This is a genomic window from Kutzneria chonburiensis (assembly GCF_028622115.1).
In the GTDB taxonomy this organism is placed as follows: Bacteria; Actinomycetota; Actinomycetes; order Mycobacteriales; family Pseudonocardiaceae; genus Kutzneria; species Kutzneria chonburiensis.
On the sequence record NZ_CP097263.1, the window covers coordinates 5,185,928 to 5,300,078 of the forward strand.

105 protein-coding genes and 4 pseudogenes (1 of these 109 only partly in view) are annotated in these 114,151 nt (G+C 70.1%); 53 read left to right on the forward strand and 56 right to left on the reverse strand.

Annotated elements, in window-relative coordinates:
- The first annotated feature begins 31 nt into the window (after positions 1-31).
- A complete protein-coding gene (locus M3Q35_RS23360) occupies positions 32-709 on the forward strand; it encodes an amino acid ABC transporter permease (RefSeq protein ID WP_273944196.1) in 678 nt (225 codons plus the stop codon).
- Positions 706-1,596, forward strand: a complete 891-nt coding sequence (locus M3Q35_RS23365; RefSeq protein WP_273944198.1) for an amino acid ABC transporter permease — start codon at positions 706-708, stop codon at positions 1,594-1,596. Before M3Q35_RS23360 ends, M3Q35_RS23365 begins: the two co-directional genes overlap by 4 nt.
- An 87-nt stretch (positions 1,597-1,683) precedes the next feature.
- Here M3Q35_RS23365 and M3Q35_RS23370 read toward each other — a convergent pair whose 3' ends face one another.
- From M3Q35_RS23370 to M3Q35_RS23390, 5 genes are all read right to left on the reverse strand, one after another.
- Entirely contained in the window at positions 1,684-2,550 is an 867-nt protein-coding gene (locus M3Q35_RS23370; protein WP_273944199.1) for a transporter substrate-binding domain-containing protein, read from the reverse strand.
- Between the two features lie 78 nt (positions 2,551-2,628).
- Positions 2,629-3,375, reverse strand: coding sequence for a succinate dehydrogenase/fumarate reductase iron-sulfur subunit (locus tag M3Q35_RS23375; protein ID WP_273944200.1), 747 nt, complete (start codon positions 3,373-3,375; stop codon positions 2,629-2,631).
- Between the two features lies 1 nt (position 3,376).
- Positions 3,377-5,284 carry a fumarate reductase/succinate dehydrogenase flavoprotein subunit gene (locus M3Q35_RS23380; protein WP_273944201.1) on the reverse strand — a complete coding sequence of 636 codons (1,908 nt, stop codon included), beginning with the start codon at positions 5,282-5,284 and terminating at the stop codon, positions 3,377-3,379.
- A gap of 27 nt (positions 5,285-5,311) precedes the next feature.
- Complete coding sequence (locus M3Q35_RS23385) at positions 5,312-6,100, reverse strand: hypothetical protein (RefSeq protein WP_273944202.1); 789 nt, start codon at positions 6,098-6,100, stop codon at positions 5,312-5,314.
- 62 nt (positions 6,101-6,162) lie between these two features.
- Positions 6,163-6,453: a hypothetical protein gene (locus M3Q35_RS23390; RefSeq protein WP_273944203.1), complete on the reverse strand. Its 291-nt coding sequence runs from the start codon at positions 6,451-6,453 to the stop codon at positions 6,163-6,165.
- A 371-nt stretch (positions 6,454-6,824) separates the two neighbouring features.
- On the opposite strand from M3Q35_RS23390, the gene edd reads away from it, so the two are divergent.
- The 6 genes from edd to M3Q35_RS23420 all read left to right on the forward strand — a co-directional run bounded on the left by edd (position 6,825) and on the right by M3Q35_RS23420 (position 16,016).
- The gene (gene edd / locus M3Q35_RS23395) at positions 6,825-8,678 is read left to right on the forward strand and encodes a phosphogluconate dehydratase (RefSeq protein WP_273944204.1); all 1,854 of its coding nucleotides are present in this window, start codon (positions 6,825-6,827) and stop codon (positions 8,676-8,678) included.
- A 5-nt stretch (positions 8,679-8,683) separates the two neighbouring features.
- Positions 8,684-9,307, forward strand: a complete 624-nt coding sequence (gene eda / locus M3Q35_RS23400) for a bifunctional 4-hydroxy-2-oxoglutarate aldolase/2-dehydro-3-deoxy-phosphogluconate aldolase (RefSeq protein ID WP_273944205.1) — start codon at positions 8,684-8,686, stop codon at positions 9,305-9,307.
- Between the two features lie 217 nt (positions 9,308-9,524).
- On the forward strand, positions 9,525-11,189 hold the full coding sequence (locus M3Q35_RS23405) for a PQQ-dependent sugar dehydrogenase (RefSeq protein ID WP_273944206.1): 1,665 nt from the start codon (positions 9,525-9,527) through the stop codon (positions 11,187-11,189).
- Positions 11,190-11,391: 202 nt separating this feature from the next.
- Entirely contained in the window at positions 11,392-13,350 is a 1,959-nt protein-coding gene (locus tag M3Q35_RS23410) for a PEP/pyruvate-binding domain-containing protein (RefSeq protein WP_273944207.1), read from the forward strand.
- Positions 13,347-14,588, forward strand: coding sequence for an MFS transporter (locus tag M3Q35_RS23415; protein ID WP_273944208.1), 1,242 nt, complete (start codon positions 13,347-13,349; stop codon positions 14,586-14,588). Before M3Q35_RS23410 ends, M3Q35_RS23415 begins: the two co-directional genes overlap by 4 nt.
- A 117-nt stretch (positions 14,589-14,705) precedes the next feature.
- Entirely contained in the window at positions 14,706-16,016 is a 1,311-nt protein-coding gene (locus tag M3Q35_RS23420; protein ID WP_273944209.1) for an MFS transporter, read from the forward strand.
- 40 nt (positions 16,017-16,056) lie between these two features.
- On the opposite strand, the gene M3Q35_RS23425 is transcribed toward M3Q35_RS23420, so the two are convergent.
- Positions 16,057-16,713 carry an HAD family hydrolase gene (locus M3Q35_RS23425; RefSeq protein WP_273944210.1) on the reverse strand — a complete coding sequence of 219 codons (657 nt, stop codon included), beginning with the start codon at positions 16,711-16,713 and terminating at the stop codon, positions 16,057-16,059.
- Positions 16,714-16,889: 176 nt separating this feature from the next.
- Between M3Q35_RS23425 and M3Q35_RS23430 the strand changes: the two genes are divergently transcribed.
- Positions 16,890-17,078: a hypothetical protein gene (locus M3Q35_RS23430; RefSeq protein ID WP_273944211.1), complete on the forward strand. Its 189-nt coding sequence runs from the start codon at positions 16,890-16,892 to the stop codon at positions 17,076-17,078.
- A 207-nt stretch (positions 17,079-17,285) separates the two neighbouring features.
- Here M3Q35_RS23430 and M3Q35_RS23435 read toward each other — a convergent pair whose 3' ends face one another.
- The 3 genes from M3Q35_RS23435 to M3Q35_RS23445 form a co-directional block, all read right to left on the reverse strand.
- Positions 17,286-17,825, reverse strand: a complete 540-nt coding sequence (locus M3Q35_RS23435) for a regulatory protein RecX (protein WP_379794325.1) — start codon at positions 17,823-17,825, stop codon at positions 17,286-17,288.
- Positions 17,826-17,832: 7 nt separating this feature from the next.
- Positions 17,833-18,873: a recombinase RecA gene (recA, locus tag M3Q35_RS23440; protein ID WP_273944212.1), complete on the reverse strand. Its 1,041-nt coding sequence runs from the start codon at positions 18,871-18,873 to the stop codon at positions 17,833-17,835.
- A gap of 167 nt (positions 18,874-19,040) precedes the next feature.
- The gene (locus tag M3Q35_RS23445) at positions 19,041-19,235 is read right to left on the reverse strand and encodes a DUF3046 domain-containing protein (RefSeq protein WP_273944213.1); all 195 of its coding nucleotides are present in this window, start codon (positions 19,233-19,235) and stop codon (positions 19,041-19,043) included.
- 842 nt (positions 19,236-20,077) lie between these two features.
- Between M3Q35_RS23445 and M3Q35_RS23450 the strand changes: the two genes are divergently transcribed.
- From M3Q35_RS23450 to M3Q35_RS23465, 4 genes are all read left to right on the forward strand, one after another.
- Positions 20,078-20,686, forward strand: coding sequence for a cyclodeaminase/cyclohydrolase family protein (locus M3Q35_RS23450; protein ID WP_273934356.1), 609 nt, complete (start codon positions 20,078-20,080; stop codon positions 20,684-20,686).
- Positions 20,683-21,504, forward strand: a complete 822-nt coding sequence (locus M3Q35_RS23455; protein ID WP_273934359.1) for a bifunctional 5,10-methylenetetrahydrofolate dehydrogenase/5,10-methenyltetrahydrofolate cyclohydrolase — start codon at positions 20,683-20,685, stop codon at positions 21,502-21,504. Before M3Q35_RS23450 ends, M3Q35_RS23455 begins: the two co-directional genes overlap by 4 nt.
- Before the next feature lie 197 nt (positions 21,505-21,701).
- Positions 21,702-21,917 carry a CbtB domain-containing protein gene (locus M3Q35_RS23460; protein WP_273934360.1) on the forward strand — a complete coding sequence of 72 codons (216 nt, stop codon included), beginning with the start codon at positions 21,702-21,704 and terminating at the stop codon, positions 21,915-21,917.
- Positions 21,918-21,940: 23 nt separating this feature from the next.
- On the forward strand, positions 21,941-22,780 hold the full coding sequence (locus M3Q35_RS23465) for a CbtA family protein (RefSeq protein WP_273934363.1): 840 nt from the start codon (positions 21,941-21,943) through the stop codon (positions 22,778-22,780).
- Between the two features lie 19 nt (positions 22,781-22,799).
- Here the strand turns inward: M3Q35_RS23465 and M3Q35_RS23470 are convergent, their stop codons facing one another.
- On the reverse strand, positions 22,800-22,991 hold the full coding sequence (locus M3Q35_RS23470; RefSeq protein WP_273944751.1) for a hypothetical protein: 192 nt from the start codon (positions 22,989-22,991) through the stop codon (positions 22,800-22,802).
- Between M3Q35_RS23470 and M3Q35_RS23475 the strand changes: the two genes are divergently transcribed.
- Both M3Q35_RS23475 and M3Q35_RS23480 read left to right on the forward strand, forming a co-directional pair.
- Positions 22,917-23,327, forward strand: a complete 411-nt coding sequence (locus tag M3Q35_RS23475; RefSeq protein ID WP_273944430.1) for a histidine phosphatase family protein — start codon at positions 22,917-22,919, stop codon at positions 23,325-23,327. The two genes, M3Q35_RS23470 and M3Q35_RS23475, sit on opposite strands and share 75 nt — an antisense overlap.
- A gap of 137 nt (positions 23,328-23,464) precedes the next feature.
- Positions 23,465-24,727, forward strand: coding sequence for a glycoside hydrolase family 27 protein (locus M3Q35_RS23480; RefSeq protein WP_273934365.1), 1,263 nt, complete (start codon positions 23,465-23,467; stop codon positions 24,725-24,727).
- Positions 24,728-25,211: 484 nt separating this feature from the next.
- Here M3Q35_RS23480 and M3Q35_RS23485 read toward each other — a convergent pair whose 3' ends face one another.
- From M3Q35_RS23485 to M3Q35_RS23500, 4 genes are all read right to left on the reverse strand, one after another.
- Positions 25,212-26,480: an MFS transporter gene (locus M3Q35_RS23485; protein WP_273934367.1), complete on the reverse strand. Its 1,269-nt coding sequence runs from the start codon at positions 26,478-26,480 to the stop codon at positions 25,212-25,214.
- A gap of 43 nt (positions 26,481-26,523) precedes the next feature.
- The gene (locus M3Q35_RS23490) at positions 26,524-28,260 is read right to left on the reverse strand and encodes an Hsp70 family protein (protein ID WP_273934368.1); all 1,737 of its coding nucleotides are present in this window, start codon (positions 28,258-28,260) and stop codon (positions 26,524-26,526) included.
- Between the two features lie 126 nt (positions 28,261-28,386).
- A complete protein-coding gene (locus M3Q35_RS23495) occupies positions 28,387-28,995 on the reverse strand; it encodes a sigma-70 family RNA polymerase sigma factor (protein WP_273934370.1) in 609 nt (202 codons plus the stop codon).
- 778 nt (positions 28,996-29,773) lie between these two features.
- Positions 29,774-31,450 carry a chitinase gene (locus tag M3Q35_RS23500; protein ID WP_273934372.1) on the reverse strand — a complete coding sequence of 559 codons (1,677 nt, stop codon included), beginning with the start codon at positions 31,448-31,450 and terminating at the stop codon, positions 29,774-29,776.
- Positions 31,451-31,609: 159 nt separating this feature from the next.
- On the opposite strand from M3Q35_RS23500, the pseudogene M3Q35_RS23505 reads away from it, so the two are divergent.
- Positions 31,610-36,156, forward strand: a pseudogene (locus M3Q35_RS23505) (ATP-dependent helicase).
- Here M3Q35_RS23505 and M3Q35_RS23510 read toward each other — a convergent pair.
- Together M3Q35_RS23510 and M3Q35_RS23515 are read right to left on the reverse strand one after the other, a co-directional pair.
- Positions 36,153-37,139, reverse strand: coding sequence for a 1-aminocyclopropane-1-carboxylate deaminase (locus M3Q35_RS23510; RefSeq protein ID WP_273934374.1), 987 nt, complete (start codon positions 37,137-37,139; stop codon positions 36,153-36,155). The pseudogene M3Q35_RS23505 and the gene M3Q35_RS23510 overlap by 4 nt on opposite strands.
- 86 nt (positions 37,140-37,225) lie before the next feature.
- Positions 37,226-37,891 carry a GntR family transcriptional regulator gene (locus M3Q35_RS23515; protein WP_273934376.1) on the reverse strand — a complete coding sequence of 222 codons (666 nt, stop codon included), beginning with the start codon at positions 37,889-37,891 and terminating at the stop codon, positions 37,226-37,228.
- Positions 37,892-37,943: 52 nt separating this feature from the next.
- On the opposite strand from M3Q35_RS23515, the gene M3Q35_RS23520 reads away from it, so the two are divergent.
- Positions 37,944-38,237: a ribosomal protein L7/L12 gene (locus M3Q35_RS23520; RefSeq protein WP_273934379.1), complete on the forward strand. Its 294-nt coding sequence runs from the start codon at positions 37,944-37,946 to the stop codon at positions 38,235-38,237.
- Positions 38,238-38,304: 67 nt separating this feature from the next.
- Here M3Q35_RS23520 and M3Q35_RS23525 read toward each other — a convergent pair whose 3' ends face one another.
- Entirely contained in the window at positions 38,305-39,069 is a 765-nt protein-coding gene (locus M3Q35_RS23525) for a maleylpyruvate isomerase family mycothiol-dependent enzyme (protein WP_273934381.1), read from the reverse strand.
- Entirely contained in the window at positions 39,066-39,524 is a 459-nt protein-coding gene (locus M3Q35_RS23530) for an SAV_6107 family HEPN domain-containing protein (RefSeq protein WP_273934383.1), read from the reverse strand. Before M3Q35_RS23530 ends, M3Q35_RS23525 begins: the two co-directional genes overlap by 4 nt.
- A gap of 177 nt (positions 39,525-39,701) precedes the next feature.
- Here M3Q35_RS23530 and M3Q35_RS23535 point away from each other — a divergent pair, with 177 nt between their 5' ends.
- Positions 39,702-40,196, forward strand: coding sequence for a YbaK/EbsC family protein (locus tag M3Q35_RS23535; RefSeq protein ID WP_273934385.1), 495 nt, complete (start codon positions 39,702-39,704; stop codon positions 40,194-40,196).
- Positions 40,196-40,762, forward strand: coding sequence for a GNAT family N-acetyltransferase (locus M3Q35_RS23540; protein WP_273934389.1), 567 nt, complete (start codon positions 40,196-40,198; stop codon positions 40,760-40,762). Before M3Q35_RS23535 ends, M3Q35_RS23540 begins: the two co-directional genes overlap by 1 nt.
- 68 nt (positions 40,763-40,830) lie before the next feature.
- Here M3Q35_RS23540 and M3Q35_RS23545 read toward each other — a convergent pair whose 3' ends face one another.
- On the reverse strand, positions 40,831-42,510 hold the full coding sequence (locus tag M3Q35_RS23545) for a DUF885 domain-containing protein (RefSeq protein WP_273934391.1): 1,680 nt from the start codon (positions 42,508-42,510) through the stop codon (positions 40,831-40,833).
- A gap of 92 nt (positions 42,511-42,602) precedes the next feature.
- Between M3Q35_RS23545 and M3Q35_RS23550 the strand changes: the two genes are divergently transcribed.
- Entirely contained in the window at positions 42,603-43,280 is a 678-nt protein-coding gene (locus M3Q35_RS23550; RefSeq protein ID WP_273934393.1) for a DUF3153 domain-containing protein, read from the forward strand.
- Between the two features lie 77 nt (positions 43,281-43,357).
- Here M3Q35_RS23550 and M3Q35_RS23555 read toward each other — a convergent pair whose 3' ends face one another.
- Both M3Q35_RS23555 and M3Q35_RS23560 read right to left on the reverse strand, forming a co-directional pair.
- Positions 43,358-43,705, reverse strand: coding sequence for a hypothetical protein (locus M3Q35_RS23555; protein WP_273934395.1), 348 nt, complete (start codon positions 43,703-43,705; stop codon positions 43,358-43,360).
- Between the two features lie 214 nt (positions 43,706-43,919).
- Positions 43,920-44,804 (reverse strand): methylenetetrahydrofolate reductase, encoded by an 885-nt coding sequence (locus M3Q35_RS23560; RefSeq protein WP_273934397.1) that lies wholly within the window; start codon positions 44,802-44,804, stop codon positions 43,920-43,922.
- 157 nt (positions 44,805-44,961) lie between these two features.
- Here M3Q35_RS23560 and M3Q35_RS23565 point away from each other — a divergent pair, with 157 nt between their 5' ends.
- Genes M3Q35_RS23565 through M3Q35_RS23575 form a run of 3 tightly spaced genes read left to right on the forward strand, consistent with a single transcriptional unit; the run spans position 44,962 to position 48,356 of the window.
- On the forward strand, positions 44,962-46,047 hold the full coding sequence (locus tag M3Q35_RS23565) for a polyprenyl synthetase family protein (RefSeq protein WP_379794338.1): 1,086 nt from the start codon (positions 44,962-44,964) through the stop codon (positions 46,045-46,047).
- A 1-nt stretch (position 46,048) separates the two neighbouring features.
- Positions 46,049-47,575, forward strand: a complete 1,527-nt coding sequence (gene crtI, locus M3Q35_RS23570; protein ID WP_273934401.1) for a phytoene desaturase family protein — start codon at positions 46,049-46,051, stop codon at positions 47,573-47,575.
- A gap of 10 nt (positions 47,576-47,585) precedes the next feature.
- Positions 47,586-48,356 (forward strand): lysophospholipid acyltransferase family protein, encoded by a 771-nt coding sequence (locus tag M3Q35_RS23575; protein ID WP_273934403.1) that lies wholly within the window; start codon positions 47,586-47,588, stop codon positions 48,354-48,356.
- Positions 48,357-48,377: 21 nt separating this feature from the next.
- On the opposite strand, the gene M3Q35_RS23580 is transcribed toward M3Q35_RS23575, so the two are convergent.
- From M3Q35_RS23580 to M3Q35_RS23590, 3 genes are read right to left on the reverse strand one after another with little or no spacing between them, the layout of a single operon-like run.
- Entirely contained in the window at positions 48,378-49,430 is a 1,053-nt protein-coding gene (locus tag M3Q35_RS23580) for a hypothetical protein (protein WP_273934404.1), read from the reverse strand.
- Between the two features lie 53 nt (positions 49,431-49,483).
- Positions 49,484-51,922: an FUSC family protein gene (locus tag M3Q35_RS23585; RefSeq protein ID WP_273934406.1), complete on the reverse strand. Its 2,439-nt coding sequence runs from the start codon at positions 51,920-51,922 to the stop codon at positions 49,484-49,486.
- 49 nt (positions 51,923-51,971) lie between these two features.
- Positions 51,972-52,976, reverse strand: coding sequence for a LacI family DNA-binding transcriptional regulator (locus tag M3Q35_RS23590; RefSeq protein ID WP_273934408.1), 1,005 nt, complete (start codon positions 52,974-52,976; stop codon positions 51,972-51,974).
- Between the two features lie 128 nt (positions 52,977-53,104).
- Here M3Q35_RS23590 and pgm point away from each other — a divergent pair, with 128 nt between their 5' ends.
- From pgm to M3Q35_RS23605, 3 genes are read left to right on the forward strand one after another with little or no spacing between them, the layout of a single operon-like run.
- Positions 53,105-54,514, forward strand: coding sequence for a phosphoglucomutase (alpha-D-glucose-1,6-bisphosphate-dependent) (gene pgm / locus M3Q35_RS23595; RefSeq protein ID WP_273934410.1), 1,410 nt, complete (start codon positions 53,105-53,107; stop codon positions 54,512-54,514).
- The gene (locus M3Q35_RS23600) at positions 54,511-54,744 is read left to right on the forward strand and encodes a hypothetical protein (protein WP_273934412.1); all 234 of its coding nucleotides are present in this window, start codon (positions 54,511-54,513) and stop codon (positions 54,742-54,744) included. Before pgm ends, M3Q35_RS23600 begins: the two co-directional genes overlap by 4 nt.
- 35 nt (positions 54,745-54,779) lie before the next feature.
- Entirely contained in the window at positions 54,780-55,190 is a 411-nt protein-coding gene (locus tag M3Q35_RS23605; protein WP_273934414.1) for a PPOX class F420-dependent oxidoreductase, read from the forward strand.
- Between the two features lie 4 nt (positions 55,191-55,194).
- Here M3Q35_RS23605 and M3Q35_RS23610 read toward each other — a convergent pair.
- The 4 genes and pseudogenes from M3Q35_RS23610 to M3Q35_RS23625 form a co-directional block, all read right to left on the reverse strand.
- A pseudogene (locus M3Q35_RS23610) lies at positions 55,195-56,029 on the reverse strand (crotonase/enoyl-CoA hydratase family protein).
- Positions 56,029-57,342: a flavin-containing monooxygenase gene (locus M3Q35_RS23615; RefSeq protein WP_273934418.1), complete on the reverse strand. Its 1,314-nt coding sequence runs from the start codon at positions 57,340-57,342 to the stop codon at positions 56,029-56,031. The pseudogene M3Q35_RS23610 and the gene M3Q35_RS23615 overlap by 1 nt, the downstream one beginning before the upstream one ends.
- 59 nt (positions 57,343-57,401) lie before the next feature.
- Positions 57,402-57,959, reverse strand: coding sequence for a TetR/AcrR family transcriptional regulator (locus tag M3Q35_RS23620; protein WP_273934419.1), 558 nt, complete (start codon positions 57,957-57,959; stop codon positions 57,402-57,404).
- Positions 57,949-58,767 carry an oxygenase MpaB family protein gene (locus M3Q35_RS23625; RefSeq protein WP_273934421.1) on the reverse strand — a complete coding sequence of 273 codons (819 nt, stop codon included), beginning with the start codon at positions 58,765-58,767 and terminating at the stop codon, positions 57,949-57,951. Before M3Q35_RS23625 ends, M3Q35_RS23620 begins: the two co-directional genes overlap by 11 nt.
- 170 nt (positions 58,768-58,937) lie before the next feature.
- Here M3Q35_RS23625 and M3Q35_RS23630 point away from each other — a divergent pair, with 170 nt between their 5' ends.
- The gene (locus M3Q35_RS23630) at positions 58,938-60,683 is read left to right on the forward strand and encodes an AMP-dependent synthetase/ligase (RefSeq protein WP_273934423.1); all 1,746 of its coding nucleotides are present in this window, start codon (positions 58,938-58,940) and stop codon (positions 60,681-60,683) included.
- 110 nt (positions 60,684-60,793) lie between these two features.
- Here M3Q35_RS23630 and M3Q35_RS23635 read toward each other — a convergent pair whose 3' ends face one another.
- The 4 genes from M3Q35_RS23635 to M3Q35_RS23650 are packed head-to-tail and all read right to left on the reverse strand — an operon-like array spanning position 60,794 to position 66,860.
- Entirely contained in the window at positions 60,794-63,790 is a 2,997-nt protein-coding gene (locus tag M3Q35_RS23635) for an alpha-mannosidase (protein WP_273934425.1), read from the reverse strand.
- Positions 63,791-63,808: 18 nt separating this feature from the next.
- Complete coding sequence (locus M3Q35_RS23640) at positions 63,809-64,627, reverse strand: carbohydrate ABC transporter permease (protein ID WP_273934428.1); 819 nt, start codon at positions 64,625-64,627, stop codon at positions 63,809-63,811.
- Positions 64,624-65,580, reverse strand: coding sequence for a carbohydrate ABC transporter permease (locus M3Q35_RS23645; protein WP_273934430.1), 957 nt, complete (start codon positions 65,578-65,580; stop codon positions 64,624-64,626). Before M3Q35_RS23645 ends, M3Q35_RS23640 begins: the two co-directional genes overlap by 4 nt.
- Positions 65,556-66,860 carry an ABC transporter substrate-binding protein gene (locus tag M3Q35_RS23650; protein WP_273934432.1) on the reverse strand — a complete coding sequence of 435 codons (1,305 nt, stop codon included), beginning with the start codon at positions 66,858-66,860 and terminating at the stop codon, positions 65,556-65,558. The genes M3Q35_RS23645 and M3Q35_RS23650 overlap by 25 nt, the downstream gene beginning before the upstream one ends.
- A 204-nt stretch (positions 66,861-67,064) precedes the next feature.
- On the opposite strand from M3Q35_RS23650, the gene M3Q35_RS23655 reads away from it, so the two are divergent.
- Positions 67,065-68,084: a LacI family DNA-binding transcriptional regulator gene (locus tag M3Q35_RS23655; RefSeq protein WP_273934434.1), complete on the forward strand. Its 1,020-nt coding sequence runs from the start codon at positions 67,065-67,067 to the stop codon at positions 68,082-68,084.
- A gap of 34 nt (positions 68,085-68,118) precedes the next feature.
- On the opposite strand, the gene M3Q35_RS23660 is transcribed toward M3Q35_RS23655, so the two are convergent.
- On the reverse strand, positions 68,119-68,517 hold the full coding sequence (locus tag M3Q35_RS23660; RefSeq protein ID WP_337960467.1) for a DoxX family protein: 399 nt from the start codon (positions 68,515-68,517) through the stop codon (positions 68,119-68,121).
- A 300-nt stretch (positions 68,518-68,817) separates the two neighbouring features.
- Here M3Q35_RS23660 and M3Q35_RS23665 point away from each other — a divergent pair, with 300 nt between their 5' ends.
- Positions 68,818-69,417, forward strand: coding sequence for an HdeD family acid-resistance protein (locus M3Q35_RS23665; RefSeq protein ID WP_273934436.1), 600 nt, complete (start codon positions 68,818-68,820; stop codon positions 69,415-69,417).
- On the opposite strand, the gene M3Q35_RS23670 is transcribed toward M3Q35_RS23665, so the two are convergent.
- Complete coding sequence (locus M3Q35_RS23670; protein WP_273934438.1) at positions 69,376-70,641, reverse strand: glycosyltransferase 87 family protein; 1,266 nt, start codon at positions 70,639-70,641, stop codon at positions 69,376-69,378. The two genes, M3Q35_RS23665 and M3Q35_RS23670, sit on opposite strands and share 42 nt — an antisense overlap.
- Before the next feature lie 177 nt (positions 70,642-70,818).
- Here M3Q35_RS23670 and M3Q35_RS23675 point away from each other — a divergent pair.
- Positions 70,819-71,394 (forward strand): annotated as a pseudogene (locus tag M3Q35_RS23675) (DNA-binding protein); the annotation flags it as partial.
- 82 nt (positions 71,395-71,476) lie between these two features.
- Positions 71,477-72,124: an RES family NAD+ phosphorylase gene (locus M3Q35_RS23680; protein WP_273934440.1), complete on the forward strand. Its 648-nt coding sequence runs from the start codon at positions 71,477-71,479 to the stop codon at positions 72,122-72,124.
- A gap of 3 nt (positions 72,125-72,127) precedes the next feature.
- Here M3Q35_RS23680 and M3Q35_RS23685 read toward each other — a convergent pair whose 3' ends face one another.
- The 3 genes from M3Q35_RS23685 to M3Q35_RS23695 are packed head-to-tail and all read right to left on the reverse strand — an operon-like array spanning position 72,128 to position 75,685.
- Positions 72,128-72,706, reverse strand: coding sequence for a GNAT family N-acetyltransferase (locus M3Q35_RS23685; RefSeq protein WP_273934442.1), 579 nt, complete (start codon positions 72,704-72,706; stop codon positions 72,128-72,130).
- A 17-nt stretch (positions 72,707-72,723) separates the two neighbouring features.
- Complete coding sequence (locus tag M3Q35_RS23690; protein WP_273934444.1) at positions 72,724-74,640, reverse strand: S9 family peptidase; 1,917 nt, start codon at positions 74,638-74,640, stop codon at positions 72,724-72,726.
- A 16-nt stretch (positions 74,641-74,656) separates the two neighbouring features.
- Positions 74,657-75,685 carry a TerC family protein gene (locus tag M3Q35_RS23695; protein ID WP_273934445.1) on the reverse strand — a complete coding sequence of 343 codons (1,029 nt, stop codon included), beginning with the start codon at positions 75,683-75,685 and terminating at the stop codon, positions 74,657-74,659.
- A gap of 346 nt (positions 75,686-76,031) precedes the next feature.
- Here M3Q35_RS23695 and M3Q35_RS23700 point away from each other — a divergent pair, with 346 nt between their 5' ends.
- From M3Q35_RS23700 to M3Q35_RS23710, 3 genes are read left to right on the forward strand one after another with little or no spacing between them, the layout of a single operon-like run.
- On the forward strand, positions 76,032-76,340 hold the full coding sequence (locus M3Q35_RS23700; RefSeq protein ID WP_273934447.1) for an antibiotic biosynthesis monooxygenase family protein: 309 nt from the start codon (positions 76,032-76,034) through the stop codon (positions 76,338-76,340).
- A 20-nt stretch (positions 76,341-76,360) separates the two neighbouring features.
- Complete coding sequence (locus M3Q35_RS23705) at positions 76,361-79,084, forward strand: alpha/beta fold hydrolase (protein ID WP_273934449.1); 2,724 nt, start codon at positions 76,361-76,363, stop codon at positions 79,082-79,084.
- Positions 79,081-80,016, forward strand: coding sequence for an ABC transporter permease (locus tag M3Q35_RS23710; protein ID WP_273934451.1), 936 nt, complete (start codon positions 79,081-79,083; stop codon positions 80,014-80,016). The genes M3Q35_RS23705 and M3Q35_RS23710 overlap by 4 nt, the downstream gene beginning before the upstream one ends.
- Positions 80,017-80,036: 20 nt before the next feature.
- Here the strand turns inward: M3Q35_RS23710 and M3Q35_RS23715 are convergent, their stop codons facing one another.
- Positions 80,037-80,960 (reverse strand): EamA family transporter, encoded by a 924-nt coding sequence (locus tag M3Q35_RS23715; protein WP_273934453.1) that lies wholly within the window; start codon positions 80,958-80,960, stop codon positions 80,037-80,039.
- A gap of 100 nt (positions 80,961-81,060) precedes the next feature.
- Between M3Q35_RS23715 and M3Q35_RS23720 the strand changes: the two genes are divergently transcribed.
- Entirely contained in the window at positions 81,061-82,602 is a 1,542-nt protein-coding gene (locus tag M3Q35_RS23720; protein ID WP_273934455.1) for an alpha/beta hydrolase, read from the forward strand.
- A gap of 313 nt (positions 82,603-82,915) precedes the next feature.
- Here the strand turns inward: M3Q35_RS23720 and M3Q35_RS23725 are convergent, their stop codons facing one another.
- The 4 genes from M3Q35_RS23725 to M3Q35_RS23740 all read right to left on the reverse strand — a co-directional run bounded on the left by M3Q35_RS23725 (position 82,916) and on the right by M3Q35_RS23740 (position 85,937).
- Entirely contained in the window at positions 82,916-83,602 is a 687-nt protein-coding gene (locus M3Q35_RS23725) for a DUF6319 family protein (RefSeq protein WP_273934457.1), read from the reverse strand.
- Between the two features lie 167 nt (positions 83,603-83,769).
- Positions 83,770-83,964 carry a hypothetical protein gene (locus M3Q35_RS23730; RefSeq protein WP_273934459.1) on the reverse strand — a complete coding sequence of 65 codons (195 nt, stop codon included), beginning with the start codon at positions 83,962-83,964 and terminating at the stop codon, positions 83,770-83,772.
- 215 nt (positions 83,965-84,179) lie between these two features.
- A complete protein-coding gene (gene ligD, locus M3Q35_RS23735) occupies positions 84,180-85,175 on the reverse strand; it encodes a non-homologous end-joining DNA ligase (protein ID WP_273934461.1) in 996 nt (331 codons plus the stop codon).
- A gap of 141 nt (positions 85,176-85,316) precedes the next feature.
- Positions 85,317-85,937 carry a TetR/AcrR family transcriptional regulator gene (locus M3Q35_RS23740; protein ID WP_273934463.1) on the reverse strand — a complete coding sequence of 207 codons (621 nt, stop codon included), beginning with the start codon at positions 85,935-85,937 and terminating at the stop codon, positions 85,317-85,319.
- A 63-nt stretch (positions 85,938-86,000) separates the two neighbouring features.
- Here M3Q35_RS23740 and M3Q35_RS23745 point away from each other — a divergent pair, with 63 nt between their 5' ends.
- The 6 genes and pseudogenes from M3Q35_RS23745 to M3Q35_RS23770 all read left to right on the forward strand — a co-directional run bounded on the left by M3Q35_RS23745 (position 86,001) and on the right by M3Q35_RS23770 (position 91,270).
- Positions 86,001-87,170: an acyl-CoA dehydrogenase family protein gene (locus M3Q35_RS23745; protein ID WP_273934465.1), complete on the forward strand. Its 1,170-nt coding sequence runs from the start codon at positions 86,001-86,003 to the stop codon at positions 87,168-87,170.
- Complete coding sequence (locus M3Q35_RS23750) at positions 87,167-87,979, forward strand: MaoC family dehydratase (RefSeq protein WP_273934467.1); 813 nt, start codon at positions 87,167-87,169, stop codon at positions 87,977-87,979. The genes M3Q35_RS23745 and M3Q35_RS23750 overlap by 4 nt, the downstream gene beginning before the upstream one ends.
- 167 nt (positions 87,980-88,146) lie before the next feature.
- Positions 88,147-88,572 carry a hypothetical protein gene (locus M3Q35_RS23755; RefSeq protein WP_273934469.1) on the forward strand — a complete coding sequence of 142 codons (426 nt, stop codon included), beginning with the start codon at positions 88,147-88,149 and terminating at the stop codon, positions 88,570-88,572.
- A gap of 10 nt (positions 88,573-88,582) precedes the next feature.
- On the forward strand, positions 88,583-89,218 hold the full coding sequence (locus M3Q35_RS23760; RefSeq protein WP_273934470.1) for a DUF3558 domain-containing protein: 636 nt from the start codon (positions 88,583-88,585) through the stop codon (positions 89,216-89,218).
- Positions 89,219-89,286: 68 nt separating this feature from the next.
- Positions 89,287-90,480 carry a hypothetical protein gene (locus M3Q35_RS23765; protein ID WP_273934472.1) on the forward strand — a complete coding sequence of 398 codons (1,194 nt, stop codon included), beginning with the start codon at positions 89,287-89,289 and terminating at the stop codon, positions 90,478-90,480.
- Between the two features lie 104 nt (positions 90,481-90,584).
- Positions 90,585-91,270 (forward strand): annotated as a pseudogene (locus M3Q35_RS23770) (ESX secretion-associated protein EspG).
- On the opposite strand, the gene M3Q35_RS23775 reads toward M3Q35_RS23770, so the two are convergent.
- From M3Q35_RS23775 to M3Q35_RS23795, 5 genes are all read right to left on the reverse strand, one after another.
- On the reverse strand, positions 91,267-91,593 hold the full coding sequence (locus M3Q35_RS23775; RefSeq protein WP_273934474.1) for an SCO6045 C-terminal-like domain-containing protein: 327 nt from the start codon (positions 91,591-91,593) through the stop codon (positions 91,267-91,269). The pseudogene M3Q35_RS23770 and the gene M3Q35_RS23775 overlap by 4 nt on opposite strands.
- Positions 91,590-92,396 carry an MbnB/TglH/ChrH family RiPP precursor modification enzyme gene (locus M3Q35_RS23780; protein WP_273934476.1) on the reverse strand — a complete coding sequence of 269 codons (807 nt, stop codon included), beginning with the start codon at positions 92,394-92,396 and terminating at the stop codon, positions 91,590-91,592. The genes M3Q35_RS23775 and M3Q35_RS23780 overlap by 4 nt, the downstream gene beginning before the upstream one ends.
- Positions 92,393-93,286 carry a TIGR04222 domain-containing membrane protein gene (locus M3Q35_RS23785; RefSeq protein ID WP_273934478.1) on the reverse strand — a complete coding sequence of 298 codons (894 nt, stop codon included), beginning with the start codon at positions 93,284-93,286 and terminating at the stop codon, positions 92,393-92,395. Before M3Q35_RS23785 ends, M3Q35_RS23780 begins: the two co-directional genes overlap by 4 nt.
- A 271-nt stretch (positions 93,287-93,557) precedes the next feature.
- Positions 93,558-93,989, reverse strand: coding sequence for a peptide-methionine (R)-S-oxide reductase MsrB (gene msrB / locus M3Q35_RS23790; protein ID WP_273934480.1), 432 nt, complete (start codon positions 93,987-93,989; stop codon positions 93,558-93,560).
- A gap of 34 nt (positions 93,990-94,023) precedes the next feature.
- Positions 94,024-94,977: an asparaginase gene (locus tag M3Q35_RS23795; RefSeq protein WP_273934482.1), complete on the reverse strand. Its 954-nt coding sequence runs from the start codon at positions 94,975-94,977 to the stop codon at positions 94,024-94,026.
- An 86-nt stretch (positions 94,978-95,063) separates the two neighbouring features.
- Between M3Q35_RS23795 and M3Q35_RS23800 the strand changes: the two genes are divergently transcribed.
- Positions 95,064-95,699: a GntR family transcriptional regulator gene (locus M3Q35_RS23800; RefSeq protein ID WP_273934484.1), complete on the forward strand. Its 636-nt coding sequence runs from the start codon at positions 95,064-95,066 to the stop codon at positions 95,697-95,699.
- Positions 95,700-95,836: 137 nt separating this feature from the next.
- Here M3Q35_RS23800 and M3Q35_RS23805 read toward each other — a convergent pair whose 3' ends face one another.
- From M3Q35_RS23805 to hemE, 4 genes are all read right to left on the reverse strand, one after another.
- A complete protein-coding gene (locus M3Q35_RS23805; RefSeq protein WP_273934486.1) occupies positions 95,837-97,525 on the reverse strand; it encodes a patatin-like phospholipase domain-containing protein in 1,689 nt (562 codons plus the stop codon).
- Positions 97,526-97,639: 114 nt separating this feature from the next.
- Positions 97,640-98,335: a hydrogen peroxide-dependent heme synthase gene (hemQ, locus tag M3Q35_RS23810; RefSeq protein WP_273934488.1), complete on the reverse strand. Its 696-nt coding sequence runs from the start codon at positions 98,333-98,335 to the stop codon at positions 97,640-97,642.
- Entirely contained in the window at positions 98,323-99,765 is a 1,443-nt protein-coding gene (gene hemG / locus M3Q35_RS23815) for a protoporphyrinogen oxidase (protein ID WP_273934490.1), read from the reverse strand. The genes hemQ and hemG overlap by 13 nt, the downstream gene beginning before the upstream one ends.
- Complete coding sequence (gene hemE, locus M3Q35_RS23820; RefSeq protein ID WP_273934492.1) at positions 99,762-100,835, reverse strand: uroporphyrinogen decarboxylase; 1,074 nt, start codon at positions 100,833-100,835, stop codon at positions 99,762-99,764. Before hemE ends, hemG begins: the two co-directional genes overlap by 4 nt.
- A 125-nt stretch (positions 100,836-100,960) precedes the next feature.
- Between hemE and M3Q35_RS23825 the strand changes: the two genes are divergently transcribed.
- Complete coding sequence (locus M3Q35_RS23825) at positions 100,961-101,518, forward strand: DUF3000 domain-containing protein (RefSeq protein WP_379794320.1); 558 nt, start codon at positions 100,961-100,963, stop codon at positions 101,516-101,518.
- 122 nt (positions 101,519-101,640) lie between these two features.
- Here the strand turns inward: M3Q35_RS23825 and M3Q35_RS23830 are convergent, their stop codons facing one another.
- A complete protein-coding gene (locus M3Q35_RS23830) occupies positions 101,641-102,825 on the reverse strand; it encodes a dipeptidase (RefSeq protein ID WP_379794319.1) in 1,185 nt (394 codons plus the stop codon).
- 255 nt (positions 102,826-103,080) lie between these two features.
- Here M3Q35_RS23830 and M3Q35_RS23835 point away from each other — a divergent pair, with 255 nt between their 5' ends.
- From M3Q35_RS23835 to M3Q35_RS23850, 4 genes are all read left to right on the forward strand, one after another.
- On the forward strand, positions 103,081-103,797 hold the full coding sequence (locus M3Q35_RS23835; RefSeq protein WP_035969312.1) for a response regulator: 717 nt from the start codon (positions 103,081-103,083) through the stop codon (positions 103,795-103,797).
- A gap of 90 nt (positions 103,798-103,887) precedes the next feature.
- On the forward strand, positions 103,888-105,132 hold the full coding sequence (locus M3Q35_RS23840) for a ribonuclease D (protein ID WP_273934500.1): 1,245 nt from the start codon (positions 103,888-103,890) through the stop codon (positions 105,130-105,132).
- A 140-nt stretch (positions 105,133-105,272) separates the two neighbouring features.
- Positions 105,273-106,463 (forward strand): thiolase family protein, encoded by a 1,191-nt coding sequence (locus M3Q35_RS23845; RefSeq protein WP_273944433.1) that lies wholly within the window; start codon positions 105,273-105,275, stop codon positions 106,461-106,463.
- Positions 106,460-108,565, forward strand: coding sequence for a 3-hydroxyacyl-CoA dehydrogenase NAD-binding domain-containing protein (locus M3Q35_RS23850; RefSeq protein WP_273934501.1), 2,106 nt, complete (start codon positions 106,460-106,462; stop codon positions 108,563-108,565). Before M3Q35_RS23845 ends, M3Q35_RS23850 begins: the two co-directional genes overlap by 4 nt.
- A gap of 46 nt (positions 108,566-108,611) precedes the next feature.
- On the opposite strand, the gene M3Q35_RS23855 is transcribed toward M3Q35_RS23850, so the two are convergent.
- The 3 genes from M3Q35_RS23855 to M3Q35_RS23865 all read right to left on the reverse strand — a co-directional run bounded on the left by M3Q35_RS23855 (position 108,612) and on the right by M3Q35_RS23865 (position 109,772).
- Positions 108,612-108,887 (reverse strand): type II toxin-antitoxin system RelE family toxin, encoded by a 276-nt coding sequence (locus tag M3Q35_RS23855; RefSeq protein WP_273934503.1) that lies wholly within the window; start codon positions 108,885-108,887, stop codon positions 108,612-108,614.
- A complete protein-coding gene (locus tag M3Q35_RS23860) occupies positions 108,884-109,177 on the reverse strand; it encodes a type II toxin-antitoxin system Phd/YefM family antitoxin (RefSeq protein WP_273934505.1) in 294 nt (97 codons plus the stop codon). The genes M3Q35_RS23855 and M3Q35_RS23860 overlap by 4 nt, the downstream gene beginning before the upstream one ends.
- Positions 109,178-109,256: 79 nt before the next feature.
- Complete coding sequence (locus M3Q35_RS23865) at positions 109,257-109,772, reverse strand: DUF6790 family protein (RefSeq protein ID WP_273934508.1); 516 nt, start codon at positions 109,770-109,772, stop codon at positions 109,257-109,259.
- A 57-nt stretch (positions 109,773-109,829) separates the two neighbouring features.
- On the opposite strand from M3Q35_RS23865, the gene M3Q35_RS23870 reads away from it, so the two are divergent.
- From M3Q35_RS23870 to M3Q35_RS23880, 3 genes are read left to right on the forward strand one after another with little or no spacing between them, the layout of a single operon-like run.
- On the forward strand, positions 109,830-110,249 hold the full coding sequence (locus M3Q35_RS23870) for a MarR family winged helix-turn-helix transcriptional regulator (protein WP_273934510.1): 420 nt from the start codon (positions 109,830-109,832) through the stop codon (positions 110,247-110,249).
- Positions 110,250-110,286: 37 nt separating this feature from the next.
- Positions 110,287-111,009, forward strand: coding sequence for a DUF72 domain-containing protein (locus M3Q35_RS23875; protein WP_273934514.1), 723 nt, complete (start codon positions 110,287-110,289; stop codon positions 111,007-111,009).
- A 26-nt stretch (positions 111,010-111,035) separates the two neighbouring features.
- The gene (locus M3Q35_RS23880; RefSeq protein WP_273944435.1) at positions 111,036-111,830 is read left to right on the forward strand and encodes a DUF72 domain-containing protein; all 795 of its coding nucleotides are present in this window, start codon (positions 111,036-111,038) and stop codon (positions 111,828-111,830) included.
- A gap of 47 nt (positions 111,831-111,877) precedes the next feature.
- Here M3Q35_RS23880 and M3Q35_RS23885 read toward each other — a convergent pair whose 3' ends face one another.
- Positions 111,878-112,567, reverse strand: coding sequence for a hypothetical protein (locus tag M3Q35_RS23885; RefSeq protein ID WP_273934516.1), 690 nt, complete (start codon positions 112,565-112,567; stop codon positions 111,878-111,880).
- 169 nt (positions 112,568-112,736) lie between these two features.
- Between M3Q35_RS23885 and M3Q35_RS23890 the strand changes: the two genes are divergently transcribed.
- The 3 genes from M3Q35_RS23890 to M3Q35_RS23900 all read left to right on the forward strand — a co-directional run.
- Positions 112,737-113,096 carry a peptidase inhibitor family I36 protein gene (locus M3Q35_RS23890; protein ID WP_273934518.1) on the forward strand — a complete coding sequence of 120 codons (360 nt, stop codon included), beginning with the start codon at positions 112,737-112,739 and terminating at the stop codon, positions 113,094-113,096.
- Positions 113,097-113,115: 19 nt separating this feature from the next.
- On the forward strand, positions 113,116-114,057 hold the full coding sequence (locus tag M3Q35_RS23895) for an NAD(P)/FAD-dependent oxidoreductase (RefSeq protein ID WP_273934520.1): 942 nt from the start codon (positions 113,116-113,118) through the stop codon (positions 114,055-114,057).
- Positions 114,058-114,136: 79 nt separating this feature from the next.
- Positions 114,137-114,151, forward strand: the 5' end (the start) of a protein-coding gene (locus M3Q35_RS23900; protein WP_273934522.1) for a helix-turn-helix domain-containing protein. 1,059 nt of this gene lie beyond the right edge of the window; 15 of the gene's 1,074 nt are visible here — the first part of the coding sequence; its start codon is at positions 114,137-114,139; its stop codon lies off the right edge, out of view.

Here is a 114,151-nt window from a genome sequence, read left to right on the forward strand (position 1 = left end):
CGCCCCTTCTCACACCCGAGGAGCTTGCCAGGTGGACTTCCTGAGCAACTACGACCTGCTCGGTGCGTTCTGGGTCACCGTGCAGCTCACGTTCTGGTCGGCGATCGGCGCCCTGGTCTGGGGCATCGTGCTGGCCGGCATGCGGGTCAGCCCGGTGTGGCTGATGCGGGCGTTCGCCACCGCGTACGTCACCGTCGTCCGCAACACCCCGCTGACCCTGCTGGTGGTGGCCGCGTCCCTCGGCCTGTACCAGACGCTCGGCGTGTCACTGACCACCGACACCACCACGTCGGCCATCGACATCACCAACTTCCGGCTGTCGGTGCTGGCCTTCATCCTCTACACCGGCACCTTCGTGTCCGAGGCCGTCCGCTCGGGCATCAACACCGTGCCGGTCGGCCAGGCCGAGGCGTCCCGCGCGCTGGGCCTCGGCTTCATGCAGACGCTGACCATCGTGGTGCTGCCGCAGGCGCTGCGCTCGGTGGTGGCCCCGCTGGCCAGCGTGCTCATCGCGTTGACCAAGAACACCACCATCGCCAGCGCCATCGGCGTGGCCGAGGCGGCGGTGCTGATGAAGACCATGATCGAGAACGAGGGGCAGGCCGGCTCGCTGGTCTTCGTCGTGTTCGCGATCGGCTTCGTGATCCTGACCCTCCCCGTCGGCCTGGTGCTGGGCTGGCTGTCCCAGAAGGTGGCGGTGAAGCGATGAGCGGCGCGCCCTCCGTCCTCTACGACGCGCCCGGCCCCAAGGCCAAGGTGCGCAACACCATCTACAGCGTGGTGTTCCTGGCCGTGCTGGCCGCGGTGGCGTGGTACGTGTTCACGGCGCTGAGCGACAAGGGCCAGCTCACGGCCAAGATGTGGACGCCGTTCACCGACGGCTCCACCTGGACCCAGTACCTGATCCCGGGCCTGGGCACCACGCTGATGGCCGCGGTGCTGGCCATCGTCATCGCGCTGCCGGTCGGCGCGGTCTTCGGCATCGCCCGGCTGTCCGAGCACGTGTGGATCCGGGTGCCGGCCGGCGTGCTGGTCGAGCTGTTCCGGGCCATCCCGGTGCTGATGCTGATGCTGTTCTCGAACTTCTTCTACGTCTGGTACACCGACATCGACTCCGACATCCGGCCGCTGTTCGCCGTGGTGACGGGTCTGGTGCTGTACAACGGCTCGGTCCTGGCCGAGGTGTTCCGGGCCGGCATCGCCTCGCTGCCCAAGGGCCAGTCCGAGGCGTCCTACGCGCTGGGCCTGCGCAAGACCCAGACCATGCTGACCATCCTGCTGCCGCAGGCCGTCACGGTGATGCTGCCGGCCATCGTCAGCCAGCTCGTGGTCATCGTGAAGGACACCGCCATCGGCAGCACGATCCTGTCCTTCGCGGATCTGCTGTCCAACTACCGGATCCTGTCGGCCAACTACGGCAACACCATCCCCACGCTGATCGTGATCGGCCTGATCTACGTGGTGGTCAACTGGGTGGTGACCAGGCTGGCGGCCCTGCTGGAGCAGCGCATGTCCCGCCGCGGCCGCAGCAGCGCCCCACCGGTCAACCCCTCGGCCGTCACCGTCACCGCCCTCCCCGGCGCCGACCCCCTGTAAAACCCCCGCGAGTCCCGCTTAGCGTCACACCGAAATGCTGAATCCGTTTCACGCATTCGGTGTGACTGTGGGCGGGACTCGCGGGGTTCAGCTGGGGATGCTGGGTGGGGCTGGTTTGGGGCCCGCGGTGCCGAGCGCCTGGTCGTAGTCACGCTGCCAGGTGCCGTCGGTGACGGCGGTGCGGATGATCCGGGTCAGCCGGTCCCTGAGGCCACTGTCGCCGCCGGGCAGGGCGATCACGTAGTCCACCGGCTTCGGGGCCGCCAGCGCCGACACGGACAGGTTTGTCGCGTCGGCCGCGGCATAACCGGCCACCACCGGCAGGTAGTCGGCAACGGCATCCACGCCGCCGGAGCCCAGCTCGTCCACGCAGTCCCGAACCGAGGTGCTGCCGAGCAGCTTGTTCGGGTCGGTGAGCTTGGCGTCGCGGGCCATGGCCTGCTCCGGCGAGTTCGACACCGTGCAGACCTTGCGGCCGGCGGCGGTGCTCGCGTCGGTCACGGTCGGCCCGGACTTCCGGTACAGCAGGCCCAGCCCGGCCGTCAGGTACGGCCCGGCGGCGTCGAGCTTGGCCTGCTTGGCCTGCGCCGGCGTGGTTCCGCCCAGGTAGATGTCCACGGTGCCGGCGGCGACCGAGGGCAGCGCGGTGTCGGCGGTCAACGCGGTGAAGGCGATCTGCTCGGGCTTGAGCCCCAGGCCGGTGGCGATCAGCTTGCCCAGCTCCACCTCGAAGCCGCCGAAGGTGCCCGAGACGGGATCACGGTGGGCCAGGCCGGGGGTGTCGGCCCGCAGACCAATGATGATCTTGCCGCGGTCGGTGATCCGCTTCAGGGTCGCCGACTCGGCCGGCCGCGTCGTCGTGGTCGGAGCCGGCTCATCGGGGCCGCCGCACGCGGCGACCAGCACCGACGCCGCCGCCACCAGCGCGGCGAAGCCGGTGGCTCGCTGGTTCACGCACCCCATCGTGCACAGGGTTGACGCAACTGTCGACCCGGGATGGGTAGGACCATTCCCACCCATCCCGGAGACAACCTATTTCGAGGAACGCTTGAACAGCCGGAGAATCGGGTCGTAGTAGTGGTCCGCGACCCGCTCCTTCATGGGGATCAACGCGTTGTCGGTGATCTTGATGTGCTCCGGGCACACCTCGGTGCAGCACTTGGTGATGTTGCAGAAACCCAGCCCGTGATCGGTCTTGGCCTCCTGCGCCCGGTTCTCATGGGCGTCGAGCGGGTGCATGTCCAGCTCGGCGATGCGCATCAGGAACCGCGGACCGGAGAAGTTGGTCTTGTTCTCCTCGTGGTCACGCACCACGTGACAGGTGTTCTGGCACAGGAAGCACTCGATGCACTTGCGGAACTCCTGCGAGCGCTCCACGTCGATCTGCTGCATCCGGTACTCGCCCGGCTCGACCCCCTCGGGCGGCGCGAACGCCGGCACCTCACGGGCCTTCTCGTAGTTGTAGCTGACGTCCGTGACCAGGTCGCGGATCACCGGGAAGGTCCGCATCGGCGTCACCGTGACGGTCTCGTCCTCGGTGAACGTCGACATCCGGGTCATGCACAGCAGCCGCGGCCGGCCGTTGATCTCGGCCGAGCAGGAGCCGCACTTGCCGGCCTTGCAGTTCCACCGCACGGCCATGTCCGGCGCCTGGGTGGCCTGCAGCCGGTGGATCACGTCCAGCACGACCTCGCCCTCGTTCACCTCGACGGTGAAGTCCTGGAGGTCGCCGCCTTCCGCGTCACCGCGCCACACCTTGAACTTCGCCTTGTACCCCATGTCAGCTCTCCTTCGCGGGGATGTCGGCGAGCTCGCCGGGGGTGAAATACTTGGCCAGCTCCGAGTACTCGAACAGGCCCATCAGGTCGGCCCGCAGCGGGATCTGGTCCTTGGGCGTCACGTCGACCCCCGTGCCGTCGGTCTTGACGTTGCAGACCAGCAGCTGCTTGCGCCAGTCGGCGTCCATCACCGGGTGGTCCTCGCGGGTGTGGCCGCCGCGGCTCTCGGTGCGCAGCAGCGCCGCCTTGGCCACGCATTCGCTGACCAGCAGCATGTTGCGCAGGTCGAGGGCCAGGTGCCAGCCCGGGTTGAACTGCCGGTGCCCCTCGACCACGATGTTGCGGGCCCGCTGCTTGAGGTCCTCCAGCGCGACCAGCGCCTGCTCCACCTCGCCGCCGCGGCGGATGATGCCGACCAGGTCGTTCATCGTCTGCTGCAACTGGGTGTGCACGCTGTACGGGTTCTCCTGCGCGCCGGCCTCGCCGCCCTCGAACACGGCCACCGCCCGCCGGGACGCTTCGTCCACATCGGACTCGGCGATGACCGGGGCCTTGTCGCCCAACGAGTCGACGTAGGCCGAGGCGCCGGCACCGGCCCGCCGGCCGAAGACCAGCAGGTCGGACAGCGAGTTGCCGCCCAGCCGGTTGGAGCCGTGCATGCCGCCGGCCACCTCGCCGCAGGCGAACAGGCCGGCCACGCTCGATGCCGCGGTGTCCGGCTCGACCTCGACGCCGCCCATCACGTAGTGGCAGGTCGGGCCGACCTCCATCGGCTCCTTGGTGATGTCGACGTCGGCCAGCTCCTTGAACTGGTGGTGCATCGACGGCAGCCGCCGGATGATCTCCTCGGCCGGCAGCCGGGACGACACGTCCAGGAACACGCCGCCGTGGGGCGATCCCCGACCGGCCTTGACCTCGGAGTTGATCGCCCGGGCCACCTCGTCGCGGGGCAGCAGCTCCGGCGGGCGCCGGTTGTTGCCCTGGTCGGTGTACCAGCGGTCGGCTTCTTCCTCGTTGTCCGCGTACTTGTCCTTGAACACGTCCGGGATGTACTCGAACATGAAGCGCTTGCCGTCGCTGTTGCGCAGCACGCCGCCGTCGCCGCGGACCGACTCGGTGACCAGGATGCCCTTCACCGACGGCGGCCAGACCATGCCGGTCGGGTGGAACTGGACGAACTCCATGTTGATCAGCGACGCCCCCGCGCGCAGGGCGAGCGCGTGCCCGTCGCCGGTGTACTCCCAGGAGTTCGAGGTCACCTTGAACGACTTGCCGATGCCGCCGGTGGCCAGCACGATTGCCGGCGCGCTGAACAGCACGAACCGGCCGCTCTCGCGCCAGTAGCCGAACGCGCCGGCGATCTTGTCGCCGTCCAGCAGCAGCTCGGTCACCGTGCACTCGGCGAACACCTTGAGCCGGGACTCGTAGTCGCCGGTCTCGCGCTTGTCCTCCTGCTGAAGCGACACGATCTTCTGCTGGAGGCTGCGGATCAGCTCGAGGCCGGTGCGGTCGCCGACATGGGCCAGCCGCGGGTACTCGTGCCCGCCGAAGTTGCGCTGGCTGATCTTGCCGTCCTTGGTGCGGTCGAACAGCGCGCCGTAGGTCTCCAGCTCCCAGACCCGGTCCGGGGCCTCCTTGGCGTGCAGCTCGGCCATCCGCCAGTTGTTCAGGAACTTGCCGCCGCGCATGGTGTCGCGGAAGTGCACCTGCCAGTTGTCGTCGCTGTTGACGTTGCCCATCGAGGCGGCGATGCCGCCCTCGGCCATCACGGTGTGGGCCTTGCCGAACAACGACTTGCACACCACGGCGACGCGCTTGCCCTGCTGCCGGGCCTCGATGGCCGCCCGCAGCCCGGCGCCGCCGGCGCCGATGACCACGACGTCGTAGTCGTGGCGTTCCAACTCGGTCATGACTGCTCCACTATTCAGCTGTCGGGCTCAGAAGAACCGCAGGTCGGTGATGGTTCCGCCGGCGACGAGCGCGACGTAGAGGTCGGCGACCGCGACCCCGATCAGCGAGGCCCAGGCGAACGCCATGTGCCTGGTGTTGAGCTTGGACACGAAGGTCCACGCCTTGTAGCGCACCGGGTGCTTGGAGAAGTGCGTCAGCCGGCCACCCATCACGTGCCGGCAGGAGTGGCAGGACAGCGAGTACAGCCACAGCAGCGCGGCGTTGGCCAGCAGCACCAGGGTGCCGAGGCCCATGTGCCCCCAGGCGCCGGACGAGTCGCGGAAGGCGATCACGGCGTCGTAGGTGAGGATCACGTTGAAGATCAGGCCGATGTAGAAGAAGTACCGGTGCAGGTTGTTGAGCACCAACGGGAAGCGGCGCTCACCGGTGTACTTGCCGTGCGGCTCGGCGACCGCGCAGGCCGGTGGCGACATCCAGAAGCCGCGGAAGTAGGCCTTGCGGTAGTAGTAGCAGGTCAGCCGGAAGCCGAGCGGGAAGATCAGGATGATCAGCGCCGGCGACAGCTTCCACCAGTCGCCGAACAGCGCCACCTCGCCCGAGCCCGGCACGCAGCTGGTGCTCAGGCAGGGCGAGTAGAACGGCGAGATGTACGGCGCCGAGTAGTAGTAGTCGTTGGCGAACGCGCGAATGGTCGCGTAGATGATGAACGCCACCAGCACAAGGACCGTGACGGCGGGCTGGACCCACCACCGGTCGGTGCGCAACGTGCGCGCTGAAATCTGCGCCCGACCCGGGGCAGTGGTGCCAGCCGTCATGAAAGCCTCTTCGCCTCTTTGCGATGAAGTTGTGGGTCGAGCGCTCCGCCGGCTGTCGGGTTCTAGCCGCGGTGGGCCTGGTAGCCGCCGACCCCCTCGTCGTCAGCACCATGCCACAGGGCCGGATCGTAGGGTGTGTCGGGGACCACAACGACCTCCAGCGGCTCGGCGCTGCGCGGCGCCGGCGTCGGACGGGCCGTGCCGAGGTCCTCGGCGTCGATGTCCAGCCGCTCCAGGTCGTTGACCAGGCGCTTCACCACCGTGGCATCGCCGTACTGGGTCTCGAGGGCGGTGATGCACTGCCGAAGCTGTCCGATGGCTCGCCGCAGGTTCGCGATCTCCGAATTGGGCATTTCGGCACCTCCAAAAACATGATCAGGCGTCAACGTGTTCGGCGCCACACCGCGCCCGTTGATTGCACTCTGCCTGAACCACACGCCTGTGACAAGTGCCACACGCGATCTTGACAAACACGTCCGCGCGCCGGTTCTGCCAGCGTCGGCGCCACATCCGGGGACCTGCGACGGACCGGCGGGGCGTACCGGCGAATGAGCGAAGAAGTGGCGAAGGTCACCACGACCAGGCAATTCACTGAATCGGTTTTGATTCCCTCGGGTGACATGACCTAGTGTGGGTCCCGTCACGTTGCCCGTGAAGCGACGCCAATGCCGTCGTCCCGCCGGGCCGCAACAGCGGCCCGTGAGCAGGACAGGAGTTGTCGGCTATGGCGATTCACCCCGTGGTTGCCCAGGTCACCGCGCGGATCGCGACCAGAAGTGAGCACACCCGCGCCGAGTACTTACGCCGGATGCGGGCCGCCGCCGGTGATCGGCCGGCCCGCGCCGGCATGGCGTGCAGCAACCTCGCGCACGGCTTCGCCGCCTGTGCCGGCGAGGACCGGCTGGCGGTCAAGGGGCTGACCAAGCCCGGCGTCGCGATCATCTCCTCGTACAACGACCTGCTGTCGGCCCACCAGCCGCTGCACGAGTACCCGGCGTGGCTCAAGGACTCGGTGCGCGAGGCCGGCGGGGTCGCCCAGTTCGCCGGCGGCGTGCCCGCCATGTGCGACGGCATCACCCAGGGCCAGCCGGGTATGGAGCTGTCCCTGTTCAGCCGCGAGGTCATCGCCATGGCCACCGGCATCGCGCTGTCGCACGAGATGTTCGACGCGGCGCTGCTGCTCGGCGTGTGCGACAAGATCGTGCCCGGTCTGCTGATCGGCGCGTTGGCCTTCGGTCACCTGCCGGCCGTGCTGGTGCCGGCCGGTCCGATGTCCTCGGGGCTGGCCAACAAGGAGAAGGCCCGGATCCGGCAGCTCTACGCCGAGGGCAAGGCCACCCGCGAGGAGCTGCTGGAGGCCGAGTCAGCCTCCTACCACGGGCCCGGCACCTGCACCTTCTACGGCACGGCCAACTCCAACCAGATGGTCGTCGAGGTGATGGGCCTGCACCTGCCGGGCGCGTCCTTCGTGCCGCCGAACACGCCGCTGCGCAAGGCGCTGACCGAGGAGGCCGGCCGCCGCGCGGTCTCGTTGGCCCGGTCGGTGTCGCTGGCCGAGATCGTGGACGTGAAGGCCGTGGTCAACGGAGTCGTAGCACTGCTAGCTACCGGTGGGTCGACCAACCTGACGCTGCACCTGCCGGCGATCGCCGCCGCCGCCGGCATCCAGCTGGCTTGGGACGACTTCGCCGAGCTGTCGGCGGTCGTGCCGCTGCTGGCCCGCGTGTACCCGAACGGCAGCGCCGACATCAACCACTTCCAGGCCGCCGGCGGGGTGCCGTTCCTCGTCGGCCAGCTGCTCGACGCCGGGCTGCTGCACGCCGACGTGCAGACCGTGGCCGGGCCGGGGCTGGACCGGTACCGGCAGGAGCCGTTCCTTTCCGGCGATTCCGTGGTCTGGCGGGACGGACCTCGTGAGTCGCTGGACCTGGCTGTGTTGCGGCCCTGTGGCGACCCGTTCTCATCCGACGGCGGGCTGCGCATGCTGGCCGGCAACCTCGGGCGGGCCGTGATCAAGGTGTCGGCGGTGGCGACTGAACACCGCGTCGTGCAGGCGCCGGCGCGGGTGTTCACCACGCAGGAGGCCTTCGCCGCGGCGTTCAAGGCCGGCGAGCTCGACCGTGACGTCGTGGTGGTCGTGCGCAACCAGGGGCCGCAGGCCAACGGCATGCCGGAGCTGCACAAGCTGACCCCGGCGCTGGGCGTGCTGATGGACCGTGGGCACCGGGTCGCGCTGGTCACCGACGGCCGTATGTCCGGCGCGTCCGGCAAGATCCCCGCCGCCATCCAGCTGACGCCGGAGGCCGCGACCGGTGGGCCACTGGCCCGGGTCCGTGACGGGGACATCATCCGATTGGACGCCAACCGTGGCAGCATCGAGGTGTTCGTCGACGAGGCCGAGCTGATGGGACGGCGGCTGGTGGACGGGCCGCCGGCCGAGCAGGAGTGGATGGGCACCGGGCGTGAGCTGTTCGCGCCGCTGCGCCGGGCCATCGGGCCCGCCGACGAGGGCGCGAGCGTGTTCGGCAGCATGCTGACCCCGGAGAAGTTCGCCGTCCCCGTGACCACCTGGAAGTGAGGATCATGACTACCCCGGCCGAGCTGCTGGAACTGTCCCCCGTGATGCCCGTCGTCGTGCTGGACGACGTCGCGCACGCCGTCCCCGTGGCGGAGGCGCTGCTGCGCGGCGGGATCCGGGTCATCGAGGTGACGCTGCGGACCCCGGCCGCGCTGGCGTCCATCGAGCGCATCGCGACCGCGGTGCCGGAGTTGGTGGTCGGGGCCGGCACCGTCACCGCGCCGGAGCACGCCAAGCAGGCGGTGGATGCCGGTTCGCGGTTCATCGTCACGCCCGGTTCGACCGACGCGCTGCTGGACGCCGTCGCCGCCACCGGGCTGCCTTTCCTGCCCGGCGTGAGCACCGTCGGCGAGGCGATGCGGGCGGCGGAGCGGGGCTGCTCCGTGCTGAAGTTCTTCCCCGCCGAGGCCGCCGGTGGGGCCGCGTACCTGAAGTCGATCTACGGTCCGCTGCCCGGGCTTCGCTTCTGCCCCACCGGTGGGATCACGGTGTCATCGGCTGCGGACTATCTGGCGCTGCCCAACGTCGGCTGTGTCGGCGGTTCCTGGTTGACGCCCAAGGACGTCCTCGCCGCCGGCGACTGGCAGCGTGTGGAGGAGTTGGCCGCCGCCACAACCACCCTCCGCTAAACCCCCGCGAGTCCCGCTCAGCGTCACACCGAAATGCATGAATCTGTTTCACGCATTCGGTGTGACTGTGGGCGGGACTCGCCGATGGTGTAATCGGTTGCACCGCACGTGAGCCTCACTCGCCGTAGGGTCTTGGGCACCGGCGGTTGACTCGGCTGCAACCTTATGAAAACGTTTGTGGCCCGCCGCCGCGATACCGAACCAGTGGGAGGTATCCGTGGCACCACGCACACGGCGGTCGCTGGCCGTGGCCGGCGCCCTGCTCGTCGGACTTGCTCTGAGCGCCGTGCCGGCGCTCGCGTCGCCCCAGAGCGTCGCGGCCGTGCCGGCGCCGCCGAAGAACCTCAAGGCCGCCAACATCACCGAGACCACGGTCGACCTGTCCTGGAGCGCGTCCAGCAGCGACGTCGGCCTGGCGGCGTACGACATCTACCACGACGGTCAGCTGACCAAGTCGGTCGACGGCAAGACGCTCAAGGCCACCATCACCGGCCTGACCCAGAACACCACGTACGGCTTCTACCTCAACGCCCGTGACACCAAGGGCGGCGTTTCCCAGGCCAGCAACACGGTCCAGGTGACGACCAAGAAGTCCAGCGACAACACGCCGCCGAGCGCGCCGACCGGACTGAAGGTATCCGGGGTCACGGCCAACTCAATCTCGTTGGCGTGGAACAAGTCCACCGACAACGTCGGCGTCACCGGCTACACCGTTCTTGAGGGATCCTCACAGGTCGGATTGGCCACCACGAACTCGTTCACCGTGCAGGGCCTCGCGCCCAGCTCCTCGCACACCTACACCGTCACCGCGCGCGACGCCGCCGGCAACGTGTCCAAGCCCAGCGCAAGCGTCACCGGCAAGACCTCGGGCGGCGGTGGTGGCAGCGGCACCACACCCGGCCAGGTGACCAAGGTCGCCGACGACAAGGACGTGCCCTGGGGCCTGGTGACGCTGCCGGACGGCACGATCCTGTTCAACGAGCGGGACACGCACAACCTCGTGCACCTGGATCCCAAGACCGGCACCAAAACCACCGCCGGCACCGTTCCGGGCGTGTCCGGCACCAACGGCGAGGGCGGTCTGCTCGGCCTGGAGATCTCGCCGACGTTCAAGTCCGACAACTGGATCTACATCTACTTCACCACGTCGTCGGACAACCGGATCGCCCGCTTCAAGTACACGGGCGGCAAGCTCGACACCGGCAGCCAGCAGGTGCTGCTGAAGGGCATTCTGCGCAACCAGTTCCACAACGGCGGCCGGCTGCGCTTCGGCCCCGACGGCAAGCTGTATGCCGGCGTCGGTGACGGCGAGAACGGCGACAACGCGCAGAACCTCAATTCCCTCAACGGAAAGATCCTGCGCCTCAACCCCGACGGCAGCGTGCCGGCCGACAACCCGTTCTCCGGCAAGTACGTCTGGAGCTACGGCCACCGCAACGTCGAGGGCCTTGCCTTCGACTCGCAGGGCCGCCTGTGGGAGGCCGAGCTCGGCAACTCGATCATGGACGAGCTGAACCTGGTCCAGAAGGGCGGCAACTACGGTTGGCCCTCGTGCGAGGGCACCTCCGGCAGCGGTTGCGGCAACTCGAAGTTCATCAAGCCCATCCAGACCTGGCCGGTGTCCAACGCCTCCCCCAGCGGCCTGGCCATCGTGCACGACGTGTTGTTCATGGCCGCCCTGCGCGGGCAGCGGTTGTACCGCATGGAGATCACCGGCAACACCACCAGCAAGCCGGCGGCCTACTTCAACGGCACCTACGGCCGGCTCCGCACCGTCGAGCCCGCGCCGGACGGCGGCCTGTGGCTGACCAACTCCAGCGGTGACAAGGACAGCACCGGCAACAACAGCAACGACGCGATCTTCCACGTGCAGCTGAACTAGCCGCACGCGGACGGCGGAAACGGGGCCTCCCGGGCGGGTGGGGCCCCGTTTCTCGTGCCCTGCTTCACACTTCGCCCTCTCTTTAGCCCGAAAGGCGGTTTATCGGCGGAAAATCGAGCAATCCCCTTGTTGGAGCAGCGAATCCCTTTCGTTCCACATGGTAGGTTCGCTGGCCGTCCGGACCAGACCTGGGGAGACACACGTGGACGCACCGGCACTGATCGATGCTCAACTCACCATGACCGCCTTCACCCAGTTAGCCGGCCGGCTCGGCGGCTATCCCTTCGTGAAGGTGGTCGTCGACCGGCCGGGCGGGCACATCCACTTCATCAACGACGCGCGGTATTCCTTCCACGCCGACTACATCGCGGCGGAGATACTCGGCATCGGCAAGGCCGAACTCGAGGCCGGTATCGATGACTTCAATCACAGCATCTACCACGCGGAGGATCGGCGTTTCTATCTCGGCATCCTCGCCATGCACACCTCCGACGACCGGCGCATGCTCTCACTGGAGACGGTCGAGGTGGACACCATGTCCGGGCCGATGCTGGCCTACTTCTACCTGACCGTGCGGGCCGCGGTCGACCCGGCGCTGCCGATGCTGGTGAAGCCGGCCAACCACAGCCAGGAACAGCTGCTGGCCGAGATCCCGGCCGCCGAGGTGCCACGGATCCGCGCGCACGAGCTGTTCTCGTCGGCCCGCTTCGTGCCGCTCAATCCCGGTACCGCGCACGGCCGTCTGCGCGCTTTCCGCACCGAGGCCGACTACCGGGCCGCGGCCGATTCCCTTGAGTGGTACGACATCATCGTCATGCGCCGGGTGCCCGACGATGTGCCGCGACTGGCCGGCATCGTCAACGCGCACCACACCACTCCGTTGTCCCACACCAATGTGCTGGCCTCGGGCTGGCAGGTGCCCAATGCCGTGCAGCTCGGCATCTTCGACCGTATCGACGCCGAGCAGCTCAACGGCCAGTGGGTGCGCTACGAGGTCGATCCGGCGGCCGAGGAGATCACCCTGACGCCGACCGGGGAACCGGTCGACGTCACCCGCAAGCCGGCCTGGTACGCGCAGCGGATCGTGTTGGAGGAGCCGGAATCCCAGACCTCGCCGATCACCAGCCTCGACCGGCTGCGGCTGCACGACCGGCACCGCTACGGCACCAAGGCGGCCAACCTCGGCGAGCTGCACCACGTGCTGGCCAACGGATCCGGGCGACTGCTCGGCTTCTACCAGGTGCGCCGGCCGCCGCGCGAGAACCTGTTGCCGTACCTGGCCAAGCTGTTGGACGTGCCCGTCGATGCCGACCTCAACGACGCCGCCATCCGGCTGCTGCGCGACAACATCGCCGTGCCGCGTGGGATCGCGCTGCCGTTCTCCGTGCAGCGGAGGTTCCTGGAGTCGTCGCCGCGTGTGCAGCAGGCCATCGGCAAGCTGAAGATGGCGCTGGAGCTTGATGTTCCCGACGTCGACCGGCTTTGCCTTGAGCTGCAACGACTTATTCGCGGCACCCGGATTCCGGACGACCTGCGCGAGGCCGTCGACAGCGCCCTGGTCTCCGAGCTCGGCGGCGTGCGCACCTTCGTCGTGCGCAGCTCGTCCAACGCGGAGGACCTGGCCGGCTTCTCCGCCGCCGGCATCTACGAGTCGATCAACCACGTGACCACCGCCGACCGGATCTTCGCGTCCATCAAGGAGGTCTGGGCCTCCCTGGTGTCTCCGCGCAGCGTTCGACTGCGGCAGCAGGCCGGCATCTCGTTGGACGACAGCTACATGGGCGTGATCGTCCAGGAGCAGGTCGACGGCACCGTCGGCGGCGTCATGGTGACGACCAACCCGTTGAACCGCAACGACTTCCGCAATGTGTACGTCAACGTGTCGGTGAACTCCGTCATCGACGTCGTGTCCGGCACCGCGCTTCCCATCCAGTACCTGTACTCCACCGTCGAGGGCGACGGCCGGACCGTGTCACTCGGCGACGCCACCGAGGACCTCGATCTCGCCGCGCGCCAACAACTCCAGCGCCTCGCCATCGCCGGACGGTTGCTACAGGCCCACTTCTCGCCCGACTACACCTTCGACTCGCCCGTCGACGTCGAGTGGATCGCCGACGAGAAGCGCATCACCATCGTCCAGCTCCGGCCGTACAGCGCATGAACCCCGCCGTCCGTCGTGCGGTGTGGCTCAGCTACACCTTCCAGTTCTTCTTCGGCCTGCTGCTCTGGTTGCCCGTGTTCTACGAGTACCAGCGGCAGATCGGCCTGTCCGACACGCAGATCTTCGGTATCCAGAGCATCTACTACATCGCCTTCTGCCTGCTCGAGATCCCCACCGGCATGGTCGCCGACCGCTTCGACTACCGCCACTGCCTGGTCGCCGGCGGCGTGGTGTTGATCGCCGCCAACCTCACCCCCGTGTTCTTGGTCTCCTACACCGGTTTCCTCGTCCACTTCCTGCTCATCGCCCTCGCCCGCTCATTGGTCTCCGGCGCCGCCAGCGCCTACCTGTACGAGTACATGCACTCCGCCGGCGCCGGCGAGGCCTATCCCCAGGCCGAGGGTTACGGCCGTTCGTACAGCCTCATCGGCAAGGTCGTCTGTTGGCCCGTGGTTGGCCTGTTGATGCAGTGGAACATGCCTTCCCCGTACTGGCTCAGCGCCATCAACGCCGCCATAGCCGTACTGGCCGCGGTCATCCTCCCCGCCATCCCCCGCCGCCTCCCCGTTTCAGCCGGCCCCACCACTTCCAGCCATTCAAGCCGCCCTGAACGCCCGCCCATCTCCGTCGCCCTTCGGGGTTCTTTCGCCCAGATGCGCGGCTCTCGGCTGCTCGTGCTGCTCATGGTCCAGGGCGTCGCGATCTTCACTCTGGCCCGGATCTGTTCGGTCAACCTGTTCCAGCCCATCTTGGACAGCAAGAACACTCCCGTTGTCCTCTACGGCGTGGTGATGGCCCTCATGACCGTCTTCGAGGCCCTCGGCGCCGCCCGGCCCAATTGGCTGCGCCGGCACATCAGCGACGTTCGTTCCGTCTTCTTCCTCACCCTCGCCATGGCCGTCACCCTCGCCCTGGCCGGTCTGCTGGGCATCGTCGGCTCCGTCATCGCCCTCTGCGTCTTCTCCTTGGCCTGTGGGCTCTCCTTCCCCATCCAGCGGGCCCTGCTCAACGCCGCCATCACCGATTCCCGTTACCGCGCAACCCTTCTCTCCATCGAGTCCATCATCGACCGCGCCGTCTGTGCCTTGGTCGCCTTGGCCCTCGGCTCCTACCTCCAGTCCGGCGCCTTGACCGACTTCCTCGTCCAGACCGCCATCGTCACGTGCGTCGTCATGGTCGTCATCGCCCTCCTTATCCGCCTCACCCGCCGCCAGGCATCAGTCACCCCCTCGACCTGATCCACCTCGCAACACCCGGCGGACACAATCACCGTGACCCGGTCAACACCCCGCAGCGCCAGGCCGTGACCTGATCAAACCTCCGCGGCGCCGGGCGGATGCAGCTACCTTGGGCTGATGTTCCGCTCGGTGCTGGCGGTCGCGGACTTCCGCTGGCTGTGGGCCGGCGAGGCGCTGTCGCAGGCCGGCGACCAGCTGGCCCGGGTCGCCCTCGCCGTACTCGTGTTCCAGCGGACCTCCTCCCCCGCACTCACAGCCCTGTCCTACGCCCTCACCTTCGTGCCCACGCTCATCGGCGGAGCCCTCCTCGGCTGGATCGCCGACCGCGTCGCCCGGCGCACCGTGATGGTCGTCTGCGACCTCTCCCGAGCCCTCCTCGTCGCCACGATGGCCGTGCCCGGCATGCCCCTGCCCGTCCTCTACCTCCTGCTCGTCGCCGTCACCCTCCTCGGCGGTCCCTTCCGCGCCGCCCAACAGGCCCTGCTCCCCGACCTCCTGTCCGGCGAGCTCTACGTCTCCGCCCTGGCCCTACGCGGCATGACCATCCAGTCCGCCCAGCTAGCCGGCTTCGCCTGCGGCGGCGTCCTCGTCGCGGCCCTGACCCCGTACTGGGCCCTGGTGGTCGACGCCGCCACGTTCCTCGCTTCGGCCCTCCTGGTCCGTACGGGCGTCCGCCACCCCGCCGCCATCTCGCCACCCACGTCCTGGGCCTCACCCACCGGTGCCCAGTCCTCGCCCACGGCACCATCCCCCGGTGCCCAGCACGCTCGCGGCGACTCCCGCTCCGCACGCACTCGGTCGCTTCCGGTTTCCCGCCGGGCCGCGGGTGGATCGGTGCGGGCGGGCGTCCGGGTGGTGTTCGGCGATCCGGCGGTGCGGGCACTGGCGGTGCTGAGCTGGCTGGCGGGCTTCTACGTGGTGCCGGAAGGGCTGGCCGCGCCCTACGCGGCGGCGATCGGGACTGGGACGGTGGGGGTGGGTCTGCTGATGGCGGCGGACCCGGCGGGGTCGGTGATCGGGGCGTTTGTGCTGGCGCGGTGGATCCCGGAACGCCTTCGACCACGGCTGCTCGGATTGCTAGCGGTGCTAGCCGGCCTGCCGCTGCTAGCTTGCGCGGTCCAACCAGGCCTGGCTGTTTCGCTAGCAGCGCTAGCGCTGTCGGGGGCGCTGGCGCAGGCCTATCAGACCCAGGACACGGCTTCCCTGGCCCGCGCGGTGCCGAGCGCGGGTCGGGCGCAGGTGATGGGCATCGTCGTCAGCGGACTCGTGACGGTGCAAGGCATCGGCGTCATGGTTGCCGGCCTGCTGGCCGACCTGATCGGCACACCGCTGACCATCGGCCTGGCCGGACTCACCGGCATGGCGGTAGGGGTGCCGGCTGCCCTGTCCTGGCACCGCGCCACTCGCCGATCAACGCCTAACGCCTGAAGCGAGCCCCTGATCCGTAAGCGCTCACCGATGCCCGCCGTTATCCGTCGATCAGTGCCAGGGCTTCGGGAATGGAGTCGGTGATGGGCACGCCGGCGGACTCCAGCCGCGAACGCGGCATCATGCCGGTCGTCACCAGCACGCACTGGGCACCGACCTGGGCCGCGGCTTCGGCGTCGTCGACGACATCGCCGATCAGGATGACCTCGGCGGGGTCGAGGTCCTGGGCCTTGAGGTGCTCGACGAGATGGGTGGCCTTGGAGCCGCCCATGTTGTAGCCGCGCAGTCCGTCGACCCGGTTGAACAGGTCGGTCAGGCTCATTTTTCCGATCAGCGGCACGAGCTCGTCATGGAACCACATGGACAGCAGCGACTGGGTCCGGCCGGCATCACGCCACTGGTGCAGCAGGTCGGGCACACCGGTCGCCAAGCCGCACGTGTCCAGCTCCAGGCGGTAGGCGGTGTGGTAGTGCTGGTCGATGACATCCCAGTCGGCCGTGGTCAGCGCCTGACCCAACACCTTCTCGTAGCAGGCGAGGATCGGCCGGCTGAACACGGCGCGCCACTCGTCCAGCGTGACCGCGGCCCGGCCGTACTGTGCGCACACGGAGTTAACGGCTGCCAACACTGCGTGGTTGTCGTTCAGGAGGGTGCCGTTCCAGTCCCACACCACATGCCGTGCCCGCAGCTTTGTCACCGCGCCAGCCTACGTAATACGAGGCCAGGTCCGGGGCCCCCGCGCAGTGAAACCGGTCGCTCCCACCGCGACATCGGCCCAGTTCTTTCCTCCCTCCGGGTGAAGTCCGTGACTTTCGGCGGACCGATCCGTGGTGGCGCTGAGCACATCCGGCTCCGGCCGCGTAGATGAACGACATGAGCAGCGATGACCCGGACACCATCCGCTTTCACCGCTTCGTGCCGCCCGAGGAGGGCGACGAGATCGAGGCGCAGGCCCAGTTCTTCGGCATGACCGTTGACCAGATGTTCCAGGACACCGAGACCACGGTCATGATGCGCGGCGGCCGCCACCAGGCCATGCACGAGTTCCGCTGGCAGCGCTGAACCCACGACGGCCTCACGGCCAGTTCGGCACCGGTGGCCCGGCTTCCGCCCCGGCGTCACACCCAGCGGTCCTGGCACCAACACCAGCGCGGCTAACCGCGTCGGCAGCGGTCGCCGGCTACGGCCTGGCACCGCGGGGAGCACGCCCCGAACCGTGCTGCCCCATCACCGGTGTCATCCAGCGGCTCCTTGGCATGTCCCCAGGGATCAGAAGTCGTCGCTGGGACCGCCGGAAGTGCCGTCGCGGCTCAGTTCCTCGCGGACGACCTTGATGGCCATGCCCTCCGCGTAACCCTTGCGGGCCAGCACACCGACCAAGCGGCGGAGCTTGGTGGTGTCGTCGACCCGGGCGACCGACGGCAGTTTGCGGCGGACGAGTTCACGGGCCCGCTCGAGCTCACTGTCCTCGTTGACGGCAGCGGCGGCCTGGGCGGCCACCGAGTCGTCGACGCCCTTGCGGCGCAACTCGTTCACCAGTGCCCGCCGGGACAGGCCCTTGTGGCTGTGGCGCGACGCCACCCACTCGTGGGCGAACGCCTCGTCATCGATCAGACCGGCCCGGTCCAGGCGGCCGAGCACCAGCTCGGCCACCTCCTCCTCGAACTCCTTGCGGGCCATGGCCTGCCTCAGCTCGGTACGAGACCGCGCCCGCACGCCGAGCATCCGCACACAGAGATCCTGCGCCCGGCGCACCTCCGGTGCGTCACGCACCGCGGGGGTCTCGCCGGACGCCTCCTGCTCCGACACCGCCAGCTCAGAAGTCGACCGGCGCCGGCGCGTCCTCCGCGTCCAGCTTGGCGCCGATACCGAGCTTCTCCTTGATCTTCTTCTCGATCTCGTTGGCCACGTCCGGGTTCTCCAGCAGGTACTTGCGGGCGTTCTCCTTGCCCTGGCCCAGCTGGTCGCCCTCGTACGTGTACCAGGCGCCGGACTTGCGCAGGATGCCCTGCTCCACGCCCATGTCGATCAGCGAGCCCTCCCGGCTGATGCCGTGGCCGTACAGGATGTCGAACTCGGCCTGCTTGAACGGCGGGGCCACCTTGTTCTTGACCACCTTGACCCGGGTCCGGTTGCCGACCGCGTCGCCGCTGTCCTTGAGCGTCTCGATCCGGCGCACGTCCAGGCGGACCGAGGCGTAGAACTTCAGCGCCTTGCCACCGGTCGTGGTCTCCGGCGAGCCGAACATGACGCCGATCTTCTCGCGCAGCTGGTTGATGAAGATCGCGGTGGTGTTCGAGTTGTTCAGGGCACTGGTCATCTTGCGCAGCGCCTGGCTCATCAGGCGGGCCTGGAGGCCGACGTGGTTGTCGCCCATCTCGCCCTCGATCTCGGCCCGCGGCACCAGGGCGGCCACCGAGTCGATCACCAGGATGTCCAGCGCGCCCGAGCGGACCAGCATGTCCGCGATCTCCAGCGCCTGCTCACCGGTGTCCGGCTGGGAGACCAGCAGGCCGTCGGTGTCGACACCGAGCGCCTTGGCGTAGTCCGGGTCCAGCGCGTGCTCGGCGTCGATGAAGGCGGCGATGCCGCCGTTGCGCTGCGCGTTGGCCACCGCGTGCAGCGCGACCGTCGTCTTACCGGAGGACTCCGGGCCGTAGACCTCGACGACCCGGCCGCGCGGCAGGCCGCCGATGCCCAGCGCCACGTCCAGCGCGATGGAGCCGGTCGGGATCACCTCGATGGGCGCCCGGCCCTCCTGGCCGAGGCGCATCACCGAGCCCTTGCCGAAGTTCTTGTCGATCTGGGCCAGGGCGAGCTCGAGCGCCTTGTCCTTGTCCGGTGCTGCTGGTGCCATGGGAAGTCCACCTCTGTCTGTCTGGCGTGGCCCGCTTGTCCCAGGGCCCGCCGCCGGTTGTCGTCACCGAGGACGCTACGGGGAGGGTCTGACAATTTCGGCGACCCGCTGACCCCCAGGCTAGCCGAACACCTGTTCGAGGGAAAACCGACACGCCGTCCTCGCTGTCAGCGCCGCTCGACCGGGACGTCGAACGCCTCGCACACCGCCCGCCAGATCGTCCTGGCCGGCACGCCGGCCTCCAACGCCTGGTCCACGGTCATCCCGTCCAGCTCGGAAAACACGTGGTCGCGGGCGATCATCTCGGACCGGACCCGGCCGAACTCGCCGGCCATCAGGGCCCGGAAGGCAGTGATACGCATCGTGGTCAACCCTACGCCGACAGCAAATTGCAGAAAGTAGGGACCGAGGGCTTCCCTGCCCCGCGAAACACGCTATCCTTGAGACGGGCCCGTGATCCCCCCGACCTCAGCAGTTGGAAACTCACGGCGGAGCGCCGCAGTCGACCCCCAGGGCTGCGGCGCTCTCTATTACATGGCGCCGCCTCCGGCGGCGCGGGCTCGGCCCCTTTGGGGCCCCTGCCTCGCCCTTGCTGGATTTTTCGAGGCCCGCATCGGCTTGTGCGGTGGGGCGCGTTGGGTGGCGGACCTCGAAAAATCCAGCAACCGGGCGAAGCAGGGGCGGGGCCGAGCCGACTTCGGGGTGCAGGTCGGGGCCCGTGACAAGCCCAGGTGGCTGGGGACATGCCTGGTGGACCGGCGAGGCAAGCCATCAGGTCCGTGCTCGCGGCACCGAACGCAACCAACACCGCTTCGTGGCCCTCCGCCTCAAGCCAGCACGGCACCACACCCGCATTCGTGGCGGCGAACGCTACGAACGGCGCTTTCGTGGCGTTCGGCATCGCACGCCTCACCGAGCGGGCGCGCCACTACATCCACTTTCGTTGCGCCAGAGGCGATGAACGCCGCTTTCGTAGCGGCCACCCCAGCCAGCTGGTCCCTGCCCTGGCCGCCACCACATCCACTTTGGTGGCTTCTGGCGCAACGAATGGGCTCCTGGTTGGGGCATTGCGGGCAGGGAGTGAGGGGTCGAGCGGTCGGAAGAGGGCACGAAAGTGGATTCGCGGGGCGTCCGAGGGCGGAAAACCCGGGGATCGGGGCGGCAGTGCCACTTTCGGGGGTGCGAGCGGTTCTAGTCTTGATCCATGCGGGAGCAGACGATCGGGCGCTGGCTGGACGACCTCGCCTCGGGCGCGCCGGCGCCGGGCGGTGGAGCGGTGGCGGCGATGCACGCGGCGATGGGCGCGGGCCTGGTGTCGATGGTGTGTGAGCTGACCATCGGCCGCCCCAGGTACGCGCAGCACGAGCCGACGATGCGAGAAGTGCTCGCACAGGCCGGTGAATGCCGGCAGCGGGCGATTGACCTCGCGGAGGCGGACGCGCTGGCGTTCACCGGGGTCACGGACGCCTACCGGCTGCCGAAGGCCACCGAGGAGGAGAGGACGGCCCGCAGCGCGGCGATCCAGGCAGCCCTGGCGCAGGCGGCTGACGTGCCGTTGCGGACGGCGGTGCTGGCGGCCGAGATCCTTGAGCTGGCAAGGAAGATCCGACCGGGCGCCAACGTGAACGTGCTGTCGGACGTGGCGGTGGCCGCGGTGTCGGCGCGCGCGGCCATGCAGGCGGCGGCGGTGAACGTGGCGGTGAACCGGGCGTCGATGACCGACGTAGTCGCCCGAGCCCGACTGGAAACGGAACTGGCCCGTATCAGCGACGAGGTCGCCGCGGCCGAGAAGTTCATCGAGGAGCTGGCATGACCCTCATCGACGGCCGCGCGCTGGCCGCCGCCATCCGCACTCAGGTCACTGCGGACGCGGCCCGGCTGCGGGACAGTGGCACCATCCCGACGCTGGCGATCGTCGTCCCCACCGACGACGAGGCCACAGCCTGGTACGTCCGCTCCATCGTGCGCACGGCGGAGAAGGTCGGCGTGGCGGTGCGGGTGGTCGACGAGCGCGAGCTGCTGGGCCCGTGCCTGGCCGAGCTGTCGGCCGACCCGACGGTGCACGGCGTGATCTGCCAGACGCCGCTGCCGCCGGGCGTGACCCGCGACGAGATCGCCCAGCACATCGACCCGGCCAAGGACGTGGACGGCGCGAACCCGACCAGCCTCGGCCGGCTGGCGGCGGGTCTGCCGGCGTTCGCGCCGGCGACGGCACAGGCGGTGGTGGAGCTGCTGCACGCCCACGGCACGACGCTGGCCGGCGCGGACGTCGTGGTGGTCGGCCGCAGCACTGTGGTCGGCAAGCCGGCGGCGCTGCTGCTGCTCGCCGAGAACGCGACGGTGACGGTGTGCCACTCCCGCACGAAGGACCTGGCGGTGCAGACCAGCCGGGCCGACGTCGTGGTGGCGTGCGCCGGCAGCGCGCACGTGCTCGGCGCGGCGCACATCCGGCCGGGCGCGGTGGTGATCGACGTCGGCACGAATCCGACGACCGACGGCGGCCTGGTCGGCGACGTGGACACCGCCGCGGTGGAGCCGATCGCGGAGGCGATCACGCCGGTACCGGGAGGTGTCGGGCCGGTGACGACCGCGCTGCTGCTGCGCAACGTTGTGTCGGCAGCTTCACAGTGATCTCATACGCCCTGCTCGGCGGATTGACGTGCGCCGATCCAGGTCCGTAGTGTCCCGCGCTGAGTGATGGAGTGCGTAAGCCGGTGGAATTCCGGCGCGGTCGCGCCACTGTGTGCCCGGTTCTCCGGGTGAGCCAGACACCACGCCATCTCCTGCCCCACCAACGAACGGGACGCACGATCCCCGAAGGAGGCTCCATGAGCACCGTTTCCGCGACCACCGCCGTTCCGACGCCGGTCGTCCTGCCGCTCCCGAAGGCCATGCTGTGGCTGAGCGGCACCGTGCTCCTCGCGCTGGCCCTGTACTACTTCATCGGCATCGACCAGGGCGCCACCTCGGTGTTCGGCGACAACATGTACATCCACGAGTTCGTGCACGACGCGCGCCACTTCCTCGGCTTCCCCTGCCACTGACCATCAAGGCAGGACAACCGAACATGGAAAAACGAATCATCCTGCGGGGCGTGCTGGTCGGCGCCCTGGCCGGGCTGCTGGCGTTCGTCTTCGCCCGGATCTTCGCCGAGCCGCAGATCCAGGCCGCGATCGACTACGAGAGCGGTCGTGACGAGGCCCAGGCGGCGCTGGACAAGGCCGCCGGCCTGCCGGTCGGCGACGAGGGGCCGGAGATCTTCACCCGGGCGATCCAGGCCAATGTCGGCATCGGTGTCGGCATCGTGCTGTTCGGCGTGGCCATGGGCGCGTTCTTCGCCGTGGCCTACGCGGTCTGCCTCGGCCGGGTCGGCAACCTGCGGCCCCGCACGCTGTCGGTGCTGGTGGCCGGCGGCGGCTTCCTCGGCATCTACCTGGTGCCGTTCGTGAAGTACCCGGCCAACCCGCCGTCGATCGGCCACGGTGCGACCATCGGCGTCCGCGGCGCGCTGTACGTGGTGATGATGGTCTGCTCGGTGGCGTTCCTGATCGGGGCCGTGGTGCTGGGCAAACGGTTGGCCCGGCGCTTCGGCAACTGGAACGCGACATTGCTAGCGGCGCTAGCTTTCGTCGTGGTGATCGGTGTCGTCATGGCGCTGTTGCCGTCGCTGGGCGAGCTCGCCGCCAACGTGCGCGACTACGGCGAGCAGGCCACCGAGACGCCACAGCCGCTGCGCAATCCCGCCGGGCAGATCGTCTATCCCGGCTTCCCGGCCGATGTGCTGTGGGACTTCCGCTTCTACTCGATCGCCGCGCAGGCGATCATGTGGGCGGCGATCGGCCTGCTGTTCGCGCCGTTGGCCGAGCGGCTGTTGGCCCCCAAGGCCGAGCAGGTGGCGGCGTCCTGAACCGGCTTTTCCTGGTCTGTCACGGCGCCACCGAGGCCGTACGGCAGGCTCGCTTTCCCGCCGACGAGCCGTTGTCGCGACGGCCGGCGGCGTTGGCCGGACCGGCCCGTTTGGACGGTCTCAGCCGGGGCCGGAGCTGCGCTGCGCGCAGACCGCTGAGGCCCTCGGCTGGGACGCCGTCGTCGACGAGTCCCTCGCCGATCTCGATCACGGCTCGTGGCGCGGCCGGTCCTTGGCCGAGATCGACCAGCACGACCTGTCGGCATGGATGACCGATCCCGACGCCGCCCCGCATGGCGGCGAGCCCGTCAGTGCCGTGCTCAAGCGCGTCGCCTCGTGGCTGGACCGCCAGGCCGACGTCGGCCGCGTCGGCGTCGTCACCTCGCCGTCCGTGATCCGGGCGGCAGTCCTAGCGACGCTAGGCGCCCCCGCCGCCGCATTCTGGCGGGTCGACATCTCACCGCTGACCGTCACGCAGCTCACCGGCACCACCGGCCGATGGACCGTCCGCGAGACCGGGCTTCCGCTCCAGGAAGCCGGGGGCTAGCCGGACCACGTCCGCCCACCTACACTGCAAACGTTTCCAGCTTGTTGCAGCGCCGCCGCCGCACTACCTGGTAGGAGGGTGTTGTGCGTCGGTGGGCAGTGGGGCTAGCGGTGCTAGGACTTCTAGCGGTGACACCGGTGGCGAACGCGGAGGACAACGGGCTGGCCAAGAAGCCGCCCATGGGGTGGAGCAGCTGGAGCTTCGTGCGGAAGGCGCCGTCCGCCGCCAAGATCGAGGCGCAGGCCGATGCGATCAAGAGCTCGGGGCTGGCGCAGCACGGGTTTGAGTACGTCAACCTGGACGACTTCTGGATGAAGTGCGACGGGAACGGGCCGACCGTGGACGCGAACGGGCGGTGGGTGGTCGACACGGCGAAGTTCCCGGACGGGATGAAGGCGGTGGCGGATCACGTCCACGCTGACGGGCTGAAGTTCGGGCTGTACGTGACGCCGGGCATCCCGGAGAACGCGGTGAGGAACAACAGCGCGATCGCGGGAACGGCATACCACGCCAAGGACATCGCGGTCACCACGACGTCGGAGAAGAACTACAACTGCAAGCACATGTACGGGATCGACTACAGCAAGCCCGGTGCGCAGCAGTACATCGACTCCTGGGCGAAGGAGTTCGCGGACTGGGGCGTGGACTACCTGAAGATCGACGGGGTTGGCAGCCCGGACATCCCGGACGTCAAGGCGTGGTCGCAGGCCCTGCGGAACTCGGGTAGGCCGATCCACTACGAGCTGTCCAACAACCTGGCGATCGCGGACGCGAACACGTGGCGGCAGTACGCGAACGGCTGGCGGACGCAGGGCGACGTGGAATGCTACTGCGGCGCAAATGGGGCAAGTTTTCCTTTGACGGACTGGAAACACGTGTCAGCGAGGTTCGACACGGCGGCGAGCTGGCAGCAGTACGCCGGGCCGGGCGGCTGGAACGACCTGGACTCGCTGGAGATCGGCAACGGCGACAACACCGGTCTGACCAGCGACCAGCGCCGCAGTCACCTGACGCTGTGGGCGATGGCGGCGGCGCCGCTGCTGCTGGGCACGGATCTGACCCACCTGGACGCGACCGACAAGGCGATGCTGACCAACGACTCCGTGCTGGGCGTCGACCAGGACGCGATCGCCGCGAAGCGCCTGACCAAGTCGGGCAACACCCAGGTGTGGACCAAGAAGGAGCCCTCCGGCGCCTACGTCGTGGCCCTGTTCAACACCGGGACCAGCGGCAGCCAGACGATCACCGTGGACTGGCAGCAGGTGGGCATCACCACGGGCGCGGCCGCGGTCACGGATCTCTGGGCGCAGAAGGCCAAGGGCACGATCAAGGGCAGCTACAGCGCGACGCTGCGCCCGGGCGAGACGCGGCTCATCCGGGCGGTGCCGGCGAATTCCTGACGCAGAGCTGGGGACCGGATCAGGTCGGCCACCGTGTGCAGGGCGCGGTGGCCGACCGCCGGATACCGGCGCCGTGGGGTGGGCGGGTGGGGAAGAGGATGAGCCGGGCGGCACCGGCGGCACGGTCGAAGGCGGCCGCAGTCCGAGTGGGCGGACGCCAGGGAAGTGGCCGCCGGCGCCACAGAGGTGCGGCGGCGCGGGCAGGTAGAGAACAGGTGGCAGCGGGATAAAGCGCGACGACACCGGCAGGTGAGGCGGGCGGCGGGATCGAAGGGCGGCAGCGCGGGTGGGTGGCGCGGGCGGCGGCAGAACCGAAGAGCAGCGACACCGATAGGCAGAACGGGCGGCGGCGGGACCGAAGAGCAGCGACACCGATAGGCAGAGCGCGCGGCGGCGGGACCGAAGAGCAGCGGCACCGATAGGCAGAGCGCGCGGCGGCGGGATCGAAGGGCGGCGGCGCGGGTGGGGTGGGGAGGGCGTGGCGCTAGAGGGCGGCGGTGGGGGTGGGCGGGGTGGGTTGCAGGTGAACTGCCTCTGGGGGCGGGGCTACGGGGCGCAGAGTGGTGCCCATGCAGGCCATGAGCAACGGCAAGGCGGCGAAGCCTACGACCAGGCCGAGGGCGGTGAAAGACCAGGTGCTCATGATGACTCCGGCGAGGAGGCCGCCGGAGGCGCCGCCGAGGTTGAGGACGAGGTCGGCGAGGCCCTGGGTGGAAGGGCGGAGGGCCACGGGGACGGACTCGGTCAGCAACGCGCCCCCGGCTACTACGCCGGCGGACCAACCGCAGCCGAGCATGATCATGCCGAGGGCCATCTGGGGCGCATCGTGGGAAGAAGCCATGCCGCAGACGCCGGCGCCGGCTACGACGAGGGCGGCGCCGAGGGCGAGTACGGGGACGCGGCCGATGCGGTCGGCCAGAACGCCGAAAAGGGGGCTGGCGGCGTACATGCCGGCTACGTGAACGCTGACGACCATGCCGACGACGACAAGGGTGGAACCGCCGCCGGTCATCTGGACGGGCATCATCGACATCATGCCGGTCATCGCGGTGTTGCACAGGGCAACACCTAGCAGTGCTAGGCGGACGTTCGGACCGATCGCCGACCAGACCTCGGCCCGGGTGTGCCGGCGGGGCAGCTCGGAAGCCCCTACGCCGCAACAACTGTCGCCGACGACCACGGCGACTCGACCGGCCAGCAAGGGATCCGGTCGCAGGCCGAAGAGCAGGCCGATACCGGCAACGGTGAAAGCTAGCGACGCTAGCAAAAAGGGTGACGGTACGACGGCGGCCAGGTTGGGTGCCGCGATCACGCCTAGCGTCGTCGCCCAGACCACTGTGGACATTGCGCCGGCCCGACGGCCGGGATGGGCCAGGTCCCCGGCGGCGTACCGAGCGGCCAAGGTCGCCGCGGTGCCGCCGCCGAAGGCCACCAACGACAACAGCAAAAACGGCCACGAGCCGACAGCCGACGCGAAAGCGCAACCAACGCCGCCCAACGCCCCGACCCCGTACGCCGAGGCCAACGCCCGACGCCGCCCGAACCGACCGGCGACCAACGCCACCGGCACGGCCGACAACGCCGCCCCGACGGCGATCGCCGTCGCCCCCAACCCGCCGACGGCCACCGAGCCGGACAGCGTCGTCGCCGTCAAGGCGCCGAGCATGATGCCGATCCCCACGCCGATCGACCCGACGGCCTGGGTGCCGACAAGGAATCCGATGACCCTGCGCTGCGCGGGATGGCGGTCCACCATTCGATCGTCACACGCCGCGACCATCGCCGTAGACGTCCGATCAGGTGCCGGGCTGTACCGAATGCTCGAACGTCTCCGCCGCCTTGGCTGCGGTCAGTGAGCTCGGGTCAGCAGTGGCCGGCGCGGTGAGCACGCCGACGAGCGGCCGGTCCGACACCGTGAACGCGACGACGCCGACGCCGCTGACGCCAACCGACCAGTACTCGCCGCGCAGGCCATTGCCCGCCCACAGCGCACGGATCGTGGTGGCGTTGGTGTAGCCGCCGATCAGATCATGCACCTTCGTGTCCCTCTCCTCGAGCGAAGCCGTCTGGGTATAGACCACGGTCCGCCCGTCGATGTGACACGTGACGCTGGCCAACCCGGTCACCGCGACCCCGCTGCCGTCGTACCCGGCCTGGCAGTCGCCCTGGTCGGCGACGGGTCCGGCGAGCTGGCGGGTGCAGTTGGTGAAGCCCTTGCCGTCGGGCGATCCGGGCGTGCCGCTGCAGTCGGCGGCGCTGGGGAACCGCGACGGGCTGGCCACCAGGAAGCCGCCGAGCACGACAAGAGCCACCAGGACGATTGCGCCCAACGCCACCATCGTCGCTTTCGATGCGCCCTTGGAGGCGGGCGCCGGCGCGGGCCCGGCCAGCTGCGGGAACTGGGCACCGGCCATGAAGTCGCCGGTGGTCGGGTACCGCGGCGAAGAAGGTGCCGAAACCTGAGTCCTGATCGTCACGCCGTCCCGCGGCACGAGATGCGCGCCCGACGCGACGGCCGTCTCCGGCTGGTCCAGGCTGACCGGGGCAACCCGCAGCCGCTCCCCGATCAACGCGCCCACCAACGGCATCCGGCTCGCCCCACCGACCAGGTAGATGCCGGCCAACGACATCGGGTGCACGCCACTGGCGGCGATGGTCGACGACAGCAGCTCGATGCTGCGCGTGAGGCTGGGCCGGATCAGCGCCTCCAGCTCCGGCCGGGTGACCGTCACGTCGGCGAACGGCTCCGGCATCGGCACCACGGTCTGCGGGTGCCGCGACAGCGCCTCCTTGGCCGCCCGCACGTCCTCGACCAGCGCCCGCTGGGCCCGACGGTCGGCAGTGGACTCGGGCCGAAGCAACTGCTGCCACCGAGCGGCGTCGCGGTTGGACACCTGCCGGCCGACGTACTCCAACAGCAGCTGGTCCATGTCGGTGCCGCCGAGATCGGCCAGGCCGTCCGAGGCCTGCACGGTGAACCCGCCGGGCGTCGCGGCGACCACGGCGACGTCGAACGTGCCGGAACCGAGGTCGTAGACGGCGAGCGAGCTGCCCGGGGCGAGGCGGTTGAAGTGCGCGGCGGCGGCGACCGGCTCGGGGACCATCACGATGTTGCCGGTCATCCCGGCGAGCCGCCCGGCCGACATGAGGGTGTTGCGCCGCGCGGCGCCCCAGTTGGCGGGGTGGGTGAGCCGGAACTCGTCCGGCAGCGCGCCGCCGAGCTGGCGCACGGTCTCGTCGAGCACCCGCCGCAGCACGGCCGCGAGCGCGTCGGTGACCGGGACGACGCTGCCGCCGAGCAGCAGAGCGCCGTCGTCGATGCGGCGCTTCGGCGTGGGCTCGAAGCGCGTGGGGTCCATCCGGGCCTGCCGCTCGGCGTCCCGGCCGACGAGGATCACGCCGTCCTCGTCGGCGTAGACAGCCGACGGCATGGTGGCCGCGCCGTCGACCTCGACGACGCGGGGTTGCTGGCCGGGCACCGCGAGCACCGCCACCGTGTTCGACGTCCCCACGTCGATCGACAACACCCGCACGCGTGCCCCCTTGCTCTGGCTTCGCGCAGATGCTGCCACACGGATCGATGCTCAGCGCACCGGTTGACCAAGCCCGTCACGAACCCGATGGGATGACACTCCCTCACCCCATCGGGGGCCCGACCTTCAGAACTCCTTCGTGCTGCCGACCAGCTTGCGCAGCCTGGTCAGCGCCCGGTGCTGAGCCACCCGAACCGCACCCGGGGTGGACCCGACCAGGTCGGCGGTCTCCTCGGCGGACAGGCCGACGACCACCCGCAGCACCACGATCTCGCGCTGCTTGTCGGACAGGACCGCGAGCAGCCTGTCCATGTTGCTCTTCAACTCGTCCTGCAGCACCCGCTGCTCCGGGCCGGCGACCGTCTCCGGCCGGTCCGGCACCTCGGGCACCGGCAGCGACTTGTTGCGGGCCGCCGCCCGGTGGGCGTCGGCGACCTTGTGCTGCGCGATGCCGTACACGAAGGCCAGGAACGGCTGACCCTGGTCCCGATAGGACGGCAACGCCGAGATGACCGACAGGCAGACCTCCTGCACCACGTCGTCCGCCGAGGCGAACGAGCGGTCCAGCCGGCCGATCCGGGCCCGGCAGTACCGCAGCACGATCGGCCTGATCGATTCGAGAACCCGTTGCGTGGCAACCGGATCACGGTTGACCGCGGCATCGACGAGCTGCCGGAACTGCTCGTCCTGCGGACCGTAGGCGGCGACCGGCTTCGGCGCGACCTCGGCCCCCACAGGCAGAACCTGTGCCAAGTTATTCATCTGTCCCCGCACGTGAAATTGGGTGATGATCCGACCTTCGACGGAGAATCGACGTCGAATCAAGTTGCGTACTGCGTCAGTGCACCCCACGCGCCGGTGAAATCAGGCCGTCTCCGCCGTGGCCGACGACCCGAACACCCCCGACACCCCTTGCCCCGTGCTGTCACGCTCGTTCGGTGCCATTCCCAGAGCCCCGATCGGGCGTTACGCGTCCGGTCGTCGTCCCACCGACTTCCTTGGCGCACCGATGACGCTAACGCTGCGTGGCTGGCCTCACAAGCACCCTGGGAAACTTTCCAGGAATGGATCCGCACTGGTGAACACGCCACTACCGACCGTGAGGAGTACGCAGTCTTCGGCCGGTCGGTCCAGGGTGGCTCGTGCAGACACACCAGAAAAACGTGCACCGAGCCGCCGTCGGACACTCCCGCTTACCAGGGAGAACACGAAACGCAACCGTGACCTTGGCACTGAGCAACCCGGACGGACACGCTCCGGTCACAACCGTCCGTTGTCGTCACAACCACCCACCAGCGTTACGCGTTCGGTCGAACACCGGCCGTAGTCCAACCAGTAAATAGGCATAGAAAAGCCTTTCTGCCTACTCATTGGTAATCAATAATCGGCAGCATTGCCCACTCTTACTCCTTCGATCGAGTGACAACGAAGGGCCCATTCCCCGCGCGAGGAATGGGCCCTTCTCAACAGTCGACACCAGATACGCGTTACCGCCAGTACGGTGTCGAATGTGCTACAGGCTGCCGAAGTGCCCGTGCACCGTGTTGGCGAAGGCGTAGCCGTTGGACGCGTCCCAGTTGATCGACCAGGTCATCGCCCCGCGGATCGTGGGGTACGTGGCCGACGGGTGGAAGCTGCCGCAGTTGGCCCCCTTGGCCAGGCAGTCCAGCCCGGCGTTGACGGTGGACGGGGACATGTAGCCGCCGCCCGCGGCCGAGCTCGAGGCCGGCAGGCCGAGGCCGACCTGGTCGGCCCGCAGACCGCCCTGGAGCTGGATGCAGGCCAGCGCGGTCAGGAAGTTCTCCGTGCCCTGCGAGTAGACGCCCTGGTCGCAGCCGTTCATCGAACCCGAGTTGTAGTACTGCATGTTGACGATGGTCAGGATGTCCTTGATGTTGAGCGCCAGCTGGAAGTACGCCATGCCGGTGGACTGCATGTCGATGGTCTGCGGGGCCAGCGTCACGATGAAGCCGGCGCCGACCTTGCTCCCCAGCGAGTGCAGCGCCTGGCCCATGTAGGTGGCGTTGACGCCGTTCTCCAGGTCGATGTCGATGCCGTCGAAGCCGTAGCGCTGGATGATCGAGTAGGCGCTGTTGGCGAAGTTGGTCGCGGCCGACGAGTCGCCGACGCTGATGGTGCCGTTCTGGCCGCCGACCGACAGGATCACCTTCTGGCCGCGGGAGTGCAGGGTGGCGATGTCCGCGGTGAACTGCGCGTCGGTGTAGCCGCCGAGCTGGCCCGACAGCCCCGAGTCGAGGGTGAAGGAGATGGCGCCCGGGGTGCCCGTCGCGTCGGCGAAGGCCACCGCGACCAGGTCGTACGTGGTCGGCACGTCGGCCAGCTTCAGGGCCTTGGCGCCGTTGTAGAAGTTCTGCCAGTAGCCGGTCAGCACGTGCGTGGGCAGCGAGCCGCCGGGGTTGCCGCCACCGCCGGCCTTGGTCGTGGCGCTGATCGTGCCGGACTTCGGCGACTCGCCGACCGAGTTGTACGCCGACACCGCGTACTGATAGGTGGTCGAGGCGGCCAGGCCGGTCGCGGTGTAGCTGGTGCCGGACACGGAAGCGACCTTGCTGCCGTTCTGGTACACGTTGTAGCCGCTCACGTCACCGGAGGACGCCGTCCAGGCCAGCGACACGCTCGACGACGTCTGGCTGGGCGAGCTCAGGCCGGTCGGCGCGGCCGGCGCCGTCGGGGTGCCGCCACCACCGCCGGGGCCGCTGAGCACGAAGTCGTCGGCGTAGTACGTGGGCTGCCCGTACCAGCCGTGGATGTAGACGGTGACGCTCGTGGTGCTGGCGCCGGTGGTGAAGCTGGTCGACAGCTGCGTGTAGCTGCCGGAGACCGTCCAGGTCTGCGGGTCGGTGCCGCCCGTGCCGGTGGCGCCGAGGTAGATGTAGCTGCCCTGAACGTAGGCGGACAGCGTGTACGCGGAGTTCGGCAGCACTGTGACTCTCTGGCTGCACTGCGCGTAGTCCTGGCCGGCCGGGGTGGCCGCGAGCGCGTACGAGCCGCTGTGCACCGGGCTGCCCACTGTGGTCGCGCCGCTGCACGTCCAGCCGCTGGTGTTGCCGGCCTCGAAGCCCGGGTTGGCAAGCAGGTTCGACGCCGCCGAAGCAGGGGCGGCGGCGCCGAGCACGACGGTGGCGGCGGCGACCGCTCCGACTAACCAGCGTGTCCACTTCCGTGACATAGCTGCTACCTCCATGCGCAGGGGTGGCGGCCTGGGCATCGAGTTGACGCACACACGTGCTGACGACAATGGACTAGACCATTTCACCCGGTCAAGAGAAAGTCACGTTTTCGCAGGTCAGCGGCACTTGCGCGGGAAGTGTCGTACCCCCTGTGCATGATGGTGGGTGTGGTGGACGCGCTGTCGGTGTTCTCCCCCGCGACCAGGGACTGGTTCACGGGGCCTTCCTCGCGCCCACCGCCGCCCAGCAGGGGGCCTGGTCGGCGGTGGCGGCCGGCGAGCATGCCCTGGTGGTCGCGCCGACCGGCTCGGGGAAGACGCTGGCGGCGTTCCTGTGGGCGCTGGACCAGCTGGCCGCGGAGCCTCCACCGGAGAACAGGCAGCACCGGTGCCGCGTGCTGTACGTGTCGCCGCTGAAGGCGCTGGCCGTGGACGTGGAGCGCAACCTGCGCGCGCCGCTGGCCGGCATCCGGCAGGCCACGCACCGGCTGGGGCTGCCGGAGCCGTCGATCACCGTGGGGATGCGTACCGGCGACACGCCGGCGGAGGAGCGCCGCGCGTTCAACCGCACGCCGCCGGACATTCTCGTGACGACGCCGGAGTCGCTGTTCCTGATCCTGACGTCCGCGGCGCGGGAGTCGCTGCGCGGCGTCGAGACGGTGATCGTGGACGAGGTGCACGCCGTCGCCGGCGGCAAGCGCGGGGCGCACCTGGCCCTGTCGCTGGAACGACTGGACGCCCTGCTGCCCAAGCCGGCGCAGCGGATCGGCCTGTCGGCGACCGTGCGGCCGGTGGAGGAGGTCGGCGCGTTCCTGGCCGGTGGGCGGCCGTTGCGCGTCGTGCAGCCGCCGGCCAGCAAGACGATCGAGGTCACCGTCGAGGTGCCGGTCGAGGACATGGCCACGCTGGGCGAGCCGACCGGGGAAGTCAGCGGCTCGGCGTCCGGTCCCGAGCAGCGCACCTCGATCTGGCCGTCGGTGGAGCAGCGGGTGCTGGAGCTGGTGCGGGAACACCGGTCGACCATCGTGTTCGCCAATTCACGGCGGCTGGCCGAGCGGTTGACGGCCCGGCTCAACGAACTCGCGGGCGAGCAGTCCGCGGAGATGGAGCGATTCCCGGCGGAGGCCGTCGGTGGTTCGGGGATAACCACCGGGGCCCCGCCGGTGATCGCCAAGGCGCATCACGGCTCCATGTCACGGGATCAGCGCACCCTGGTCGAGGAGGAGCTCAAGTCGGGGCGGCTGCCGTGCGTGGTGGCGACGTCCTCGCTGGAGCTGGGCATCGACATGGGCGCGGTCGATCTCGTGGTCCAGGTCGAGGCGCCGCCGACGGTGGCGTCCGGCCTGCAGCGGGTCGGCCGGGCCGGGCACCAGGTCGGCGCGGTGTCCAAGGGCGTGGTGTTCCCGAAGTTCCGTGGCGACCTGGTGGCCTGCGCGGTGGTGGCGGAGCGGATGGCCGTCGGCGCCATCGAATCCGTGCGCTATCCGCGCAATCCGCTGGACGTGCTGGCCCAGCACATCGTGTCCATGGTGGCGATGGAGCCGTGGTCGGTGACCGAGCTGGCGTCGGTGGTGCGGCGGGCCGCGCCGTTCGCCGGCCTGCCCGACTCGGCGTTGAACTCCGTGCTGGACATGCTGGCCGGGCGCTATCCCAGCGAGGAGTTCGGCGAGCTGCGGCCGCGGATCGTGTGGGACCGGATCGCCGGCGAGCTGCGGGGACGTCCGGGGGCGCAGCGGCTGGCCGTCACCTCCGGCGGCACCATTCCCGACCGCGGGCTGTTCACCGTGATGACACCGAGCGGCGAGGAGGGCCGGCCGGGGTCGCGGGTGGGCGAGCTGGACGAGGAGATGGTGTACGAGTCGCGGGTCGGCGACAACATCCTGCTGGGCACCAGTTCCTGGCGTATCGAGGACATCACGCACGACCGGGTGATCGTCGTGCCGGCGCCCGGGCAGCCGGCCCGGCTGCCGTTCTGGAAGGGCGACACCGTCGGCCGCCCGCTGGAACTCGGCCGGGCGCTGGGAAAGTTCGTCCGCGAAGTGTCCGCTTTGGACTCCACACGGGCTCGGGAACGGGCGGTGTCGGCGGGTCTTGACGAGTGGGCGTGCGACAACCTCCTGTCCTATCTGGACGAGCAGAAGGCGGCCACCCGGCACGTGCCCGATGACCGAACCGTTGTGGTGGAACGGTTCCGGGACGAGCTGGGCGACTGGCGGATCGTCGTGCACTCGCCGTTCGGCGCGCAGGTCAACGCGCCGTGGGCGCTGGCCATCGGCGCTCGGCTGCGGGAGCGGCGCGGCCTTGACCCGCAGGTCGCCCACTCCGATGACGGCATCGTGGTGCGGCTGCCCGAGGCGTTCGACGACACCGGGGCCGACGTGCTGCCCTCGGCCGAGGACATGCTGCTCGACCCGGAGGAGGTCGAGCAGGTCGTGGTGGCCGAGGTCGGCGGGTCGGCGCTGTTCGCGGCCCGGTTCCGTGAATGCGCGGCGCGGTCGTTGTTGTTGCCGCGTCGGGATCCGCGCAAGCGGCAGCCGTTGTGGCAGCAGCGGCAGCGGTCGGCGCAGCTGTTGGCCGTGGCGTCGCAGTACGAGCAGTTCCCGGTCGTGTTGGAGGCGATGCGGGAGTGCCTGCAAGACGTGTACGACCTGCCGGGGCTGCGGGAGCTCATGGGCGACGTGCGGGCGCGGCGGGTTCGGGTCGTCGAGGTGCAGACCCCGCAGGCCTCGCCGTTCGCCCGGAGCCTGCTGTTCGGGTACGTCGGCATGTTCCTGTACGAGACCGACACGCCGCTGGCCGAGCGTCGTGCCGCCGCTTTGTCCTTGGACACCACGTTGTTGGCCGAGCTGCTCGGCTCCGAGGCCATCCGGGAGCTGCTGGATCCGGAGGTGCTGGAGGAGATCGAGCAGCAGTTGCAGCGGCTGGCGCCCGACCGGCACGCCCGTAACGTCGAGGAAACCGCCGATCTGTTGCGGCTGCTGGGAGATCTCTCCGTGGCCGAGGCCGCCGACCGCGGTGTCGCGCCGGAGTGGCTGGCGCAGCTGGTCACCGAGCGGCGGGCGATCGTGGTGCGGATCGCCGGGGCGGAGCGGTACCTGGCCATCGAGGACGCCGGTCGGGTGCGTGACGCCCTCGGCGCGGCGCTTCCCGTTGGCGTGCCTGAGGTTTTCACCGAGCCCGTGGCCGATCCGCTCGGCGACATGCTGATCCGCTATGCCCGGACTCGGGGTCCTTTCCCGGCCGCGCAGGCCGCCGCCCGGTTCGGTCTCGGCGTCGCCGTCGTGCACGGGGTGCTGGACCGGATGGCCGGTGCCGGGCGTCTGGTGCGCGGTGAGCTGCGGCCCGGCGGGATGGGGACCGAGTACTGCGACGCCGAGGTGCTGCGCCGCTTGAGGCGGGCCTCGTTGGCTCGGCTTCGAGCCGAGGTCGAGCCCGTCGAGCAGGCCGCTTATGGTCGATTTCTGCCCGGCTGGCATGGGGTTTCACGGAGGTTGCGGTCCGCGCCGACCGTCGACGACGTGCTGTCCGTCGTCGAGCAGTTGGCCGGCGCTCCCCTGCCGGCCAGCGGTCTCGAGTCGTTGATCCTGCCGTCGCGGTTGCCCGGCTACTACCCCGCGCTGTTGGACGAGCTGACCGCCACCGGCGAGGTCACCTGGGCCGGGTGCGGGGCGTTGGCCGGCGGTGACGGGTGGATCGCGTTGGCCCCCACCGAGGTCGCCGACCTCGTGCTGCCCGATCTCGAGGAGACCGTGCCGGAGTCGCCGCTGCACTCCGCCGTGCTGGCCGCGTTGGAGGGCGGGGCGTTGTTCTTCCGTCAGCTGACCGACCGGGTCACCGCGTCGGTGTCGGATCCGGTCGACGATCCCGCGGTCGTTGCCGCACTGTGGGATCTGGTGTGGGCCGGGCTCGTCACCAACGACACTTTGGCCCCGCTGCGGGCTCTCGTGTCCGGTCGCGGGGCCGCGCACAAGGCTCGCCGGCCTTCGCCCCGGGGTCGGTACGCCCGGCTCGGCCGGGCCCAGCTGCCCAGCCGTACCGGCCCGCCCACCGTTTCCGGCCGGTGGTCCCTGGTACCCGCTCGCGAAGCCGATCCCACTCGCCGGGCCCATGCCCGGGCCGAGGTTTTCCTTGAGCGGCACGGTGTTCTCACCCGTGGGGCGTTGGACACCGAACGTGTTTCCGGCGGCTTCAGCGGTGTGTACCGGGTGCTGCGGGCCATGGAGGATTCCGGGCAGGTCGTTCGCGGGTACGTCGTCGAGGGCCTCGGCGCCGCCCAGTTCGCCGCCCGTGGGGCCGTCGACCAGCTTCGGGCGTTGTCCCGCCCCGGCGAGACGTCGTTGTCCGCCTTGGTGCTCGCCGCCGCCGACCCTGGTCAGCCCTACGGCGCCGCCCTGCCGTGGCCAGAGCCCGTCGGCGACGGCAAGCACCGCCCCGCCCGCAAGGCCGGGGCGTTGGCCGTGCTCGTCGACGGCGTGCCCGCGTTGTACGTCGAGCGCGGCGGCAAGTCGTTGCTGTCCTTCACCGAGTCCGAGGACCAGCTCCGGGCCGCCGCCGAGGCGTTGGCGCGGTCCGTCCGCGAGGGCTGGCTCGGGCAGCTCGCCGTCCAGCGCGCCGACGGCGAAGGGGCCCTCGGCTCGAAGCTGTCGGTTGTGTTGCAGGACGCCGGATTCCGCGCGACCCCCAAGGGATTGCGTTTGCGCGCTTAGCCGATGGAGCTGTAGGCGCTCAGTGCCGGCTGGCCGCCGAGGTGGGCGTAGAGCACGGTGCTTGTCGCCGGGATCTCCTTGCGGGCGACGAGATCGATGAGGCCGGCCATGGACTTGCCTTCGTAGACCGGGTCGGTGATCATGCCCTCGGTGCGGGCGGCAAGTCGCATGGCGTCCAAAGTGGACTCGTCGGGGACGCCGTAGATGCCGGCGTGGTAGCGCTCGTCGAGGATGACCTCGAGCGGCTCGGTGCCGATGAGGGATGCGGTGGCGGAGGCGATCCGTGAGATCTGGTCGAAGGTCTCCTTGGGCTTGGCCGAGGCGTCGATGCCGAGGACCTGGCGGTCGCGATTGGTGAACCCCGCGAGCATGCCGGCCTGGGTGCCGCCGGTGACCGAGCAGACGATGATGGTGTCGAAGAAGACGCCGAGCTCGCGCTCCTGCTGCTCCAGCTCACGGGCCCAGTTGGCGAAGCCGAGGCCGCCCAGCGGGTGGTCGGAAGCACCGGCCGGGATGGCGTAGGGCTTGCCGCCGGCGGCCTCGATCTCGGCGATGGCGTTGCGCCAGCTCTGCTTGAACTCGATGCCGAAGATCGAATCGACCAGCCGGACGTCGGCCCCCATGAGGCGGCTGAGCTGGATGTTGCCCACGCGGTCGTAGCCCGGATCGGCCCACTCCACCCAGCTCTCCTGGATCAGCACGCACTTCAGCCCGGCCCGGGCGGCGGCACCGGCGACCTGGCGGGTGTGGTTGGACTGCACGCCACCGATCGACACCAGCGTGTCGCAGCCCGACGCGACCGCCTCGGCGACGAGGTACTCCAGCTTGCGGGTCTTGTTGCCGCCGTAGGCGATGCCGCTGTTGCAGTCCTCCCGCTTGGCCCACACCTCGGCCCCGCCGAGATGCGCGGTCAGGCGCTCCAGCGGATGGACGGGCGAGGGGCCGAGCAGCAGCGGAAAACGCGGGAAGTCCTCGAGTGCCAAGGGAAAGCTCCGATTGGGTCGGTAGGGATGGGGGAACAGGAAGTGGGCGGCTCCCGGGCGAGGGGAGGAGTTGAACGGCGGGCGGATCAGGCCGGCGGGTGATCGGGCAGGTCGGCGAGTTCGGCGGCCAGGGTGGCCCAGTTGCGTTCGGTGAGGCGGGCGGCCAGGTCGCCGTCGCGGGCTTCGCAGGCGGCGACGATCTCCTCGTGCATGGCCACCGAATCGACGCCGCAGCTGGAGGAGAAGCGCTGGTATTCGAGGCGTCGCACGAGCGGGGTGTAGCGCTGGATGGTGGCGGCGACGGCGAAGTTGCCGCAGACGGACACCGGAACGAGGTGGAAGTCGTCGTCGGCGGCCAAGGCCTCGGCGATGTCGGGGGCGGCCAGCGCGGCAGCGAAGCGGGAGTTGTGGACGCGCATCGACGAAAGGTCGTCAGCAGAGAGCAGAGGCACGGCGAGGCGGAGGGCGAGGCCGTGCATGGCCTGGACGACCTGAAGCGCATCGCGAACGGCGACGGGGTCGATGGGGGTGACCCGGGTGTAGCTGTGCGGCTTGGACTCGACGAGCCCCTCCTCGGCGAGGTGACTGAGGGCCTCGCGAACGGGAGTGCGGGACAGCCCGAGGCGCTCCGCGAGGTCGAGGTCACGGATGGCCTCGCCGGGAACGAGGTCGCCGGCGACGATGGCGTGCCGAATGGTGGCCAGCGCGCGATCCCGCAGGAGCGGGCGGTCCAGGCGACTAATATATTGCATTTCAGTACCGTGACCTGGACGAACGCGGAAGTCAAGGGGATACGGTGCAGTGGTGGACGCCACGACGCTGGGCCTGGTCGGAATCGCCGTGCTGGTGCTGCTCGCGGCGCTGATGAGCCGAGGTGGCTCGACGAAGCAGCTGGAAAGGCGCCTCGACCGCCTCGAAGGCAAGCTCGACCTGCTGATGCAGCACCAAGGCGTCCAGCTGCCGGGGCCGGACTTCGACCAGGACGTGGTGAACCTGGCCCGCTCGGGCCGGAAGATCGAGGCGATCAAGCGCTACCGCGAGCTCACGGGAGCAGGACTCAAGGAGGCCAAGGACGCGGTGGAACGCATCCAGCAGTGAGGAAGGCCCGGCCAGTACGGGAACTGGCCGGGCCCGGTCTCAGTGCCCCTGTCTCAATGCACCTGTCTCAATGCGTCGCCAGGCGGAGCAAGGCCCACAACGCGGCCACGGCGTCCATGTCGCCGGTGATCCGCACGGCGGTGAAGGGCAACCGCCCCCACAGCCACAGGTACACGGTCATGGGCTCACCGGTGACGGTGGCCTGCACGGACTTGGTGTCGGCGGGCGACGCCCGCCAAGCGGCCTTGTTGTCCCCGTGGGACGACACGAGCCACGTCCGCCCACCGGCCCGGACGGCGACCTTGAACTCGGAGCTGCCGGAGACGCCGATCACCGAGAGGCGATGGGCGAACCACAGCGTCAGAGCCTCGTCGACGCCGTCGACGGCGACGTCCTCGTCGACCGTGAAGACCTCGATCCCGGTCGCCGACTGGAGATCGATCCGGTGCATGGTGGCCTCATGGGCCATCCGACGGCGCCAGAACCCGTAGGTCTGGTCCAACGGCCACCAACTGGCGCACACCTCGTCGGCGGGATGTGACTGGAGCTCATCGACCAGCTCGTGCAGCCCGCCACGCAGGAACTCGACCAGAGCGCCGCCGGGCGGCGGCTCGCTCTGCCACCGCACCGGCCCGTTGCCGCCGCGCAGCCGGGCGGCGACCATCCGGAAGACGCCGCCGACATGGCGGATGGTGTCGGCCAGGGTGGTGGTGGGCCGGCTGGGAATGGGCAGGTCCGGCCGGGCGCCGTCGGCCGTGTCGGCCATCAGCTCCCCCTCGGCGACGAGAACGTCGAGCAACCTGTCGTGGTCGATGAGTGCCCGGCCGGTCACCGCCCCGCCCCGTGCACGGCACGGTCGACGAGCTCGACGAACTGGCCGGTCTGCCGGACCAGGTCGTCGGCGCTGCGGGCGGACACCAGACGGGTGATGCCGGACTCGACGGCGTGCCGGGTGGACGCGCAGGACTGGAAGAACGAGGCCCACTCGGCGAACTCGGGCGCCACCTTGGCCAGCAGCACCCACGCGCTCATGGGCTTGGTCCGGGTCCGGTGCGGCCGACCCCGCAGCGCGAGCACGGCGGCGGCGGCGCGCAGCGCGGCGAGATGCGCCCGCACGTAGCGCTCGGCGGCGTCGGGCTCGTGCTCGGCCTGGAGCAACCCCTGCCGGGCCTGCGCCAGCAGCGTCCGGGCCGTCGGCGACGCGCCGGGCGACGGAACCGCGCGGAGTCGGGACCTGGGCGGGGCCGACACCAGGAACGACTCGGGAAGACGAACGGGCACAGACATCAGCGGCCTCCTCGCGGCGTCGTGGGCTCGACGTCTCCGCCGTGGGGAAGCCGGCGGCTCGTATCGAACGTCTGTTCGATACTTCGAGAATAGCGCGTACTCGACGACGGGTTCAAGCCCGCGCGGGAACAGGGGTCACTTCCCCTCGGACGGCGCAGCCGTGGTGTCATAACTCGTGTGAGCGATCAGGAGCACCCAGGGGTGCGCACGGTGCGCAGCGCGCTGCGCGCGGCCGGGGCGACCAGGGCGGCCGACGGGATCCGCGTGCTCGACGACGCCGTGCGCACGGCGGCCGCGGCGGCCGACGCCGTGGAGGTACCGGTGGGCGCGATCGCCAACAGCCTGTTCTTCCTCGCCGACGGCCAGCCGCTGCTGGTGCTGACGTCCGGCGCGCACCGGGCCGACACGAAGCGCCTGGCCGAACTGGTCGGCGTGGCCAAGGTGCGCCGCGCGGACCCGGACTCGGTCCGCACGCACACCGGTCAGGTGATCGGTGGCGTCTCCCCCATCGGCCACCCGGCGAAAATCCGTACCCTGGTGGACGTGCATCTCGCCGAGTACGACGTGGTCTGGGCGGCCGCGGGGCACCCCAACGGGGTCTACCCCACGACGTTCGACGAGCTGGTCGCCGTCACCGGCGGCACCCCTGCGACCGTGTCCGGAGAGCAGTGATGACAGCCTCACAGACCGAGCGCCTGGTCGAGTTCAGCGCCGAGACGCTGCGCGCCCGGCTGCCCGAGGCCCTCAACCTGTACGTGACGGCGATGCGCTACCCCAGCGGCACCGCGCAGCAGCGGGCCCCGATGTGGCTGGCGCACATGATCCGGGCGGGCTGGCGCTGCGTCGGCGCGCTGGACCAGGACGGCGCGCTGGTCGGCATCTGCTACGGCTACCGCGGCGCCGCCGGCCAGTGGTGGCACGAGCAGGTCCGTCGCGGTCTCACGGCGGTGTCCACGCCGACCGCGGTGGACGAGTGGATGCGTGACTACTTCGAACTGACCGAGCTGCACGTGTCGCCGGACGCGCAGGGCCGTGGCATCGGCGAGCGCCTGCTGCGCAGCCTTCTCGACGCCGTCAGCACGGAGCGGGTGCTGCTGTCCACGCCCGAGGGCCCGTCCCGCGCGTGGCGGCTGTACCGCCGGGTCGGCTTCCAGGACGTGTTGCGGCACTACCACTTCGCCGGCGACCCCCGCCCCTTCGCCGTCCTCGGCCGCCCCCTCCCGATCGACCCGTCCTGACGCTGGGAAGGGGCCTTCCTGCACTCGGAGTGCAGGAAGGCCCCTTCCCAGCGAAAGATGAAGCTGGCTCAGATTTGGGCCAGGCGGTCGCGGAGGGCGTCGAGGCCCATGGAGCCCATGTCGAGGGCCTGCTTGTGGAACGCCTTGAGGTCGAAGGCATCCCCGTGCCGGGCGCGGGCCTCGTCGCGGGCGGCCAGCCACAGCCGCTCGCCGAGCTTGTACGACGGCGCCTGCCCGGGCCAGCCCAGGTAGCGGTCGATCTCGTCGCGCACGTGGGCCGGGTCGGTGATGGTCCTGGTCAGCATGAACTCCAGGCCCAGCTCGGGGGTCCAGCGCTCGCCATCGTGGAACCCGGTGCCGGCCGGGATCTCCAGCTCCAGGTGCATGCCGAGGTCGATGATCACGCGGGCGGCCCGGAACAGGTGGCCGTCGAGCATGCCGAGCAGGTCGCCGTCGTCGTCGAGGTAGCCCAGCTCGCGGACCAGCCGCTCGGCGTACAGGGCCCAGCCCTCGCCGTGCCCGGAGACCCAGCACATCAGCCGCTGGAACTTGTTGAGCTGCTCGGCCCGGTACACCGCGGTGGCGAACTGGAGGTGATGGCCGGGCACGCCCTCGTGGTAGACGGTGGTCGTCTCCCGCCAGGTGGAGAACTCCTCGCGGTCGGCCGGCACCGACCACCACATCGCGCCGGGCCGGCTGAAGTCGTCGGTCGGGCCGATGTAGTACGCGCCGACGCCGCCGCCGGGCGGCGCGATCTTGCAGTCCAGCTGCATCAGCGGGTCGGGGATGTCGAAGTGCACGCCGCGCATGTCGGACAGAGCCTTGTCGGACAGCCGCTGCATCCAGTCCCGCAGCTCGTCCTGGCCCCGCAGCTGGTAGCGCGGGTCGGCGTCGAGCAGCGCGGCGGCCTCGGCCAGGGAGGCGCCGGGACGGATACGACCCGCGACCTCCTTCATCTCCGACTCGATACGGGCGAACTCGGCCCAGCCCCACTCGTACGCCTCCTGGAGGTCCAGGCGGGCGCCGGTGAAGTAGCGCGAGTTGAGCCGGTACACGTCGACGCCGACGGCGTCCTTGGCCGGCGCCTTCGGCGCGAGGTCGGTACGCAGGAACGTGGCCAGGTCGGCGTAGCCCTGGGCGGCGGCGTTGGCCCCGGTCTCCAGGCGGGTGCGCAGCGTGTCGTCGACCTCGGCGCCGGCGATCATGGCGCCGAAGAACGAGGTCCCGCCGCTGAGGCCGGCCCAGGTGTCGCACTGCTCGGCGACGCGGGTGACCTGGCGCAGCGCCGACACCACGCCGCGGTCGGCGGCCTTGGCCAGCGACGCGCGCAGCCCGGCCAGCGCCTCCGGCACCTTGCTCAGCCGGGTGGCGATGGTCGCCCACTGCTCGGGGGTGTCGGTCGGCATCAGGTCGAACAGCTGGCGCAGGTCCTGCACCGGGCTGGCGATCACGTTCAGCGAGGACAGGTCCAGCCCGGCGTCGCGGAACTCCTGGGAAAGGCCGTTGCGCTCGAGGAAGACGGCCTGCGCCACCCGCTCCGAGTCGTCGGCCGGGGTCGCCGCGCCGATCTCCCGCAGCGCACGGGCGGTCAGCTCGGCCCGGCTCTCGTGGCCATCGGGCGAGTAGTCGGTGAGCTCCTCGTCGTACCCCGTGATGCCGAGGTGGGTCGCCGCGTTCGGGTCAAGTGCGGCGTAGTCCGCGACGAAGTCGTCGCTCAGCTGATGCACGCCTCGTGGGGTGGATGACATGGTCGCCAACGCTACCCGGCCGCCGCGACGCCCCGTAGCTCCTTCGGGCGGTGATCCGCCGGGAAACCGGGTCCGGCTGGCAGGATGACCCGGTGCTGTCGAGGCGTGTGGCCAGGCCGTTCCCCCGAATTGTCGGGCTCTCGCTCGCGTTCACGGCCGCCCTGGTGATGTTGACGGGCTGTGTCCGGGCCCGCGCCGACCTGACCGTGTCCGGCGACTTCAAGGTGTCCGGCACGATGATCGCCGCGACCGTGCCGGCCTCGCCCGACGACCACGGCCCGCAGCTGTCGATCCCGTCCGATCTCGGCGAGGACGTGCTGGTCCAGCCGTACAGCGCGGACGGCTACGTCGGGACCCAGCTGTCGTTCGCCAACATGGAGTTCGACCAGTTCACCACGCTGGTCGGCGGGTCGAGCGCGGCCAGCAGCAACTACCAGCTGCTGCTGCGCCGGGTCGGCGACCTGGTCTACTTCACCGGCTCGGTGGATCTGCGCACGGTGCCGGCCGATCACGCCGACGTGGAGCTGCGGATCACCTTCCCGGCCGGCGTGACCAGCTCGACCGGGTCGGTCGACGACGACACGGTGACCTGGCATCCGCAGCCGGGGTCGATCACCTCGCTGTCGGCCACGTCCGACCTGTCCACGTTGGCCACGGCGGCGTGGATGCGGTGGTCGGTGCTGGTGGGCGCACTGCTGATCGGGTCGGTGCTGGTGGTCAGCGTGCTGGCGCTGCGGGCGCACCGGCGCAGCCTGCGGGTGCGGCGCTGAGCTGGGCTGCCCGAGGACCAAGACGCGCGAAAACGGGGCGCGCCCCGAAGGGCCCGCCCCGTTTCTCGTCGGCAGACTCAGCCGGCGGTGTTCGAGCTGTTGTCGGCGTTGCCGCCGAGGTACTCGAGGTAGCTGCTGATCGGCACCGTGTTGTTCACGATCTGGACCGGCAGGTAGTCGGTCTCCTGCAGGTCGCCGCCGCCGCCGAGCACGTTGGAGGCGTTGGCCGTGCTGCCGCAGCCGTCCACGTACTCCTCGGAGGAGATCGGCACAGCGTTGCAGTTGACCTGGATCGGCACGTAGTGCGTGACCTGCGTGTCGCCGCCGTCGCTCATGACCAGGTTCGGGGCGTCCGCGAACGCCGGCGAGCCGACGATCATCAGACCGGCCGCGACGCCCGCGATCATTCCGGCTTTCTTCAGCACGGACTCCACACTCCTTGGGTTGCACCGCTTCTTCATGAAGACACCGCACCGGCGATAACGCCGAAGCCGTGCAGGCGTGGAAACTACCGCCAAACGGAGCAACTTCGCCCGGTGACGACCCCATTGAGTGACACTTCGATCGCACGGCGTGTCGCCCGCTGACCAGCGACTTCACCCGTGTGACGGGCCCGGGTGGCATCACCCGGGTGAACGATCATGCCCGGGCCGGTAGCAGCCCCAGCCGCTCGACCACCTCGGTGGTCGCCCTGGACATGTTGAACGTGTAGAAGTGCACGCCCGGCACGCCCTCGTCGATCAGGCGCTGGGCCAGCTCGGTCACCACGTCGATGCCGGCGGCGCGGAAGCCCTTCGGGTCGTCGGCGAACGGATCCAGCCGCCGGGCCAGGGCCGGCGGCACCGGGGCGCCGGACAGCTCGACGGTCTTGTTGAGCGTGCGGACCGTGGTCATCGGCAGGATTCCCGGCAGAAGCGGGGCGTCGCAGCCGCGGGCGGCCAGCCGGTCGCGCAGCCGCAGGAAGTCCTCGGCCTCGAAGAACAGCTGGGCGATGGCGAAGCCGGCGCCGGCCCGGAACTTGCGCACCAGGTTCTCGGTGTCCTGGTCGAGGTCGGTGGACCGGGGATGCCCGTACGGGAAGGCCGCCACCCCGACGCAGAAGTCGCCCAGCTGCTTGACCAGGGCGACCAGCTCCTCGGCGTAGGTCAGCCCCTGCGGGTGCTTGATCCACTCGCCGTTGGGGTCACCGGGCGGGTCGCCCCGCACGGCCAGGATGTTGCGCACCCCGACCGCGGCGTACCAGCCGATCACGTTGCGCAGCTCGGCCACGGAGTGGTCCACGGCCGTCAGATGTGCCATCGGCAACAGCGACGTCTCCTGCACCACACGACCGGTGGTCCGGATCGTCCGGTCACGGCTGGATCCGCCGGCCCCGTAGGTCACCGACATGAACGCCGGCTCCAGGCCCTCCAGCTGCCTGATCGCGAGCCAAAGCCGCTGCTCATCGGCCGCGTCGCGGGGTGGGAAGAACTCCACCGAGAACACCGGTTCCGGCCCGCTCAGCCGCTCGACCACCGACGTCATGACATCAGGTTACGGGGGCAGCCTCCGAGTGGACCCGGCGGCCGGGCCACGTACTGTTGAGCACGCACGCGTAGGGCGCACGACGGAGGTTGGCATGAGCAAGCCGGGCATTCTGGCCGAGCTTCGGTCGGACCGGCCCAGCGACGACCTCACGGCGTTGCACCCCTGCGACACGGGCTTTCTCGGCCTGGTCGAGCGGGCCCTGACCGACTACCTCAACCGGCGGCGCACCGAGGCCGCGCTGGTGGACGAGAACTTCGCGGTCGCGGTGGACGCGCTGGCCGACTTCGTGCTGGGCGGCGGCAAGCGGATCCGGCCGACCTTCGCCTGGTGGGGCTGGCGGGGTGCGGGTGGTGACCCGCGCGGTGCGGATACCGAGGCCGTGGTGATGGCGGTCAGCGCCCTGGAGCTGATCCAGGCGTGCGCGCTCGTGCACGACGACCTGATGGACGCCTCGGCGGTGCGCCGCGGCTCGCCGACCGTGCACGTGGCGTTCGCCGACCTGCACCGCACCTCAAGGTGGGCCGGCACGGCCGAGCGGTTCGGGCAGGCGTCGGCGGTGCTGCTCGGCGACCTGGCGCTGGCCTGGGCCGACGACATGCTGCGCGAGTCCGGCCTCGGCGCCGGACAGCTGAGCCGCGCGCTGGAGCCGTGGCGGGCGATGCGCACGGAGATGCTGGCCGGGCAGTACCTGGACGTGCTGACGCAGGCTCACGCCGATGAGTCGGCCGAGGCGGCGCTGCGCGTGGACCGCCTCAAGACCGCCGCGTACACCGTGGAACGGCCGCTGCACCTCGGTGCGGTGCTGGCCGGCGCGGGCGACGGGCTGGTGCAGGGGCTGCGGCAGTTCGGCGTGGACATCGGCCTGGCCTTCCAGCTGCGCGACGACCTGCTGGGCGTGTTCGGCGACCCGGCCGTGACGGGCAAGCCGGCCGGCGACGACCTGCGTGAGGGCAAGCGGACGCTGCTGGCCTCGCTGGGCCTGCGGCTGGCCGAGGAGCAGCGCCGGCCCGCGAACGCCGCGCGGCTCCGCGAGGCCATCGGCCGACAGGACCTGGACGAGCCGGCCGTGGACGAGATCCGTGCGCTGCTGGTCGACCTGGGTGCGGTGGCGGCCGTGGAGTCCCGTATCGACGAGCTGCGCGACCAGGCCCTGGCCACGCTGGCCGCGACGCCGGTGGCCGAGCCGGCCGCGTCCGAGCTGGCGGGCCTTGCCGTCGCCGCGACCCGGCGCAACCACTGACATGAAGGCCATCAAGGGGCGTTCCGACCACGTCGTGGTGGTCGGCGCCGGGCTGGCCGGACTGGCCACGGCGCTGCACCTGCTCGGCTCGGGCCGGCAGGTCACGGTGGTCGAGCGCGACCGGGTGCCGGGCGGGCGGGCCGGGCAGCTCGACGTGGACGGCTTCCGGCTGGACACCGGGCCGACCGTGCTGACCATGCCCGAGCTGCTGGACGAGGCGTTCCACGCCGTCGGCGACTCGCTGTCGGCCCGGCTGGACCTGGTGCCGCTGCATCCCGCGTACGTGGCGCGGTTCCCGGACGGCAGCTCCATCGACGTACACAGCGACGCCGACGCCATGGAGGCCGAGGTGCGGCGGGTCGCCGGCCCGGACGAGGCCGCCGGCTACCGGCGGCTGCGGCGGTGGCTGACCGAGCTGTACGCGGCCGAGCGGGATCGCTTCATCGGGGCCAACTTCGACTCGCCGCTGGACCTGGTCAGCCCGGCCTTGGCCCGGCTGGCCGGCATGGGGGCGTTCGGCAGCCTCGGGGCGAAGGTCGGCGGCTTCGTCAAGGACCGGCGGCTGCGGCGGATCTTCTCGTTCCAGGCGCTGTACGCCGGTGTGCCGCCGGCCCGGGCGTTGGCGGCGTACGCGGTGATCGCGTACATGGACACCGTGGCCGGCGTGTACTTCCCGCGTGGCGGCATGCGGGCCGTGCCCGAGGCCATGGCCGCGTCGGCCGCCCGGGCCGGGGCGGAATTCCGTTACGGGACAACGGTTGCGTGGCTGGAGCGGATCGGCTCGCGGGTCGCGGCCGTACGGACCACCCATGGCGAGCGGATCCCTTGCGACGCAGTGGTTCTGACGCCCGATCTGCCGGCGGCGTACCGGCTGCTGGGGTATCTGCCGCGGCGGGTCGTGCCGCTGACGTGGTCGCCGTCGGCCTTCGTGCTGCACGCCGGCGTGGACCGGTCATGGGACACGCTGGGGCATCACGCGATCTCGTTCGGGGCGGCGTGGAAGCGGACGTTCGAGGAGATCACCTCGACCGGCCGGCTGATGACCGACCCGTCGCTGTTGATCACCCGCCCGACGGCCACGGATCCGTCGCTCGCCCCGGAGGGGCGGCAGCTGCTGTCCGTGCTCGCGCCGACGCCCAACCTCGAGCTGGCGCCGATCGACTGGGACCGGGTGGCGACGGCCTACCGCGACGAGCTGGTGGCCGTGCTGGAGGCGCGCGGGCTGACCGGCTTCGGCGACTCGGTGACCATGGAGCGGCTGCTGACGCCGGCCGACTGGGCCCGGCAGGGGCTGGCCGCGGGCACGCCGTTCGCCGCCGCGCACACGTTTGCGCAGACCGGGCCGTTCCGGCCGCGCAACCTGCTTCGCGGCATCGACAACGTGGTGCTGGCCGGCTGCGGAACGACGCCGGGGGTGGGGGTGCCGCCGGTGCTCATCTCGGGGCGGCTGGCCGCCGACCGGATCACCGGCGGCCGAGCGGTCGAGGGTGGACGGTCTCATCACGATCTGGCCCGCTCGGCCACCTGATCGTGCGAGAGTGGCGGTTGTGCTCATCCCGGACGCTGTCGACGACGCCCCGCACGGCCTCTGGGCCAAGATCGTCCTGACCTGTCGGACGCCGCGGCGCGGCCGTGGCTTCTGGTACGGGCTGGCCATCGACGTGCTGTGGCCGTTCGTCATGTTCTGCACGCGGATGCGCTGGCACGGCGGGGAGAACATCCCCCGCAGCGGGCCGGTGCTGGTCGCCAGCAACCACGTGTCGTTCGCCGACCCGGTGACCGTGACGGCGTACGTGCTGGGGCACGGGCGGATTCCGCGCTATCTGGCCAAGGCCGGGCTGTGGAAGATCCCCGTGGTGCGCAGCGTGTTGAGCGGCGGCAAGCACATTCCCGTGCACCGCGGGACGTCCAAGGCGACCGATGCCTACCGGGATGCCGTGACGGCCGTGGAGAACGGCGAATGCGTGCTGGTGTTCCCGGAGGGGACGTTCACCGCCGACCCGGCCGGCTGGCCGTCGGTGAAGCAGGCCAAGAGCGGCATCGCCCGGCTGGCCCTGGCGACCGGCGCCCCGGTGGTGCCGATCGGGCATTGGGGCACGCAGAACGTGTTGCCGCCCAAGGGAAGGTTCCCGAAGCTGTTTCCACGTCAGCGCACGGTGATCCGCACCGGGCCGCCGGTGGACCTGTCGGATCTGCTGGGCCAGGAGCAGACGCGTGAGGTCGTCGCCGAGACCACGCGGCGGATCGTCGCCGCCATCACGGAGCAGCTGGAACTGGCCCGGGGCGAGAAAGCGCCGGAAGCGGGCTGAGCCCGCCCCCGGCGGCAGTGGTCAGTGCCGGCCGATCGTCGCGATCAGGCCGCCGTACACCCAGAACATCGGCTTGGGCGTGTAGTCGTCGGTCATCAGGCCGAGGTTGTCGAACCCGCTCGGTGAGCCGGTGACATCGTCGCGCAGGTCGAACATCTCGAAGCTGACCACGTTCTCGGCCTTGCGATCGGCGTTCACGGCCAGGATCTCGCCGGTCAGGATCTTGGCCTGGTCCGCGGACGAGCGAGCCGGCGTGTTCGTCGAATACCCGTTCTCCGACACCCGGATCGGCACGTTCCGGCCGAGCCCGACGGTCGGCATCTCCTGTGTCCGCACGACATCCAGCGTGTGGTGCACGAAGTCGGTCACGTCGCTCAGCTCGGGCGTGTCCGGCACGCCGGGCAGGCCGGAGTCCGGGTAGAGGTCGACGCCGATGAAGTCGACGGAGCGGGCGAAGTCCGGCCCGACCCGGCCGGCCAGGTCGTGCCAGAACTGGATGAACGGGTCCACCCACTGGCCCGAGTCGTCCGGGAAGCTGGCCGCGACCTCGTCGAAGCCGATCTGCAACCGGTGCAGGCCGTTCGATTCCGCCGCCTGCTTGGCCACGACGACGCCCTGCGCCAACGCGTCCAAACCCTTGCTGTCGTGGAGAATGTTCTCCTCCAGCGTCACCGAGATGGTGTCGGTGACCGGGCCGTAGCGCTTCACTTCCGTGCGCAGGCAGGCCAGCCAGTCGGCCATGCTCTGGCCGGTGTAGGAGATCACCAGGTCCAGCCGCCGTCCCGGGGCCAGCAGGGACATCTCGTCGTCCGGGAACGGGCTGTCGCAGCCGATGTAGTCACGCAGCAGGAACGGCGAACGGCCGTGCTGCAACGTGCCCAGCGCGGCGGAGATCTTGGCCGGGTCGTCGGGCTTGCCGGTGGTCGAGCCACCGCCGGCGTAGCCGCCCGGATAGATGCCGAAAGTCAATGGCGGCGCGGCAACCGCGGCCTCGGCCGGCACCGCCGGCAGCACGAACGCCCCCGCCACGACAACCGCCGCCGCGACGGTTCCCCACCTCTGTCGTCGATTCATGGGGCGAGTCTTCCCGGCCCGCGAGAGGTCACCCCATGACGGCTGTCACGACTTCAGCGCCAGGCGTCGCGTTCCTCGTCCAGGACAACGTCTTTGCTCACCGGGCCGGTGCCGACGGTGACCAGGTCGGCGCTGGGGTGGCGGCCGGGGCTCGAGGCGATCAGCAGGTACGTGCCGCTCTCCGGCACCTCGATCCGGTACCGGCCGTCGTCGGCCGGCACGGATTTGCCCACCTGGCGGCCTTTTCCGTCGACCAGCGTGAGGGCGGCATCGGACAGCGGCTGGCCGGAGCCGTCTCGAACCTGGCCGAGCAGCCGGGAAGTGACCCGGTCGACGTCCTCGGCCGGCTCGGTCTCGGCGTCGTCGCCGAGCCCCAACGGCCGGGCCAGCGCGACCACGAGCTCGTCGAGATGGTCGAAGCTGGCCATGACCCGGCGGCCGACGGCATCGTCGTCGTTCAAGCCCTCGGCCAGATGCCGCGGACGGACATGGGTGGACAGGGCATCGCCGGCGACGACCTGTGAGCGGTCGGGCGAACCCTTGTCGCCGCCGACCACTCCGATCAGCCGGGTGAGGTTCTCGGCGATACGGCCACTGGTTCGCGGCAGCCGGTCGTCGGAGGCCAACAGCGCCGGCTCGGCCGCGGCGGCGAGATTCCGGGCGTAATAGGCGGAACTGCCGAGAATGGCCAGCACATGGCGGAGTTCGCTGCGCTGATTCCGGTACGGGCTGATCACGTGGGTCATCGGCTCGGCCGCCTTGCGCAACTCGGCCAGCTTCTTGTCGATCTCCCGCGACTGGTCGATCAGGTCGACGTTGTCGGCGTCACGCAGCAGACCCGTGGCGTCGCCGACAAAAACCCGCAGCGCCGCCAATACCGCGGCAACGTCCTCGCGAATGATGGTCCTGGTCTTGGTCGGCAGCACGAGAACCGCCGCGATACCGCCGGCCAACGCGCCGATCACGGTTTCCTCAAGGCGCAGCACGAGAACCTCGGGCGTGAAGGTGCCGATCAGGCTGTACAGCAGGGCCAGCATCGTGGTCATGAAGAACGTCATGAGCCCGTACGAGACCTGCACGACATACACCCCGAGGCTGATGCAGCCGATGATCAGGATGAGGATCAGGGCGTTCTGGCCGGAGACCAGGGTCGCGGCGGCCATGCCGGCGAGAATGCCGAGCAGGGTGCCGATGGTCCGCCGGAAACCGCGAATGAGGATGTCGCCGCGGGAGGTGGTGTTGGCGAACACCAGGAAGGCGGTGATCACCGCCCAGTACCACCGCTGGGTCGACACCAGCTCCCCGCCCAGGATGGCCAGACCCGCGCCGATCACCGCCTGGATGGCCTGCCGGGTGGTGATCCGCAGCCCCTCCTGCGGCGAGGCCGGCGCGGGCGACGGCGACGCGGCCTCCGAGGCCGGCCGGCGATGCCGTCCGGTGTAGTCGTCGCCGACCACGGAGCGCAGGTCCGACTCCAGCTCGGCACGGGCCGAGGTGATGCTGACGGCCAGCTCGCGGATGGCCCGCCGCAGCCGGGTGACCAGCGGCGGATTGTCCAGGGCGTCCAGGTGCCGGCCGATCTCCTGGAGCCGGCTGATCGACCGGTCGTCCTCGTACACCAGCGCCGGCCGCGGGTCCCGGCCGGCCAGCAGCCGCAGCTCCTGGAGCTCGGCGACCAGGCCGGCCCGCAGCTCCGGCGCGAGCTCGCCGCCGGCCACCAGCCGCCGGGTGGCGACGGCCAGCCGCTCCCCGGTCAGCTCGATGTCGACGACGTCCTGCTGCCACTGGTCGAACTGGGCCGGCTCGACCAGCTCGGCCAGCTCCGTCTCGATCATCAGCGCGCACTCGTGCAGCCGCGCCACCCGCTTGCGCACCTGCTCGTGCCGGCGGTCGTCCGGGGCCTCCACGAGGTGCGCGGCGGCGTCCACCAGCTGGCCGAGGCGGGCTCGGAAAGCGACGACGATCCGCCGCAGCGACAGCCGTGGCCGCCGCGGCACGAGCACGAAGTGCGACAGCGACGAGCAGACCAGCGCCACCACCACCGACAGCAGCAACAGCGGCAGCTGCGCGAGAGTGGCGTGGATGAACAGCGAGAAGAAGAACGTCATGAACGCGACCATGCCGACGGCGAAGCCGCGCGGGGCGTATCGCCGCAGGTAGACGGCCCCGAAGATGATCACGAGGAAGGCGCCGTCGCCGATCCTCGGCCACGGCTCCAGCAGCGCGCCGGCAGTGATCACCCCGCCGGCCACGAACGGCAGCAGCACGAACGTGATCGCCCGGGCCCGGACGGTCTTGTCGTTGACCGACATCGCCGACATCATCGCCACGATGGTGCCCAGCATGATCGTGGTGATGGGCAGCCCCAGCAGCGCCAGGACGGCGATGGCCAGCATGACGCTGACCGCTGTGCGGATCGCCTGCCGCAACCGGAGCGTGCCCGGATCGGCCGCGGCCAGCCGATCGAGCACGGCGTCGAACACGTGGGTCATAGACCGTCGACTATGCCGTACCGGCACCGTGCCCGATCAAGACATGCCGTCAGGCTGAGCGCCTAATCACCAGCCGGGGGCGTACGACCGGCCAGTGCGTCGCCGCGGTCGTCTGCTCGGACAGGATCAGCGCGACCTGTTCCACGGCCAGCTCGCCGATGCGCCGCTTGTCGATGTGCAGCGTGGTCAGCGGCGGGTCGACCAGCTCGCCGAGGGCCAGGCCGTCGAAGCCGATCACCGCGCAGTCGGCCGGCACCTGCCGGCCCAGCCCGCGCGCGGCCTGCACCGCGCCGATGGCCACCAGGTCGTTGAACGCGAACACCGCCGTGACGTCGGGGTGGGCCCCGAGCAGGGCCTCCATCGCCGCCGCGCCACCGGCCACCGAGTGGTCGCAGTCGAAGATCCAGCCGTCGTCGACGGCCAGCCCCAGCTCCTGGGCCACGGCCAGGTAGTGCCGGCGGCGCCCGGCCTGCGACGGGTACGGCGCCCCGTCGAGCATGCCGATGCGCTTGTGCCCGGACGACACCAGGTGCCGCAGGCCGGCCAGCACGCCGCCCTCGATGTCGATCCGCACCGACCCCAGCCGCGGCGAGCTGCTCGGCCGTTCCAGCAGCACCAGCGGCACCCCGCCGGCGTGCCGCTCCAGCTCGTCGTCGGGATTGCCGAGATAGCCGACGATCGCGTCGGCCTGGTGGGACAGCACTTCCAGCGCTGCCAGCTCCCGTTCGAGCGAGTACTGGGTGTCGCAGACGACCACGTGCCAGCCGCGGTGCTCGGCCGCCGCCAGCACGCCGGCCGCGACCTCCGGGAAGAACGGGTTGACCAGGTCGGAGATGATCAGGCCGATGGTCGTGGTGTCCTGTTTGACCAGTCCGCGGGCGAACCGGCTCGGCCGGTAGCCGAGGGTGCGCACCGCCTCCAGCACCCGCTGCTTGGTGGTGGGGGTTATCTCGGCCATGTCGTTGACCGCCCGGGACACGGTCTGCCGCGACACCCCCGCCAGTTTGGCGACGTCCTCGATGGTCGCACGGCCGCGGCGTCCAGGTCTGCTCATACGTCCTTCCTCGTTCGGACTCCCCGTAGTTACCTGATTGCATCCGGGCGCGACGGAACACCGCCGTCAGAGTGAGCCGGGGTGAGAGAATGCGACAGCCGCACAGCGCCTACCCAGAAGGAGCCCGGATGTCGGTGGATCCCAGGGCCGGACAGCCCGCTGCGCCGTCCGATCTGGTCGACCTGGCCAAGCTCGTCACCGCCTACTACGCCGAGCATCCGGACCCGTCCGTGCCCGAGCAGCGGGTCGCGTTCGGCACCTCCGGGCACCGCGGCTCGGCCCTGTCGGTGGCGTTCAACGAGGACCACATTCTCGCCACCAGCCAGGCGATCTGCGAGTACCGCGCCGGGCAGGGCATCACCGGTCCGCTGTTCATGGGCAAGGACACGCACGCGTTGTCCGAGCCGGCGTTCGTCAGCGCGCTGGAGGTGTTCGCGGCCAACGATGTCCGGGTACTGATCGACAGCCGCGACGGCTACACGCCGACCCCGGCGCTGTCCCGCGCGATCCTCGCGCACAACACCGGCAACAGCGGCGATCGGGCTGACGGCGTGGTCATCACGCCGTCGCACAATCCCCCACGTGATGGCGGTTTCAAGTACAACCCGCCCAACGGCGGCCCGGCCGACACCGACGTGACGCGCTGGATCCAGGACCGCGCCAACGAGTTGCTGGCCGCCGGACTGGCCGGCGTGAAGCGAGTGACCTACGCGAAAGCGCTCGCCGCGGACACCACCGGGCGGTACGACTTCCTCGACGCGTACGTCGGCGCGCTGCCGTCGGCCGTAGACCTGGACGTGATCAAGTCCTCCGGGCTGCGCATCGGTGCGGACCCGCTGGGCGGGGCCAGCGTGGCCTACTGGGGCGAGATCGCCGACCGCTACGGCCTGGCCATGACGGTGGTGAACCCGTTGGTGGACGCCACCTTCCGGTTCATGACCCTGGACTGGGACGGCAAGATCCGGATGGACTGCTCGTCCCCCAACGCGATGGCCTCGCTGATCGGCCGCCGCGCCGAGTTCGACCTGGCCACCGGCAACGACGCCGACGCCGACCGGCACGGCATCGTCACGCCGGACGCCGGCCTGCTCAACCCCAACCACTTCCTGGCCGTGGCCATCGACTACCTGTACCGGCACCGCGACGGCTGGGCGGCCGACGCGGCCGTCGGCAAGACGCTGGTCAGCTCGTCCATGATCGACCGCGTGACGGCCGGCCTCGGCCGCCGGCTGGTCGAGGTGCCGGTGGGCTTCAAGTGGTTCGTGCCGGGCCTGCTCGACGGCTCGGTGGCGTTCGGCGGCGAGGAAAGCGCCGGGGCGTCGTTCCTGCGCCGCGACGGCTCCGTGTGGACCACCGACAAGGACGGGCTGCTGCTGTGCCTGCTGGCCGCGGAGATCACCGCGACCACCGGCAAGTCGCCCAGCCGGCGCTACGCCGAGCTGGTCCACGAGTTCGGCGCACCCAGCTACGCCCGGGTCGACGCGCCGGCCAGCCGTGAGGAGAAGGCCAAGCTGGGCAAGCTCTCCCCTCCGCGGTGACCGCCACCGAGCTCGCCGGCGAGCCGATCGAGCAGCGCCTCACCGAGGCCCCCGGCAACGGTGCGGCGCTCGGCGGCCTCAAGGTCACCACCAAGTCGGGCTGGTTCGCGGCCCGGCCGTCCGGCACCGAGGACGTGTACAAGATCTACGCCGAGAGCTTCCAGGGCGACGAGCACCTGGCCCGCATCCAGCAGGAGGCCCGCCAGGTGGTGTCGCAGGCCCTCGCGTAGGGAATGTGTCCTGGACCACGACGGTTGGAGCAGGCATGGATCTTGACGAAGCCAGGGACGTAATCCGCACCCAGCACCACGCGGTGCTGGCCACCACCCGCGCCGACGGCTCGACCCAGATGTCGCCGGTGACGGTCGACGTTGACGACGAGGGCTACGTGGTGGTCAGCACCAGGGAGACCGCGTACAAGCTCAAGCACATCCTGCGCGAGCCGCGGGTGGCGGTGTGCGTGCTGCCGGACCAGTTCTTCGGCCGCTGGATCCAGGTCGAGGGCACCGCGTCGGTGGTGCACCTGCCCGAGGCGATGGACGGCCTGGTCGAGTACTACCGGCGGGTCTCCGGCGAGCACCCCGACTGGGACGACTACCGCGCGGCGATGGTCCGCGACCAGCGGGTCCTGGTCCGGATCAGCCTGGACAAGGCTGGTCCGGACCGTAACGGCTGACGCGTCACTCTCCGTTGAACTTCGGGGCGGCGCTCGAAGAAGGCGGCCGCCGCCTCGCCGAGGTCCTTGCTGGGCAGGAAGGCCGAGTTCCAGGCGCCGACGTAGCGCAGGCCGGCGGCGATCTGCGGGGCGCGGGCGGTGTCGAGCACATCCTTGACGCCCTGCACGACCAGCGGCGGGTTGGCCGCGATCTCCTCGGCCAGCGCGCGGGCCGCGGCCAGCACGTCGTCCTGGGTCTCGTAGACGTCGTTGACCAGGTTGATCTTCTCGGCCCGGCGGGCGTCGATGTCCCGGCCGGAGAAGGCCAGCTCGCGCAGGTGGCCCTCGCCGATGATGCCGACCAGCCGCTGGAGGCTGCCCAGGTCGGCGACGATGGCCACCTTGACCTCGCGCACGCTGAACTTGGCGTCGGCGCTGGCCAGGCGGATGTCGGCGGCCGCGATGACGTCGACGCCGCCGCCGATGCACCAGCCCGACACGGCCGCGATGACCGGCTTGCGGCAGGCCGCGACCGCGGTCACGGAGTCCTGGAGGCGGCGCAGGTCGTGCAGGAAGCGGGTCCGCGGCTCGGCCAGCGCCGGGTCGGCCCCGAGCAGCTCGGCCCAGCTGGGCATCATGGCCGGCAGGTCGAGGCCGTAGGAGAAGTTGGCCCCGCTGCCGGTCAGCACGATGGCCCGGACCTGCGGGTCCGCGTCCAGCGCGCCGAAGACGAGCGGCAGCTCGCGCCAGAAGTCGGGGCCCATGGCGTTGCCCTTGGACGGCCCGAGCAGGGTCACCTCGGCGACATGCCCGGTCACCTTCACGCTCAGCGACACCAACTGATCGAGATCGGCCATCATCAGCTCCCAGCGCCCGTCGAGTTACTCGACGGTAACATACGCCGGAGCCGTTTCAGGTCGGCCAGGTACTCCTGGAAGTCCACCTCGATCGTGTGACGCTTGGAGGCCACGTAGCGGCGGCGCATCCGCTCCCGGTAGCGGTGGATCTCGCGGCGCATCTCGGCTGCCGGCGGCAGCGTGGCCGTGCCCTCGATCAGGTCGGCGATCCAGTGGGCCTGAGCCTCGGCCAGCGGCATGATCGCGCCGAGCGGCTGGATCAGGCCGAGGAAGTACAGCCCGGGCCGGTCGACCGGCACCACCCGGTGATACAGCTCCACCTCGTTGTCGGCCGTGGCCATGACGTCGTCGGCCAGGAACGGGAAAGTGATGCGGTAACCGGTGCAGTAGATGACGGCGTCGACTTCTTCCCTGCTGCCGTCGGTGAAAACGACCGTCGAGCCGTCGAATTGAGCAATGTTCGGTTTCACCGTGACATCGCCGTGGCCGACGCGGGTGAGAATGTCGTCGGACACGGTCGGATGGGCGGCCAGCACCTTGTGATCCGGCGCGGGCAGACCGTATTTGGTCACGCTGCCACGCGTCAAAGCGAGCATTGCTTGCATGGAAAGCCGTTGCAGCCACAGCGGTCCACGGGCCAGCGGTGAGGTCGTCAGGTGATCGGTCGGAATGCCGAACAGGAACTTGGGCAGCACGTGGGCGCTGCGGCGCATGGCCAGGAACGTGCGATCGGCGACGCGGGAGAGTTCGACCGCGATGTCGCAGGCCGAATTGCCGATGCCCAGCACGACAACACGTTTGCCCACGTACGGATCGAAGGTCTTGTAGTAGTGGGAATGCACGCGCTCACCGGTGAACTCGCCCGGGAATTCCGGCTCCCGCGGATCCCAGTGGTGCCCGTTGGCCACGATCACCGAGCGGTAGCGCAGGGTTCGTTCCTCGCCGTCGGCCTTGATCGTCACGTCGTAAGCGCCATCCTTGGGGACGACGGCCGTGACCTCGGTGCGGAAGGCGATCTTGTCGCGGAGCCCGAAGTGGTCCACGAAATCGTCGAAGTACCGCGCGATCTGGAAGTGGTTGGGGTACGCCGGCAGCCCCGGCGGCATGGGGTAGCTGGCGTACTCCATCTGCCGGGTGGAGGTGTTGATGTGCAGCGACCGGTAGGCCGACGACATGCCGTTGTCGTTGAGGTACCGCCAGTTGCCGCCGACCTGCGATCCCGCCTCGTAGCAGTCGAAGTCGATGCCGCGCGCCTGCAACACCTGGGCCGCCGCGATGCCGGACGAGCCGGCACCGATCACGCACACCTCGGCCATGGCCACTCCCCTCGTTCGCGCCCACCTTGGCATTCGGGGCGCGGCGGCACCAGATCCGATCAGGACATCAGCGGTACCAGGTAGCCGCGGGCGAAGTCCCGGACGGCGTCGTCATCGGCCACGGCGATCGAGCCGTCCGGCGTGAGCGTGAAGGAAATCGCCAGCCGTACCAGCATTTCCGCCAGCACGTGGGGATCGCGGGTCATGGTCCCGCCGACCTCCGCGTACTGCGACACCAGGAACTCGCTGGCCGCGGCGATCACGCCCGCGCCGCGCAGCGTCAGGTACGGCACCAGTTCCTCGGGATCGCTGACCAGCAGCCGGGTCAGCAGGGCGTCGGTGCGAACCTTGCGCAGCCCCACCACGAATCCCTCGACCAGTCGTTCCTCGGCCGTCGGCAGCGGCCCGATGGCCGCGACGATCTCGCCGAAGAACCGGGCACTCTCCCGTACCAAAGCCGCTTGGACCAGCACGTTCTTGCTCTCGAACCGCCGGTAGACGGTGGCCCTGGACAGGCCGGCGCGGCGGGCCACGTTGTCCACGCTGGTGCGCTTCAAGCCGTAGTCACGCAGTTCGTCGACGGCCGCGTCGAGGATCAGGTCGTCGTCAACCGGCACCGGCGACCCGTTTCATCGCCGCCCGGGAGCGGGGCGAGTAGCGCAGCCGGTACGGCACCAGCGGCCACAGCAGGTGCACGATCCGGGCGAAGATCCGCAGCCGGCGCTCGTCCCGCTCGGTCCAGGTGGCGCCGATGCGCATCAGGATCGCCGGGTGCAGGGTGCCGCGGTTGACCCACCACAGGAACTTGCCGAACGGGCGTTTGACCAGGCGATACAGCGGGGCCGGCACCAGCGGGAAGCGTTCCGGCGGTTGCTCGACGAAGGCCAGCAGCCCCTTGGCCACCGGCGTCACCTCCAGCCCCTCACGGCACATCCGGTCCAGATACCGCTGGTAGCCGGCCCAGTCGTCCGGGGCGAACCGGTCGCTGACGCCGTAGAGGCGGTAGCCGGCCAGGGTCTCGGCGTACAGCTGGGCCTTCTCGTCGTCGCTCAGCCGGTGGTCGAACAGCTCGATCGCGCGGATCATCGTGTCGAAAATCGTGAGATGGGCCCAGAAATACGTCTCCGGGTCGAGCGCGTGATAGCGCCTGCCCTGCTCGTCGGTGCCCTTGATGTCGAGGTGATAGGCGGTGATCTGTTCGGCCGTCCGGCGCGCGTCCGGCCAGTCGAAGGTGACGCCCTGTATCTGCGGCACCGAGCGGATGATCCGTTCCCACGGCTCGCCGAAGAAGTCGGAATGATCTTTCACCCCGGCGCCGAGGCCGGGATGCATGAGCTGGAGCAGGCCGACCCGTACGAGCAGCATCAGCACCCGGTTGTCACCGGCGTGGCGCCAGTGCAGCGAGCCCGGTCCGGCCAGGTCCATGGCCGCCTCCCGAAACGGTGAGACGATTTCTTCTCTTTGTATCACCGCGACCGGTCGGCCACCAGCCCCGCGGCACTCGGACGCGTTGATTGGCACCAATCAGGGGAGCTGTTAGCGTCAACGCGATTGCGCTTGGGGGAGGCGAACGGGATCGGGGGTCGAGGACCGATATGAGCACGCTGTGCGCCGTGTTCCAGGCGACGGCGGCCAAGCATCCCGACCTGGTGGCGCTGCGCACCCCGGCCGACGCGGTCACCGTCACCTGGCGCGAGTACGCCGACCGGGTGCGGCACATCGCCGCCGGATTGGCCTCGCTCGGCGTGCGCCGTGGCGACACCGTCGCCCTCATGATGGTCAACCGCCCCGAGTTCCACCTGGTCGACACGGCCGTGTTCCACCTCGGCGCCACCCCGTTCTCGCTGTACAACACCTCGTCTCCGGAGCAGATCCAGTTCCTGGTCGGCAACGCCGGCAACCGCGTGGTGATCTGCGAGGAGCAGTTCCTGCCCGCCGTGCTGGCCGGCCGTGACGGCACGGCGGTCGAACACGTGGTCTGCGTGGACGCTGCCCCTTCCGGCACCATCGGCTTGGCCTCGCTCGAGACGCGGACGCCCGACGACTTCGACTTCGAGGCCACCTGGCGGGCCGTCGAACCTGACGACGTGTTGACGTTGATCTACACGTCCGGGACGACCGGGCCGCCCAAAGGGGTGGAGCTCAGCCACCGGAACATGATCGCGGCGGTGTCCGCGGCCGAGTCCGTGCTGCCGGCCGACCACAACGACCGGATCATCTCGTTCCTGCCCCACGCGCACGTCGCCGACCGTTGGGGCACCCATTACACGCAGATCGTCACCGGTCTCCAGGTGACGTGCGTGGCCAACCGCCGCGCCGTGCTGGCCGCCCTGGTGGAATGCCGCCCGACGATCTTCGGTGCCGTGCCTCAGGTTTGGTACAACATCCGGGCCGGGGTCGAGGCGATGATCGCCGGCGAGGTCAACCAGGCCCGCAAGGCGGCGTTGACCCAGGCCGTCCGCCTAGGACTCGATTTCGTGCGTACCGAGAACCCCGACGAGCAGTTGCGGGCTCGCTACCGTGCCGCCGACGAGCGCACCCTTGCCCCGTTGCGGGCGATGATCGGCTTCGACCAGATCCGTTACGCCCTCTGCGGTGCCGCCCCCATCACCGCCGACGCCGTCGAGTTCATCAATGCCATCGGCATTCCCTTGTCCGAGGGTTGGGGCATGTCCGAGGTCTGCGGCCTTGCGACCTTGAATCCCCCGCACGCCAACCGTTTCGGCACCTGCGGCCCCGCCATTCCCGGCGTCGAGCTCCGCCTCGGCGACGAGAACGAACTCCTCGTCCGCGGCGCCCTGGTGATGAAGGGCTACCGCGGCGCCGTCACCCATGCCGCCGCCACCCTCGACTCCGACGGCTGGCTCCACACCGGCGACGTGGCGACCATGGACCCCGACGGTTACGTCCGCATCATCGACCGCAAGAAGGAGTTGATCATCAACTCCAGCGGCAAGAACATGTCGCCCAGCACCATCGAGAACACCATCAAGGCCGGTTGCCCCCTCATCGGCCAGCTCGTCGTCATCGGCGACGCCCGCCCGTACAACGTCGCCCTGGTGTTGTTGGAACCCGAGGTGCTCAAGGGCTTCGCCGCCGGCCACGCCCTCGACGCCGACCTTCCGTCCCTGGCCGCCCACCCCGACGTCCGCCAGGCCATCGCCGACGGCATCGACGCCGGCAACCAGCGCCTGTCCCGGGTCGAGCAGGTCAAGCGCTTCGCCATCCTGCCGACCTGGTGGGAGCCCGGCTGCCCCGAGCTCACCCACACCTTGAAGCTACGCAGGGGTCCCATCGCCGAGCGCTACGCCACGGAGATCGAGTCCCTCTACACCAAGTGACCCGTCCACCAGCTTCACCCACCCCCTCCGCCACTGAACCGATCCGGAAATGCAGGGAAGGACGCCTTACCTGCATCCAACGCAGGTAAGGCGTCCTTCCCTGCATCACATCAGCGGGTGAAGCGCAGGGTCAGGACCTGGAAGGGGCGGAGCTCGATGTCGACGGCGTTGTCGGTCAACGCGCGGTCGGCCAGGTGTCGCTCCAACAGGTCGGTCTCCTGCACGGCGGAAACCGGGAAAGACGGGGTGACGACGGCACGAGCCCGGCCGCCGAGGGACTCGTAGAGACGGACGACGATGTCGCCGGAGCGGTCGTCGGCGGCCTTGACGGCCTCGATGACGATGCCGGGATCGGACACGGTGAAGACGGGGGCGACCGGGGAGCCGACGGCGCGGCGCTCGGGCAGGTTGATGCGGTAGCCCTCACGGACGGCGTCGGCGATGGTGGCGCCGGGGACGATGGAGTAGTTGAGCGTGTGAATGCCCTGGTCGGTCAAAGGATCGGGGAAACGCGGGGCGCGGAGTAGGGACAGGCGGACCGTGGTGGTGGTGCCGCCGGAAGACCGGGCCTTGCGGGTGATGTCGTGGCCATAGGTGGAGTCGTTGACGACGGCGAAGCCGTAGCCGGGCTCGGCGACGTGCACCCACCGGTGTGCGCAGATCTCGAACTTGGCGGCGTCCCACGACGTGTTGACGTGGGTCGGCCGGTGCAGGTGCCCGAACTGGATCTCCGAGGTGGAACGGTCGGCATGCACGTCAACCGGGAAGGCGACCTTGAGGAACTTCTCGACTTCCTGCCAGTCGACCTCGGTGGACACGTCGAGACGACGCTCGCCGGCCCGCAGCCGCAACACCTGGGTGAGCGTGGAATCCCCGAAAGTGCGCCGGACCCGGATGGCGCCGACGTCCTTGCCCTCGTCGACGGCGACGACCTCATCGGCCTCGACCAGGTCACGGACATTGTTGCGGTAGAACGGATCCACGTCCCAAGCATCCCACTGGTTGGGGACGTCGACGTGCAGCTGCAACAGGTTGCCGACGGCCCCGGGGGCCAACACCTCGCGGTCGGCGACCAGGTCACGCAACGAGGTGATGAGGCCACGCGAGTCGACGGTCACCCGGAGCAAACCGTTGTCCAGCACCAGATCCTCGACGGACACCGGCTGCGCGGAACCGGAGTCCGTTGCCCCGGCGCCGAGTCCGGGCACGCCGGAGCGGGAGTGCGGGGCGGCGTTGAAGACGACGGTCTCGGAGCCCTCGCCGGCCAACGCCGACAGCGCCGAAGAGATCAGGGATTCCAGTTCAAGAGCCACCTCGGCGTACCGGGCCTCGGCCTCGCGGTGCACCCACGCGATCGAACTGCCGGGCAGGATGTCGTGGAACTGGTGCAGCAGCACGGTTTTCCACAACCGGTCGAGCTGCTCATAGGGGTAGTCAAAGCCCTGCAACAACGCGGCCGTGGCCCACAGCTCGGCCTCACGCAGCAGGTGCTCGCTACGACGGTTGCCCTGCTTGGTCCGAGCCTGCGTGGTGTACGTGGCCCGGTGCTTCTCCAGGTACAGCTCCCCCGACCACACCGGGGCGTCCTCGTACTCTGCCTCGGCCGCGGCGAAGAACTTCGACGGGGCCTCGATCGTCACCCGCGGCGAGCCCTCGAGATCGGCGGACCGACGGGCGGTTTCCAACATCTCCCGGGTGGGACCGCCGCCGCCGTCGCCGTAACCGAACGGCACCAACGACCGGGTGGCCTTGCCGTGCTCGGCGTACTGCCGGCTGGCCCGGGCCAGGTCGGCCCCGAGCAGGTCGGAGTTGTACGTGTCGACCGGCGGGAAGTGGGTGAACACCTGCGATCCGTCGATGCCCTCCCAGTAGAAGCTGTGGTGCGGGAACCGGTTGATCTGGTTCCACGACAGCTTCTGGGTGAGGAACCACCGCGACCCGGACAGCTTCACCAGCTGCGGCATGGCCGCGCTGTAGCCGAACGAGTCGGGCAGCCACACCTCCTCGGTCTCGATGCCGAACTCGTCGAGGAAGAAGCGCTTGCCGTGGATGAACTGGCGGGCCATGGCCTCGCCGCCGGGCATGTTGGTGTCGGACTCCACCCACATGCCGCCGACCGGCACGAACTGACCCCTAGCAACGCTAGCTTTCACGCGTTCCCAGACGTCCGGGTGCTTCTCCTTCATCCACGCGTACTGCTGGGCCTGCGAGCAGGCGAAGACGAACTCGGGGTACTCCTCCATCAACGCCGTCACGTTGGAGAACGTGCGGGCGCACTTGCGGACGGTCTCCCGCAGCGGCCACAGCCAGGCCGAGTCGATGTGGGCGTGGCCGGCGGCGGTGATCTGGTGCGCGCTGGCATTGGCCGGCTTCGACAGCACGTCGGCGAGCTCGGCGCGGGCCAGCCCGGCGGTGCCGGGGATGTCCTGGAAGTCGAGGCGGTCCAACGCCCGGTCCAGCGAACGCTGGATGTCCCAGCGCCGCGGCTCCCGCTCGTCGAGCTCGTTCTTGAGGCTGTTCAACACCTCGATGTCCAGCAGCAGGTCCCAGACGTCACGGTTGAACACGGCCAGCTCGGCGCGCACCACGTGGTAGATCGGCTCGGTGCCGGCCGTCTCCTTCAGGCCCAGCTCGGTCGGCTGGAACGGCACGAAGTCCAGGATCACCGGGTTGGCCGCGGCCTCGACGTAGAACAGCACGTCCTCGCCACCGGCCACCTCGACACCAACCGGCAGGTGGGTGCTGCGCGGGGCCAGGCCCTTGATCGGCTTGCCTTCCGGCGTGTACGCGAGGCCCTCGCACTGGAAACCCGGGCCGGGATGGGTGAATCCCAGGTCCACCACGGCTTCCACGTGCCGGCCGGCCCACTCCGCCGGCACGGTGCCGGACATCCGGAACCAGCTGGTGGCCCACGGCGCGCCCCACGCGTCGCCGACCTTGGCCGGCTCGTACGTGGCGGCCAGCGCCTCGGCGACCGGCACCGGCTCGCCGGGCGCGTGCCAGACCTCCAGCGTCAGCGGCACGGCCGCGCCGTACACCTCCGGCCGGATGCGCTGGCGGACGGTCCTGGTCAGCCGCTCGTCGAGCAGGCTGCGGTCATCGTGCATTCGGTCGCTCCCCGGTAATCAACCCTTGACGGCCCCTTCTCCGACACCGCGGAAGAAGTACTTCTGCGCCGCGACGAACAGCAGCACCAGCGGCGCCACCGCGATCATCGTGCCAGCGGCGACCAGCCGCTGGTCGTTGACGAAGGTGCCCTGGAGGTAACTCAGCCCGATGGTCAGCGTGTACTTGGCCGGATCGCTCAGCACGATCAGCGGCCACAGGAAGTCGTCCCAGCTGAACATGAACGAGAAGACGGCGACGACCACGATGGTGCCGCGGGCCGAGGGCAGCGCGATCCGGGTGAACCGCTGCCAAACGTTTGCGCCGTCGATGATCGCGGCCTCTTCCACCGCCGAGGGCAGGGCCAGGAAGGCGTTGCGCATGAGCAGCACGTTCAGCGCGGCGATCGAGCCGGGCAGCACCACGGCGGCCAGCGTGTTGTTCAGGTGCAGCGAACGCATCACCAGGAACAACGCCACCATGATCGCTTCGAACGGGACGAGCAGGCTGGTGAGGAACACGGTCAGCGCGGCGGTCCGGCCGCGGAAACGCAGGCGGGCCAAGGCATAGCCGGCCATGGCCGCGCCCAGGCAGTTGGCCACCACGTTGGTCACGGCGACCAGCAGCGAGTTCAGCGCGAACGACCAGATAGGCACTGCGTCGGCCACCCGCGCGTAGTTGCCGGGCGTCGGATGCTGCGGGAACAGCTGTGGCGGCGTGGAGTAGATGTCCTCGGTCACGCCCTTGAGCGACGTCGACAGCTGCCACAGGAACGGGCCGACCGTGATCGCCAGGACCAGAAGCAGCAACACGTACCGGCCGACAGTCCCGCCTCTCACAGGTCCTCCTTGCGGTTGAGCCGGTTGGTGAGCAGCAGCAGCCCGAGCGTGAGCACGAACAGCACCACCGACAGCGCCGAGGAGTAGCCGAGATCGCCGGACAGGCCGGTGCCGACCTGCTGGATGAGCATCACCAGCGAGGTGTCGGCGCCGCCGGGGCCGCCGGCCGGACCGGCCAGCAGGTACACCTCGGAGAACACGCGGAATGCCGACACCGCGGACAGCACGGCCACCAGCACCATGGTCGGCCGCAGCGCCGGCAGCGTCACCGACCACAGCCGCCGCCACCAGCCCGCCCCGTCCACCTGGGCTGCCTCGTGCAGATCCTTGGAAACAGTGCCCAACGCGGCCAAGTAGATGATCATGTAGTAGCCCAGCCCCTTCCACACCGTCACGAGCATGGCGCTGACCAGCAGCAGCCATTCGTCGGTGAGGAAAGGGATCGGCGTCGTCAGCACGCCCAACGCCCGCAGCACATCGTTGACCAGGCCGCGGGAATCCAGCAGCCACGTCCAGATCAGGCCGACCACGACGATCGACGCGATCACCGGCGTGAAGAAAGCGGTACGGAAGAACGTGATGCCGGGCAGCTTGCGCTCGACCAGCAACGCCAGCAGCAACGGCAGGATCACCAGCGGCGGGACCACACCGACGATGTAGAGCGCGCTGTTGCCGACCGCGGTCCAGAACGCCGGATCGTGGACCATGCGGACGAAGTTGTCCGCGCCGGTGAAGTGGCCGCCGCCCAACACCTTGGCGTTGGTGAAGGCCAGCACGACCGTGTTCAGGAACGGGAACAGGTTGAAGCCGAGCACCACGGCCAGGCCGGGCAACAGGAACAGCCACGGCGTGAACCAGCGCTGCTGAACGATCCTCACGGCCGGCCGACGCACGTCGGCCGGCTCCCGCACCACTTCGGCCGCGACCTTCACCCGGCCAGCAGCTTGTTGCACTGGGCAACGGTGTCGTCCAGCGCCTGCTTCGGCGTGGCCTTGCCCTGCATGGCGTCGGACATCTTCTGCTGCAACAGGGTGGTCATCTGCTCGCTCCACTGCACCGGCGTGTAGTTGACCGCCGTGTCCAGCTGCTTGGCCGCCGCCACCCGGACCCGGCCCTCGTCGGTGCCGCCGTCCTGGGCGAAGTACGGGTCCTGCATGGAGCCCTTGGTGCTGGGGAAGATCGCGGTCAGCTTGGCGAAGGCCATCTGGTTCTGCGCGTTGGTCACGAACCGGGCGAAGGCCAGCGCGGTCGGCTTGTTCTTGCTGGCCGACGGCACCGAAAGGCCCTGCACGTACAGGTTGGCCTTGCCGGTGCTGGTGATCGTCTTGGTGATGCCGACGTTGGCGTACAGGCTGGGCGCGTTGGTCTTGAAGTTCTGGAGGTCGTACGCGGAGCCCGGGGCCCAGGCGATCTGCTGGTTCATGAACTTGGTGCCGGCGCCGGTGTAGGTGGCCGACAGCGCCTCGGGAATGAGCGCGCCCGCGTCGAACAGCCGCTTGTACATCTCGACGAACTCGACGCCCTTGGCCTCGTTGAAGGTGAACTTGGAGCCGTCGTCGTTCATCACCTTGACGCCGTACAGGCCGAAGTCGGCGATCACCGGGGTCAGGCCGAGCATGGCGATCTGCTTGTTGCTGCGCTGGGCCATCACCAGCGCGGCCGCCTCCAGCTCGGCGTAGCTGGTCGGCGGGTGCTCGGCGTCCAGGCCGACCTGCCGGAACAGCGCCTTGTTGTAGAAGGTGGGGCCGGTGTTGAGGTACCACGGAAAGCCGTAGGAGCCGGGCTGGCCGGGCAGCGCGTACGCGGCCCAGCCGCCGTCGACGTAGTCCTTCTTGGCGTCCGGCGCGGCCGTCTCGATGTTGAGCAGCAGCTTCTTGCGGGCCAGCGGGTAGGACAGGTCCGGCGGCACGTTGATCACGTCGGGCAGGTTGCCGGCGGCCGCGTCGGCGGTGACCTTCTGCAGGTAGCCGTCGGCCGGCTGGTCGATCCAGGTGATCTTGACGCCGTTGTGCTGCTGCTGGAACGCCGTGATCATGCCGTTGATGTAGTCGGTGTACTTCGGCTTGAGCGCCCACGTCTGGAACTTGATCTCGCCGGTGACGTCGCCGGTGACCGGGCCGGTGTCAGCGTTGTCCTCGGTGCCGCCGCCCAGGCCGCAGCCGGTGACGCCGAGCGCGGTCGTCGCCGCCGCGGCCAGCAGGAAACCGCGCCTCGACAGGGGATTCGTCGGCATGACAACCGTCCAAGGTGGTGTGTGCTGCGCCGGGGGACGCGCACGAATTTGCCAAAGGCCCGCCATCGTTGTCAATAGCCGAATTTGTCCTGGTAGCGGCCTTGACATGTCATCGGCCGGGTCGGATGCTACCGGGGAGGTAAACCGGTTTAGCGACGAGGCTGAACCGGTTTAGCTGCTGCGCTCTCGCCGTTTGGGGTGACCGTGAAACGACCGACGATCATGGACATCGCCCGCCGTGCGGGCGTGTCCAAGGGCGCGGTGTCGATGGCCCTCAACGGCCTGCCCGGCGTGTCCGAGGCGACCCGCACCCGCATCCTGGCGGTGGCCAGGGAGCTGGACTGGCATCCCAACAACGCCGCACGGGCGCTGTCCGCGGCCCGGGCCGACGCGATCGGCCTTGTGCTGGCCCGACCGGCCCGCACGCTCGGCGCGGAGCCGTTCTTCTTCCAGCTCATCTCGGGGTTGCAGGCCGAGTTGTCCGGCCGGCGCATCGCGCTGCTGCTTCAGGTGGTCGAGGACCTGGACGCGGAAATGGCCGTCCACCGGCAATGGTGGTCGGAGCGGCGGGTGGACGCGGTGATCCTGATCGACCTGCGCGTCGAGGACCCGCGGGTGGCGCTGCTGGAGGAGCTGGACCTGCCGGCGCTGGTGATAGGCGGTCCCGGGCACCACGGGCGGCTGCCCAGCGTGTGGGCCGACGACGCCAAGGCGATGACGCGAATCATCGACCACCTGGCCGGGCTGGGCCACCGGCGGATCGCGCGCGTGGCCGGGCTGCCGGACCTGCTGCACACCGAGCGCCGCACCGATGCGTTCCGCGCGGCGGTGGCCTCGCACGGCATCGACGCCGCCCCGATCCTGATGACCGACTACTCCGGCGAGCAGGGCGCGGCCGCGACCCGACAGCTGCTCGCGTCCTCGCGGCCGCCGACCGCGATCGTCTACGACAACGACGTGATGGCGGTGGCCGGCGTGGCCGTGGCGACCGAGCTCGGTGTCGCGGTGCCGGCGTCACTGTCCATTGTGGCCTGGGACGATTCCCCGCTGTGCCAGCTGCTGCACCCGCCGCTGACCGCGCTCACCCGCGACACGTTCGCGTTCGGCGCCGCCGCGGCCCGGGCACTGCTCTCGGTGCTGGACGGCGCGGAGGGCGCCGACGTGGAGGACCAGGTGCCGATACTGGTCCCCCGGGAAAGCACGTCGACGCCCTCTGCTGAATAGTCCGTTCCTGACCATTGATTGTCCGATCAGCGGATCACCGCGCCGGTTCCGGAACGGCGTTGATCCGAATCTCGGCGCCACGGCGGAACACGCGGTCGATCGACAGCGCCCCCGCGCCGAGGAAGGCGACCAGCAGGAAGGCCCAGCAGAACTGGATCGCCGCCTCGCCACCGTTGATCATCGGAATGAACGATTTCGGCATGTGCACGGTGAAGTAGGCGTACGCCATCGAGCCGGAGCACAGCAGCGCGGCGACCCGGGTGAACAGGCCGACCAGCACCAGCGCGCCGGCCACCAGCTGGATCGCCGCGGCCCACCAGCTGGGCCATACCCCGAACTCGACGGCCTTCTTGGCCCCGAACAGCCCGAAGAGGCTGGCCGCCCCGTGCGAGACGAACAGCAGCCCGATGACGATGCGATACAAAGAGATCACATAATCTTTTCCTTGTTCCAGAAATCGCATGGTCGCTCCAAGCAAGGATTGGAAGGGCGGCTGGGTGAGATTCTGGACAGTCGACGACATGCGGGGACACCCTTAACGGTTAACGTTGACAGTCGTTGACTTTGTTAAATTAACCGGGTCGTCCCACTTCAGCGGGGTGAACACGCTCTCGTTCGGATCTTCCTTGTATCTCTTTCAAAGCCAATTCTGAGCAAGCTGGGGAGAATACCTCACCTATTCAGACCAGTGACCGGACGAACGTACTAGGCCAACCGGCAAGGATCCCGGGCCGTGAGCACCTCTCGCGTTGCGGGCCGGCAGCACCGGCAGGACCATGTGCGCGTGGTCGAACTGATGACGCGAAACTGGTGGCTGGTGGCCCTGCGCGGCGCGCTGGCCGTGATCTTCGGCATCCTCACGCTGGCCTGGCCCGGCCTGACGCTGCTCGCCCTGATCTTCCTGTGGGGCTTCTACGCACTGGTCGACGGCATCAGCTCGATCGCGCTGGGCGCGGCGGTGCGCGGGCACCGTTGGTCCAACGTGCTGATCGGCGTCGTCGGCATCCTGGCCGGCCTGGTCGCCATCATGCTGCCGGGCGAGACCGCGGTGGTGCTGCTGGTGATCATCGCGATCTGGGCGATCATCGCCGGCGTGGTGCAGATCGCCGCCGGCATCACGCTGCGGCGGGCCATGGCCCACGCCTGGTTCCTGATCCTGACCGGCGGCCTGACCCTGGTGCTCGGCGTCGTGCTGCTGCTCAACCCGGGCGCGGGCGCGCTGGCCCTGGTCACCACGATCGCGATCTTCGCCCTGATCTGGGGGATCTCGCTGATCCTGCTGGGTTTCCGGCTACGGGGTCTGCGCACCGACAGCACGGTCGACGCGGTCTGAGGCCTTGGCCAGCCCTCGCGACCAGACGGTCATCGCGATCAGCACGGCAATGGCCAGCCAGACATAGGCATTGCCGATCACGTTGTCGTACGGGTCCCAGTACTGCCCGGGATCACGCAGCTCGGGCGCCTGGTGGTACGGGGCCTGCCAGAACAGGTAGACCGCGAACAGGGAGAGCGCGCCCGACAGCCAGGACCGGGCGCGTATCGCCGCGGCCGCGCCCCACAGGATGGCCAGCACGGCCCACACCCAGTGGTGGGCCCAGGACACCGGCGACACCAGCAGCGACAGCACGCCGATGGCCAGCATGGCCGGCAGGTCCTGGCCGGCCAGGCGGGAGCGGCGCGCGACCAGCCAGGCCAGGGCCAGCACGCCGAGGCACAGCAACACCCAGAGCGGCCCCTCCAGGTTGGCGGGGATGCCCAGCCGGGCCACCATGCCGCGCAGCGACTGGTTGTAGCTGAAGCCGAGGTTGCCGACCCGGTTGGTGTCGAAGAAGTCCTGGAACCAGTAGCTGACCGAGTCGCCGGCGGCCAGCGCGAAGCCGACAAGGCCGAAGCCGACGAAGCCGCCGACCATGGTCAGCGCGGCCTTCCAGTCCTTCCTGGCCAGGAAGAAGAGCACGAACGCGGCCGGCGTGAGCTTGATCGAGGCGGCCAGGCCGATCAGCAGGCCGCGCGGCCACCACGGCTTGGCCACCAGGCAGTCGGCCACGATCAGGCCCAGCAGCAGGACGTTGACCTGCCCGAACGAGATCGTCTCGCGGACCGGCTCCAGCCAGGCGGCGCCGAGCGTGAGGACCAGCGCGGCGATCGGCACCGGGAAGCGGGCCAGCAGCCGGGCCGGCGCGATCCGCACCAGCACGGCCCGGATGCACAGGAACAGGATGACCAGCGTGGCCGTGGTGAAGATGCCGATGGCCACGGCCAGCGGAAACACCGCGAGGCCGGCGAACAGCACCGCGGCCAGCGGCGGATAGGTGAACTTGAGCAGGAAGCCGGCGAACGGCGTGGCCATCTCGGTCTGGTAGAGGTCCTGGCCGTGCCGCCAGGCGTCGCCGCCGCCGAGATAGACGTACAGGTCGGTGAAGTGGTGCTGGTTGTACGTGCCGATGTAGACCGTGCTGAGCACGATCAGCGCCAGCAGCGCGGCCGCCACCAGCGACCACAAGATCAACTCGACCGGAGACCGGTGCGTGGACGGGGGCTGCTGCTGGACGTCCACCGGTTCCCTTACGGCTCGCCTGACACTGCGAGCCAAGGGTAACGGTTCTCGGCGGCACCGATCGCCCGCCCCGATTCGGCTACGTACAGTGGACAGGCGGGTGCGGTCGGTCGAATTGACCGGTGATTCGGGTGACAGCTGTCGCACGAATGCGCACGCGCGGGCTACCCTGTGCTTATGACCATGGCGTTGGAGACTGTGCTGGCCAAGGCGGGCCTACGGGTCACCGCGGACGAGTTCCTCTCCCTGGTCGAGGACGTGGCCAGGCGACTGGCCCCACCCCACCCCGAGCCGGCCACCTACTTCACGCCCGAGCAGCAGGTCGCGCTGACCGACGTCGGCCTCGACCTCGGCGGGCTGCGCGAGGACGACTTCGAGCCGCGGGCCCGGGCGCTGGCCGCGCAGACCGTGCTGCTGGACAGCGCGCTCACCGTCACCGACGCGGCCCGGGTGCTCGACGTCGACACCAGCCGCATCCGGCACCGCCTGGCCGCCGGCCGGCTCGCCGGCTGGAAGGACCGCGGCAGCTGGCGGCTGCCGGCCTGGCAGTTCACCGACTCCGGCGTGCTGCCCGGCCTGGAGGTCGTGCTGGCCGCCATGCCCGACGACCAGCCGCCGCTGGTGCTGGCCGGCTTCATGACCACGGCCCAGCCCGACTTCCCGCTCGGCGATTCCGCCGGTTCGCCGCGGGAATGGCTGCTCGCGGGCGGTGATCCCCGCCGCGTCGCCGCCGTCGCCGCGATGCTGGGCACCCTGCTTGATCGACTCGCGGTGCGGCCCGGCACGATCAGTGGCCGGACCCGGCACCATCCCCGAACGGAAACGACGTATCTGAATGGCTCGGCTTCCCCCACCGCCGGCACCCGCTGTGCTGCAGGCGCTCCTGCGCCGCGCCGAGGATGTGGTGGCGGTGCACCGCGCGACCCGGCTCGTCCGCATCTTCACCGCGGGCGGCAGCCACCCGCAGCGGTGGAACTCGTTCCGGTACACCGGCCCGCTGCCGCACGCCCGCTTCGACCCGCATCCCGAGGGTCCGCCGGCCGAGGACCCCGGCAATGGCGTCCTGTACTTCGGCCTGTCCGTGCGGACCAGCGTGGCCGAGGTCTACCAGGCCACCTCCACCGTCGACCGCCGGACCCGCCGGCCGCACCTGGTGGTGTTCCGGCCCCGGCGGACCCTGCGGCTGCTCGACCTGGCCGGCCTGTGGCCGACCAGGGCCGGCGCGTCCCAGGAGATCAGCAGCGGCCCCAAGGACCTGACCCAGGCCTGGGCGCGGACCATCCGCGCCGCCTATCCCGAGCTGGACGGCCTCTGGTACCGGTCGTCGATGGACGCGGGCGACCCGGCCATCTGCCTGTGGGACCCGCCCGGCGGCAATGCCATGCCGGATGCTCCCGATGTGCTGCTTCCACTGGAGCATCCGGGCCTCGACCTGCCGCTGAGCCGGATCTGCGATGAGCTGAACTACATCATGTTGGGGTGAGCCTCAGCCGAAGGCGGGTCGGCGGAAGCCTGCTGGGGGGCGGTTGCGTCGGCTGCGAGGCAGAAACCTCCCGTAGCGGACCAGGGTGAGCCGATGCTCCCCCACGACGTGGTGTTTGCAACCACCGTCGTGCCGCCAGCCGTGATGGGCGTAGAAGGAACGGGTGTCCCAGTCGTCCTGGAGCACCCACAGCACCGCGTAGCGGAAGCCCTGCGCCGCCAGGTGGTCCAGGGCCGCGTCGTGCACCGTCCGCCCCGCGCCCGTGCCTTGGCACTCGGGGTCGGCGTGCACCGATATCAGCTCGCCGGTGCGTAGGTCGTCGTGCAGGTCATCGTCGTCGCGGGCCTCCGCGACGACACAGTAGGAGCCTATGCGGCCCTGGTCGTCCTCGGCGACGAAAACCCCGTCGGGGTCGGGCAGGCACACCCAGCGTCGCCAGCCGTTGAGGTGGCTCTCCGGCAGCATCCGGTCGAGCAACACGTCCGGCACCGCGCCGCGAGCGGCCTTGAGCCAGGATTCACGGTTGATCCTGGCCAGCTCGCGAACGTCACCGGAATCGGCTCGTCGCACCGTCCATGTCATGACGGGAGCGTGCCAAATCAGCGGGGCCCGGTGCCAACGGATTCCCCGAGATGCCGTCGCCACCAGTCCAGCACCGCGTCGAACCGCTGCCGCCGGTGCACCGGCCGGCCGGACCGGGTCAGCTCGTGCCCCTCGCCGGGGAAAAGCAGCAGCTCAGTCTCGGTGCCGTTGGCCTTGAGCGCGACGAACAGCCGCTGCGCCTGCTCGATCGGACAGCGCCAGTCCTGCTCCGAGTGCACCACTGCGAACGGGATGTTGATCTTGTCCGCGTAGGTGAGCGGGCTCACGGACCGCTGCACGTCGGGATCGGTGCCGCAATAAGTCTGCGCGAACCACCACCCGATGTCCGACGATCCGACGAACGAGTCCCAGGCGTTGACCGCCCGCTCGCTCCACGCGGCCTTGAACCGGTGCCCATGGTGGGCGGCCAGCCAGCTGGTCATGAAGCCGCCGTACGAGCCGCCCATCACGCCGACACGGTCGGCGTCGCATTCCGGCAGCTCAAGGGCGGCATCGAGGAGCGCGAGCACGTCGTCGGCGTCGACCGTGCCGAGCTTGTGCACGATGGCCGTGCCGTGGTCCCGGCCGTAGCCGGCGGAGCCGCGCGGGTTGGGCAGCACGACCGCGTAGCCGGCGGAGGCGTAGACCTGGGCCTCGTCGAACAGGCCCCAGCCGTAGTACATGTACGGGCCGCCGTGCACGCTCAGGATCGTCGGGTGCGGGCCCTCGCCCTCCGGCAGCACGACCCAGCCGTGCACGGGATAGCCGTCCGGGGCGGTGCCGTGGATCTCCCGCAGCGGCCGGATCCCGGCCTTCCGCAGGTCGGCGCCGAAGTCGGTCTTGACGTCCGTGCCGACCAGCACGACCTCGCCGGCGCTCTCCGGCGTCGCCACGACCACGGCCACCCGGCCGGCATCCTCGGCGAACGCCTTCACGACGACCTGGCCGCCGAAGATGACCGGGAGGTCGTCCAGCCCGGCCTGGTCGGCGTCGAAGGGGATCTGGCGGAGCTCGACTGCGCCCCGGTTGCGGACCAGGGCCAGCACGCCGTCCTCGGTGACGGTCAGGGCACCGGGAGCGCCCTCGCAGTCCACGGACGCCGGGTCGGTCAGCAGCCGCGGCGGCTGCGGGTCCCCGGCCGGGTCGAACGGCGCAACCCACAGGGCGTCGGGCAGCGGCCGGGCGGCCAGCCCCTCGAACTCGGAGCCGAGGAAGTAGATCCGCCCCTCGCCGGCGGCGATGAGGCTGATCATGCCCACGCCGCGCACGGCGACGACCGGCGCGCCGCCGGCCGCGGGCATGGCGTACACGTCCTCGTGCAGGTTCTGCGGGCCGGCGTCCTGGCGTGCGCCCACGGCCAGCACATGCCGGCCGTCCGGCGTCCAGACGGGGTTGTCGAGGTCGTACGAGCCGCTGGTGAGCTGCGTGGCCTCGTCCTCGGCCGTGACGTCGACGACGAACAGCTGCTGGACGCGGTCGCGGAGGAAGCCGACGCCGTCGATGCGGTAGTTCAGGTCGGTGATGCGCCGCGGGGCCTCGGCCTCGGCGGCCGGCGCGTCCTTGACGCCGTAGCGGCCGTCCTCGGGCACGCGGGCCGCGAAGGCCACCCGCTGCGAGTCCGGGGCCCACACCGGCGTGCCGGCGCCGCCAGGCAGGTCGGTGACCTTGCGGGCCTCGCCGCCGTCGGCCGGGATCACGTGCAGCTGACGGTCGCGCAGGAAGGCGACAAGGCGACCGTCCGGCGAGATCCGCGGCGCGGTGTCCCGCTCGCCCCTGGTCCACTGCTGCGACTCGCCGTCGGTCGGCACGCGGACGAGCCCGCCCCGGTAGCTGTCGGACTCCAGGTCGGGGCGGGCTACGTCGGTCAGCAGCAGATCGCCGCGGAGGGTGACGGAACCGGGTACGCGCAGCAGCGCGACGTCTTCAGGGCGCACCCGGCGACGGTACCTCCTAGGCCGCTTCGGGCTTGGCCTTCCCGGTGGTCTTGCCGGTCTTGCTGTCCGACCGGGCAGTCACATGCGTCTTGATCAGACTCGCCACCGTGGTGATGGCCAGCACGCCGCCGATCACCGCCAGCGAGGTGCCGGTGCCGATCTCCCACACCGGCAGGCCATCGCCGCCGTTGATGAACGGCAGCTCGTTGTCGTGCAGCGCTTCCATGATCAGCTTGAAGCCGATGAAGCCCAGCAGCACCGAGAGGCCGATCGGCAGGTACACCAGCCGGTCGAGCAGGCCGCCGATGAGGAAGTACAGCTGCCGCAGGCCCATCAGCGCGAAAGCGTTGGCCGCGAAGACCAGGTAGGGCTCCTTGGTCAGGCCGAAGATGGCCGGGATGGAGTCCAGCGCGAACAGCAGGTCGGTGGTGCCGATGGCGATCATCACGATCAGCATCGGGGTGACCATGCTGCGGCCCTTGTGCTTCACGAACGACTTGGCGCCGTGGTAGTCGTCGGTGACCGGCAGGATCTTGCGGGAGAGCCTGATCATCAGGTTCTCCTTGTACTCCTCGTCGTCGTGCGACTGGCCCTGCGAGCGGGCCATCTGCACGGCCGTGTAGACCAGGAACGCGCCGAAAAGGTAGAAGACGGCGCTGAAGTGGCTGATCACCACCGCGCCGACGCCGATGAACAGGCCGCGCATGATCAGCGCCAGCACCACGCCGATCAGCAGCACCCGGTGCTGGTGGATCTTGGGCACGGCGAACGTGGTCATGATGATCACGAAGACGAACAGGTTGTCCACCGACAGCGAGTACTCGGTGAGATACCCGGCGATGAACTCGCCGGCCGGGGCCGAGCCGGCGAAGTACCAGAGCCCACCGGCGAAGACCAGGGCACAGGCGATGTAGAAGACCACCCACCGGGCCGCCTCGCCCACCTTCACCACGTGCGGGTGCCGGTCGACGATCACCAGGTCGAGTGCGAGAAGGACGGCCAGTCCACCGAGCGTGGCGATCCACAACCACAGTGGGACGATCATGTTCAACCTCCGGTCCAAGGGCATGCGCCACCGACCGGAGGTCTCTTCCGTCGACACTGCCGTGCCGACCGGCGGAACCGGGTGCTCGCCCTTGAACACCGTGCTGACGACGCCGCCGCGAAGGAATACTCCCCTCCAACGTCACTCATTGTCCCAGATGACCACGGTGAGAAGCCAGCAGGGGGTCCAACATCACCCAGTGCAGCCAACCCCCGCGAGTCCCGTCGAGCGTCACACCGAATGCCCGAAGCCGATTCACACATTCGCCATGACGCTGAGCGGGACACACCGGGTTTCGACACAACCCGTGACCACGAGATGGGGACGGCGTGCAACGATTCACTTCGTGATCCTCACGATCGCCGAGATCCGCGTGCGGGCCGGGTTCGGGGATGCCTTCGTCGCCGCCTCGCGCGGCGCGATCGAGCACATCCTGACCAGTCCCGGCTGCCGGTCGGCCAAGCTGACCCGCAGCGTCGAGGATCCGTGCCGGTACCTGGTGATCACCGAGTGGGACTCGCTCGAGTCGCACACCCAGCAGTTCTACTACTCCGAGCACCTCGTCAACTGGCGCAACGCGGTCAGCGAGTTCTTCGACGACCCGCCGATGGTCGAACACGTCAGCGAGGTGCTTGACGCCCGGGGAGAGTTTTGACCAGCCGCACATGGCCCACGGTGGGGCTCGTCGTCCTGTTGCTGCTCGCGGTGGCGGGCGTGCTGTGGGTCAACCGGTCCGCGCCGCCGCCCGCGGTCAGCACCCGTGACGTGCTGATCGACGTGGTCGACGGCCCGGACGGCGCCAAGCAGCCCATCCAGCTCGACGCCACCTTCTACGTGCCGGAGACGACGCCGGCGCCGTCGGTGATCGTGTCGCCCGGCTTCGGCCAGACCAAGGCCGATCTGGCCGACGACGCGACCGACCTGGCCCGGCACGGTTTCGCGGTGCTGGCCTACTCGGCCCGTGGCTTCGGCCGCAGCACCGGCCAGATCGAGCTGAACTCGCCGGACTACGAGGTGCAGGACGCCGACCAGCTGGTCAGCTGGCTGTCCCGGCAGCCGGAGGTGCAGCAGGACAAGCAGGACGACCCGCGGGTCGGCGTGATGGGCGGCTCCTACGGCGGCGCGCTGGCACTGATGTTGGCCGGCCTCGACAAGAACAAGCGGATCGACGCCGTCGCATCCCTGATCACGTACAACGACCTGTCGAACGCCTTGCTGCCCAACGCGGCCAGCCCGGTGGCGATCGACGGCGCGACGCCGGCGGCCGGGGTTGGCGACGGCAACGGCGTGTTCAAGAAGACGTGGGCCGGCAACCTCTTCGGCTCGGCGCTGAGCGGTATCCGCACTGGCGCACCGAGTTCGTGCGGACGCTTCGCGCCGGACGTGTGCGCGGCCTACACGCAGGTCGCCACGACGGGCCGGGCCGACCAGGCCACCGTGGACCTGTTGCGGCGCAACTCCCCGGTCAGCGTGGCCGGCGGCATCGCCGCGCCGACGCTGCTGGTGCAGGGCGAGCAGGACACGCTGTTCGGGCTGGACCAGGCCGACGCGACGGCCCGGCAGCTGGCCAGGAACAACGTGCCGGTGAAGGTCTCCTGGTATCCGGGCGGCCATGACGGCGGCGCGCCCGGCGACAGCGTGCGGGCCGAGGTCGCCGACTGGTTTTCCTTCTACCTCAAGCACAACACGCCCGATCCCGGCACCGGCTTCTCGTACGACGTGCAGGGGACGGTCCGGGCCCGCGGCGCGCCGACCCTGCGGACCATCGCCGCACCGGCCTATCCCGGCCTGCGCGACAACCCGACGGCCCGGCAGAAGATCACGCTGGCCGGCCCGCAGCAGCCGGTGATCACCCCGCCCGGCGGCAGCCCGGCGTCGGTGAGCAGCCTGCCCGGCGTCGGCAGCGCGCTGCTCGGCGGCTCGGCGTCCAGCCTGGCCGGCAATCTGGCCATCGACCTGCCCGGGCAGTCGGCCGTGTTCACCAGCGAGCCGCTGAGCTCGCCGCTGACCATCGCCGGCTCGGCCCTGACGACGTTGCGTATCGGCCGGGTGCCCGGCGCCACCGACTCCGGCGACACGGTGCTGTTCGCCAAGCTCTACGACGTCGGCGCGGACGGCCGGCGCACGCTGCCCGGGGCCACGGTCGCCCCGATCCGGGTGCAGCTGCCGGCCGATCGCCCATCGGTCGACGTGAACGTCAGCCTGGCCGGCATCGTGCGGCCGGTCGCCGCCGGGCACCGGTTGCAGCTGGTCGTCACCACGACCGATCAGGCGTACGCCAACCAGACCACGCCGTCGGTGCGCACGGTCGCGCTGGCCGGCCCGCTCCAGGTGCCGGTGGTCGACGGCACCAGCGCCACCGGCAGCGGCATCCCGGCCGGCCCGGTGATCGGCATCGCGGTGATCCTCGGCCTCGGCCTGGTGGCGGCGCTGGTGTCGCTGCTGCGCCGTCGCGGCGGCCGGGACTTCGACCCCGAGCTGGCCGACGTGCCGATGGTGATCACCGGCCTGACCAAGTCCTATCCGGGCCGGCTGACCGCCGTGAAGGACCTGTCGTTCCGGGTCGAGCACGGCCAGGTGCTGGGCCTGCTCGGGCCCAACGGCGCCGGCAAGACGACCACGCTGCGCATGCTGATGGGCCTGGTCCGGCCGACCGCCGGCGAGATCCGCGTGTTCGGCCACAAGGTGCGCGCGGGCGCGCCGGTGCTGTCCCGGATCGGCTCGTTCGTGGAGGGCGCGGGCTTCCTGCCGCACCTGTCCGGCACGGCCAACCTGAGCCTGTACTGGGCCGCGACCGGGCGTCCGCTCGAGGAGGCCCACCTGGAGCAGGCCCTGGAGATCGCCGGCCTCGGCGACGCCGTGCGACGCCGTGTCGGCACGTACAGCCAGGGCATGCGGCAGCGGCTGGCCATCGCCCAGGCCATGCTCGGCCTGCCCGATCTGCTGGTGCTCGACGAGCCGACCAACGGGCTCGACCCGCCCCAGATCCACCAGATGCGGGACGTGCTCAAGCGCTACGCGGCGACCGGCCGGACCGTGGTCGTCTCCAGCCACCTGCTGTCCGAGGTGGAGCAGTCCTGCAGCCACGTCGTCGTGATGCACCGCGGCCGGCTGGTCGCCTCGGGCGACGTGGACGACATCGTGGCCGGTGGCGGCGAGGCGACGTTCCGGGTCGACCGGGTCACCGACGCCGCCCGGGTGCTGCGCGGCCTGAACGGCACGTCCGCGGTCAGCGCCGAGGGCCAGCTGGTGCACGCCGATCTGGGCAGCACGGCCCGCTCGGCGGCGGTGGACGCGCTGGTCCGGGCCGGTATCGCGGTCGAGCAGGCGGGGCCGCGGCGACGGCTGGAGGACGCGTTCCTCAAGCTGGTCGAGAGCGGCGAACAGGAGGGGTCATGACCGACGAGCACGGTGTGCACACCGATCCGTCGGCGATCGCCGACCTGGTCGCCGTGGCCGAGCACGAACACGCCGCGGTGGCCACGGACGGATCCGTCGCCGGCTATCGCGGCTCGCGGACGTTGCGGCTGGGCGTGGAGCTGCGTCGCCAGCTGCGCCGCCGCCGCACCCAGTTCGCGCTGGTCTTCCTCGCGGTGCTGCCGTTCCTGCTGCTGATCGCGTTCAAGGCCGCCCCCACCCAGAACGGCCCGCGGACGGCCTCGTCGGCCTTCGTCGACCTGGCCACCTCCAGCGGCCTCAACTTCGCGATCTTCGCCCTGTTCGCCTCGGCCAGCTTCCTGCTGGTGGTGGTGATCGCCCTGTTCTTCGGCGACACCGTGGCCAGCGAGGCCTCCTGGTCGAGCCTGAAGTACCTGCTGGCCATCCCGGTGCCACGCGGCCGGCTGCTGCGGCAGAAGGCCGTCGTGTCCGGACTGCTGTCGGTGCTGGGGCTGATCGTGCTGCCCGCGGTGGCGCTGGTCGTCGGCCTGATCTGGTACGGCAACGGCGACCTGATCAGCACCACCGGCGAGTCGCTGGCCTTCACCACCGGCATCGTCCGACTGGCCCTGGCCGTGGCCTACCTGATCGTCTACCTGACCTGGATCGCCGGCCTGGCCCTGCTGCTGTCGGTGTCCACCGACGCCCCGCTGGGCGCGGTCGGCGGCGCGGTGCTGGTGTCGATCGTGTCGCAGATCCTGGACTCCATCACCGCGCTCGGCGACCTGCGCGACTACCTGCCCACGCACTACGCCACGGCCTGGTCCGACCTGCTCAGCGCCGACGTGGACTGGGGCGACATGGTCCGCGGCTCGTTCTCGTCGCTGGCCTACTGCACGGTTTTCCTGCTGCTGGCCGCGCGCCGCTTCGCCCGCAAGGACATCACCTCTTAGCGCCGTAAGACCCTAACCCGCTAACGCCTCTTACCGGCGAGATAGGTAGCACCGGCCGAGGCCGTGACCACGCACATGATGGCCACCCACTGCACCGGGCGGAGGTTCTCGTGCAGGACCAGCATGCCGGCCAGCGCGGCCACGGCCGGCTCGACGCTCATCAGCACGCCGAACAGGCGCGGCGGGATCTTGCGCAGCGCCTCCAGCTCCAGCGAGTACGGGATCACCGAGGACAGCAGCGCGACGCCGGCCCCGATCACCAGGGTCGTCGGGTCGAGCAGCGCCGTGCCGGCCTCGGCCACGCCGAACGGGGCGATGACCAGGGCGCCCACGGCCATCGCGATGGCCAGGCCCGAGCCGCCGGCCGTGGCCTCGCCGAGCTTGGCGCCGAGCAGGATGTAGCCGGCCCAGCAGAGCGCGGCGGCCAGCGCGAACAGGATGCCGAGCAGCGAGGTCTCGCCGCCCAGGTCGGCCAGCAGCACCACACCGGCAGCGGCCAGCAGCGCCCACAGCACGTCCAGCAGACGGCGGGAACCGGCCAGCGCGATGGCCAGCGGCCCGAGGAACTCGATCGTCACGGCAATGCCCAGCGGCAGCCGCTGGAGCGACTCGTAGATCGACAGGTTCATCAGGCCGAGCACGGTCCCGTAGGCCAGCACCACCAGCCAGGCCCGGCCGGACATGCGTAACCGCGGCCGCCAGAAGGCCAGCAGCATGCCCGCCGCGAACAGCAGCCGCAGCCCGGCCGTGCCGGCCGGGCCGACCAGCGGGAACAGGCCCTTGGCCAGCGTCGCGCCGAACTGCACGCTGATGATGCCGCCCAGCAGCAGCCCGGTCGGCGGCACCGAGCCCAGCATCCGGCCGGCAACGGCACTGAGACTGCGGCGCGGCAGTGCTCGTCCAGGCAGCCGGCCCGACGTGCCGTCCACGTAAACCATGACCATGCCCAACAAAATAGGTGCTGGCCCCGACAGGCCCGCTCACCGGAGCCTCACCGGGGCCGTGCGAGGCTGACCTACGACCGAGACGAGAGCGAGGAGCAGCGTGCCGCGCCATTCCCAGCCTGGCCGGTCGCTCGGCGTGCTGGTCCCCGTCCTGATACTGGCCAGCGCCTGCGCGGTCGGCCCGTCCGTGCGCCCGGTGATCGCCGTCAACGACGGCGGGCAGAGCACCGGCAGCAGCGCCCCCGTGCCGACCGGGCAGCTGCCGCCGCTGGACAAGCCGCAGAACCCGTCCGTGTCCTGGTCGGACTGCACGAGCGCGACCAAGGCCCGGCTGGCCGAGACCGCCACCTCGCTGTCCTTCCAGTGCGGCCGGATCACCACCCCGCTCGACGCCCCCGGCCAGCCCGGGGTCGGCGACGTCTCGCTGTCCCTGCTCAAGGCCGGCGACGGCGCGATCCCGCTGGTCGTGGTGAACGACGCCACCGGCGCGCCGGGCACGCTGTACGCGGCGCGGCTGGCCGCGAAGCTGCCGCCCGAGCTGCTCAAGACGTTCTCGGTGATCGGCATGGACCGCCGCGGCACCGGTGCCTCCGAGCCGGCCCAGTGCATCCCCGGCGGGGCGCGGGCCGAGATCGCCGAATTCGACCCGAACAGCACCCAGCTCGACGACCTGTCGGCCGCGGCAAAGCAAGCCAGCCAGGCGTGCGTGCTGGAGCTGGACGACCGGCTGCAGGCGCTGGACAGCTGGCGCACCGCCGGCGACCTGGAGCAGCTCCGCCAGGCGCTGGGCGTGAACCGGCTCAACGCGGTCGGGCACGGCGAGGGCTCGCGCGTGCTGACCCTGTACGCCGACCGCTTCGGCAGCCACACCGGTCGGCTGGTGCTGGACGGCTCGCCGGACCCGATTCTGGACCCGCCCGGCGCGGCGCAGGCGGGCGCGCTGGGTGCCGAGGCCACGTTCGACGCGTTCGCGGCCAACTGCCGCACCCGTGGCTGTTCGCTCGGCTCCGACCCCAAGAAGTCCACGCTGGCGCTGCTCGACCAGCTGCGTCAGCACCCGAAGACCGCGCGGCTGTCGGTCGGCGAAGCCGTGCACGCCGTGCTGATGGGCTTGGCCGACCGGGCCGCCTGGGCGGCATTGGCCGACGCGATCAATGCGGCGCTGCAAGGCAATGTCGATGCGCTGGCCCAGTTCGCGGCCCCGCTGTCCACCGTCGTGGACGGCGACCCGCCGCTGCTGGACACGCAGCTGATCACCGGGTGCAACGACATGCAGATGCGGCTGCCGCCGGAGCAGATCAGCGGCATGGTGACCGACTGGAAGGCCAAGGCCCCGCTGTTCGGCGGCCTGTTCGCGCAGCAGCTGCTGCTGTGCAGCTCATGGCCGGTGCCGGCGCAGCAGCTGCCCGCGCCCGGCGGACACAACGCGCCGCCGATCCTGGTGCTGAGCACGGCCGACGACCCGATCACGCCGGAAGCCGGCACGCAGCGCACCGCCCGTCAGCTCGCCTCGGGCGTGCTGGTCAGCTGGGAGGGCGGTGGGCACGGCGCGCTCACGCAGTCGTCGTGCGCCACCGCCGCGGTGCAGCACTTCCTGGTCGACGCTCAGATTCCGACGGACGGCACCGCCTGCCCGCCGTAAGTGTCTCGGGCGTCGACCCGTAGCGGTGTCAGCTGCAGCTGGAGCAGCAGCCGCAGCCGGGGCCCGTGCAGCTTCCGCAGCAGCTGCAGCCACCGAGCTCAGGCGTCTTGTCGTCCATGAGGACCTCCCCGGAATTCGAACGGACCAGCCGAGTTGACGGTATTTCCGCGCGGCGGGCCGGGGACACCGCTACGTGAGCGACCCCCGAGCTCACCCGAACGCGGGCCCGATCGATTCACGGATCGCCATACGTGACCGAAAAAGAGTGGGGACCCCCCGAAAGGAATCCCCACTCTGTGCTATTGCCGGCGAATCAGCCGGCCAGCTCCTCGAGCGCCTTCTGGGCCGCCTCCAGCTCGGCCCGCAGCTGCTCGACCTTGGCCGTCTGCTGCTCGCGGGCCTGCTCCAGGATCGCCTCGATGGACTCGGCGACCTCCGGGTGCAGCGCCTTGGCGGCCTGGCCGACGAGAGCCGGCGTGACCGGCAGCGCCCGCAGGGCCTTCTTCTTGGCCGCGACCACGTCGACGGTCCAGTCGCCGTCGACACTGCCGCTGATGGTGATGACCACGTCGGCGACGCGGGTCTTCTTGGCGGTGCTGGCGGCCGGCCGCGGCTTCTTGGCGGCGGGAGCCTCCTCCACGACGGCGGTGTCGCCCGCAGCGACCTCCTCGGGCGCTTCGGTGGTGGTGTTCTCGATCTCCGACATTCTCTGCTCCATGGAGGGACGGGATACCGCTGGTACCTGTGGCGAACGCTTGCGTCCCGGCCGTTCGAGCGTCAGCTCGCTCGGCGAGAAGGACAGCTCATCGTGCGAACCGGCCGGTCGGACCTGGATGTAGTCGCCCTCGTCCGGGTCGTTGAGCGCGGTGACCCGGGCCGAGCGGCCCGCCTCGACCCCGACCGCGTCGGCCGTGAACCAGACGGTGGGCTCGCGGCCCCTGACCAGCTCGTCACGAAGGTGCTCGACGTCCTCGTCGGACAGCGAGCCTGGTTGCGCCATCTCAATTCTCCTCGATGCGTGCAGGGCTGGGCACCGGGGTGGCACACACCGTGACGAGGTCGGCCCGATGTGCTGCCGCTCGGCAACCTAGCAGTAGGGGCTGACGCCCCTCACCGGCTCCGTCCGGAAGGCGACGCAGAGATTAGCACACGTGTTCGAACTTACACCTACGACTCTCGGAGGCGGTACTCCCAGCCGAACTGGTCGCTGTGGTGCAGGTCGTAGTGGTGCTCGATCTTGGGCCCGTCGTGCAGGTGCACGTGGGTGATGGTCTGGCGCGGCTCGTCGAGCGGCTTGCTCCAGATCTCCTCGCGGCCGTCGAGCGGGCCGCCGACGAAGCGTGCCACATAGGGAATCGTCATGGCCGGCCCTCCTCCAGGCGCCTCGGGGTTTCCGCTCGCTCCATGATAAACGGCCGACACCGGGATGCGTCAGACCGATCACACTGACGTCTCAGTACATTTTCCCCGCAGGTCACCGGCCGGAACGACACCGTTCCCGACTGTCAAGAGTCGAGCCGGACATGATACGCCTTCGCGCGGGATTGATGTCCACAATGGAATTGCGGCGTGACGATTCAGTCGCGCCGGGCCTTGCTCGGCTGGACCCGCTTCGGTTCTCCGGCCATCTTCGGATAATCGGGCGGATAGGGCATCTCGCCGCGGTCGTCGGCCGCGTACCAGTCCAGCAGGCGTTCGATGCCGTGCGCCTGGTCGTCGATGCCCTCGAGCGCGTCACCGTGCTCGGCCAGCCAGCCCGGCGCCGTCAGCACGTCGAAGTCGTTCGGGTCGACCGTCGGCAGCTTCTCCCAGGTCAGCGGCATCGACACGGTGGCCCTCGGGGTTCCTCGCACCGACCAGGCCGAGGCGATCGTCCGGTCGCGGGCCGCCTGGTTGTAGTCCAGGAAGACCCGCTCGCCCCGCTCTTCCTTCCACCAGGCCGTCGTCGCCTTGTCCGGCAGCCGGCGCTCCACCTCGCGGCCCAGCGCGATCACCGCGTGCCGGACGTCGATGAAGTCCCACTCCGGCCGAATCCTGGTGAGCACGTGGATCCCGCGCCCGCCCGAGGTCTTCGGGAAGGCCGTCATGCCCAGCTCGTCGAGGACCTCCCGCAGCGTCAGCGCCACCTCCACCGCGTCCGCGAAGTCCGTGCCCGGCTGTGGATCCAGGTCGATGCGCAGCTCGTCCGGCCGGTCGACGTCACTGCGCCGCACCGGCCACGGGTGGAAGTCGAACGTGCCCAGGTTCGCCGCCCAGGCCAGCACCGCCGGCTCCGTCGGGCACACCTCGTCCGCCGTGCGCCCCGAGGGGAAGGTGATCTTCGCCGTCTGCACCCACTCCGGCGCGCCTTTGGGGATCCGCTTGGCGTAGAACGCTTCCCCCGTCACCCCGTCCACGTACCGCTTCAGCGTCGTCGGCCGGTCCCCCACCGCCCGCAGCAGCGGCTCGGCGACCTGGAGGTAGTACTCCACCACCTGCCGCTTGGTGATGCCCCGGTCCGGGAAGTACACCTTGCCCGGGCTCGACACCCGAACGGTGCGCTCCCCCACCTGCAACTCGATCGCCTCGGCCACGCCAGCACCCTATGCCGCCCACGCGAGTCACGCTCTCGGGCAGGAGAGTTCCGTCCTCGGGCCCACCCGCCCAGCCAGCACCCGCACTACTTGCCCGAGGGCGGAACTCGCCTCGGCGCCCGAGAGCGTGACTCGCGGGGGTCACACCACCTCATGCTTCGCGTCCAATGTGGTCAGCAACCCTTCCAGCGCCAGCTCGAAGCTGTCCTCATCCACTTCCTCGGCGTGCTCCCGCAACAGGTGCGCCTGATTCAGGTGCGGATACCGCTCCACGTACAGCTGGGCGTCGTCGGAGAAGCCGGCCGCGAAGGAGCTCGTCGCCGCGCCGATCACGATGTACTTCACCGCCGCGCCGATCATGGTCGCCTCCCGCGGCGGCCAGCCGGCGCCGACCAGGCCGCCGTGCACGGCGTCGGCCATGCGCAGGGAGGCGTCGCGGCGGGCCGGACCGCGGGCGACGAACGGGACCATGTTGGGGTGCTCGGCCAGCGCGGCCCGGTAGGACCGGGCCCAGCGGACCACCCCCGGCCGCCAGCCCTCGTCGAATCCGCTGACGTCGACCCGGCCGATGATCTCGTTGGCCACGTCGTGGAGCAGGTCGTCCTTGGTCGGCACATGGCTGTACAGGGACGCGGCCTGGACGCCGAGCTCGGCCGCCAGTTTGCGCATGGACAGCGCCTCGAGGCCGTCGCGGTCGACCAGCGCCAGCGCCGTGGCGCGGATGCGGGTCGGGCTGAGGATCGGGGTGTGCGGTCTTGGCATGGCGACCTCCTGCGGCGTACATTAAAACTAACAGTGTTCGGTTTAGTCGGGAAGGGACGCGCGGTGGACTTCTCACTCAGCGACGAGCAGCGGGAGATCAGGGACTGGGTGCGCACCTTCGTGCGCAAGGAGGTCATGCCGCTGGAACCCGAGGTGCTGCGGCGCGAGCGCGCCGGCCAGCGCGGGTTCACCGCGGAGGAGTCGCGGGCCCTCCAGCTCAAGGCCAAGGAGGCCGGCTTCTGGGGCGTGCTCACGCCGCAGGAGCACGGCGGCATGGGCCTCGACGCCGTCACCGCCGCGCTGATCGAGGCCGAGCTCGGCCGCTCCTTCGTGCCGTTCTACCTCGGCGGCAAGGCCGACAACATCCTGTTCCACGCCAACGCGGAGCAGCAGGCCCGCTACCTCGTGCCGACCATCGCCGGCGACCGCAAGTCGTGCTTCGCGATCACCGAGCCCGGCGCCGGCTCGGACGCCCGCAACATCCGCACCACCGCCCGCAAGGACGGCAACGAGTGGGTGATCAACGGCGAGAAGACGTTCATCACCGGCGGCAACGAGGCCGACTTCGTGATGGTCTTTGCCGTGACGGACAAGGACAAAGGTGCCGACGGCGGCGTCACCTGCTTCCTCGCCGACCGTGACATGGGCTGGAAGTCCGAGTACATCGACACCATGGGCGAGTGGGGCCCGGCGTCGCTGATCTTCGAGGACGTGCGGGTGCCCGAGGAGAACATCCTCGGCGAGGTCGGGCAGGGTTTCCGGCTGGCCATGCAGTGGATCGGCCAGGGCCGCTACCTGCTGCCGGCGCGGGCCATCGGGGCCACCGAGCGGCTGGTCGAGATGGCCATCGAGCAGAGCAAGAGCCGCGTCACCTTCGGCCAGCCCATCGCCGAGCGGCAGGCCATCCAGTGGATGATCGCCGACTCCGCGGTGGAGATCGAGGCGCTGCGCTGGCTGGTGCTGCACGCCGCGTGGCAGGTCGACCAGGGCGTCGACTCGCGGCAGGCGCAGTCCATGGCCAAGCTGTACGGCGGCGTGAAGGCCAACGAGATCGTCGACCGGGTGCTGCAGATCCACGGCGGCATGGGGTACACGCGGGAGCTGCCGGTCGAGCGGTGGTACCGGGAGCTGCGGCTGCTGCGCATCTACGAGGGCACCGACGAGATCCAGCGTCGGACCATCGCGCGCAACCTGCTCAAGGGGCACGCCAGGGTGGGCGGCTTCCTCGGGTGATCGACTTCGACATCCTCGGCGTCGTCGAGGGTCCGTGGCGCAAGTCGTGGACCTCCGACGACGCCTTGCGTTACGCCGTCGGCGTCGGGGCCGGCGAGTTGGCCTTCGCCACCGAGAACTCGTTCGGCGTCGCGCAGCAGGCCTTGCCGACGATGGCGTTGGCACTGACCCATTTCACCGAGCCCGCCCAGGTCTTCGGCGACGTCGACCTGACCCGGGTGCTGCACGCCGAGCAGTCTTTGGTGCTGCACCGGCCTTTCCCCGTTTCCGGGTCGATCGAGGTCCGCCGCCAGGTCACCGACATCTTCGACAAGGGCTCCGGCGCGTTGATCGTCAGCCGCGTCGACGCCGCTGGCCCGTTGTTTTCCGCCGTATCCTCGGCTTTCCTGCTCGGCGAGGGCGGTTTCGGCGGCTCCCGCGGGCCTTCTTCCCGGGCTCCCATGCCTTCCCGCCCCGCCGACCGCCGTCTGGAGTTCGCCACCGCTTCGAACCAGGCGTTGATCTACCGCCTGTCCGGTGATCGCAATCCCTTGCACAGCGACCCTTCTTTCGCCGCCCGTGGCGGCCTACCGCGGCCCATCCTGCACGGCTTGTGCACCTTCGGCATCACTTGCCGTCTGCTCATCGGCGCTTTCGCCCACGGCGACGCCCATCGCGTCACCGGCATCTCCAGCCGCTTCACCGCCCCCGTCTTCCCCGGCGACACCCTCCTCGTCGACGCTTGGCTCGACGGCGACACCGTCGCCTTCCGCACCAGCACCTCCGCCGGCACCGTCATCGACAACGGACGCCTGTCCCTTCTAGGGTGATTTCCCCTCCCCGCCCGTGTGCGGACCGCTACCATCGAACGGCGCAGCGTCACCGCCCGGGGGAACCACCCGGCCGTGACTTGCGTCGGAGTACCCGGTGGCCGGCGTTTCGTCGCCACCCACTCCGCAGGGTGCCGCGGGCACGAGGGGAAGAGGCACGAGACGCCATGGGCGACCAGGCAACCGGGCAGGCGCAGACGCCGCCGAACGAGGTCAGGGGCTTCACGCGCAGCGAGGCCATCCAGGCCCTCGCCACCCACGTCTTCGGCGGCCCGCCGCCATCGGGTGGCAGGTTCACCATGGATGCGGACCAGCTCAACGACGCCATCAAGCAGTGGAACGACCTGCTCATCGAGCTGCGCAAGGACGTTGAGACGGGTCACGTGATGGCGAGTGTCAGTGCGGCGGGCAGTCCGCTCGACCAGGCAGGTAAGGCCTTTGTCGATGCCGCGAACGCATCCGGTGTCGCCTATCTGAAGGCCAACAAGGCTCAGCAGGACTTCGTAACCGAGTACATCACCAAGCTGACAGCCGTGAGAGACGGCCATGTCGAAGCCGACCAGACCGGTGCCGACCATCTCAAGAAGGCGTGAGGAACTGCCAGTGCGTCACCACACCTTGAAGATCGGCTTCGTCGCTGCGGCGCTTATAGCGGTCGCAACGGCCTGCTCGACGCCGCCATCGGTCGGTGGCACGCCCGCGCCGCAGACCACCGGGGTCAATGCCGAGGGCAAGTTGCCGTCCGGTGCCCCCCACGTGGCGAAACCACTCGACGTTTCGCGCGCACAAGCCACACCTTGCATCACATTGACCGCTGCACAGATCTCCGCCCTCGGTATTGTCGCCACCGGAAAATCCAGTCAATCCGCCGTCGGCCCCGCCTGCGATTGGGCGGACACATCAGCGACCCCGTCACCCATGAGCATCGGCATCCGCTTCGTCACCAACAGCACGGGCGGCCTCAGCTCGCTCTATGTTCAGGCCGAGTCGCTCAAGAAAGTCGGCGGCTACTTCGAGCCCATTGACCCGATTCAGGGATATCCGGCCCTGCTGTACTCCCAGTACGACGACCGGAAGGCTCGGACGAACGCCGGTTGCAACCTGGGCATCGGGGTCAGCGACACGCTCCAGATCGCCGTCGGCGTCGTCGTTGGAGCCCCCTCTTCGCAGTCCGATCCGTGCACGATCGACAAGAAAGCCGCCGACATGATCATGACCAATCTGAAGGCGGGGTCGTGATGGGAACACTTGGACCGGGCGATATCCACAATGCCCTGACTCAGGGGCCTGGCACTGACAGTTTCCAGTTGGCCAAGCAGGCCTCGAATTCGCTGGCGGCCTCTCATCAGGAGCGGGAGAGCCAGGCTATGGCGCTGGTGATGAAGATGGGCTCCGCCTGGACGGGGGATGCTTCCGAGGCGGCGCAGGCGGGGGCGGCGCCGTTGTTGCGGGCGTTTCGGGATGGGCAGGAGGCGCTGTCGACGCATCAAGATCTGATGGGGCGGCAGACGGAGTCGTTCGGGGTGGCCAAGACGAGCGTGCACGACGTGCCGAACCAACCGCCGTCGGCGTCGTTCGGGGACATGGTGAGCGACGCGAGCGGGGTGAGCCTGTTCACGGGCGGCGGCTACCTGAACAAGGTGCAGGACTGGTCGGAGAAGGCCAACGCGAACGTGGCGGCCTACTCGAACTACGCGAACGCGAGCACGTACAACCGGGCGAACATGCCGAACGAGTACGGGGATCCGAGCGGGTCGAGCTCGGATGTGGCGCTGGCGTCCCAGCAACCGGGGCCGAACGGGCCGGGGCCGGGGGGACCGAGCGGGGTGCACGAGCCGGGAGGCACGGGCGGACCGAACGCGCCGGTGTCGCACTACAGCGGCGGACCGGGCTCGTCGCAATGGACGCCGAACGGCGTCGGAACGCCGGGGCCGGGAACGGGCAGCCTGCCGAACACGGGCACGGGATCGGGGACCACGAGCACCCAGGGCTGGCCGGGTGGACCGTCGACGCCGGGCACCGGCGGCGGCTGGCCCACGGGCGGCGGTCCAGGCGGTCCAGGCACGGGGCCGGGCACCGGAATGGGAGGCGGCGCTGACGGCGGTTTCCCGGGCGGAGGCGCGCCCTTCGGCGGAGGCGTGGGCGGATACGGCACAGACGGCAGTGGCAGCGCGGCCGGTGGGACAAGAGGCCTGCGTGGCGGTGGCATGGCCGGCACCGGAGGCGGCGGCACGGCCCGAGGTGGCGGCGTGGCCGAGGGCAAGGTCGGCCCGGGAGCCCGTGCCAGCACGGGAATGCCGGGCGCGGGCGGTACGACGGTGGCGGCAGCACGGCCCGGCACGCCTGGCGCACAGGGTGCGAGCGGTATGCCCGGCGGGGCCCAAGGCCGCAAGGAGGAGGACAAGGAGCACAAGTCGGCGGCCTACCTGGAGGACGACTACTCCGACGAGCTCATCGGCGAACTCCCCCGCACCACACCGACGGTGATCGGCCTGGACTGACGGACAACACAAAGCTGACTGGGGGTTCGGCTGTGCTGAGAGAGCGCGTCGAGTTGTCGATGGATGCGCTGAAGGCGTTCTGGCGGTGGGAAGGCCACGACCGGATGCCGGCGGTGCTGGTGTCCACTGTGGAATGGATGGACGACGACAGCCGGCACGAGGCCGACCGGAGCGTGCTCGAAGAGCTGGCTGGACGGGGCTTGCTGGCCGGCGGTGGGGTGCCGGAAGAGGTGCGGGCGACGTTTCATCTGCTGACCAGGCCGGAGTACGAGGTGTTCGGGTGGATCACCTCGCCACGAAAGACGACGGGGGTGCTGGCGGCGGCCGGCGCCAAAGAAGCCGCGCTGGTGGTTCGTGAAGGCGAAACGGCCTGGCTGTCGCCGATCCGGACGGACGAAGTGGTCGAAGCGGTGGTGGCGCAACTGCCGGCGCTGCCAGCGGCTCACGGCCGCTCGATGAACGTGTGCGAAGCCGACTTCACCGGAGCCCGACCCCAGGAGGAAAGCGGCTGGAACGGCTTCAAGCCATGACCGAAGCGCACGATGTGCGGGCGCTGAAGGCGTTGCTGGGAGAACCGGTGCTGGGAGTCAGCCAACTGTGGGCGGCGGCCCGCGGCACGGACGGCCGGCTGCACCAAGTGGAAACACCGCTGACCGTAAGGGATACGGCCGAAGGCCGCTGGCTCACGCAGACCACGACGACGTCCGGCCAACGCTGGGCGACGGCGACCCCGGCCAGCCCACAGCTGCTGACCAACAAGCTGTACGAGACTCTCCGCAAACTCGGCTAACGACGCCACCACGAACGACGTGGCGGCGCGAGATGTCCCTGTGCTACCAACCAAAGCCGGAAGCGTTCGGCGTCATCCCGCATCCGCACTTCGACGGTTTTGGGATGCCCCAAAGCAAACTCGGCGAACAACGGCCCGAACCGGTCGCCAAGCGCGTCGGCGAGGTCGGGCCGCAGGTGCCAAATAACCCTACGGCGCTTGGACAACAGGGCATCGGCCTGCGCACGCAGCCGACCGGAATCAAAACCACTAGGCGCAGGCCCATCGGCCAACAGAGCGCGCAGCAACGAAGCCTGCTGGGCGGCGAGCTCCGAGCGGCTCATGTCAGCACGGCGCGAATGGCCGCGAGCTCGGCGGCGAGCTCCTCGTCGGACGGATAGTCGTCGTCCCGTTCGAGCAACACGCCGGGCGGATCGACCCGGGCGCACAGCTCGCCCAGCAGGTCGAGCACGGCACCGGGCATCGCATGGGCATGGGTGTCGTGATAGAGCCCGTCCCGCTCCACGCCACCGGCAACGTGCACATAAGCCAAGCGCTCCAACGGAAGCGTGGCCAGGAACTCGGCCGGGTCGGTGCCGATGTTGTGGGCGTTGGCATGAAGATTGGCCACGTCGATCAGCAGCCGGCAGTCGGTCCGCTCGACCAGCGAAGCCAGGAACTGGCCCTCGGTCATCTCGGCGTCCGGCCAGTCGATCAACGCGGCCACGTTCTCCAGCGCCAACGGCACGGGCAGCGCCCGCTGCGCCTGGAGAACGTTGGCCACCAACACATCCAGGGCCTCACGCGTACGCGGCACCGGCATCAGGTGCCCGGCGTCGAGACCGCCGGCCCGCACGAAACACACATGGTCGCTGACCAGAGGGGCCTCCAACGCCGAGGCCACGGCCCCGAGGTGCTCGACCCGGGCCATCTCCAACGGCTCGGCCCCGCCCAGCGACAGGGAAACGGCGTGCGGCAGCACCGGCACGCCGCGTTCCCGCAGCAGTCGCAGCGACTCGGGCAGGTCGCCGTGACCGAGGTTCTCGGCGACCACCTCGACGAAGTCGACATCGGGCAGACGCTCGACGGTCAGATCGATCTCCGGCCGCCACCCGATGCCGACTCCGAGCCGTGGCAAGGACTTCATCCGCCACAACCCCCGCCGCCACCGCAGCCGCCGCCCCCACCGCAGCTGCTCCCGCCACCGCCGCCGCTGCTACAGCCGCCCCCGCCGCCCCAGAAGTAGCCACCGGCCGCGGCGGCCCCGACGCCCGCACCCGAGCGCCGCCGCGGCGGCTCGATCGACCTCTGGAGGGCCTCGGCGGTCCGGGCGTCCGGGTACGCGGTGACGCCGATCAGGGCGACCGCCATAGCCGCGTCACGGACGGTGCCGCGACGCAACTCCCGCAGCGCCCGGCCGCCGGCGAGGGTGCGCAGCTGCCGGTTCCGCTGGAAGTTCAGCGTGCAGATCAGCAGCACGATCGTGGCCAGCAGGGACAGCACGAGGAAGGCGACGGGCCGGTGCAGGCCGAAGCCGTTGGCGAACCGCACGCAGCCCACGATCATCACGGCCAGCAACGGCACCGTCGAGGCGTAGCGGAAGCGAGCCGCGACGTGCGCCGGCACCAGCAGGCCGAGGTCGGCCAACTCGTGGCCGATGTCCCACAGCGTCGACCGGCTGCGCAGGTACTTGGTGATGGCCCGCAGCGTCTGGCTGGCAGCAGCCCGAGCCAGGATCTGCGCGGCCAGCGGACTCGGCGCCACGGCCTGCCCGGTGGCCCGGACCGTGCCGGAGCTGTCGGCCCGCAGCGCGCCAGCTGCCAGCAGTTCGGCCGCGGCGGCCTGGACCGCGCGGTCCGGGCCGGCGGCGAGAAAGCCGGTCTCCACCGCGGCCGGCCGCCATACACCGGTATGAACGCGGCCGAAAAATGTCGGCAGAATTCTGATCAGCACGGCCAGCGCCAACGCGCAGACGATACCGATCCAATAGATTTGCAGGAACTGTTCTCCGGACAGTCCCCACGGCTCCTGGCCCATTTCCCCACCCCCGTAGGGTCATCCAACCCCAATGGACGCAACGCGTTTCGCCGTGCGAAACACGCTCCACACCGAGGTCACCGGGCGCCACGGCCGACCCCCAGCCAGTCGCGGCGCCCGGCGACACCCCCGGTCCCGCCGGCTCCTCCCCAGGTGCCGGCGGCGTTGATGTCGTCGTCCCTTCGCCGTTTTCCGGCTCCGGGTAGCGCATATCGTGGGCGCGTCGAAAAGCGCGGGCAAGGCCTCTTGAGGAAGCCTTAGGGTGGGTCGCTCAGGCTTCGTCCGTCTGGGGGACGAGGCGCAGGGAAATACTGTTGATGCAATACCGCTGGTCGGTCGGAGTGGGGTAGCCCTCGCCCTCGAAGACGTGGCCGAGGTGGCTGTGGCAGGTGGCGCAGAGGACCTCCACGCGGACCATGCCCAGCGCGCGGTCCTCACGCAGGATCACGCTGTCGCCGGCCAGCGGCGAGAAGAACGACGGCCAGCCGCAGTGCGAGTCGAACTTGGTGTCGCTGCGGAACAGCTCGGCCCCGCAGGCCCGGCACTCGTAGACGCCTTCGGTCTTGGTGTCGGTGTACTCGCCGACGAACGGGCGCTCGGTGCCGGCCTTGCGCAGCACGGCGAACTCCTGCGGGCTCAGCTGGGCCCGCCACTCCTGCTCCGACTTGACGACCTTGGGGGTGGTGCCGACGACGGGTTCCATGTCTGAAAGTTTATGGATTTGCCAACCCGTGTGCTCAGGCCACGGCCATTACGAAAGCGGGACGTACCTCACCGACGCGCCGACCGTGCCCCAGCACCGGGACGTCGGCCAGGCCCTCCACCGCGGTCACGTCCACGCCGAGCCGGCGCAGCGCCTCGACCAGCACCACGGGCCGGGCCCGGTTGGAACCGTCGGCGATCTTCACGGCCACCGCCGAGCCGTCCGGCAGGCCGATGCCGTAGACGCCTTCGGCGCCGTCCTTGGCCACCGCGCCGGGCAGGCCGCGCATCAGGTCCGTGACGTCACGGCCGGTGCCGCCGACCCACTCGGGGTGCCGGCTCATCGCGCGGGCGACGCGATGCTCAGGAGTGCCGGCTGGGGCGGCGGCGAGCCGGCCGAACGCGCGGGCCAGGCCGGTCAGCGTGATCGCGAACAGCGGGGCCCCGCAACCGTCGACTCCCACTGCGCCGACGGTCTCGCCGGCCAGGTCCTCCAGGGCGGCGCGGGCGGCCAGCTGGAGGGGGTGGTCGGCATCCAGGTAGTTCTCGGTCGGCCAGCCGTTGGCCACGCAGGTGGCGAGCATGGCCGCGTGCTTGCCGGAGCAGTTCATGTAGATCGGGGCGGCGTGGCCGCCCGCGGCGAGGTGGTCGGTCTTCGCCTGCTCGCCGAGGGGCAGATCGGCGGTGCACTGCAGGGCGTCCTCGGTCAGGCCGGCACCGGCCAGGATGCGACGGACGCCGTCGATGTGGAAGGGCTCGCCCGAGTGGCTCGCGCAGGCCAGCGCCAGCAGCTCGCCGTCGAGCGCCAGGCCGCTGCGGACCATGGCCAGCGCCTGGAACGGCTTGTTGGACGAGCGCGGGAAGCACAGCGCGTCCGGCTGGCCCACGCCGAGGACCGGGTGGCCGTCGCCGTCCACCGCGACCACCGATCCGTGGTGCACCGATTCGAGGAAGTCGCCTCGCCACACCTCAGCCACGAGCTCGTGCATACCGGCCTCCCTCGACTCCGTGATCCTGCCAACTGTCGACAGTTAACAACTTGCTCGCGGACGTTGTAAAGGCGGATGTTCGTCACATGAGCGTCGACCTCGTGCATACCGGCCTGGCCGGGCAGACCGTGGGCGTGCTGCGGGAGCTCGTGCTGACCGGGGAGATCGCGGCCGGCGAGCGGGTGAACGAGGTGGGCCTGGCCCAGCGGCTCGGCATCAGCCGCGGGCCGCTGCGGGAGGCCATCCGGCACCTGGCCAGTGAAGGCCTGCTGGTGCTGACGCCCAACCGCGGCGCGCACGTGCCCATGGTCGACAACGACGGGGTGCGGGCCCTGTTCGAGCTGCGCGCCGCCCTTGAGTGCGCCACCGCCCGCCTCGCCGCCGCGCGGCGCACCGACGCCGACCTGGCCCGGATGCGCGAGGTCAGCGCCGCTTCACGGGCCGCCTTCACCACCGGCGAATTCCCCTACCGGCTCGATCTGGCCTTCCACGGCGCGCTATTGGACGCCGCCCGCTCCCCACTCATCACCGAGCAGGTGCGGCTGGCCCAACAGCGCGTGATCCTGCTCCGCGCCGCCCAGGAAGTGGCCTTCTCGCACGAGCAGGCGTCCATGGACGACCACGACTCGATCATCGCGGCCATCGAGGCCCATGACGGCGAGCGCGCGGCCCACGTGATGGCAACCCACCTGGACCGCGTGCGGGACCAGCTGCTCACCTGAGTGGCTCACTTGCGCTTCAAGGCCCACGTGAGTGGCTCAGGTGGGCTTTCCAGCCCACCTGAGTGGCTCACTTGGCATTTCCAGCCCATGTGAGTGGCTCAGGTGGCGATAGAAGCCAAATGAGCCACTCACGTGGCTTAGACGTCCGGCGTGATGCGCATGGCGACGGAGGGCTTGGGGTCGGCGCCGTCGACGAAGGTCTCGCCGCAGCGCAGCCACGCGTCGGCGCCGTCGAGGAGCTGGGCGGTGGCGGCGGCGGCCTCGGCCGACCACGCCTCCGCGTGACCGTCGGCCGCACCGCCGGAGGCGAGCCACTCCTGGTACTCGGTGGTGAAGGCCTCACGCATGCTGATGTGGCCGTCGTCCGGCGCGACGAGGTTGCGCTGGAGCATGCGCATGGCGATCAGGTAGCGCTCGACCCAGTGCTTGCGGAAGTCGAAGTCGACGAGCGACCGGCCGGCATCCGCGCCCTTGGCGTCGATGGCGGAGATGGTCGCGGGCGGCATGGTGAGGTTGAAGCCGCCCTCGCCGTCGGTCAGGTCGATGGCCCGCACCCGGTCGTTGAACCCGGGCAGCCGGGCCTGCAGGGTGTCGTGCCAGTTGAGCCCAGCGCCGAGAATGCCCCCGAGGTAGCCGAGCAGCCCGGGCGAGGTCGGGACCCGCTCGGGGTCGACCGGCGGCTGGTCGCTCTGCGATGACGGCACCTTCGGTCCGAAGTAGAGGCCGAAGGTGGGCCGGGTCGGCAGCCACGCGTCGAAGAACTGGATGGGGAAGTTGCTGGAGATGCCGCCGTCGGCGAACCAGTGCCGGGCCACGGTCGACCCATCCACCGTCCACAGTGGAACGGCGGAGAGCAGCACGGGAAACGTGAGGCTCATCCGGGTCGCGACCAGCACGGGCAGGTCGTCGGTCGGCAGCGCGCGGAGTTCGCCGGCGCCGGGATAGACCACGGGACTGGTGCGCCCCAGGTGATCAAGCACCTCGGCCGGGAACAGCTTGCGCCATTCGTCCAGGCTGAACAGGTAGTTGACATCCGAGTACGCCTCGTTGGGCAGCCGCACCGGCCGCCCGCCGGTGACGTCGGTAGTCATCAGCTGGAGGTTGATGCCCTTGGCCTTGAGGTCGCTGAAGGTCAGCGGGTCCGCGACGTCCTTGCCGGCGACGATCTGGATCTGCTTGTACAGCCAGTCGGCCAGCGCATCGGGATCACGCGGCCGCTGCTTGTGGCCGATGCACATGCCGTAGTAGTTCTTCGGCAGATCCCGCACCAGGCGCACCACCGACCACACCAGTGCCACGGTGAGCCCGAGTCCGCCGGTGATCACCGTGCCGACCACGAACACGACCCAGCCGCTCCAGCCGATGCCGCCGAGCGTGCCGCCGGCGCTGGCCACGAGCAGCCAGCCGAGTCCGAACGCGACCGCCGCCGACAGCAGCAGCGGCAGGAACAGCCAGCGCAGCAGCCCCCACAGATACGTGACGGCCTTGGCGCCGGTGGTCCGCTTTGCCTGCGCCGCAAGCAGAATCCGGAACAGCGGCTTGGCCTGCCTTGTCGGCCGGAACTGCCGGACGATCAGGCCGGGCTCCTGGAGCTGCTGGCGTAAGGCCTGCAAACGCTCAAAACCGCCGCTGTCACGGGCGTACTCGGCGGCGGCGGTCACCGCGGCCGCCATCGCGCCCGCGGACGCCCCGCCGATCGAGCGGAACCGGAATGTCTTGTACAGCTCCAGAACCGCCGCCGGGTAGGCGACGCCGCTGGTGATCCCGCCCTGCATCACCAGGTCGCACTCGGTGGGGCGAGCCGGGATCCCCCCGGGATTGGTCATGACCGACACCTCGCTAAGCCGTTCGCACCAAGGCTAGTGATCTTGTGCGTCGGACAGAAGAGGGGTCCAGGGCTGGGCTGGATACCAGTAGATGTCGGTATCCAGCCCAATCCGTTACGGCAGGTTGGCCACCAGCTCCACCGGCGGCACCCGCGTCCCGGTGTAGAACGGGATCTCCACGCGGACGTGCCGGCGGGCCTCGGTCTCGCGCAAGTGGCGCATCAGGTCGACGATGCGGTGCAGCTCATCGGCCTCGAAGGCGAGGATCCACTCGTAGTCGCCCAGCGCGAACGAGGCCACCGTGTTGGCCCGCACGTCCGGGTAGTCGCGGGCCTCCTTGCCGTGGTCGGCGAGCATCTTGCGGCGCTCGTCGTCGGGCAGCAGGTACCACTCGTACGACCGCACGAAGGGGTACACGCAGAGGTAGTTCTTCGGCTCCTCGCCGGCCAGGAAGGCCGGGATGTGGCTCTTGTTGAACTCGGCCGGCCGGTGCAGCGCGACCTGGCTCCACACCGGGGTCGAGGCCCGCCCGACGGCGGTGGTGCGGCGGAAGTCGGCGTAGGCCGCCTGCACCTGCTCGATCTCCTCGGCGTGCCACCAGATCATGTAGTCGGCGTCGGCCCGCAGGCCGGACACGTCGTACACGCCGCGCACCACGACGCCCTTGCTCTCAAGGGAGTCGAAGAACTCCTGGGCCTCGGACGCCGCCGGCCCGCGGTCCTCGCCGAGCCGTCCGGGTTCGCTGCGGAACACCGACCACATCGTGTAGCGGATGGTGTCGTTCAGTTCGTTGTAGTTCAAGCGGGCCATGAGCCCATGGTCCCACCGGACCCACGGTGTCTGCCCAAGAGGTGTGCAGCCACACGTGCCGCAGCTGCCTGACTGGTCGCAATGCAGGCCGGGACGCCGACACCGTGCAGGCTGGCACCGGCCACGGCCAGCCCCGGAAGTTCGGCCACGGCGGTCTCGATGGCGGTCACGCGGCTGAGGTGCCCGACGCCGTACTGCGGCAGCCCGCCGCCCCACCGCGTGACGGCGGAGTCGATCGGCGCGGCGGTGATGCCGGTGAGCTCGGCCAGGTCGGCCAGCACGGTGCGGACCAGCTCGTCGTCGTCGACCTGGAGCGCGGCGGTCTCGCCGGCCTTGCCGACCGAGCCCCGGATGACCAGCGTCTCCTCGCCGTCCAGGTGGGCCCACTTGCGGCTGGAGAAGGTGAACGCCTTGGCGGTGAAGCGGGTGCCGTCGTGCCAGCGGTCGTCGCCGGCGATGAGCACGCCGGAGTTCCGCGGCAGGGCCACGTCGGCCGGCAGCACCAGCGAGATGACGGCCATGGACGCCAGCTCGATGCCGCCGAACGCGGCCGCGGCCACCGGCGCGACGTCGGCGAGCAGCTTCGCGGCCGCCGGGGCGGGCACGGCCAGCACCACACCGTCGACGTCCAGGGCATGCTCGCCGAACTCCACGGTCCAGCCGGCCTCGCGCCGCCGCAGCCGACGGACCGGGCGGCCGTACTCGATGGTGGCGTCGGCCACCTTGGCCAGCCGGTCGGTGAGCGAGCCGAGGCCGTCGCGCAGCGTGCCGAACACCGGCGGCCTCTTCGCGCCCTGCTGCGGCGGCGCCGGGACCAGCGCGGACGCCGCGGCAACGAGCGAACCGGCGCCACGGTCCAGCGCCCCGGCGAGCGGAGCCATGGTCGCGCGCAGGCTGAGGCCGTCGGCGTGACCGGCGTAGACGCCGCCGAGCAGCGGGTCGACCAGCCGGTTGGTCACCTCGGGCCCGAACCGCTCGCGCAGCAGCTTGCCGACGGAGATGTCCTCGCCGTCGAGGTGGATGGGCGGCAGCGCCGGCTCGTGGGCCACCCGGGCCACCGCGGCGTCGGACAGCACGCCGCGGACCGCGTCGGCCGAGGCCGGCACGCCCTGGAAGGTGTGTCCGGGCAGTGGGTTGATCCGCCCGGCGGCCCGGACCGTTGCCGACGCCGAGGTCGGGTGGACCAGGTCGTCGGCCATGCCGATCTCGGTGATCAGCTCGGTCGCCTCGCGGCGGCGGGCCAGGAAGGCCTCCGCGCCGACGTCGTACGAGCGGCCGCCCAGCTCCACGGTGCGGAGCTTGCCGCCGACGCGGTCCGTCTGCTCGATGACGGTGATGGTGGCCAGCGGTCCGAGCAGCTTGCGCAGCCGGTAGGCGGCGGCGAGGCCGGACACGCCGCCACCGACGACGGCGACATGGGGCTCGGTCATGACAGCGAATGCACCAGCTCTGTGACTCGGGTGACGACCGTGGGATCGGTGTCCGGCAGGACGCCGTGGCCGAGGTTGAAGATGTGCCCGGCGGCCGCCTTGCCCTCGGCGACGATCCGGCGCACCTCGCGCTCCAGCACGTCCCAGTCGGCGAACAGCAGCGCCGGGTCGAGGTTGCCCTGCACGACCGGCACCGGCCCGTCCGGACGGGCCGCGGTCAGCCGCCGTACCGCCTCGTCCAGCGGAATCCGCCAGTCCACGCCGACCACGTCGGCCCCGGCGTCACGCATGGCCACCAGCAGCTCGCCGGTGCCGACGCCGAAGTGGATCCGGGGAATGCCGGCGTCGCGCACGCTGTCGAACACCCGGCTGGAGTGCGGCAGCACGTATTCGCGGTAGTCCCGCTCGGACAACGCGCCGGCCCACGAGTCGAACAGCTGCATCGCGTCGATGCCGGCCTCGACCTGCACCCGCAGGAACTCGGTGGTGATGCCGGCCAGCTTGGCCAGCAGCGAGTGCCACACGTCGGGCGAGCTGTGCATGAGCGCCTTGGTGCGCTCGTGGTTCTTCGACGGGCCGCCCTCGACCAGGTACGAGGCCAGCGTGAACGGCGCGCCGGCAAAGCCGATCAGCGGGGTGTCACCTAGCTCAGCGGTCAGCAGCCGGATCGTGTCGGCGACCGCGGCGACCTGCTCGGCGGCCAGGTCGGGCAGCGCGTCCACGTCGGCCTTGGTGCGCACCGGGTTGGCCACCACCGGGCCGACGCCGCCGACGATCTCCACGCCGATACCGGCGGCGTAGACCGGGACGACGATGTCGCTGTACAGGATGGCGGCGTCCACGCCGTGCCGCCGGACCGGCTGGAGAGTGATCTCCGCCGCCAGATCCGGTGTGAGACACGACTCGAGCATCGGGATGCCCTCGCGCACCTTCTTGTACTCGGGCAGCGACCGGCCGGCCTGGCGCATGAACCAGACGGGGGTCCGGGTCGGCTCGCCGCCCCGGGCCGCGACCAGCAGGGGAGCGTCTGAGAGGTCGCGGCGGGCCGAGACCGGAGCAGTGTTCGTCATGGCCCTCCAATGGTGCCACGCGGCCGGAATCGTTGGTCACGGAGTCGTCTCGGGGATGCGGAATCCGTCGTGTCGTGCGGGACTTCGGCGCGGTTCAACCCGTAAGGTCACCGGACGTGACCGGGATGTCGGAGGAGCCAGCGCTGTTCCGGCAGGCAGTGGAAGCGCTCAGGTCGGTGCGTACCCGACCGGAGATCGAACTGACGGAGGTCCGTGCGCCGCAGCGGTTGGCGCCGTGGTCGTTCGCCTACAGCGCGGAAGCCGACGGGCCTGCCGACGTATTGGCCACTGGCCGGTTGGTGCTGCTGCACGACCCGGACGGCGAGGAGGCGTGGGGCGGGGTGCTCCGCGTGGTCGCCTTCGTCCGGGCCGAGCTGGACGCCGAGCTGGCGGTGGACCCGCTGCTGCCGGCGGTGGCCTGGTCCTGGCTGACCGACGCGCTCGAGGGCTCATCGGCCCGGTGGACCGCGCTCGGCGGCACCGTCACCCAGAACTCCTCGGCCCGTTTCGGCGACATCTCCGGCCCGGCCCGCACCGACGACCTGGAGCTGCGGGCCTCCTGGACGGCGCTGGACGCGGAGCTGACCGCGCACGGCGACGCCTTCTGCGAGCTGCTGTCCAGCACCGTCGGCCTGCCCCCGGTCGGGGTCACCCTCTTCGGCCAGCGCCAGAGCAGCCTCTGACTCTTCACGCTTGGAAGGGGCTTTCCCGCACTCGGAGTGCGGGAAAGCCCCTTCCAAGCGTGCACGTGCAGCGGCCGCGAGGCCCGAGGGGCTCGCGGCCGCTCGTCATTGCCCCGGTGTGATCACACGATCGAGTGAAGTTTGCGGGCGATCTGCTCGGCCTCCCGCAGCACCCGCAGCGTGTTCGCGCCGGCCAGCTTCTCGCAGTCCGACTCGCTCCAGCCGCGGTCCAGCAACGCCGTGAACAGGCGCGGATAGCAGGAGACGTCCTCGAGACCGGCCGGCAGCCGGTCGGCGCCGTCGTAGTCGCCGCCGAGGCCGATGTGATCGATGCCGGCGACCTCGCGGGCGTGCTCCAGGTGCCGCACGACGTCGTCGAGCGTCGCCTCGGGCTGCGGGCCACCGCCGGTCCAGGTCTGCGCGAACCGGTGCCGTGCGTCCAGGTCACGGTGGTCGGCGCCGGCGGCCGTCATGGCCTCCCGCAGCCGGGCGTCCCACTCGGCCCGGGCCGGCGACACGAAGCTCGGCACGAATGTGATCATGCACACACCGCCCTTGGCCGCCAGTTCGGCCAGCACGTCGTCGGGGACGTTGCGCGGGTGGTCGGCGACCGCGCGGCAGGAGGAGTGGCTGAAGATGGGCGGCGCCTCGCTCACGGCCAGCGCGTCACGCATGGTCGACGGCGCGACGTGCGACAAGTCGACCAGCATGCCCAGGCGGTTCATCTCCCGGACCACGTCACGGCCGAAATCGGTGAGGCCGTTGTGCACGGGCTCGTCCGTGGCCGAGTCGGCCCAGTCGGTGTTGTTGTTGTGCGTGAGCGTCAGGTACCGGACGCCGAGCCGGTGCAGGGCGCGCAGCGCGCCGAGCGAGTTGTTGATGCTGTGGCCGCCCTCGGCGCCCAGCAGCGAGGCGATCCGGCCGGACCGGAACGCGGCTTCCGCGTCGTCAACCGTGAGGGCCAGCTGAAGATGGTCCGGATAGCGGTTGACCAGCTCATACACGACTTCGATCTGCTCGAGCGTGGCCGTGACCGCGCTGTGACCCTGGAGCCGGCAGGGCACGTAGACCGACCAGAACTGCATGGTCAATGCGCCTTTTCGGAGTCGGACCAGGTCCGTCTGCAGATCTGTCCGCTCTTTCGTCAGATCGGCCGCCGCCCACTCGGCCGGCCAGCCGGCTCCGCCGGCCAGTTCACGCAGCACCCACGGCAGGTCGTTGTGCCCATCCGCCAGTTGGACCCGCCGCAGTAGGGCGTTTGCACGTGCAGAAGCACGTCCATCTGCGTGTTCCGACCCGTCCGTCACGACCGCAACTCCTTCATGTCGTTATGAAGCCTTCTCGCGTTAGCCACCTCGCCAGGAGTCCCTCGATCGTGCGACAAACCTGGCCTCTGGTGACAACTCGATCGGGACAGATACCCATTTGATCGTCCCGCTGACCCGCTTGGGCGGCTACGCTGCTGCCGTCGACACCACTTTCGGTCGATCAGTGGCGCGGCTGATTGGACGAAAGTCCCGGTGCCGGTCGGGGGGCACGACCGACTCCAGGGAGGTAGTGACGTGGCTGCCGTCGGCTTAGGTCAGGCCGTTCGTACCACGCCAGCCGGCTCGTTGCCGGCGAACATGGTCCCGCACCCGCGGGAAGAGCTGTTTTCAGTGTTGGTGGTTGACGACCACCCACTGTTGAGGGAGGCGATAGCGGCTCGGCTTACCCAGATGGGTGCCGGCACAGTGCATGAGGCCGCATCGGTGGCCGAGGCGAGGGCGCGTGCCCTGGCCACGGGGCCGTGCGACCTGGCGATCCTTGATCTCGGGCTGCCCGACGGAAGCGGCATCGACCTGGTCACGGAACTCCGTGCTCAGGGCTGGCCGCGCATCGTGGTGCTCGCGTCCTCCGACGACCCCTATGCGGTCCGCTCGGCCTTCCAGGCAGGCGCTCAGGCCTACCTGCTGAAGTCCGCGTCGCCGATGGTGGTCACCGACGGAGTGCGCCGAGTTCTCGACGGTGGCGTCTACGCGGACCCGAGCGTGGCCCCGGTCCTCGCTGCGGGAACCCGGGTCCCTGGCACCGACAACACGCCGCGGGAACTGTCCGCACGTGAGGTCGAGGTGCTCCAGCTGGTCGCCGATGGCCAGTCCAACAAGGAGATCGGCGAAGCTCTGAACCTGTCCGCGCTCACGGTGAAGTCTCACCTGTCGCGGATCGGCCGGAAGCTGGGCACCGGGGATCGCGCTCAGATGGTTGCGTTGGCCATGCGGGCCGGCGTGATCCGCTGAGCAAGGAAAACGGATGGATCGGCGACGCGAGGACCGAGCAGAACGTGATCCACGCCCGCGCGGGGCGTGGAGGACGTAGGGTCTTCCGCCGTGGATGCACCCTGCTCTGAACCGAAGGACCCGACCGGAGAAACCCCGGTGCTGCTGACCGAACCCGCTGAGGGGGTTCCGCCAGTGGTGTCCGATCCGGCAACGCTGCGGCGCGCGGCCGCAACGCTGGCGGGCGGGACGGGTCCGGTGGCGGTGGACACCGAAAGGGCATCGGGCTACCGCTATTCGCAGCGCGCCTACCTGGTGCAGCTGCGACGAGAGCAGGCAGGCACCGTGCTGGTCGATCCGGTCGCCCTAGGCGGCCGGATCGACCCGCTGGTGGACGCCCTTGCCGACACCGAGTGGGTGTTGCACGCGGCGTCCCAGGACCTGCCGTGCCTGGCCGAGCTCAACCTGCGGCCGGCGGTCCTGTTCGACACCGAGCTGGCCGGTCGGCTGGCCGGCTTCGACCGGGTCGCCCTGGGCTCGATGGTGGAACGCCTGCTCGGCTACCACCTGGAGAAGGGCCATGGCGCCGCCGACTGGTCGCGCCGCCCGCTGCCGCAGGACTGGCTGACGTATGCGGCCCTGGACGTGGAGCTGCTGGTTCCGCTGCGCAACGTGCTCGAGGACGAGCTGCGTGAGCAGGGCAAACTCGACTGGGCGTTGCAGGAGTTCGAGGCGGTGCGCACCGCGCCGCCGGCCAAGCCGCGGGCCGAGCCGTGGCGGCGCACGTCCGGCATCCACCGGCTGCGCAATCCCCGCCAGCTGGCCGCCGTGCGGGCGCTGTGGGAGGCCCGGGACGGGCTGGCCCGCCAGCGTGACATCGCCCCCGGCCGGGTGCTGCCGGACAGCGCCATCATCGACGCCGCCGTGACCGATCCGGCGACGGAGGCCGACCTGCTGGCCCTGCCGGTGTTCCGCGGCCGTTCGCAGCGCCGGACCGTGAAGGTGTGGGCCGACGCCCTGGTCAAGGCCCGTGGCCTCAACCGCAAGGAGCTGCCCGAGGTCTCCCCCGCGCACGACGGCCCGCCGCCGCCCAACCGCTGGGCCGACCGCGACCCGGACGCCGCGGCCCGGCTGGCCGCCGCGCGGGCGGCGCTGACCGGCATCGCCGAGAGCCTGAAGCTGCCGGTGGAGAACCTGCTGCTGCCCGACCTGGTCCGGCGGACCTGCTGGGAGCCGCCGGCCGACCTGGACCCGGCCACGGTGGCCGAGGTGCTGCGCGCCGGGCACGCCCGGCCGTGGCAGGTCGAGCTCACCGCGGAGCCGCTGAGCAACGCGCTCAAGGCTGCGGCAGCATGAGTTCAGCCACCCTGCTGGTTACCGGCCAGTAACTCGGACTAGAGTCCCGGTTACCGGCCGGTACGGACGGCCGACCCGAACTCAAAGCTGAGGAGGAGCACGCCGTGGCCGCACCAGTAGCGCCGATGACGGACCGGGCCGTGCGCAACGTGGTCTTCGTCGACGGCGTGCGCACGCCGTTCGGCAAGGCGGGCCCCAAGGGGATCTACGCCGAGACCCGGGCGGACGACCTCGTCGTCAAGGTGATCCGCGAGCTGCTTCGCCGCCATCCCGAGCTGCCGCCGGAGCGGGTGGACGAGGTCGCCATCGCGGCCACCACCCAGATCGGCGACCAGGGCCTGACCATCGGGCGCACCGCCGCCCTGCTGGCCGGCCTGCCCAAGTCGGTGCCGGGTTACGCCATCGACCGCATGTGCGCCGGCGCGATGACCGCCGTCACCACCGCGGCCGGCGGCATCGCCTTCGGCGCGTACGACGTGGTGATCGCCGGCGGCGTCGAGCACATGGGCCGGCACCCGATGGGCGAGGGCGTCGACCCGAACCCGCGGTTCCTGGCCGACCGCCTGGTCGACACCTCCGCGCTGGTCATGGGCCAGACCGCGGAGAACCTGCACGACCGCTTCCCGCACATCACCAAGGAGCGGGCCGACACGTTCGCCGCCGCCTCCCAGGCCAAGTACGACGCCGCGGTGAAGGCCGGCAAGATCGGCCCCGAGTTCGTCTCGGTCGCGACCCGCTCGGCCGACAAGGGCTGGGGCCTGGCCACCGCCGACGAGCCGCCGCGTCCCGGCACCACTGTCGAGGACCTGGCCGGACTGAAGACGCCGTTCCGTCCGCACGGCCGGGTGACCGCCGGCAACGCCGCCGGTCTCAACGACGGCGCCACCGGCTGCCTGCTGGCCGACGAGGCCACCGCGCAGGAGCTGGGCCTGCCGGTCGCCATGCGGCTGGTCGGCTACGCCTTCGCCGGCGTCGAGCCCGAGGTGATGGGCGTCGGCCCGGTGCCGGCGACCGAGAAGGCGCTGGCCCGTACCGGTCTGAGCATCTCCGACATCGGCCTGTTCGAGGTCAACGAGGCGTTCGCCGTGCAGGTGCTGGCCTTCCTCGACCACTTCGGCATCGCCGACGACGACCCGCGGGTCAACCAGTGGGGCGGCGCCATCGCGACCGGCCACCCGCTGGCGTCCTCGGGTGTGCGGCTGATGACGCAGCTGGCCCACCAGTTCGCCGAGCGGCCCGACGTCCGCTACGGCATCACCACCATGTGCATCGGTATCGGCATGGGCGGCACCGTGATCTGGGAGAACCCGCACTTCGAGGGGGACAAGTGATCACCGCAGAGCAGGCCGCGCAGGCCTTTCCCGACGAGGTCGTCACCAAGGCCGTCACGCGGCTGATCCCCGTGCCCGGGCTTTCCAAGCCGGTCGCCCTGATCACGATCGACAACGGCTTCGACCACACCCGGCCGTCGACCTTCGGGCCGCAGAGCCTGGTGTCGCTGAACGCCGCGCTGGACGAGGCGCTGGCCGCCGAGCCGGCCGCGATCGCCGTGACCGGCAAGCCGTTCGTGTTCGCGGTCGGCGCCGACCTGTCCGGCGTGGAGCAGCTGTCCTCGCCGGAGCTGGCCCGCCAGATCGCGCAGACCGGGCACGACGTGTTCCGCCGGTTCACCGAGTCGTCGATCCCGACCTTCGCCTTCGTCAACGGCGCGGTCATGGGCGGCGGCCTGGAGCTGGCGCTGTCCTGCCACTACCGGACCCTGGTGTCCAACGCCGCCGCGATCGCGTTCCCCGAGGTGTTCCTCGGCCTGTTCCCGGGTTGGGGTGGCACGCAGCTGCTGCCCAACCTGATCGGGGCCGACGCCGCGGTGACCGTGATCATCGAGAACGCGTTGAACCAGAACAAGATGCTCAAGCCGGCGCAGGCCGCCGAGCTCGGCATCGTCGACGTGGTCTTCGACTCGGCCGACTACCTGGAGCAGTCGTTCGGCTGGCTGGCCGACGTCGTCAACGGCAAGGTTTCCGTCTCCCGCAAGGAGATCGACCGCGGCGACGCGTGGGACACCGCGCTGGCCCGCGGCCGGGCCTTCGTCGAGGCCAAGACCCACGGCGCTTCTCCGGGCGCGACCAAGGCGCTCGAGCTGCTGGAGCTGGCTCGCGGCAACGACCTCGACGCCGGCTACGCGGCCGAGACCGACGGTCTGGCCTCGCTGCTGATGACCGACGAGCTGCGCACCGGGCTGTACTCGTTCAACCTGGTGCAGAAGCGGGCCCGCAAGCCCGCGGGCGCGCCGGACAAGTCGCTGGCCCGGCCGGTGACCAAGGTCGGCGTGGTCGGCGCCGGCCTGATGGCCAGCCAGCTGGCCCTGCTGTTCGCTCGGCAGCTGAAGGTGCCGGTCGTGCTGACCGACATCGACCAGGCCCGCGTGGACAAGGGCGTCGGCTACGTGCACGGCGAGATCGACAAGCTGGCGGCCAAGAAGCGCCTGTCCCCCGACGCCGCGAATCGGTTGAAGGCCCTCGTCACCGGGTCCTTGGACAAGGCCGCCTTCTCCGACGCCGACTTCGTCATCGAGGCCGTTTTCGAGGAGCTGTCGGTCAAGCAGCAGGTGTTCGCCGAGGTCGAGGAGCACGTGTCGGCCGAGTGCGTGCTGGCCACCAACACCTCGTCGCTGTCGATCACCGAGATGGCCGCGAAGCTGGCCCACCCCGAGCGGGTCGTCGGCTTCCACTTCTTCAACCCGGTCGCCGTGCTGCCGCTGCTGGAGATCGTCCGCGGCGAGCAGACCGACGACGCCACGCTGGCCACCGCGTTCGCCGTCGGCAAGCAGCTGAAGAAGTCCAGCGTGCTGGTCAAGGACGCGCCCGCGTTCGTCGTCAACCGGCTGCTCACCCGCTTCCTGGGCGAGGTCATCCGGGCCGTCGACGAGGGCACGCCCTTCGAGGTCGCCGACAAGGCCCTCGACCCGCTCGGCCTGCCCATGAGCCCGTTGATCCTGCTCCAGCTCGTCGGCCCCGCCGTCGCGCTGCACGTGGCCGAGACCATGCACCAGGCGTTCCCCGACCGGTTCGGCGTCAGCGAGAACATGAAGCGCTTCGTCGCCGCCGGCAAGACCGCCGTCTACACCTGGGACGCCACCGGCAAGCCCCAGGTCGACCCCGAGGTCGCCGCCCTGTGGCAGCCCGGCTCGTCGCCGCTGACCGCCCAGGAGTTGCGGGACCGGGCCGAGGAGGCCCTGGCCCAGGAGATCCGGATCATGCTCGACGAGGGCGTGGTGGCCGAGGCCCAGGACATCGACCTGTGCCTGATCCTGGGCGCCGGGTGGCCGTTCTGGCTGGGCGGCATCACGCCGTACCTCGACCGGGCCGGCGTCTCCGAGCGCGTCACCGGGAAGCGTTTCCTGGCGCAGGGTGTGGCCTCGGTTCCGGCCTGATCCCTGGCTCACGAAAGCCGGTCGTCCGCGCGGGCGACCGGCTTTCTCAGTAAGCCCGATAGGCGTCGCGTCGGTGGCTGATCCTGGTGACGTAGACCTGGTGCTTGTCCTCGTGGATGCGGTAGAGCACGCGATAGTCACCGCGGCGTGCGGACCACTGGTCGTCCATGGGCGGATCCAGCTGCTTGCCGATTCGGTGCGGGTTGGTCGCCAGCGGACCGGTGACCAGCTCGTACACCGCCATCGCGACGTGAACGGGAACTTGCTCTGCCATCGCCCGCCGCGCCTGCGGTGACCAGGCGATGTCGTACGACTCGCTCAAGCGACGCTGTCCGTTCCATCCGTACGCGCACGCAGGATCGCCGCGATCTCCGAACTGTCGTACACCTCGCCGCGGGCGTATGCGTCATCGGATTCCTTGATGTCCCGCAACGCCTCGGGGTCGGCCAGCACGTCGAGCGTCTCGTTGATGCTCTCCCACTCGCCCACCGAGACGAGAATCGCGGCGGGCTTGCCGTTTCGGGTGATGGTGATCCGGTCGCGCTGGGTCTCCACCTGCACGACCAGCTCGGCCAGCCGGGCCTTCACCTCTGTGATCGGCATGGTCTCCATGGTCCGAATTATAGTCGCTATTCGGTGCCACTACCACCTGAAAGCCGGTCGTCCGCGCGGGCGACCGGCTTTGCCGTGTTCAGACCAGGTGGGCGGTCGGGGCGGGGGCCAGCCGCCGGGCCCGGACGGCCAGGGCGATCATCACGGCCGGGATGAGGATGTCGGTGACCAGCACGCCGCCGGTGTTGCCGGGGGCGTGGTCGCCGTTGGCGAACCACTGGTAGACGTGGCCGACCACGGCGCCCCAGAGGAACATGCCGGCGCCGAGGCCGATGGTGAGGCGCTCACGGGTGCCCGCCGACGCGGCGCGGAAGCCCATGATCGCCAGGCCGAGGTTGGCGAAGGCGATCTCGAACAGGAACGGTGTGCGCGGGAAGCCGATGGCCTCGGCCATGACGTCCGGGAAGACCAGGAACGCGACGGTCATCCACAGCGACCCGATGCCCATGGCGCCGATGCCCCACCAGCGCTGCCAGATCTCCAGCTTGGCCGCGGGCGTGTCGGCCCGCCGGGCCTTCAGATACGCCCCGACGGCCGGGACCAGGATCCAGATGACGGGGAAGGCCGACTGAAGCAGATACGAGGTGGTGTCCATGACGTCAGTCTTACCTAGTTAATATTAACCAGTCAACACTCCTGTATGCTGGCTCACGTGGACGACGGACTCGCAGACCTGCTGCACCGGGTGGTGCTGCTGCTGGGCGACGCCGCCCGGCAGCGCACCGACGACCGGGACGGCCTGACCTACAGCCAGATCCGGCTGCTGGGCACGCTGGAGGACATCCAGCCGGCGACACAGCACCAGCTCGCCCAGGCGCTGTCGATCTCCGACCCGGCGGTCAGCCGGGCCCTGCGGCCGCTGGAGGCCGACGGCCTCGTGCAGGTGACGATCGACCCGGCACACGCCCGGCGGCGGCTGGTCCGGCTGACCGACACCGGCCAGAAGGCCTTTCACACGGCCGGAAAACCCCTCTACGACGAGCTGAAGACCGGGCTGCTCGCGGCGGGCTTCCCGTACCAGCGCTACCTCGACGACACGAAGCGGCTGGCTGAGCTGCTCGAAGGCGCCTGACACTGCGCGCGGCGGGGAATCGCCCCACCATGGAGTGATGATCAGGATCGGCACCTCGGGCTGGAAGTATCCGGAGTGGCGCGGGGACTTCTACCCGACCGGCCTGGTGCAGCGCCGGGAGCTGGAGTTCCTGGCCGGGCACGTGGACACCATCGAGATCAACGGGACGTTCTACTCGCTGCGGACGCCGGCGAACTTCCGGTCGTGGGCGGGGCAGGTGCCGGCGGAGTTCGTGTTCGCGGTGAAGGGGATCCGCGAGGTCACGCACGTCCGGCGGTTACGCGGCGTGGACGAGGCGCTGCGGGGGTTCTTCGCCTCGGGGGTGCTGGAACTGGGGGCACGGCTGGGGCCGGTGCTGTGGCAGCTGCCGGACCGGGTGACGTTCGACGCGGCGGTGGTGGCGGAGTTCCTGGCGCAGCTGGATCCGGTGGCCAGGCACGCGATCGAGGTACGGCACGAGAGCTTCCGGACCAACAAGTTCTACGACCTGGCCCGGGAGCACAACGTGGCGGTCGTGTACTCGGACGGGGCCGGGAAATGGCCGGTGTTCGACGTGACGACGGCGGACTTCAGCTACATCCGGCTGCACGGCGGCAAGGAGCTGTACATCAGCGGGTACGGTGACCAGGAGCTGAAAAGCTGGGCCGACCGGATCGCGGACATGGCCGGTGACGTGTTCGTCTACTTCGACAACACGATGCGCGGGCGAGCCCCTCGGGACGCGGTGCGGCTGGCCGATCTGGTGCGGGAACGGGCCTGACGGCGCAGGATGGGCCGGTGATCCGGATCGGGACGTCGGGCTGGGTGTACCCGCCGTGGCGCGGCACCTTCTACCCGAAGGGCGTCACGCAGAAGCGCGAGCTGGCGTACCTGGCCGGGCGGCTGAACTCGGTGGAGATCAACGGCACCTTCTACGGGCGGCAGAAGCCGGCCAGCTTCCTGTCCTGGGCCGCGCAGACGCCGGACGACTTCGTGTTCGCGGCCAAGGGGCCGCGGTTCATCACGCACATGAAGCGGCTCAAGGACGCCGAGATCCCGGTGGCCAACTTCCTGGCCTCGGGAGTGTTGCGGCTGGAGGAGAAACTCGGCCCGCTGCTGTGGCAGCTGCCGGGCACGCTCCAGTTCGACGCCACCGTGCTGGCTGAGTTCTTGGCTCTGCTGCCGCAAACCACGGCCGCGGCGGCAAAGCTCGGGGCCCGGCACGACGACCGTATCGAGGACGACACGGGCCTCCAGATCGACGTCGACCGGCCCATGCGGCACGCTCTGGAGCCCCGGCACGTGAGCTTCCAGGACGAGCAGTGCCTACGCCTGCTGCGTGAGCACAACGTGGCCCTGGTCGTGGCCGACACGGCGAAGAAGTGGCCGTACTTCGAGGAGTTGACCGCCGACTTCGCCTACGCCCGCCTGCACGGCGACGAGGAGCTGTACGTAAGCGGCTACACCGACGAGGCGCTGGACCGCTGGGCCAAGAAGGTCCGCAAGTGGCACAAGCGCGGGGACGCGTACGTCTACTTCGACAACGACGCCAAGGTACGGGCGCCGGTCGACGCCATGGGCCTGTCCAAGCGACTCCACTGAGGGCTCGTACGGGCCCTCAGCGCCGCTTCTGACGGCCGAAAGGGGCCTCAGCCGTTGACCGCCACACGGCACACCGGGCGCGTCGTCGGCCGGGCCTCGTAGCGGCCGGTGCCGACCAGGCCGGCGTGGCCGTCGATCTCGGCCACGATCTCGTCGGTGATCTCGACCTCGACCATCCGGCTGGCCGGCCGGGTGACGGAGGTGCCGGCGTACAGGGCGGTGACGACCATGCCCTCGATGGTCGGCTTGAGCACCAGCTCCTCGGCCGGCCGGGCCGGGGCGGTGCCGTCGGTCCAGGTGACCGGGCCGAGCAGCCGGAGCTGGCGGACGACCACGTCCTGGCCGCCGGTCTCGTTGCTGACGAACACCGCGGGCTGCCGGGTGCGCACCAGGCGCCCGTGCTCGCTGCCCTCGCCGAGCACGACGGCCGGCACGTTCCAGTACGCGGCCAGGCGCTCGGCCGCCGGGGCCAGCGCGCGACTGGTCGCGACGACGAGGTCGGCCGCCGGCACGGCGGCGAGCTCGCCGAGACCGGGCACCGGCGTCACGTCGATGATGTGCCCGCCGTGCTCGCGGACGGCGTCGTTGATCGCGTCGCGGGTGGCCCGGCTGGTCTTGTCGAATCCACGCAGCACGGCCACCGCCTCGAAGTCCGTCATTCGCCGGATCGCCTCCACCAGCGCGCGCTGGTCACGACGGAGCTGCGGGGCGGGACGGGTCAGGAGAGTGGTTGCCACAACACTGTCTTACCCCCTTCCGTAGCGGTCCGAACACGAACCCGGGGTGGGGTAGCTCACCGGTGGGTGAACCTCATCCACGGACAGGTGAACGGGAATAGTTCCGCGTACACGGACCGCTGCCGCGACAAGGCTCCTAGCTGCGAAAACAACTGGGGAAGGAGTCGTCATGGTGGTGCGCACGGCACTCGTATCGGCAGCCATGGTGATCATCACAGCAACGCCTGCTCAGGCAGGTCCCGAGGCCGTTTCGACCTGTGACGCTGGCTCGTTCTGCGCCTGGGGCGCGGAGAACTACACCGGCAAGGTCGCCCGGCTGTCGCTGGAGACGGTCTCCGGCACCAGCATCTGCGTTCCCCTGCCCGAGAAGCTGGTGGCCAGATCGCTGGCCAACCTGATGACCAAGGACGTGTCGGTCTACGAAAGCGCGAGCTGCTCGACCGAGGCCGAGTTCACCACGTACCCGAAGGGCGGGACCTACGTGCCGCGTGCGCCATTCGTGGTACGGGCGATCGAGGTGTGGGAGTGACGCCCCTACTGTTGGGCCCGTGAGCGTTGTGGTCGTCGGCGCCGGCATCGCCGGCCTGGCCTGTGCCCGGGTCCTGGTCGATGCCGGTATCGACGTCCGCGTGCTGGAACGCACGCCCGTGGTCGGCGGTCGCCTGGCGACACGCCGCTACGACGGCCGCCCGGCCGACATCGGGGCCGCCTACTTCACGGTGAGCGACCCGTCGTTCGACGCCGTCGTGCAGGGTTGGCGGCGGGCCGGGTTGGCCCGGGAGTGGACCGACACCCTGGTCGCCTTCCAGGACGGCCGGCGTGAGCCGCGGCCCGGCCCCATGCGCTGGGCCGCCCCGCAGGGTCTGCGGAGCCTGGCCGAATCCTTGGCCGACGGGCTGACCGTCAAGCTCCAGCACGCCGTGGCGTCGGTGGAGCCCGGGCCGTTGGTCGACGGCGTGCCCGTGGACGCCGCCGTGCTGGCCGCGCCCGGTCCGCAGGCGCTGGCCGTGCTGGATCCGTGCCTACGGGCCGCACGGGCCGCCGCCGACGGGCAGGACTGGCAGCCCGCTTTCGCCGTCACCCTGCGCTATCCGGCCCGCACGTGGCCCGACTTCCGGGGCGCTTTCGTCAACGGGCACGACGTGCTCACGTCCATTTGCGACGACGGCCACCGGCGCGGCGACCGCGCCCCCGTGCTCGTCGCCCACACCACCGCCGCCTACACCGCCTCCCGCCTCGGCGCGCACGACCAGGTGATCGCCGAGGTCGAGGACGCCGTCGAGGCCGTCCTCGGGCTGACCGCGCGACCCGTCACCGGCTACGCCCACCAGTGGCTGCACGCCAGCCCCGGCAGCCCGTCGACCGAGCCGTACCACCTGGACGACGACAACATCGGGCTCTGCGGCGACGCCTGGGGGCCGCCGCGCGTGCAGACCGCGTGGCTGTCCGGCACCGGCCTGGGCCGGGCGCTGGTGAGCCGTCTCGGTTGACCATTTCGGGCGACCCCGTCACTCCACTCGGGGACGTCTGTTGCGTCGACCGGGTGAGCACCCGGAAGAATGATCTCCAATGTTCACCCCGGCC

Coding starts and splice junctions, on each gene's coding strand:
- M3Q35_RS23365 (WP_273944198.1), top strand. CDS start 706: ATGAGCGGCGCGCCCTCCGTCCTCTACGACGCGCCCGGCCCCAAGGCC.
- M3Q35_RS23375 (WP_273944200.1), bottom strand. CDS start 3,375: ATGGGGTACAAGGCGAAGTTCAAGGTGTGGCGCGGTGACGCGGAAGGC.
- M3Q35_RS23380 (WP_273944201.1), bottom strand. CDS start 5,284: ATGACCGAGTTGGAACGCCACGACTACGACGTCGTGGTCATCGGCGCC.
- M3Q35_RS23385 (WP_273944202.1), bottom strand. CDS start 6,100: ATGACGGCTGGCACCACTGCCCCGGGTCGGGCGCAGATTTCAGCGCGC.
- M3Q35_RS23390 (WP_273944203.1), bottom strand. CDS start 6,453: ATGCCCAATTCGGAGATCGCGAACCTGCGGCGAGCCATCGGACAGCTT.
- edd (WP_273944204.1), top strand. CDS start 6,825: ATGGCGATTCACCCCGTGGTTGCCCAGGTCACCGCGCGGATCGCGACC.
- eda (WP_273944205.1), top strand. CDS start 8,684: ATGACTACCCCGGCCGAGCTGCTGGAACTGTCCCCCGTGATGCCCGTC.
- M3Q35_RS23415 (WP_273944208.1), top strand. CDS start 13,347: ATGAACCCCGCCGTCCGTCGTGCGGTGTGGCTCAGCTACACCTTCCAG.
- M3Q35_RS23420 (WP_273944209.1), top strand. CDS start 14,706: ATGTTCCGCTCGGTGCTGGCGGTCGCGGACTTCCGCTGGCTGTGGGCC.
- M3Q35_RS23430 (WP_273944211.1), top strand. CDS start 16,890: ATGAGCAGCGATGACCCGGACACCATCCGCTTTCACCGCTTCGTGCCG.
- recA (WP_273944212.1), bottom strand. CDS start 18,873: ATGGCACCAGCAGCACCGGACAAGGACAAGGCGCTCGAGCTCGCCCTG.
- M3Q35_RS23445 (WP_273944213.1), bottom strand. CDS start 19,235: ATGCGTATCACTGCCTTCCGGGCCCTGATGGCCGGCGAGTTCGGCCGG.
- M3Q35_RS23450 (WP_273934356.1), top strand. CDS start 20,078: ATGCGGGAGCAGACGATCGGGCGCTGGCTGGACGACCTCGCCTCGGGC.
- M3Q35_RS23455 (WP_273934359.1), top strand. CDS start 20,683: ATGACCCTCATCGACGGCCGCGCGCTGGCCGCCGCCATCCGCACTCAG.
- M3Q35_RS23460 (WP_273934360.1), top strand. CDS start 21,702: ATGAGCACCGTTTCCGCGACCACCGCCGTTCCGACGCCGGTCGTCCTG.
- M3Q35_RS23465 (WP_273934363.1), top strand. CDS start 21,941: ATGGAAAAACGAATCATCCTGCGGGGCGTGCTGGTCGGCGCCCTGGCC.
- M3Q35_RS23500 (WP_273934372.1), bottom strand. CDS start 31,450: ATGTCACGGAAGTGGACACGCTGGTTAGTCGGAGCGGTCGCCGCCGCC.
- M3Q35_RS23515 (WP_273934376.1), bottom strand. CDS start 37,891: ATGCAATATATTAGTCGCCTGGACCGCCCGCTCCTGCGGGATCGCGCG.
- M3Q35_RS23530 (WP_273934383.1), bottom strand. CDS start 39,524: ATGTCTGTGCCCGTTCGTCTTCCCGAGTCGTTCCTGGTGTCGGCCCCG.
- M3Q35_RS23540 (WP_273934389.1), top strand. CDS start 40,196: ATGACAGCCTCACAGACCGAGCGCCTGGTCGAGTTCAGCGCCGAGACG.
- M3Q35_RS23545 (WP_273934391.1), bottom strand. CDS start 42,510: ATGTCATCCACCCCACGAGGCGTGCATCAGCTGAGCGACGACTTCGTC.
- M3Q35_RS23560 (WP_273934397.1), bottom strand. CDS start 44,804: ATGACGTCGGTGGTCGAGCGGCTGAGCGGGCCGGAACCGGTGTTCTCG.
- crtI (WP_273934401.1), top strand. CDS start 46,049: ATGAAGGCCATCAAGGGGCGTTCCGACCACGTCGTGGTGGTCGGCGCC.
- M3Q35_RS23580 (WP_273934404.1), bottom strand. CDS start 49,430: ATGAATCGACGACAGAGGTGGGGAACCGTCGCGGCGGCGGTTGTCGTG.
- M3Q35_RS23585 (WP_273934406.1), bottom strand. CDS start 51,922: ATGACCCACGTGTTCGACGCCGTGCTCGATCGGCTGGCCGCGGCCGAT.
- M3Q35_RS23590 (WP_273934408.1), bottom strand. CDS start 52,976: ATGAGCAGACCTGGACGCCGCGGCCGTGCGACCATCGAGGACGTCGCC.
- pgm (WP_273934410.1), top strand. CDS start 53,105: ATGTCGGTGGATCCCAGGGCCGGACAGCCCGCTGCGCCGTCCGATCTG.
- M3Q35_RS23605 (WP_273934414.1), top strand. CDS start 54,780: ATGGATCTTGACGAAGCCAGGGACGTAATCCGCACCCAGCACCACGCG.
- M3Q35_RS23615 (WP_273934418.1), bottom strand. CDS start 57,342: ATGGCCGAGGTGTGCGTGATCGGTGCCGGCTCGTCCGGCATCGCGGCG.
- M3Q35_RS23625 (WP_273934421.1), bottom strand. CDS start 58,767: ATGGACCTGGCCGGACCGGGCTCGCTGCACTGGCGCCACGCCGGTGAC.
- M3Q35_RS23630 (WP_273934423.1), top strand. CDS start 58,938: ATGAGCACGCTGTGCGCCGTGTTCCAGGCGACGGCGGCCAAGCATCCC.
- M3Q35_RS23635 (WP_273934425.1), bottom strand. CDS start 63,790: ATGCACGATGACCGCAGCCTGCTCGACGAGCGGCTGACCAGGACCGTC.
- M3Q35_RS23650 (WP_273934432.1), bottom strand. CDS start 66,860: ATGCCGACGAATCCCCTGTCGAGGCGCGGTTTCCTGCTGGCCGCGGCG.
- M3Q35_RS23680 (WP_273934440.1), top strand. CDS start 71,477: ATGGCTCGGCTTCCCCCACCGCCGGCACCCGCTGTGCTGCAGGCGCTC.
- M3Q35_RS23685 (WP_273934442.1), bottom strand. CDS start 72,706: ATGACATGGACGGTGCGACGAGCCGATTCCGGTGACGTTCGCGAGCTG.
- M3Q35_RS23695 (WP_273934445.1), bottom strand. CDS start 75,685: ATGATCGTCCCACTGTGGTTGTGGATCGCCACGCTCGGTGGACTGGCC.
- M3Q35_RS23710 (WP_273934451.1), top strand. CDS start 79,081: ATGACCGACGAGCACGGTGTGCACACCGATCCGTCGGCGATCGCCGAC.
- M3Q35_RS23715 (WP_273934453.1), bottom strand. CDS start 80,960: ATGGTCATGGTTTACGTGGACGGCACGTCGGGCCGGCTGCCTGGACGA.
- M3Q35_RS23725 (WP_273934457.1), bottom strand. CDS start 83,602: ATGGCGCAACCAGGCTCGCTGTCCGACGAGGACGTCGAGCACCTTCGT.
- M3Q35_RS23730 (WP_273934459.1), bottom strand. CDS start 83,964: ATGACGATTCCCTATGTGGCACGCTTCGTCGGCGGCCCGCTCGACGGC.
- M3Q35_RS23740 (WP_273934463.1), bottom strand. CDS start 85,937: ATGCCAAGACCGCACACCCCGATCCTCAGCCCGACCCGCATCCGCGCC.
- M3Q35_RS23755 (WP_273934469.1), top strand. CDS start 88,147: ATGGGCGACCAGGCAACCGGGCAGGCGCAGACGCCGCCGAACGAGGTC.
- M3Q35_RS23775 (WP_273934474.1), bottom strand. CDS start 91,593: ATGAGCCGCTCGGAGCTCGCCGCCCAGCAGGCTTCGTTGCTGCGCGCT.
- M3Q35_RS23780 (WP_273934476.1), bottom strand. CDS start 92,396: ATGAAGTCCTTGCCACGGCTCGGAGTCGGCATCGGGTGGCGGCCGGAG.
- M3Q35_RS23785 (WP_273934478.1), bottom strand. CDS start 93,286: ATGGGCCAGGAGCCGTGGGGACTGTCCGGAGAACAGTTCCTGCAAATC.
- msrB (WP_273934480.1), bottom strand. CDS start 93,989: ATGGAACCCGTCGTCGGCACCACCCCCAAGGTCGTCAAGTCGGAGCAG.
- M3Q35_RS23795 (WP_273934482.1), bottom strand. CDS start 94,977: ATGCACGAGCTCGTGGCTGAGGTGTGGCGAGGCGACTTCCTCGAATCG.
- M3Q35_RS23800 (WP_273934484.1), top strand. CDS start 95,064: ATGAGCGTCGACCTCGTGCATACCGGCCTGGCCGGGCAGACCGTGGGC.
- M3Q35_RS23805 (WP_273934486.1), bottom strand. CDS start 97,525: ATGACCAATCCCGGGGGGATCCCGGCTCGCCCCACCGAGTGCGACCTG.
- hemQ (WP_273934488.1), bottom strand. CDS start 98,335: ATGGCCCGCTTGAACTACAACGAACTGAACGACACCATCCGCTACACG.
- hemG (WP_273934490.1), bottom strand. CDS start 99,765: ATGACCGAGCCCCATGTCGCCGTCGTCGGTGGCGGCGTGTCCGGCCTC.
- hemE (WP_273934492.1), bottom strand. CDS start 100,835: ATGACGAACACTGCTCCGGTCTCGGCCCGCCGCGACCTCTCAGACGCT.
- M3Q35_RS23825 (WP_379794320.1), top strand. CDS start 100,961: ATGTCGGAGGAGCCAGCGCTGTTCCGGCAGGCAGTGGAAGCGCTCAGG.
- M3Q35_RS23860 (WP_273934505.1), bottom strand. CDS start 109,177: ATGGAGACCATGCCGATCACAGAGGTGAAGGCCCGGCTGGCCGAGCTG.
- M3Q35_RS23865 (WP_273934508.1), bottom strand. CDS start 109,772: ATGGACACCACCTCGTATCTGCTTCAGTCGGCCTTCCCCGTCATCTGG.
- M3Q35_RS23875 (WP_273934514.1), top strand. CDS start 110,287: ATGATCAGGATCGGCACCTCGGGCTGGAAGTATCCGGAGTGGCGCGGG.
- M3Q35_RS23890 (WP_273934518.1), top strand. CDS start 112,737: ATGGTGGTGCGCACGGCACTCGTATCGGCAGCCATGGTGATCATCACA.